At 58.8% G+C, this 115,343-nt stretch carries 63 protein-coding genes and 2 pseudogenes (1 of these 65 only partly in view); 44 read left to right on the forward strand and 21 right to left on the reverse strand.

All coding sequences use genetic code 11. The features are described 5' to 3' along the window. The 3 genes from sypC to AC54XV_RS13865 form a co-directional block, all read left to right on the forward strand. Window positions 1-37,107: the 3' portion of a syringopeptin non-ribosomal peptide synthetase SypC gene (gene sypC, locus AC54XV_RS13855; protein WP_496716929.1), read on the forward strand. The gene continues 3,504 nt to the left of window position 1, outside the view; only the last 37,107 of its 40,611 coding nucleotides appear in the window; its start codon lies off the left edge, out of view; its stop codon occupies window positions 37,105-37,107. 63 nt (window positions 37,108-37,170) lie between these two features. After that, complete coding sequence (gene macA, locus AC54XV_RS13860) at window positions 37,171-38,328, forward strand: macrolide transporter subunit MacA (protein ID WP_011267826.1); 1,158 nt, start codon at window positions 37,171-37,173, stop codon at window positions 38,326-38,328. Between the two features lie 2 nt (window positions 38,329-38,330). Next, entirely contained in the window at window positions 38,331-40,292 is a 1,962-nt protein-coding gene (locus tag AC54XV_RS13865; RefSeq protein WP_011267827.1) for a MacB family efflux pump subunit, read from the forward strand. 201 nt (window positions 40,293-40,493) lie between these two features. Here the strand turns inward: AC54XV_RS13865 and AC54XV_RS13870 are convergent, their stop codons facing one another. Continuing rightward, entirely contained in the window at window positions 40,494-41,828 is a 1,335-nt protein-coding gene (locus AC54XV_RS13870) for a diaminobutyrate--2-oxoglutarate transaminase family protein (protein WP_058822425.1), read from the reverse strand. A gap of 276 nt (window positions 41,829-42,104) precedes the next feature. Between AC54XV_RS13870 and AC54XV_RS13875 the strand changes: the two genes are divergently transcribed. The 5 genes from AC54XV_RS13875 (at window position 42,105) to AC54XV_RS13895 (ending at window position 51,188) form a co-directional block, all read left to right on the forward strand. After that, window positions 42,105-43,535, forward strand: coding sequence for an efflux transporter outer membrane subunit (locus tag AC54XV_RS13875; RefSeq protein WP_024651665.1), 1,431 nt, complete (start codon window positions 42,105-42,107; stop codon window positions 43,533-43,535). Further along, entirely contained in the window at window positions 43,532-44,635 is a 1,104-nt protein-coding gene (locus tag AC54XV_RS13880; RefSeq protein ID WP_060405737.1) for an efflux RND transporter periplasmic adaptor subunit, read from the forward strand. Before AC54XV_RS13875 ends, AC54XV_RS13880 begins: the two co-directional genes overlap by 4 nt. Next, on the forward strand, window positions 44,632-47,661 hold the full coding sequence (locus AC54XV_RS13885) for an efflux RND transporter permease subunit (protein ID WP_480468023.1): 3,030 nt from the start codon (window positions 44,632-44,634) through the stop codon (window positions 47,659-47,661). The genes AC54XV_RS13880 and AC54XV_RS13885 overlap by 4 nt, the downstream gene beginning before the upstream one ends. Window positions 47,662-48,137: 476 nt before the next feature. Beyond that, complete coding sequence (locus AC54XV_RS13890) at window positions 48,138-49,766, forward strand: methyl-accepting chemotaxis protein (protein ID WP_116894074.1); 1,629 nt, start codon at window positions 48,138-48,140, stop codon at window positions 49,764-49,766. A gap of 243 nt (window positions 49,767-50,009) precedes the next feature. Next, window positions 50,010-51,188 (forward strand): DUF2252 domain-containing protein, encoded by a 1,179-nt coding sequence (locus AC54XV_RS13895; protein ID WP_011267844.1) that lies wholly within the window; start codon window positions 50,010-50,012, stop codon window positions 51,186-51,188. A 96-nt stretch (window positions 51,189-51,284) separates the two neighbouring features. Here AC54XV_RS13895 and tspO read toward each other — a convergent pair whose 3' ends face one another. After that, on the reverse strand, window positions 51,285-51,725 hold the full coding sequence (gene tspO / locus AC54XV_RS13900; RefSeq protein WP_011267845.1) for a tryptophan-rich sensory protein TspO: 441 nt from the start codon (window positions 51,723-51,725) through the stop codon (window positions 51,285-51,287). A 368-nt stretch (window positions 51,726-52,093) separates the two neighbouring features. Here tspO and AC54XV_RS13905 point away from each other — a divergent pair, with 368 nt between their 5' ends. Further along, a complete protein-coding gene (locus tag AC54XV_RS13905) occupies window positions 52,094-53,419 on the forward strand; it encodes an NAD(P)/FAD-dependent oxidoreductase (protein ID WP_011267846.1) in 1,326 nt (441 codons plus the stop codon). A gap of 47 nt (window positions 53,420-53,466) precedes the next feature. Here the strand turns inward: AC54XV_RS13905 and AC54XV_RS13910 are convergent, their stop codons facing one another. Beyond that, window positions 53,467-54,537 carry an alpha/beta fold hydrolase gene (locus AC54XV_RS13910; protein ID WP_011267847.1) on the reverse strand — a complete coding sequence of 357 codons (1,071 nt, stop codon included), beginning with the start codon at window positions 54,535-54,537 and terminating at the stop codon, window positions 53,467-53,469. Window positions 54,538-55,025: 488 nt separating this feature from the next. On the opposite strand from AC54XV_RS13910, the gene AC54XV_RS13915 reads away from it, so the two are divergent. Both AC54XV_RS13915 and AC54XV_RS13920 read left to right on the forward strand, forming a co-directional pair. Beyond that, on the forward strand, window positions 55,026-55,490 hold the full coding sequence (locus AC54XV_RS13915; protein WP_011267848.1) for a DUF3429 domain-containing protein: 465 nt from the start codon (window positions 55,026-55,028) through the stop codon (window positions 55,488-55,490). Between the two features lie 774 nt (window positions 55,491-56,264). Further along, complete coding sequence (locus tag AC54XV_RS13920; RefSeq protein ID WP_011267849.1) at window positions 56,265-56,711, forward strand: NUDIX hydrolase; 447 nt, start codon at window positions 56,265-56,267, stop codon at window positions 56,709-56,711. A gap of 633 nt (window positions 56,712-57,344) precedes the next feature. Here AC54XV_RS13920 and AC54XV_RS13925 read toward each other — a convergent pair. From AC54XV_RS13925 to mauJ, 3 genes are all read right to left on the reverse strand, one after another. Next, window positions 57,345-57,752 carry a hypothetical protein gene (locus tag AC54XV_RS13925; RefSeq protein ID WP_011267850.1) on the reverse strand — a complete coding sequence of 136 codons (408 nt, stop codon included), beginning with the start codon at window positions 57,750-57,752 and terminating at the stop codon, window positions 57,345-57,347. Continuing rightward, on the reverse strand, window positions 57,749-58,393 hold the full coding sequence (locus tag AC54XV_RS13930; protein ID WP_011267851.1) for an AarF/UbiB family protein: 645 nt from the start codon (window positions 58,391-58,393) through the stop codon (window positions 57,749-57,751). The genes AC54XV_RS13925 and AC54XV_RS13930 overlap by 4 nt, the downstream gene beginning before the upstream one ends. A gap of 906 nt (window positions 58,394-59,299) precedes the next feature. Beyond that, a complete protein-coding gene (gene mauJ / locus AC54XV_RS13935) occupies window positions 59,300-60,412 on the reverse strand; it encodes a methylamine utilization protein MauJ (RefSeq protein WP_181426694.1) in 1,113 nt (370 codons plus the stop codon). 113 nt (window positions 60,413-60,525) lie between these two features. Here mauJ and AC54XV_RS13940 point away from each other — a divergent pair. Next, window positions 60,526-60,732: pseudogene (locus AC54XV_RS13940) on the forward strand (HAD family hydrolase); the annotation flags it as partial. 101 nt (window positions 60,733-60,833) lie between these two features. Further along, window positions 60,834-62,984 (forward strand): AAA family ATPase, encoded by a 2,151-nt coding sequence (locus tag AC54XV_RS13945; RefSeq protein ID WP_164920480.1) that lies wholly within the window; start codon window positions 60,834-60,836, stop codon window positions 62,982-62,984. A 421-nt stretch (window positions 62,985-63,405) separates the two neighbouring features. On the opposite strand, the gene AC54XV_RS13950 is transcribed toward AC54XV_RS13945, so the two are convergent. Next, complete coding sequence (locus tag AC54XV_RS13950) at window positions 63,406-63,720, reverse strand: DUF7693 family protein (protein WP_164920560.1); 315 nt, start codon at window positions 63,718-63,720, stop codon at window positions 63,406-63,408. A 503-nt stretch (window positions 63,721-64,223) separates the two neighbouring features. On the opposite strand from AC54XV_RS13950, the gene yhhA reads away from it, so the two are divergent. The 8 genes from yhhA to AC54XV_RS13990 all read left to right on the forward strand — a co-directional run bounded on the left by yhhA (window position 64,224) and on the right by AC54XV_RS13990 (window position 72,369). Then, a complete protein-coding gene (gene yhhA, locus AC54XV_RS13955; protein ID WP_096127081.1) occupies window positions 64,224-64,406 on the forward strand; it encodes a YhhA family cyclophane-containing RiPP in 183 nt (60 codons plus the stop codon). A gap of 9 nt (window positions 64,407-64,415) precedes the next feature. After that, window positions 64,416-66,587, forward strand: a complete 2,172-nt coding sequence (gene yhhB, locus AC54XV_RS13960; RefSeq protein WP_011267855.1) for a cyclophane-forming radical SAM/SPASM peptide maturase YhhB — start codon at window positions 64,416-64,418, stop codon at window positions 66,585-66,587. Then, entirely contained in the window at window positions 66,544-67,557 is a 1,014-nt protein-coding gene (locus tag AC54XV_RS13965) for a hypothetical protein (RefSeq protein WP_164920481.1), read from the forward strand. Before yhhB ends, AC54XV_RS13965 begins: the two co-directional genes overlap by 44 nt. Window positions 67,558-67,637: 80 nt before the next feature. Beyond that, the gene (locus tag AC54XV_RS13970) at window positions 67,638-68,735 is read left to right on the forward strand and encodes a GNAT family N-acetyltransferase (protein WP_258373771.1); all 1,098 of its coding nucleotides are present in this window, start codon (window positions 67,638-67,640) and stop codon (window positions 68,733-68,735) included. Window positions 68,736-68,840: 105 nt separating this feature from the next. Then, window positions 68,841-70,007: a hypothetical protein gene (locus tag AC54XV_RS13975; protein WP_496716935.1), complete on the forward strand. Its 1,167-nt coding sequence runs from the start codon at window positions 68,841-68,843 to the stop codon at window positions 70,005-70,007. Between the two features lie 262 nt (window positions 70,008-70,269). Then, window positions 70,270-70,737: a hypothetical protein gene (locus AC54XV_RS13980; RefSeq protein WP_011267859.1), complete on the forward strand. Its 468-nt coding sequence runs from the start codon at window positions 70,270-70,272 to the stop codon at window positions 70,735-70,737. 11 nt (window positions 70,738-70,748) lie between these two features. Then, entirely contained in the window at window positions 70,749-71,708 is a 960-nt protein-coding gene (locus AC54XV_RS13985; protein WP_011267860.1) for an MvdC/MvdD family ATP grasp protein, read from the forward strand. Next, complete coding sequence (locus tag AC54XV_RS13990; RefSeq protein WP_011267861.1) at window positions 71,695-72,369, forward strand: hypothetical protein; 675 nt, start codon at window positions 71,695-71,697, stop codon at window positions 72,367-72,369. Before AC54XV_RS13985 ends, AC54XV_RS13990 begins: the two co-directional genes overlap by 14 nt. 68 nt (window positions 72,370-72,437) lie before the next feature. Here the strand turns inward: AC54XV_RS13990 and AC54XV_RS13995 are convergent. Next, window positions 72,438-72,569 (reverse strand): annotated as a pseudogene (locus AC54XV_RS13995) (DUF7693 family protein); the annotation flags it as partial. A 114-nt stretch (window positions 72,570-72,683) separates the two neighbouring features. Here AC54XV_RS13995 and AC54XV_RS14000 point away from each other — a divergent pair. After that, a complete protein-coding gene (locus AC54XV_RS14000) occupies window positions 72,684-73,505 on the forward strand; it encodes an NADPH-dependent oxidoreductase (protein ID WP_011267863.1) in 822 nt (273 codons plus the stop codon). 171 nt (window positions 73,506-73,676) lie between these two features. Here AC54XV_RS14000 and AC54XV_RS14005 read toward each other — a convergent pair whose 3' ends face one another. Continuing rightward, a complete protein-coding gene (locus tag AC54XV_RS14005; protein ID WP_096127084.1) occupies window positions 73,677-74,033 on the reverse strand; it encodes a hypothetical protein in 357 nt (118 codons plus the stop codon). A gap of 143 nt (window positions 74,034-74,176) precedes the next feature. Here AC54XV_RS14005 and AC54XV_RS14010 point away from each other — a divergent pair, with 143 nt between their 5' ends. Continuing rightward, on the forward strand, window positions 74,177-75,016 hold the full coding sequence (locus tag AC54XV_RS14010; RefSeq protein WP_011267865.1) for an abortive infection family protein: 840 nt from the start codon (window positions 74,177-74,179) through the stop codon (window positions 75,014-75,016). Between the two features lie 197 nt (window positions 75,017-75,213). Here AC54XV_RS14010 and AC54XV_RS14015 read toward each other — a convergent pair whose 3' ends face one another. From AC54XV_RS14015 to AC54XV_RS14025, 3 genes are all read right to left on the reverse strand, one after another. Beyond that, window positions 75,214-76,686, reverse strand: a complete 1,473-nt coding sequence (locus tag AC54XV_RS14015; RefSeq protein WP_192873894.1) for a DUF2971 domain-containing protein — start codon at window positions 76,684-76,686, stop codon at window positions 75,214-75,216. Between the two features lie 239 nt (window positions 76,687-76,925). Continuing rightward, the gene (locus tag AC54XV_RS14020; RefSeq protein ID WP_496716939.1) at window positions 76,926-78,203 is read right to left on the reverse strand and encodes an ImmA/IrrE family metallo-endopeptidase; all 1,278 of its coding nucleotides are present in this window, start codon (window positions 78,201-78,203) and stop codon (window positions 76,926-76,928) included. A 524-nt stretch (window positions 78,204-78,727) separates the two neighbouring features. Further along, window positions 78,728-79,813 (reverse strand): coiled-coil domain-containing protein, encoded by a 1,086-nt coding sequence (locus AC54XV_RS14025; RefSeq protein WP_096127085.1) that lies wholly within the window; start codon window positions 79,811-79,813, stop codon window positions 78,728-78,730. Between the two features lie 118 nt (window positions 79,814-79,931). On the opposite strand from AC54XV_RS14025, the gene AC54XV_RS14030 reads away from it, so the two are divergent. Continuing rightward, entirely contained in the window at window positions 79,932-80,426 is a 495-nt protein-coding gene (locus tag AC54XV_RS14030; RefSeq protein WP_164920485.1) for a hypothetical protein, read from the forward strand. Window positions 80,427-80,806: 380 nt separating this feature from the next. Here AC54XV_RS14030 and AC54XV_RS14035 read toward each other — a convergent pair whose 3' ends face one another. Both AC54XV_RS14035 and AC54XV_RS14040 read right to left on the reverse strand, forming a co-directional pair. Continuing rightward, on the reverse strand, window positions 80,807-81,139 hold the full coding sequence (locus tag AC54XV_RS14035; RefSeq protein WP_164920486.1) for a hypothetical protein: 333 nt from the start codon (window positions 81,137-81,139) through the stop codon (window positions 80,807-80,809). Between the two features lie 171 nt (window positions 81,140-81,310). Next, window positions 81,311-81,922, reverse strand: coding sequence for a hypothetical protein (locus tag AC54XV_RS14040; RefSeq protein WP_164920487.1), 612 nt, complete (start codon window positions 81,920-81,922; stop codon window positions 81,311-81,313). 561 nt (window positions 81,923-82,483) lie between these two features. On the opposite strand from AC54XV_RS14040, the gene AC54XV_RS14045 reads away from it, so the two are divergent. Then, a complete protein-coding gene (locus AC54XV_RS14045) occupies window positions 82,484-82,942 on the forward strand; it encodes a PhzF family phenazine biosynthesis protein (protein WP_024638169.1) in 459 nt (152 codons plus the stop codon). A gap of 178 nt (window positions 82,943-83,120) precedes the next feature. Here the strand turns inward: AC54XV_RS14045 and AC54XV_RS14050 are convergent, their stop codons facing one another. Next, window positions 83,121-83,648, reverse strand: coding sequence for an NUDIX hydrolase (locus AC54XV_RS14050; RefSeq protein ID WP_057456988.1), 528 nt, complete (start codon window positions 83,646-83,648; stop codon window positions 83,121-83,123). Between the two features lie 54 nt (window positions 83,649-83,702). After that, the gene (locus AC54XV_RS14055) at window positions 83,703-84,602 is read right to left on the reverse strand and encodes a LysR family transcriptional regulator (RefSeq protein ID WP_058398889.1); all 900 of its coding nucleotides are present in this window, start codon (window positions 84,600-84,602) and stop codon (window positions 83,703-83,705) included. A 131-nt stretch (window positions 84,603-84,733) separates the two neighbouring features. Here AC54XV_RS14055 and AC54XV_RS14060 point away from each other — a divergent pair, with 131 nt between their 5' ends. From AC54XV_RS14060 to AC54XV_RS14105, 10 genes are all read left to right on the forward strand, one after another. After that, window positions 84,734-86,026 carry a CitMHS family transporter gene (locus tag AC54XV_RS14060; protein WP_011267876.1) on the forward strand — a complete coding sequence of 431 codons (1,293 nt, stop codon included), beginning with the start codon at window positions 84,734-84,736 and terminating at the stop codon, window positions 86,024-86,026. Then, window positions 86,027-87,391, forward strand: a complete 1,365-nt coding sequence (locus tag AC54XV_RS14065) for an acyclic terpene utilization AtuA family protein (protein WP_058398875.1) — start codon at window positions 86,027-86,029, stop codon at window positions 87,389-87,391. Beyond that, on the forward strand, window positions 87,388-87,750 hold the full coding sequence (locus AC54XV_RS14070) for an AtuA-related protein (protein ID WP_058398874.1): 363 nt from the start codon (window positions 87,388-87,390) through the stop codon (window positions 87,748-87,750). The genes AC54XV_RS14065 and AC54XV_RS14070 overlap by 4 nt, the downstream gene beginning before the upstream one ends. A gap of 288 nt (window positions 87,751-88,038) precedes the next feature. Further along, window positions 88,039-88,776, forward strand: a complete 738-nt coding sequence (locus tag AC54XV_RS14075; protein WP_003401136.1) for a FadR/GntR family transcriptional regulator — start codon at window positions 88,039-88,041, stop codon at window positions 88,774-88,776. Next, entirely contained in the window at window positions 88,773-89,789 is a 1,017-nt protein-coding gene (locus tag AC54XV_RS14080) for an ABC transporter ATP-binding protein (RefSeq protein WP_024660163.1), read from the forward strand. The genes AC54XV_RS14075 and AC54XV_RS14080 overlap by 4 nt, the downstream gene beginning before the upstream one ends. Next, window positions 89,786-90,919 (forward strand): ABC transporter ATP-binding protein, encoded by a 1,134-nt coding sequence (locus AC54XV_RS14085; protein WP_058398873.1) that lies wholly within the window; start codon window positions 89,786-89,788, stop codon window positions 90,917-90,919. Before AC54XV_RS14080 ends, AC54XV_RS14085 begins: the two co-directional genes overlap by 4 nt. After that, window positions 90,916-92,418 carry an ABC transporter substrate-binding protein gene (locus AC54XV_RS14090; RefSeq protein ID WP_024660161.1) on the forward strand — a complete coding sequence of 501 codons (1,503 nt, stop codon included), beginning with the start codon at window positions 90,916-90,918 and terminating at the stop codon, window positions 92,416-92,418. Before AC54XV_RS14085 ends, AC54XV_RS14090 begins: the two co-directional genes overlap by 4 nt. A gap of 28 nt (window positions 92,419-92,446) precedes the next feature. Next, the gene (locus AC54XV_RS14095; RefSeq protein ID WP_011267881.1) at window positions 92,447-93,391 is read left to right on the forward strand and encodes an ABC transporter permease; all 945 of its coding nucleotides are present in this window, start codon (window positions 92,447-92,449) and stop codon (window positions 93,389-93,391) included. Next, window positions 93,391-94,263 carry an ABC transporter permease gene (locus tag AC54XV_RS14100; protein ID WP_003401131.1) on the forward strand — a complete coding sequence of 291 codons (873 nt, stop codon included), beginning with the start codon at window positions 93,391-93,393 and terminating at the stop codon, window positions 94,261-94,263. The genes AC54XV_RS14095 and AC54XV_RS14100 overlap by 1 nt, the downstream gene beginning before the upstream one ends. A 31-nt stretch (window positions 94,264-94,294) precedes the next feature. Further along, window positions 94,295-95,890 (forward strand): gamma-glutamyltransferase family protein, encoded by a 1,596-nt coding sequence (locus AC54XV_RS14105; RefSeq protein WP_177411209.1) that lies wholly within the window; start codon window positions 94,295-94,297, stop codon window positions 95,888-95,890. A gap of 95 nt (window positions 95,891-95,985) precedes the next feature. Here the strand turns inward: AC54XV_RS14105 and AC54XV_RS14110 are convergent, their stop codons facing one another. Together AC54XV_RS14110 and AC54XV_RS14115 are read right to left on the reverse strand one after the other, a co-directional pair. Next, window positions 95,986-97,374: a PepSY-associated TM helix domain-containing protein gene (locus tag AC54XV_RS14110; RefSeq protein WP_054091495.1), complete on the reverse strand. Its 1,389-nt coding sequence runs from the start codon at window positions 97,372-97,374 to the stop codon at window positions 95,986-95,988. A 108-nt stretch (window positions 97,375-97,482) separates the two neighbouring features. Then, window positions 97,483-97,671: a hypothetical protein gene (locus AC54XV_RS14115; protein WP_225651238.1), complete on the reverse strand. Its 189-nt coding sequence runs from the start codon at window positions 97,669-97,671 to the stop codon at window positions 97,483-97,485. 1,183 nt (window positions 97,672-98,854) lie between these two features. Here AC54XV_RS14115 and arnB point away from each other — a divergent pair. From arnB to AC54XV_RS14155, 8 genes are read left to right on the forward strand one after another with little or no spacing between them, the layout of a single operon-like run. After that, on the forward strand, window positions 98,855-100,003 hold the full coding sequence (gene arnB / locus AC54XV_RS14120) for a UDP-4-amino-4-deoxy-L-arabinose aminotransferase (protein WP_032655763.1): 1,149 nt from the start codon (window positions 98,855-98,857) through the stop codon (window positions 100,001-100,003). Then, window positions 100,000-101,013 (forward strand): undecaprenyl-phosphate 4-deoxy-4-formamido-L-arabinose transferase, encoded by a 1,014-nt coding sequence (gene arnC, locus AC54XV_RS14125; RefSeq protein ID WP_496716945.1) that lies wholly within the window; start codon window positions 100,000-100,002, stop codon window positions 101,011-101,013. The genes arnB and arnC overlap by 4 nt, the downstream gene beginning before the upstream one ends. Continuing rightward, window positions 101,010-103,004, forward strand: coding sequence for a bifunctional UDP-4-amino-4-deoxy-L-arabinose formyltransferase/UDP-glucuronic acid oxidase ArnA (gene arnA, locus AC54XV_RS14130; RefSeq protein WP_011267892.1), 1,995 nt, complete (start codon window positions 101,010-101,012; stop codon window positions 103,002-103,004). Before arnC ends, arnA begins: the two co-directional genes overlap by 4 nt. Next, window positions 103,004-103,885, forward strand: coding sequence for a 4-deoxy-4-formamido-L-arabinose-phosphoundecaprenol deformylase (arnD, locus tag AC54XV_RS14135; protein WP_496716947.1), 882 nt, complete (start codon window positions 103,004-103,006; stop codon window positions 103,883-103,885). Before arnA ends, arnD begins: the two co-directional genes overlap by 1 nt. Next, complete coding sequence (gene arnT, locus AC54XV_RS14140; protein ID WP_003401118.1) at window positions 103,882-105,534, forward strand: lipid IV(A) 4-amino-4-deoxy-L-arabinosyltransferase; 1,653 nt, start codon at window positions 103,882-103,884, stop codon at window positions 105,532-105,534. The genes arnD and arnT overlap by 4 nt, the downstream gene beginning before the upstream one ends. After that, the gene (arnE, locus tag AC54XV_RS14145) at window positions 105,531-105,869 is read left to right on the forward strand and encodes a 4-amino-4-deoxy-L-arabinose-phosphoundecaprenol flippase subunit ArnE (protein WP_058398868.1); all 339 of its coding nucleotides are present in this window, start codon (window positions 105,531-105,533) and stop codon (window positions 105,867-105,869) included. Before arnT ends, arnE begins: the two co-directional genes overlap by 4 nt. Window positions 105,870-105,895: 26 nt before the next feature. After that, entirely contained in the window at window positions 105,896-106,300 is a 405-nt protein-coding gene (gene arnF / locus AC54XV_RS14150) for a 4-amino-4-deoxy-L-arabinose-phosphoundecaprenol flippase subunit ArnF (protein ID WP_003401115.1), read from the forward strand. Further along, entirely contained in the window at window positions 106,278-107,672 is a 1,395-nt protein-coding gene (locus tag AC54XV_RS14155; protein WP_003401114.1) for a UDP-glucose dehydrogenase family protein, read from the forward strand. Before arnF ends, AC54XV_RS14155 begins: the two co-directional genes overlap by 23 nt. Before the next feature lie 20 nt (window positions 107,673-107,692). Here AC54XV_RS14155 and AC54XV_RS14160 read toward each other — a convergent pair whose 3' ends face one another. Further along, window positions 107,693-109,174 (reverse strand): ArnT family glycosyltransferase, encoded by a 1,482-nt coding sequence (locus AC54XV_RS14160; RefSeq protein WP_496716948.1) that lies wholly within the window; start codon window positions 109,172-109,174, stop codon window positions 107,693-107,695. A gap of 556 nt (window positions 109,175-109,730) precedes the next feature. Between AC54XV_RS14160 and AC54XV_RS14165 the strand changes: the two genes are divergently transcribed. After that, complete coding sequence (locus AC54XV_RS14165) at window positions 109,731-112,142, forward strand: ricin-type beta-trefoil lectin domain protein (protein WP_011267899.1); 2,412 nt, start codon at window positions 109,731-109,733, stop codon at window positions 112,140-112,142. A gap of 146 nt (window positions 112,143-112,288) precedes the next feature. On the opposite strand, the gene AC54XV_RS14170 is transcribed toward AC54XV_RS14165, so the two are convergent. Continuing rightward, complete coding sequence (locus tag AC54XV_RS14170) at window positions 112,289-113,308, reverse strand: hypothetical protein (protein WP_011267900.1); 1,020 nt, start codon at window positions 113,306-113,308, stop codon at window positions 112,289-112,291. A 420-nt stretch (window positions 113,309-113,728) separates the two neighbouring features. Then, entirely contained in the window at window positions 113,729-115,333 is a 1,605-nt protein-coding gene (locus AC54XV_RS14175) for a hybrid sensor histidine kinase/response regulator (RefSeq protein ID WP_058399032.1), read from the reverse strand. Window positions 115,334-115,343 lie beyond the last annotated feature (10 nt).

Raw genomic sequence — 115,343 nt, forward strand, 5'->3', positions numbered from 1 at the left:
AATGTTCAGGATATCTACGCGCTGGCGCCGTTGCAGGAAGGCATTCTTTATCACCACATGGCAGCCGAGGTCGGCGACCCCTATGTGTTGCAGAGCCAGTTCGCCTTTGATAACCGCGAGCGCCTGGAAGCCTTCGTTCAGGCTTTGCAGATGGTTATCGACCGTCATGACATTCTGCGTACCGGGGTGGTCTGGGATGGTCTGGACTCACCTGTGCAAGTGGTCTGGCGCGAAGCGCAGTTGCACCTTGAAGGGCTTGAGCTTGACCCGGCAGACGGTGAGATCGGCGCGCAACTGCATAGCCGCTTCGACCCGCGTCACTACTGCCTCGATATGACTCAGGCGCCACTGATGCGCCTGGTCTACGCCGAGGATCCGCTCAATCAGCGAATCACCGCGATGCTGCTGTTCCATCATATGGCCCTGGATCATATGGCCATGGAGGTGGTGCAGCATGAAATGCAAGCCTGGCTGCTCGGCGAGAGCGAAACCCTGTCGGCGCCAGTGCCATACCGCAACTACGTGGCTCAGGCGCGGCTGGGTGTCAGCCAGGCTGATCATGAAGTGTTTTTCCGCGACATGCTGGGTGATATCGACGAGCCGACGCTGCCGTTCGGCCTGCAGGATGTGCAGGGCGACGGGCGTGATATAGAGGAAGCCGTCCTTGCCGTGGATAGCCAGCTGAACCTGCGCCTGCGTGCTCAGGCCCGACAACAAGGGGTGAGTGCCGCCAGTCTGGTGCACCTGGCCTGGGCCCAGGTGCTGGGCAAGGTTTCCGATCGTCGCGATGTGGTGTTCGGCACCGTACTGCTGGGCCGTATGCAGGCCGGCGAAGGCGCCGACCGGGCACTGGGGATGTTCATCAACACCTTGCCGCTGCGGGTCGCCGTGGGCGGGCAGGGTGTACGCGCCGGGGTCAAGGCGACACACGCGCAACTCACTGCGTTGCTCGCTCACGAACATGCATCGCTGGCGCTGGCTCAGCGTTGCAGCGGGGTTGCCGCACCGACGCCACTGTTCAGCGCACTGCTCAACTACCGCCACAGTGCGGTTGGCAGCGTGTCCGAACGTGCCGTACAGGCCTGGCAGGGTATTCATGCCCTGAGCAGTGAAGAGCGCACCAACTATCCATTGACGTTGAACGTCGATGATTTGGGTGACGGCTTCAAACTGGCTGCGCTGGCGACGAACGCGATCGGTGCGCAGCGCGTGTGTGGTTACATGCACACGGCTCTGGAGCATCTGGTGGACGCTCTAGAGCTAATGCCACAAGCGTCGTTACAAGGCTTGTCGATCCTGCCGGCTGTCGAGCGTGAGCAGTTGCTGGTGGGTTTCAACGACACCGCGCTGGATTACCCGCAGCAGCAGACCATTCACGGTATGTTCGAAGCGCAGGTCGAGCGTACTCCGCAAGCGTTGGCAGTGGTCCACGGCGAACAGCACCTGACGTATCGCGAGCTTGACCAGCAGGCCAACCGCCTGGCCCATGCGTTGATCAAGCAGGGCGTGCAGCCGGATTCCCGCGTCGGTATCTGTGTCGAACGCGGCGCGGAAATGGTCGTCGGTTTGCTGGCGATTCTCAAGGCGGGCGGCGGGTATGTGCCGTTGGATCCGACCTATCCATTAGAACGTATTGCCTACATGCTGCAGGACAGTGCGCCTGCCGCCGTGCTGGCGCAGTCGGCGACTGAAGCGTTACTGGCCGACGCTTCGGTGCCAGTGATCAACCTTGATTTGGGCAACTGGCAGGACGAATCCGTCCAGAATCCGCAGGTGCCGGGGCTGACTTCGGCGCATCTGGCGTACCTGATCTATACCTCGGGCTCCACCGGGCTGCCGAAAGGCGTGATGATCGAACACCGCAACACCGTGAACTTCCTGACCTGGGCGCACACCGCTTTCGACGGCTCTGCACTGGAAAAAACGCTGTTCTCCACCTCATTGAATTTCGACCTGGCGGTCTACGAGTGTTTTGCGCCGCTGACCTCGGGCGGCAGCATCGAAGTCGTCAAAAACGTTCTTGAACTGCAGCACGGCGAACACGATATCGGCCTGATCAACACCGTACCGTCGGCGCTGAAAGCGCTGCTGGAAGTCAACGGCCTGCCGGAATCGGTGCACACCGTGAACGTGGCCGGTGAAGCGCTCAAGCGCAGCCTGGTGGAAAATCTGTTCGAAAAAACCGGTGTGCAGCGCCTGTGCAACCTCTACGGCCCTTCGGAAACCACTACGTACTCAAGCTGGGTGGCGATGGACCGCGAACACGGCTTCGCTGCGCACATCGGCAAACCAGTGGGCAATACACAGTTTTACTTGCTGGACGAACAGCAACAGCCCGTGCCACTGGGTGTTGCCGGTGAAATCTACATCGGTGGTGCCGGTGTGGCACGGGGTTATCTGAACCGCGACGACCTCACTGCCGAGCGCTTTGTCAAAGATCCGTTCAGCCCGCAGCCAGCGGCACGCATGTACCGCACCGGCGACCTGGGGCGCTACCTGCCAGACGGCAATATCGAATACCTCGGTCGTAACGACGATCAGGTGAAAATCCGCGGCTTCCGTATCGAACTGGGCGAGATTGATGCGCGCCTGGCCAAACACCCGGCGGTCCACGAAGCCGTAGTCACTGCCCGCGAAGACATTCCCGGCGACAAGCGTCTGGTGGCTTATTACACCCTGGTGTCCGGGCACACCTCGGTGGACATCGACAACCTGCGCAGCCATTTGCAGGAAAAGCTGCCTGAGTACATGGTTCCGGCCATTTACGTGCTGCTGGAGGCCATGCCTCTGACACCGAATGGCAAGCTCGACCGCAAGGCCCTGCCGGCGCCGGACGTTGAGGCACTGAGCAGTCGTGGCTATGAAGCGCCACAAGGTGAGACCGAAACGCAGCTTGCTGCCATCTGGCAAGACTTGCTGGGCGTGGCCCGGATCGGTCGTCACGACAACTTCTTCGAACTGGGCGGTCACTCGCTGCTGGCGGTGAGCCTGATCGGGCGTATGCGCCAATTGGGCCTGAGCGCCGATGTGCGCGTGCTGTTCAGCCAGCCAACCCTGGCCGCACTGGCTGCTGCAGTTGGCGGTAGCACGGACATCGTGGTGCCGGCCAATCTGATCACCGAGGATTGCCAACGCATTACGCCCGATCTGCTGCCACTGGCCAGCCTGACCCAAACGCAGATTGATCAGGTGGTCGCCACAGTGCCGGGCGGCGTGGCGAATGTGCAGGACATCTACCCGCTGGCACCGTTGCAGGAAGGCATTCTCTATCACCACATCGCCGCCGAGCAGGGCGATCCCTATGTGCTGCAGGCACATTTCGCCTTTGATGACCGCGCGTGCCTGGACGCCTTCGTCCAGGCTTTGCAAACGGTTATCGATCGTCACGACATTCTTCGCACCGGTGTCGTCTGGAAAGGTCTGGACTCACCCGTGCAGGTGGTCTGGCGCCACGCACAACTGCCTCTTGAGATGTTGCAACTCGACCCGGCAGCCGGTGATGTCAGCGCGCAACTGCACGACCGCTTCGACCCGCGTCACCACCGCCTTGATGTCACTCAGGCACCACTGATTCGCCTGGCCTATGCCGAAGACCCGCTGAATCAGCGGATCTGCGCGATGCTGCTGTTCCATCACATGGTCCTCGATAACATGGCGATGGCCGTGGTACAGAATGAAATGCAGGCCTGGTTGCTGGGCGAAGCTCAAAACCTGTCGACACCGGTGCCATACCGCAATTATGTGGCTCAGGCACGCCTGGGCGTCAGCCAGGCCGATCACGAAGCGTTTTTCCGCGACATGCTCGGTGATGTAGACGAGCCGACGCTGCCGTTTGGTCTGATCAATGTGCAGGGCGATGGCCTTGATATCGAGGAAGCCAACCTTGCGCTGGCCCCTCGGTTGAACCTGAGACTGCGCGCTCAGGCCCGACAAGAGGGGGTGAGCACCGCCAGTCTGCTGCACCTGGCCTGGGCTCAGGTATTGAGCTCGGTTTCAAACAGGCAGGACGTGGTGTTCGGCACCGTGCTAATGGGCCGGATGCAGGCCGGGGAAGGCGCCGAGCGGGCATTGGGGATGTTCATCAACACCTTGCCGCTGCGGGTTTCGGTGGGCGGGAAAAGCGTGCGGGACGGGGTCAAGGCCACTCATGAACGTCTGACTGCCTTGCTGGGTCATGAGCATGCTTCACTGGCGCTGGCTCAGCGTTGCAGCGGCATTCCCGCGCCAACGCCACTGTTCAGTTCGCTGCTCAACTATCGCCATAGTGCGCCTGGCAGCGTATCCGAGCGGGCGACCCAGGCCTGGCAGGGTATTCATACGCTGAACAGCGAAGAACGCACCAACTACCCATTGACCTTGAACGTCGATGACTCCGGTGAAGGCTTCAACCTGAACGTACTGGTCACCGGCGCCGTGGGTGCCAAACGGGTCTGCGCGTACATGCAGACCGTGCTGGAACATCTGGTGGATGCGCTTGAGCAGTCACCGTCTGCGGCCCTCGACAGCCTGTCGATCCTGCCTGCTGGCGAACGTGCGCAGTTGCTGGTGGCGTTCAACGACACAGCAATGGCTTACCCGCAGCAGCAGACCATTCATGGCTTGTTCGAAGCACAGGTCGAGCGCACCCCGCAGGCGCTCGCAGTGGTTCACGGCGAACAGCGCCTGACGTATCGCGAGCTCAACCAGCAGGCCAACCGCCTGGCCCATGCCTTGCGCAAGCAGGGCGTGCAGCCGGATTCCCGCGTCGGTATCTATATTGAACGCAGTGCCGAGATGGTCGTCGGTTTGCTGGCGATCCTCAAGGCGGGCGGTGGTTACGTGCCGCTGGATCCAGCTTATCCGGCAGAGCGAATTGCCTACATGCTGCAGGACAGTGCGCCGGCAGCCGTGCTGGCGCAGTCGGCAACCGAGGCGCTGCTGGCCGACGTTTCGGTGCCAGTCATCAACCTTGATTTGGGCAACTGGCGGGACCAATCCGTCCAGAATCCGCAGGTGCCGGGGCTGACTTCTGCGCATCTGGCGTACCTGATCTACACCTCGGGTTCGACCGGGCTGCCGAAAGGCGTGATGATCGAACACCGCAACACTGTGAACTTCCTGACCTGGGCGCATAGCGCTTTCGACGCCGGGACAGCCACTTCGGCACTGGAAAAAACGCTGTTCTCCACCTCATTGAACTTCGACCTCGCGGTCTACGAGTGTTTTGCGCCGCTGACGTCGGGCGGCAGTATCGAAGTCGTCAAGAACGTGCTGGAACTGCAAAACGGCGAGCACGATATCGGCCTGATCAACACCGTACCGTCAGCGCTCAAGGCCTTGCTGGAAGTCGATGGCTTGCCGACGTCGGTCCATACCGTGAACGTGGCGGGTGAAGCGCTGAAACGCAGCCTGGTGGAATCGCTGTTCGAGAAAACCGGCGTCCGGCGCCTGTGCAACCTCTACGGGCCTTCGGAAACCACCACCTATTCAAGCTGGGTCGCGATGGATCGCGAAGACGGCTTCGCTGCGCACATCGGCAAACCGGTCGGCAATACGCAGTTCTACCTGCTGGATGAACAGCAACAGCCTGTTCCGCTGGGCGTCGCGGGTGAAATCTACATTGGCGGTGCCGGTGTGGCCCGTGGCTACCTGAACCGTGACGAACTCACTGCCGAACGCTTCCTCACGGATCCGTTCAGCCAGCAGCCAGCAGCACGTATGTACCGCACCGGCGACCTTGGCCGTTATTTGCCAGACGGCAATATCGAATACCTCGGTCGTAACGACGATCAGGTGAAAATCCGTGGCTTCCGCATCGAACTGGGCGAGATCGATGCACGTCTGGCCAAGCACCCGGCGGTCCACGAAGCGGTGGTCACTGCCCGTGAAGACATTCCCGGCGACAAGCGTCTGGTGGCTTATTACACCCTGAGCGCAGGGCATGCTTCAGTGGACATCGACAGCCTGCGCGGCTGGCTGCAGGAACAACTGCCGGCCCACATGATCCCGGCGGCCTATGTGCTGCTCGATGCAATGCCGCTGACCCCGAACGGCAAACTCAACCGCAAGGCCCTGCCCGCACCGGACGGTGATGCACTGATCCGTGGCGGCTACGAGGCGCCACAAGGCACAGCCGAAATCACTCTGGCGAAGATCTGGAGCGACTTGCTCAACATCGAGCGTGTCGGTCGCCACGACCACTTCTTTGAACTGGGCGGCCATTCGCTGCTGGCGGTGAGCCTGATTGAACGTATGCGCCAGGCTGGCCTGAGTACCAACGTGCGTACGCTGTTCAGCCAGCCGACCCTCGCGGCACTGGCTGCGGCGGCAGGCGCGGTCGACGAGCTGGTGATCCCGGCCAACCGCATTCCAGCCGACTGCCAGAAAATCACCCCGGACATGCTGCCGCTGATCAACCTGACCCAGGTGCAGATCGATCAAGTGGTCGCTGGCGTGCCTGGCGGCGCGGCGAACGTACAGGACATCTACCCGCTGGCCCCCTTGCAGGCGGGCATTCTCTATCACCACATCAGCGCCGAACAGGGCGACCCCTATGTATTGCAGGCGCAGTTCGCCTTTGACAGCCGCACTCACCTGGATACCTTTGCTCAAACGCTGCAAACGGTCATCAACCGCCATGACATCCTGCGCACCTCCATGCACTGGGAAAGCCTCGACGAGCCGTTGCAGGTGGTCTGGCGCCATGTCGAGCTCAGCGTAGAAGAAGTGCAGCTCAACCCTGGCCTTGGTGATATATCCCGTCAGTTGCAAGAGCGTCTGGACCCACGCCAGATACGCCTGGACATCCGTCAGGCCCCCTTGATGCGTCTGGTGTGTGCGTTGGACACCGTCAACCAGCGCTGGCTGGCGACCTTGATGTTTCACCACATGATCCTTGACCACACCGCGCTGGATCAGGTGCGCTATGAGATGCAGGTCTGCCTGCTCGGTCAGGCCGATCAGCTTGGCGACTCCATTCCTTACCGCAACTATGTCGCTCAGGCCCGACTGGGCCTGAACGAAAGCGACCACGAGCTGTTCTTCAAGGACATGCTTGGCGACATCGACGAGCCGACGCTGCCGTTCGACCTGCACGATGTACAAGGCGACGGTAACGCTATCGATCAGGCCCGTCTGATGCTGGACAGCGGTTTGAGCCAGCGTCTGAGAGTTCAGGCGCGGCAGCTTGGGGTCAGCGCGGCGAGCCTGCTCCATCTGGCGTTCGCGCAAATGCTGGGTCGCCTCAGCGGACGTGAACACGTAGTGTTCGGCACCGTATTGATGGGCCGGATGCAGAGCGGCGAGGGCGCCGAACGAGCCCTTGGCATGTTCATCAATACCTTGCCGCTGCGGGTGGACCTGGGCGAACAGGCCGTGCGTGACGGGGTCAAGGCCACGCATCGGCGGTTGACCGGGCTACTCGGGCATGAGCATGCCTCACTGGCGCTGGCCCAGCGTTGCAGCGGCGTAGTTGCACCGGCGCCGTTGTTCAGCGCCTTGCTCAACTATCGTCACAGCAGTGTTGCCGTGACCGATGAAGCGCTCACCGCCTGGAATGGCATGCAATCGCTGGCGCTGGACGATGAAGAACGCACCAACTACCCATTGACCGTCAATGTCGACGATATGGGCGAAGGCTTCCTGTTCACTGCGCTGGTGGCGGCGAGCATAGGCGCGCAGCGTCTTTGCGACTATCTGCAGTTGGCAGCAGAAGGGCTGGTCGATGCGCTGGAACAGGCGCCGCAAACTCCACTGCACGCCATTTCGATACTGCCGCTCAACGAACGTGCGCAGTTGCTCAAGCAGTGGAACGAGCCTGGCCAGCACTACGCGAATGGCACACCCATCCACCAGCAATTCGAAGCCCGTGCCGCAGAACGGCCCGACGCCGTAGCGCTGATGTTCGAAGCGCAGACCCTGAGCTACGGCCAGCTCAACGCACGTGCCAACCAGGTCGCTCATCGCTTGCTGGCATTGGGTGTGCGCCCGGATGATCGCGTGGCGATCTGCGTCGAGCGTGGCCCGGCGATGATTATCGGCTTGCTGGGTATCCTCAAATCCGGCGCCGGTTATGTGCCGCTTGATCCGGCTTACCCCCTTGAGCGCCTGGCCTACACCCTCGGCGACAGCACGCCGGTGGCATTATTGAGCCAACAGTCAGTGCAGCAAGCCTTGCCGGTGACGGAAGTCCCCATCATCAGTCTCGACGATGCCGACTTGCAGGACGAATCCGTCTGCAACCCAGAGGTAGCGGGGCTGACGGCTGCGAGCCTGGCCTACGTCATCTACACCTCCGGCTCGACCGGTCTGCCCAAAGGCGTGATGGTCGAGCATCGCAACGTTGCGCGGCTGTTCTCGGCCACTCAAGACTGGTTCGGATTCGGCGAGCAGGATGTGTGGGCGCTGTTCCACTCGTTCGCCTTCGACTTCTCGGTCTGGGAGATCTGGGGTGCATTGCTGCATGGCGGACGTCTGCTGATCGTGCCGCAACTGGTCAGCCGCTCCCCGCAAGACTGCTACAACCTGCTGTGCAGTGCCGGGGTCACGGTGCTAAACCAGACACCGAGTGCGTTCCGCCAGCTGATTGCCGCTCAGGGTGAGAACGAGCAGGCACATTCGCTGCGCCAGGTGATTTTCGGCGGCGAAGCGCTGGAAACGGCGATGCTCAAGCCGTGGTACGCCCGCAACGTGAATGCCGGCACGCAACTGGTAAACATGTACGGCATCACCGAGACCACGGTGCATGTGACCTATTACCCGTTGCAGCCAAAAGATGCACAGCGTATCGGTGCCAGCCCGATCGGCCGGCGCATTCCCGATTTGCAACTGTATGTTCTCGACACCCATGGCGAGCCGGTGCCGGTCGGCGTGGTCGGCGAGTTGTATGTCGGCGGTGCCGGTGTGGCACGTGGCTACCTGAACCGTGAAGCACTGACGGCCGAGCGTTTCATCGATAACCCGTTCAACATGGCGCCGGGTGCGCGCCTGTACCGCACCGGTGACCTGGGCCGCTGGCTGGCCGATGGCAGCCTTGAGTACCTGGGACGGAACGACGAACAGGTCAAGATTCGCGGCTTCCGCATCGAGTTGGGCGAAATAGAAGCAAAACTCTGCGCGTGTGACGGTGTACAGGATGCCTTGGTGCTGGTGCGTGAGGACGAACCGGGCGACAAACGTCTGGTGGCGTATGTCATCGGTACTGCGGACGTCGAACTGGATGCCACCCGATTGCGCGAACAACTGCGCCTGTCGCTGGCCGAGTACATGCTGCCGAGCGCCTTTGTCAGTCTGGAAAACTTCCCGCTGACCGCCAATGGCAAGCTCGACCGCAAGGCTTTGCCTGCGCCTGACCGCTCGGCGGTGGCCAGTCGTGGCTATGAAGCGCCCGAAGGCGACACCGAGATGGCCATTGCACGGATCTGGCAAGACCTGCTCCAGCTGGAGCAGGTCGGCCGGCATGACCATTTCTTCGAACTGGGCGGTCACTCGCTGCTGGCCGTGAAATTGATCGAGCGCATGCGCCAGATCGATCTAGTTGCCGATGTACGCGTACTGTTCAGCCAGCCGACCCTGTCTGCCCTGGCGGCAGCGGTGGGTGGCAAAAGTGCAGTAGAAGTGCCCGGCAACCTTATTCCCGCCAACTGCGAGCGCATCACCCCCGACATGCTGCCATTGGTGTCACTGAGCCAGGACGACATAGATCGTGTAGTAGCCAGCGTGCCCGGCGGTCTGGCCAACGTGCAGGACATCTACGCGCTGGCGCCATTGCAGGAGGGGATTTTGTATCACCACCTTGCTGCGGCCGAAGGTGATCCATACCTTCAATACGCACTGTTTGCCTTTGACAATATCGAGCGTCTGTACAGCTTCGCCGAGGCCCTGCAAGGCGTGATCGCCCGGCACGATATCCTGCGCACCGCGGTGCTTTGGGAGCGCCTCGATTCCCCGGTGCAAGTGGTCTGGCGTGAAGCGACTCTGGGTCTGGATGAACAGGTGCTGGACCCGGCCGATGGCGATATCACCGAACAATTGCTCAAGCGCCTGGACCCTCGTCATACGCGCCTGGACATCCGTCAGGCGCCGATGCTGCGCATCGGCTACGCACAGGACGCGGCGAACAACCGCTGGCTGGGCATGCTGCTGTTCCATCACCTGGTCGACGATGCCACCTCGCTGCGCATTCTGAGCAGCGAAATCGAAGCGCACATGCTCGGTCAGCAAGCCTCGCTGCCGCCGTCCGTGCCTTATCGCAACTACGTGGCCCAGGCCATGCTCGGCGTCAGCCGCGAGGAGCACGAGGCGTTTTTCCGCGACATGCTGGGTGACATCGATGAACCGACGCTGCCGTTCGGTCTGCAGGACGTGCAGGGCGACGGACGTGGTATCGAAGAAGTGCGCCAGTTGGTCGACGTCGACCTGAGCCGACGCCTGCGCGTGCAGGCCCGCCAACTCGGGGTCAGCTCAGCCAGCCTGTATCACCTGGCCTGGGCCCGTGTGCTGGGTGCGGTATCGGGCAAAGAGGACGTGGTGTTCGGCACCGTGTTGCTCGGTCGCCTGCAAGGCGGCGCCGGGTCCGACCGGGCGCTGGGGATGTTCATCAACACCTTGCCACTGCGTGTCACGCTGGGCGAGCAGGGGGTGCGCAGCGGTCTGAAAGCCACCCATGCACGACTCAGCGGGCTGCTGGCCCATGAACACGCCTCGCTGGTACTGGCCCAGCGTTGCAGTGGCGTACCGGCTTCGACACCATTGTTCAGCTCGCTGCTCAACTTCCGCCATACCGGTGATCTCGACGCGAGCGACCAGGCGCTGGCCGCCTGGGAAGGTATTCAGGCGCTGCATGGCGAAGAACGCACCAACTACCCGCTGACCTTATGCGTGGATGACCTGGGCGAAGGTTTCAACCTGACCGTCATGGCCGAAGGGCAGATCGGTGCCAAGCGTGTGTGTACCTACATGCACTGTGTGCTGGAAAATCTGGTGCAAGCACTGGAGCAGACCCCGGACGCAGCGCTGGGAGCACTGAATATCCTGCCTGCCAGCGAGCGCCAGCAACTGCTCGAAAGCTGGAACACCCCGCATGCGCTGCAGGCCGACGACGCCTTGATTCACCGTACCTTCGAAGCCTGGGTGGTGGCGCAGCCGAATGCCGTGGCCCTGGACTATGAAGAGCGCACCCTGACCTATGCCGAGCTGAACACCCGCGCCAACCAGGTAGCCCACTACCTGCTGGGCCTTGGCGTGCAGCCGGATGACCGGGTGGCGATCTGTGTCGAGCGCAGCCTGGAAATGATTGTCGGCCTGCTCGGGGTGCTCAAGGCCGGTGCGGGTTACGTGCCGATTGACCCGGCCTATCCGGCCGAGCGTATCGCCTATCAGTTGCAGGACAGCGCGCCGATGGCGGTGCTGGCCGATGCTGCGGGGCTGGCATTGCTGGGCTCGTTCGATGGCCCACGCGTAGATCTGCACAGTCCGGCGTTGCAGGCACAGCCGGGTCACAATCCACAACTGACCGGGCTCAGCCCGCGCCACCTGGCTTACGTTATCTACACCTCCGGTTCGACCGGCCTGCCCAAGGGCGTAATGGTCGAGCACCGCAACGTGGCCCGGCTGTTCTCGGCCACCCAGAGCTGGTTTGGCTTCAACGAGCAGGATGTCTGGGCCTTGTTCCATTCATTCGCTTTCGACTTCTCGGTCTGGGAAATCTGGGGCGCGCTGTTGCACGGCGGGCGTTTGTTGATAGTGCCGCAACTGGTCAGCCGCTCCCCGCAAGACTGCTACGCATTGTTGTGCAACGCCGGAGTGACGGTGCTCAACCAGACCCCGAGTGCATTCCGCCAGTTGCTCAATGCCCAGGGCGAGAGCGATCAGCGACACTCCTTGCGCCAGGTGATTTTTGGTGGCGAAGCGCTGGACACCGGGATGCTCAAGCCTTGGTACGCCAGGGTGATCAACGCGGGTACGCAGTTGGTGAACATGTATGGCATCACCGAAACCACGGTGCATGTGACCTATCACCCTCTGGTGGCGGCAGATGCTCAGCGTTCAGGCGTGAGCCCTATTGGTGTGCGCATTCCCGATTTGCAGTTGTATGTACTTGATGCACGCCGCGAGCCGGTGCCGGTGGGTGTGGTCGGCGAGCTGTATGTCGCCGGCGCCGGCGTTGCGCGGGGCTACTTGAACCGTGAAGCGCTGACGGCCGAGCGTTTCCTGGCGAATCCGTTCAGCAAGGAGCCTCAGGCGCGCCTGTACCGAACCGGCGACCTGGGTCGCTGGATGGCCGATGGCAGTCTCGACTACCTGGGCCGCAACGACGACCAGGTGAAGATCCGTGGTTTCCGTATCGAGCTGGGCGAAATTCAAGCCGTGCTGGCCGCCTGCAACACGGTCCGCGAAGCGCTGGTGCTGGTCCGCGAAGATCAACCGGGTGACAAGCGCCTGGTGGCCTATGTGATCGCTGCGCCCGGCCACGAAATCGTGGCGGCTGACTTGCGTGCGCAGTTGCTGCTGTCCCTGGCCGACTACATGGTGCCCAGTGCTTTTGTAGCCCTGGACAGCTTCCCGCTGACCGCCAACGGCAAGCTCGACCAAAAGGCGTTGCCTGCACCGGATGCTCAGGCGCTGGCAATGCGCGAATACGCGCCGCCAGAGGGCGACGTCGAGATCGCCATCGCACAGATCTGGCAGTCTCTGCTGCAAGTGCCACAGGTTGGCCGCCACGATCATTTCTTCGAGCTGGGCGGGCATTCCTTGCTGGCCGTCAAACTGATCGAGCGCATGCGCCAGATCGACCTCTCGGCTGACGTGCGCGTGCTGTTCAGCCAGCCGACCCTGGCCGCACTCGCCGCGGCGGTGGGCGGGTACACAGAAGTACAGGTGCCGGATAACCTGATCGTACAGGGCTGCGAGCGTATTACCCCGGACATGCTGCCGCTGGCTGATCTGGATCAGGCAGGGATTGATCGCGTTGTGGCGAGCGTGCCGGGCGGCCTGGCCAACATCCAGGACATCTACGCTCTGGCCCCCTTGCAGGAAGGCATTCTCTATCACCACCTGGCCGCGGATGAAGGTGACCCCTACGTCTTGCAGATGCTCTTCGCCTTCGATGATCGCGAGTGCCTGGCCGGTTTCGCCGCGGCCTTGCAGAGCGTGGTCGAACGCCACGACATCCTGCGCACCAGTGTGGTCTGGGAAGGGCTTGAACAGCCGGTACAGGTGGTATGGCGCAACGCGAAACTGAGCCTGGAAGAGGTGGCCATCGATCCGCTCGACGGTGACGTGCTGACACGACTGCGCGAGCGTTTTGACCCGCGTCACTATCGCCTGGACATCGGCCAGGCGCCGCTGATGCGCATCGCCTACGCCGAGGACAACACCCACCAGCGTCTGGTCGGCATGTTGCTGTTCCACCATCTGGCGCTGGATCACACCTCGCTGGAAGTGGTGGTGGAGGAAATGCAGTCCAGCCTGCAGGGCAAGGTCGAGCAATTACCGGCCCCGGTGCCTTATCGCAACCATGTGGCCCAGGCGCGTCTGGGTATCAGCCAGGCCGAGCACGAAGCGTTTTTCCGCGACATGCTCGGCGACATCGACGAACCGACCCTGGCTTACGGCATACAGGACGTGCAGGGCGATGGCAGTGGTATTGAGGAAGTGCATCAGGTGCTCGACAGCCAGCTGAGCAGCCGTATACGCAGTATTGCGCGGCAGTTGGGAGTTAGCGCTGCCAGTCTGGCGCACCTGGCATGGGCCCAGGTGGCAGGTCGGGTTTCGGGCCGTGAAGAAGTGGTGTTCGGTACCGTACTGATGGGCCGGATGCAGGGCGGCAATGGTGCCGACCGGGCGCTGGGCATGTTCATCAACACCTTGCCGCTGCGCATCAGCGTCGGCAGCCAGAGCGCTCTGACGGCGGTCAAGGTCACTCACCAGCGCCTGTCGGCGCTGCTGGGGCATGAGCATGCCTCGCTGTCGCTGGCCCAGCGCTGCAGCGGCGTGCCGAGTTCGCTGCCGCTGTTCAGCACCTTGCTCAACTACCGCCACAGCAACGGTGGTGCGGCTTCGAGCGAAACATTGTCAGCCTGGCAGGGCATTCAGACCCTGAGCATGGAGGAACGCACCAACTATCCGTTGTGCCTGAACGTCGATGACCTGGGCGATGCTTTCATGCTCACCATTCAGGCTGTCCAGCAAATCAATGCCCAGCGCATCGGCGAGTACATGCAGGTTGCACTGCGCAACCTGGTGGACGCACTGGAACACACGCCGCAAGCAGCGCTGAACAGCCTGTCGATACTGCCGGACGATGAGCGCGAGCTGTTGCTGACGGGCTTCAACGACACAGCCCACCCTTATCCGCGTGATGTCCTGATTCACCAACTGATCGAACAACAGGCCGCCCAGCGTCCGGATGCCTGCGCCGTACGCGGCGACAGCGGGCCGTTGCTCACTTACGCCGAACTCAACCAGCAGGCGAACCAGCTCGCCCATCGCCTGATCGAGCTGGGCGTGGAGCCGGATACGCGGGTCGCGGTCAGCCTGCGTCGCGGCGCGGAAATGGTCGTGGCGCTCTTGGGTATTCTCAAGGCCGGTGGCGCCTACGTGCCGATCGACCCTGACCTGCCCAGCGCTCGCCAGACCTATATGCTCAGCGACAGCGCCCCTCGCGCAGTGCTGACCAGCCACGAGCTGCTTGCAGATCTGCCAGACCTTGGCGTTCCGGCGCTGGTGCTTGACGGGCGCGATGACAGCGCACTGCTGAAAAAGCAGCCGACCGGCAACCCGGATGCCAAGGCCCTGGACCTGCAGCCGAATCACCTGGCCTATGTGCTTTACACCTCCGGTTCCACCGGCACGCCCAAAGGCGTGATGAACGAGCACCTGGGTGTGGTCAACCGCTTGCTCTGGGCGCGCGACGCCTATCAGGTGAACAGTCAGGATCGCGTACTGCAAAAGACCCCGTTCGGTTTCGACGTCTCGGTCTGGGAGTTTTTCCTGCCACTGCTGACCGGTGCCGAACTGGTCATGGCCCGTCCCGGTGGTCATCAGGATCCGGATTACCTGACTCAAGTGATGAGTGACGCAGGCATTACCCTGCTGCACTTCGTGCCCTCGATGCTCGATGTGTTTCTGGAACACCGCTCAACCCGCGACTTCCCGCAACTGCGCCGCGTGCTGTGCAGTGGCGAGGCCTTGCCTCGTGCGTTGCAGCGCCGCTTCGAGCAACACCTGAAGGGCGTTGAACTGCACAACCTGTATGGCCCGACCGAAGCGGCCATCGACGTTACCGCCTGGGAATGTCGTCCGACGGATCCGGGCGACAGCGTGCCCATCGGCCGCCCGATTGCCAACATTCAGATGCACGTACTCGATGCCTTGGGCCAGCTGCAACCATTGGGTGTGGCCGGTGAGCTGCACATTGGCGGTATCGGCGTGGCGCGGGGTTACCTGAATCAGCCGGACCTGAGTGCCGAGCGTTTCATCGCCGACCCGTTTTCCGAAGACCCGCAGGCACGCCTGTACAAAACCGGCGACGTCGGTCGCTGGCTGACCAATGGCGCGCTGGAATACCTGGGCCGCAACGACTTTCAGGTGAAGATCCGCGGCTTGCGTATCGAAATCGGCGAAATCGAGGCCGCCCTGGCTAAACACCCGGCGGTCCATGAAGCGGTGGTCACTGCTCGCGAAGACATACCCGGCGACAAACGTCTGGTGGCTTACTACACGCAGTCTGCCGAGCACACTGCTGTCGATCTCGAAACCCTGCGCGGTCACCTGCAGCAACAGTTGCCTGAATACATGGTTCCGGCCATTTATGTACTGCTCGAGGCCATGCCATTGACGTCCAACGGCAAGCTGGATCGCAAGGCGCTGCCGGCACCCGACGGTGACGCGCTGATCAGCCGTGGCTACGAAGCCCCACAAGGCGAAATCGAGGAGCAGATCGCGGTTATCTGGCAAGACCTGCTGGGCGTCGAGCAGGTCGGTCGTCACGACCATTTCTTCGAACTCGGCGGTCACTCGCTGCTGGCGGTCAGCCTGACCGGGCGTATGCGCCAGTTGGGCCTCAGCGCCGATGTACGCGTACTGTTCAGCCAGCCGACCCTGGCTGCACTGGCCGCAGCCGTGGGCGGTGGCACCGAGATCGTGGTGCCCGCCAACCTGATCAGCGAGGACTGCCAACGCATTACGCCTGAGCTGCTGCCATTGGCCAACCTGACCCAGGCGCAGATCGATCAAGTCGTCGCAACCGTGCCGGGTGGCGTGACCAATGTGCAGGACATCTACCCGCTGGCGCCGTTGCAGGCAGGCATTCTTTATCACCATCTGGCCGCCGAAATCGGTGACCCCTATGTGTTACAGACGCAGTTCGCCTTTGATAACCGCGAGCGCCTGAACGCCTTCGTTCAAGCGTTGCAAATGGTCATCGACCGTCACGACATTCTGCGCACCAGCGTGGTATGGGACGGTCTGGAGTCACCGGTGCAAGTGGTCTGGCGTCAGGCACAGTTGCACCTTGATGCACTTGAGCTTGATCCGGCTGACGGCGATATCGGTGCGCAACTGCACAGCCGCTTTGACCCGCGTCACTACCGCCTGAACATCGGCCAGGCACCTTTGATGCGTGTGGCCTATGCCGAAGACCCGCTCAACCAGCGCATCTGCGCGATGCTGCTGTTCCATCACATGGCGCTGGACCACGTCGCGCTGGAAGTGGTGAAGCATGAAATGCAGGCATGGCTGGCGGGCGAGGCCGACACTCTGGCGGCGTCGGTACCCGTGCCGTATCGCAACTATGTGGCCCAGGCACGTTTGGGTGTCAGCCAGGCCGATCACGAAGCGTTTTTCCGCGACATGCTCGGCGACATCGACGAGCCGACGCTGCCGTTCGGTTTGCAGGATGTGCAGGGTGAAGGGCGTGACATCGAGGAAGCCAGCCTGGCGCTTGACCCTCAACTCAACCTGCGCCTGCGTGCTCAAGCCCGCCAGCAAGGGGTGAGTGCCGCGAGCCTGGTGCATCTGGCCTGGGCCCAGGTGCTGGGCAAGGTGTCAAACAGGCAGGATGTGGTGTTCGGTACTGTACTGATGGGCCGGATGCAGGGTGGCGAAGGTGCCGAGCGAGCCTTGGGGATGTTCATCAACACCTTGCCGCTGCGGGTTTCAGTGGGCGAGCAGGGCGTGCGTGACGGGGTCAAGGCCACTCATAAGCGCCTGACTGCATTGCTCGGTCACGAACATGCCTCACTGGCGTTGGCCCAGCGTTGCAGCGGTGTTGCCGCGCCGGCGCCGCTGTTCAGTGCGCTGCTCAACTATCGCCACAGTGGGGTCGGCAGTGTATCCGACCAGGCCATGCAGGCCTGGCAGGGCATCGCGGTCCTCAGCGGTGAAGAGCGTACCAACTACCCGCTGACCTTGAACGTCGACGATCTGGGCGAAGGGTTCAGCCTGACGGCGTTGGTGGTTTCGTCAATCGGCGCGCAACGGGTGTGCGGCTACATGCACACGGCACTGGAAAACCTGTTGACGGCGCTGGAGCAGACGCCAGAAACGTCATTGCAAGGTTCGTCGATCCTGCCAGTTGTCGAGCGCGAGCAGTTGCTGGTGGCGTTCAACGACACCGCACTGGATTACCCGCAGCAGCAGACCATTCACGGGATGTTCGAAGCCCAGGTCGAGCGCACGCCGGAAGGCGTGGCAGTGGTCCACGGCGAGCAGCGCCTGACGTATCGCGAGCTCAACCAGCAGGCCAACCGCCTGGCTCATGCGTTGATTAAGCAGGGCGTGCAGCCGGATTCCCGCGTCGGAATCTGTGTTGAACGTGGCGCCGCGATGGTCGTGGGTTTGCTGGCGGTCCTCAAGGCGGGCGGCGGTTACGTGCCGCTCGACCCGGCTTATCCAGCGGAACGTATTGCCTACATGTTGCAGGACAGCGCTCCGGCCGCAGTACTGGCCCAAACCGCGACTCAGGGCCTGCTGGCCGACGTTTCGGTACCTGTGATCAATCTTGATCTGAGCGATTGGCAGGACGAATCCGTCCAGAATCCGCAGGTGCCAGGGCTGACTTCAGCGCATCTGGCGTACCTGATCTACACATCCGGCTCCACCGGCCTGCCGAAAGGCGTGATGATCGAACACCGCAACACCGTGAACTTCCTGAGCTGGGCGCACACCGCTTTCGACGGCTCTGCACTGGAAAAAACGCTGTTCTCCACTTCGCTGAACTTTGACCTTGCGGTCTACGAGTGCTTCGCGCCGCTGACCTCGGGTGGCAGCATTGAGGTCGTCAAGAACGTGCTGGAACTGCAACACGGCGAGCACGATATCGGCCTGATCAACACCGTGCCGTCAGCGCTCAAGGCCTTGCTGGACGTTGATGGCTTGCCGAGGTCGGTACACACCGTGAACGTGGCCGGTGAAGCGCTCAAGCGCAGTCTGGTAGAAAACCTGTTCGAAAAAACAGGCGTGCAGCGCCTGTGCAACCTCTATGGCCCCTCGGAAACCACTACCTACTCAAGCTGGGTGGCGATGGACCGCGAAGATGGCTTCGCTGCGCACATCGGCAAGCCGGTTGGTAATACGCAGTTTTACCTGCTGGACGAGCAACAGCAGCCCGTGCCACTGGGTGTTGCCGGTGAAATCTACATCGGTGGTGCCGGTGTGGCACGGGGCTATCTGAACCGCGACGACCTCACTGCCGAGCGCTTTGTCAAAGATCCGTTCAGCTCGCAGCCAGCGGCACGCATGTACCGCACCGGCGATCTGGGCCGCAACCTGCCAGACGGCAATATCGAATATCTGGGCCGTAACGACGATCAAGTGAAAATCCGCGGCTTCCGCATCGAGCTCGGCGAGATCGATGCACGCCTGGCCAAACACCCGGCGGTCCACGAAGCGGTGGTCACTGCCCGCGAAGACATTCCCGGCGACAAGCGTCTGGTGGCTTATTACACCTTGGCGTCCGGGCACACCTCGGCGGACATCGACAGCCTGCGCGGCTGGCTGCAGGAGCAATTGCCGGCCTACATGATCCCGGTGGCCTATGTGCTGCTCGATGCACTGCCACTGACGCCAAACGGCAAGCTGGACCGCAAGGCCTTGCCGGCACCGGAAGCCGATGCACTGATCAGCCGTGGTTATGAAGCCCCACAAGGCGAAACCGAAACGCAGATCGCGGCTATCTGGCAAGACCTGCTGGGCGTTGCTCAGGTCGGTCGTCACGACAACTTCTTCGAGCTGGGCGGTCATTCGCTGCTGGCCGTCAGCCTGATCGGGCGTATGCGTCAGTCGGGCTTGAGCTCGGACGTACGCGTGCTGTTCGGTCAGCCGACGCTGGCGGCGCTGGCAGCAGCAGTTGGCGGCGGCACGGAAATCGTGGTGCCCGCCAATCTGATTACCGAGCACTGCGAACACATCACCCCGGACCTGCTGCCGCTGGCCGACCTGACCCAGGCGCAGATCGATCAGGTGGTCGCCAGCGTGCCGGGCGGCGTGGCGAATGTGCAGGACATCTACCCGCTGTCGCCGTTGCAGGAAGGCATCCTCTATCACCACCTCAGCGCTGAGCGCGGAGATCCGTATTTGCTGCAATCGCTGTTCGCCTTCGACAGCCAGGAGCATGTCGACGACTTTGCCCGCGCCTTGCAGTTCGTGATCAAGCGCCATGACATTCTGCGCACCGCACTGGTCTGGGAGGGGCTGGACGAACCGATGCAAGTGGTCTGGCGTCAGGCGTTGCTGATGCGTGAAAGCTTTGACCCGGACCCGCAAGGCGGCGACGTCGCGACACAGTTGCACCAGCGTTTCGACTCCCGCCACCAGCGTCTGGACATTCGTCGGGCGCCGATGATGCGTCTTGTACATGCCTGGGATGAGCCAAACCAGCGCTGGCTGGGCTGGCTGCAGTTCCATCATCTGGTCATGGACCATACCACGCTGGAAGTAGTGCGCCATGAGATGCAGGCCTGCCTGCTGGGGCAGGGTGCTCAACTGGGCTTGACGGTGCCATATCGCAATTACATCGCTCAGGTTCGCCTGGGCATGAGTCAGGAGGAACATGAGGCGTTCTTCCGCGACATGTTGAGTGACGTTGACGAGGCGACGCTGCCGTTTGGTTTGCAAGAGGTGCAAGGTGACGGTCATGACATCGAAGAAGGCTGTCTGGCGGTGGATCTGGAGCTCAGCCGTCGTTTGCGCGCTCAGGCCCGTCAACTGGGCGTAAGTGCCGCGAGCCTGGTCCACCTGGCCTGGGCGCAGCTGTTGAGCAAGGCCTCGGGGCGTGACGACGTGGTGTTCGGCACCGTGCTGCTGGGCCGGATGCAAGGTGGTGAAGGCTCAGAACGGGCGCTGGGCGTGTTTATCAACACCTTGCCGCTGCGTGTGAGTCTGGGCGACCAAGGCGTGCGTGACGGGGTCAAGGCCACGCACCGACGGCTGACCGCATTGCTCGGGCATGAACACGCGTCTCTGGCGCTGGCCCAGCGTTGCAGTGGCGTGGTCGCACCGGCGCCGTTGTTCAGCGCGCTGCTCAACTATCGCCACACCAGCGTTGCCGTGACCGATGAGACGCTGACGGCCTGGAATGGCATGCACGCCCTGGCGCTGGGCGATGAAGAACGCACCAACTATCCATTGACCCTCAACGTCGATGACCGGGGCGAAGACTTCCTGTTGACCGTACAGACTGTACCGCTGATCGACGGCGCACGTATCTGCGCCTACATGCAGCAAACCTTGAGCAATCTGGTCAACGCGCTGGAGCAGGCGCCGCAGACCCCGTTGCACGCTATTTCCATACTGCCGGACAGCGAGCGCGAGCAGCTGCTTGAACAGTGCAAGCAGCCCGGCACTGCCTATACGAGCGAGACACCGATTCATCTGCAATTCGAAGCCCGCGCCGCGCAACAGCCAGACGCCGTGGCGCTGGTGTTCGAAGCGCAGACCCTGAGCTACGGCGAACTCAACGCCCGCGCCAACCAGGTTGCCCATCGCCTGCTGGCTCACGGCGTTCGTCCGGATGATCGGGTGGCGATCTGCGTCGAACGCGGTCCGGCGATGATCATCGGCTTGCTGGGTATTCTCAAATCCGGCGCTGGATACGTGCCACTGGACCCGGCATACCCCCTTGAACGGCTGGCCTACACCCTTGGTGACAGCGCGCCAGTAGCGTTGTTGAGTCAGCGGTCAGTGCAGAGCACCTTGCCAGCCTCGGAAGTGCCGGTGATCAGTCTCGACGATGACTTGCAGGGCGAATCCGTCTGCAATCCGCAGGTGCCGGTAAAGCCCACCAACCTGGCTTATGTGATCTACACCTCCGGCTCCACCGGTCTGCCCAAGGGTGTGATGGTCGAGCATCGCAACGTTGCGCGGCTGTTTTCGGCCACCGAAGAGTGGTTCGGCTTCAATGAACAGGATGTCTGGGCGCTGTTCCATTCGTTCGCCTTCGACTTCTCGGTCTGGGAAATCTGGGGCGCGCTGCTGCACGGCGGCCGTCTGTTGATCATCCCGCAACTGGTCAGCCGCTCGCCCGAAGACTTCTATAACCTGCTGTGCAGTGCCGGGGTGACGGTGCTCAACCAGACGCCAAGTGCGTTCCGTCAACTGATTGCTGCCCAGGCTGAGAACACTCAGGCACATTCGCTGCGTCAGGTTATTTTCGGTGGTGAAGCGCTGGAAACGGCGATGCTCAAGCCGTGGTACGCCCGGCAAGCGAACGCCGGCACACAACTGGTGAACATGTACGGAATCACCGAAACCACGGTGCATGTGACCTATTACCCGTTGCAGCCCGAAGACGCCCAGCGTCTTGGCGCCAGCCCGATCGGCAGGCGCATTCCCGACTTGCAGCTGTATGTTCTCGATGCCCGCGGCGAGCCGGTGCCGGTGGGTGTGGTCGGCGAACTGTATGTCGGCGGCGCCGGTGTGGCTCGGGGCTACCTGAACCGTGAAGCACTGACGGCCGAACGTTTCCTCGACAACCCGTTCAGCCACGCAGCGGATGCGCGGATGTACCGTACCGGCGACCTGGGACGCTGGCTGGCCGACGGTAGCCTTGAATACCTGGGGCGCAACGATGAGCAGGTGAAGATTCGTGGTTTCCGTATCGAACTGGGCGAGATCGAAGCGCGTCTGGCTGAATATCCTGACGTCCGCGATGCCGTTGTGTTGTGTCGTGAGGATGTGCCCGGCGACAAGCGTCTGGTGGCCTATGTCACGGCGCAGCAGCCGGAGAGCCTGCTGGACATCGAAAGCCTGCGCGAGCATCTGCAGAGTGCATTGCCGGAGCACATGGTGCCCGCAGCCTACGTGCAACTCGATGAGTTGCCACTGACGGCCAACGGCAAGCTCGATCGCCGGGCGTTGCCGGTGCCCGACCGCTCGGCGCTGGCCAGTCGTGGCTACGCAGCACCTGAAAACGACACCGAGATGGCCATTGCGCGGATCTGGCAAGACCTGCTGCAACTGGAGCAGGTCGGTCGGCATGACAACTTCTTCGAACTGGGCGGTCACTCACTGCTGGCCGTGAAACTGATCGAGCGCATGCGCCAGATTGATCTGGTTGCCGATGTGCGCGTGCTGTTCAGTCAGCCGACCCTGTCCGCCCTGGCGGCGGCGGTGGGCGGCAAGGGTGCAGTGGAAGTACCCGCCAACCTTATTCCCGCCGGCTGCGAGCGCATCACCCCGGACATGCTGCCTCTGGCAGCGTTGAGCCAGGATGATATCGACCGCGTGGTGGCAAGTGTGCCCGGCGGTCTGGCCAACGTGCAGGATATTTACGCTCTGGCGCCGCTGCAGGAAGGGATTTTGTATCACCACCTTGCCGCGACCGAGGGTGACCCGTATCTGCAATACGCACTGTTTGCCTTTGACAGCCTCGAACGTCTGCACAGTTTCGCCCAGGCACTGCAAGGCGTGATCGACCGGCACGATATCCTGCGCACCGCTGTGCTTTGGGAGCGTCTCGATGCAGCGGTGCAAGTGATCTGGCGTGAAGCGCCTCTGGGTATGGATGAGTGGGTACTGAACCCGGCCGATGGCGACATCGCCGAACAACTGCTCAAGCGTCTGGACCCTCGTCACACGCGTCTGGACATTCGTCAGGCGCCGATGTTACGCATCGGCTATGCACATGACGCGGAAAACGACCGCTGGCTGGGCATGCTGCTGTTCCATCACCTGGTGGACGACGCCACATCGCTGCGCACTCTCAGCAGCGAAATCGAGTCGTACATGCTCGGGCAGCAGGCCTCTCTGCCACCGTCCGTGCCTTACCGCAATTACGTGGCGCAAGCCATGCTCGGCGTGAGCCGCGAGGAGCACGAAGCGTTTTTCCGCGACATGCTCGGTGACATCGATGAGCCGACGCTGCCGTTCGGCCTGCTGGACGTGCAGGGCGACGGTCGCGGTATCGAGGAGGTGCACCAGCCGGTCGATATGGACCTGAGCCGCCGCCTGCGCTTGCAGGCCCGGCAGTTCGGGGTCAGCTCCGCCAGTCTGTATCACCTGGCATGGGCACGTGTTCTGGGCGCTGTGTCAGGCAAAGAGGAGGTGGTGTTCGGCACCGTATTGCTCGGCCGCCTGCAGGGTGGTGCCGGGTCTGACCGGGCGCTGGGGATGTTCATCAACACCTTGCCGTTGCGTGTCACGCTGGGCGAGCAGGGCGTGCGCAGCGGTCTGAAGGCTACCCACGCCAGGCTCAGCGGGCTGCTTGCCCATGAACACGCCTCGCTGGTACTGGCACAGCGTTGCAGTGGCGTGGCCGCTTCAACGCCGCTGTTCAGCGCCTTGCTCAACTACCGGCATGTCGCCGGTCAGGCCAACCAGCAGACACTGGACGCCTGGCAAGGCATTGAAAGCCTGCGTGGCGAAGAACGCACCAACTATCCGCTGACCCTTTCAGTAAACGATGAGGGAACGGGCTTCAGTTTGACGATTCAAGCCAGTGCCTGCATCGATGCGCAACGCATCTGCGCGTATGTGCAGACCACTCTGGAGAATGTGGTCAGCGCACTGGAACAGTCCGGCGAGGTGCCGATGGCAGGCTTGTCGGTTCTGTCGGCGGCGGAGCGTGAGCATCTGGTGTATGGCCTGAACGCTACCGCGCTGGATTACCCGCAGCAGCAGACCATTCACGGGATGTTCGAAGCCCAGGTCGAGCGCACGCCGGAAGGGGTGGCAGTGGTCCACGGCGAGCAGCGTCTGAGGTATCGCGAGCTCAACGAGCAGGCCAACCGCCTGGCCCATGCTTTGATTAAGCAGGGCGTACAACCGGATTCCCGCGTCGGCATCTGCGTTGAACGCGGCGTGGAAATGGTCGTCGGTTTGCTGGCGATTCTCAAGGCGGGCGGCGGGTATGTGCCGCTGGATCCGGCTTATCCGGCGGAACGTATTGCCTACATGTTGCAGGATAGCGCTCCGGCCGCAGTACTGGCTCAAACCGCTACTCAAGGCCTGCTGGCCGACGTTTCGGCACCTGTCATCAATCTTGATCTTAGCGATTGGCAGGACCAATCCGTCCAGAATCCGCAGGTGCCAGGGCTGACTTCAGCGCATCTGGCGTACCTGATCTACACCTCCGGTTCGACCGGTCTGCCAAAAGGCGTGATGATCGAACACCGCAACACCGTTAACTTCCTGACCTGGGCGCACACCGCTTTCGACGGCTCTGCACTGGAAAAAACGCTGTTCTCCACCTCGCTGAACTTTGACCTTGCGGTCTACGAGTGCTTCGCGCCGCTGACCTCGGGCGGCAGCATCGAAGTCGTCAAGAACGTGCTGGAACTGCAGCACGGCGAGCACGATATCGGCCTGATCAACACTGTACCGTCAGCGCTCAAGGCCTTGCTGGACGTTGATGGCTTGCCGAGGTCGGTGCACACCGTGAACGTGGCCGGTGAAGCGCTGAAACGAAGCCTGGTTGAATCGCTGTTCGAGAACACCGGCGTGCAGCGCCTGTGCAACCTCTATGGTCCTTCGGAAACCACCACCTACTCAAGCTGGGTGGCGATGGATCGCGAAGTCGGCTTCGCTCCTCATATCGGCAAGCCCGTCGGCAATACACAGTTCTACCTGCTGGATGAACAGCAACAGCCTGTTCCGCTGGGCGTCGCGGGCGAGATCTACATCGGCGGCGCCGGTGTGGCGCGGGGTTATCTGAACCGCGACGACCTCACTGCCGAGCGCTTTGTCAAAGATCCGTTCAGCCCGCAGCCAGCGGCACGCATGTACCGCACCGGCGACCTGGGGCGCTACCTGCCAGACGGCAATATCGAATACCTGGGTCGTAACGACGATCAGGTGAAAATCCGCGGCTTCCGCATCGAACTGGGCGAGATCGATGCACGCCTGGCCAAACACCCAGCCATTCATGAAGCCGTGGTGGCTGCACGCGAAGATGTACCGGGCGACAAGCGTCTGGTGGCCTATTACACCCTGAGCGCAGGCCATGCTTCGGTAGACATCGACAGCCTGCGCGGCTGGCTGCAGGAGCAATTGCCGGCCTACATGATCCCGGTGGCCTATGTACTGCTCGATGCACTGCCACTGACCCCGAATGGCAAGCTGGACCGCAAAGCCTTGCCGGCACCGGACGCCGATGCACTGATCCGTCGTGGTTACGAAGCCCCACAGGGCGAAACCGAAACCCTGCTGGCGCAAATCTGGAGCGACTTGCTCCAGCTTGAACGCATCAGCCGTCACGACCATTTCTTCGAGCTGGGCGGCCATTCATTGCTGGCGATGCGCCTGATTTCGCAGATTCGCCAGCAGTTGGGCGTCGAACTGAGCCTGGCCGCGTTGTTTGCCCACCCCGAACTGAGTGCACTGGCGCTGGCCATCGCCCAGGCAGGACGCAGCATCCTGCCGGATATCGTGCCGGTGGCACGCGATCAGGCCTGGCCATTGTCGTTCGGCCAGCAACGTCTGTGGTTCCTCGCCAAGATGGAAGGCGCCAGCGCGGCCTACCACATGCCTGTCGGTCTGGGCCTGCGTGGCGAGCTGGATCGCGCGGCGATGCAACGGGTGCTGGAGCGCATCGTGGCGCGCCATGAGGGCTTGCGCACCACCTTCATTCAGGGCGATGACGAACAACCATTGCAACGGATCAGCCCGGCGGATGCCGGCTTCAACCTGCAACTGCATGATCTGCAAGGGCTGGTGGATGCCAAGGAGAAGCTTCAGGCACTGGCCAGCGAAGAGTCGCTGCAAGGCTTCGATCTGGAACAGGGCCCGTTGATCCGTGGCCGCCTGATCCGTATGGCCGAAGACCATCACGTCCTGTTGCTGACCATGCACCACATCGTTTCCGATGGCTGGTCGATTGGCGTGCTGACCCGTGAGCTGGCCGCGCTTTATGCGGCATTCAGCCAGGGCCAGGACGACCCGCTGGCGCCACTGACGCTGCAATACCTGGACTACGCAGTGTGGCAGCGTCGCTGGCTGAGCGGCGATCTCCTGCAGCAACAAAGCGACTACTGGCAGCAAACCCTGGCAGACGCTCCGGCACTGCTGATGTTGCCTACCGATCGGGTGCGTCCGGCACAGCAGGACTATGCCGGCGCGGTGCTGCCCATTGTGTTCGACGAAGATCTGACTCGCGGCCTCAAAGCATTGAGCCAACGTCACGGCAGCACCCTGTTCATGACCGTCATGGCCGCCTGGGCTGCACTGCTGGCGCGTCTGTCCGGTCAGGACGACGTGGTCATCGGCACGCCAGTGGCCAACCGCACACGCAGTGAAGCCGAAGGGCTGGTGGGCCTGTTCGTCAATACCCTGGCGATCCGCGTCGACCTCAGCGACAAGCCCACGGCAGAGACTCTGCTGGCGCAGGTCAAGACCAACACCTTAGGCGCCCAGGACCATCAGGACCTGCCGTTCGAACAAGTGGTGGAAGTGATCAAGCCGGTGCGCAGCCTGTCGCACAGCCCGGTGTTCCAGGCCATGCTCAGCTGGCAGGACATGAGCGGCGGGGATTTGGTCCTCGGCGATCTGCAACTGGAAAGCCTGAGCGCAGGCCATACACTGTCCAAGTTCGATCTCTCGCTGGACATCGGCGAAGCGCAGGGTCAGCTGCTTGGTTCGCTGGAATACGCCACCGCGTTGTTCGATGAAAGCACCATCGCCCGTTATCTGGGCTACCTGAAGCGCTTGCTGCACGCCATGGTCGCCGATGACCGCCAGGTGCTGGAACATGTGCCACTGCTTGATGCGGTGGAGCGCAAGCATCTGCTGATCGACCTTAACGCTACCAACGTGCCTTACCCGCAAGACGCCACGATTCATCAGTTGTTCGAAGAAAAGGTCCGGGCACAGCCCGAGGCCATCGCCGTGGCTTTCCAGGCGCAGCGCTTGAGCTATGCCGACTTGAACCGTCAGGCCAACCGTCTGGCTCATCACCTGATCAGCCTCGGCATCGGCCCTGATGATCGGGTGGCGATCTGCGTCGAACGTGGGGTGAAAATGATAGTCGGCCTGCTCGGCGTGCTCAAAGCCGGTGCTGCCTATGTGCCGCTGGACCCGGCTTACCCGGCCGAGCGTCTGGCCTACATGATCAACGACAGTCAGCCAGCAGCATTGCTCACCCAGCGCGGCTTGCAGGAGCGCTTGCCCGCACTGTCCATGCCGCTGGTATTGCTCGACGACGAGCATTGCCATGGCTTCACCGAGTGTGATGACAACCCGGTCGTACCGACCCTCGGCGTGCGCAACCTGGCGTATGTGATCTACACCTCCGGTTCCACCGGCAACCCGAAGGGCGTGATGATCGAACACCGCGGCCTGGTCAACTACAGCGTCGATGCTGCACGCCTGTTCGGCCTGTCCCAGAGCGACACGGTGCTGCAACAAAACACCCTTAACTTCGACCTGTCGGTGGAGGAGATCTTCCCAGCACTGCTGGCCGGTGCCACGCTGGCACCAAGCCGCGAGATATTCGGCAGTGAAGGCACTGAAAATCACGGCATTTACCCGACCGTTCTGCACTTGACCGCTGCGCACTGGCACACGCTGGTGGCCGAATGGCACAACCAGCCGCAGGCTGCTGAACAACGCCTGGCCGAGGTGCGCCTGATCAACGTTACGGGTGACGCATTGTCGGCACAGAAACTCAAGCTCTGGGATGAGGTTCGCCCGGAACACACGCGCCTGATCAACACTTACGGGCCGACCGAAGCGACGGTGTCCTGCACCGCCGCCTACGTCAGCCATGACGCTGCGGCCGGCAGCGAAGGCAGTGGTAACGCGACCATCGGCAAGCCGATGGCCAACACCCGCATCTACCTGCTCGACGAACACCAGCAGCCAGTGCCATACGGCGTGGCCGGTGAGATTTTCATCGGTGGCGACGGCGTGGCACGCGGTTACCTGAACCTTGAAGAGGTCAATGCCGAGCGTTTCCTCGCTGATCCGTTCAGCAACAGCCCTGATGCCAGGATGTACAAAACCGGTGACCTGGCACGCTACATGGCCGACGGTCGTATCGAGTACCTGGGGCGTAACGACTTCCAGGTCAAGGTGCGCGGTTTCCGTATCGAACTGGGCGAAATCGAAGCCCGTCTCGGCAATTGCAAAGGGGTCAAGGAAGCGGTGGTGATCGCTCGGGAGGACAATCCCGGTGAAAAACGTCTCGTGGCCTACGTGATCGCCCAGCCACAAGCGAACCTGGATGCCGCCAGCCTGCGCGCTGAGCTGGCGCCGCAACTGGCCGAGTACATGCTGCCAAGTGCGTTCGTGCTGCTTGATGCACTGCCGCTGACGCCGAATCGCAAGCTCGATCGCAAGGCCCTGCCGGCCCCGGCGGACGATGCCTTTGCCAGTCGTGAACATGTCGCCCCGCAAGGCACCAGCGAAAAAGCCCTGGCGCAGATCTGGCAGAACCTGCTCAACCTGGAAGCAGTAGGGCGTCATGACCACTTCTTCGAACTGGGCGGGCACTCGCTGCTGGCAATGCGCCTGATTTCCCAGGTGCGTCAGCGCATGGGCGTCGAGCTGAGTCTGGCGGACATCTTCGCCCAACCGGAACTGGCGGCGTTGGCTCAGGTAGTGGCGCACGCTGCCGGCAGCAGCCAGCAGCCCATCGTGCCGGTGTCCCGCGATCAGTCCTTGCCGCTGTCGTTTGCCCAGCAACGCCTGTGGTTCCTCGCGCAGCTGGACGGCGGCAGTGCGGCTTATCACATTCCAGCCGGTCTGCGTCTGCGCGGCAGCCTCGATCAAGTGGCCCTGAAGCGGGCGCTGGACCGTATCGTTGCGCGCCACGAGGCATTGCGTACGACCTTTGTCCAGGAGCAGGACCAGGATCCGCTGCAGTGCATCGCCCCGACCGATATCGGCTTCAGCCTGCAACTGCAGGTGCTGACCGGGCTGGCGGATGCGGAACAACAACTGCTCGCCATCGCCGCAGAAGAGGCCGAAGAGGGCTTTGATCTGGTGAACGGGCCGCTGGTGCGCGGACGCCTGGTGCGCATGGCCGATGACGACCATGTGTTGCTGGTGACCATGCACCACATCGTCTCTGACGGCTGGTCCGCTGGCGTGTTGACCCGTGAACTGGGCCTGCTCTATGCAGCGTTCAGCGAAGGCGCCGAGGATCCGTTGCCAGCGTTGCCGGTGCAGTATGCCGACTACGCGCTGTGGCAGCGCAACTGGCTGAGCGGCAACGTGCTGCAGCAACAGCGCCAGTACTGGCAGCAGACTCTGGCCGGCGCGCCGGCCTTGCTGACCTTGCCGACCGACCGGCCACGCCCGGCACAACAGGACTACAGCGGTCAGTTGCTCGGGCTGGTACTCGACGCCGACCTGACCCGTGGCCTCAAGGCGCTGAGCCAGCGGCATGGCAGCAGCCTGTTCATGACGGTCATGGCCGCATGGGCTGCGCTGCTGGGACGTCTGGCCGGTCAGGACGACGTGGTCATCGGTACGCCGGTGGCCAACCGCATGCGCGCCGAGGTGGAGGACCTGATCGGGTTCTTCGTCAACACCCTGGCCGTGCGCGTCGACCTCTCGGGGACACCGAGCGTGCAAAGTCTGTTGCAGCAGGTCAAACAGCAGACCCTGGCCGCCCAGGCGAATCAGGACCTGCCGTTCGAACAGGTGGTTGAGGTGGTGCGCCCGCAGCGCAGCCTGTCCCACAGCCCGATTTTCCAGGCCATGTTGTCGTGGCAGAACAACGAAACGTCCGATCTGGCGCTTGGCGACATGAGCCTGCAGGGCGTCGCAGTGGCTGGCCATACCGCCAAGTTCGACCTGACGCTGGACATGACCGAGGTCGGCGATCAATTGATCGGCACCCTGGAATACGCCACGGCACTGTTCGACGAAAGCACCCTGCAGCGCTACATGGGCTACTTCCAGCGCTTGCTGGAAGCCATGGTCGCCGACGACCGCCAGTTGCTGGAACAGGTGCCGTTGCTCGATGCGGTGGAACGCCAGCACCTACTGGTCGACCTCAATGCTACCGACGTGCCTTACCCGCACGACTGCACGATTCATCAGCTGTTCGAAGCAAAGGTTCAGGCACAGCCCGACGCCATCGCCGTGGCTTTCCAGGCGCAGCGACTGAGTTATGCCGAACTGAACCGTCAGGCCAACCGTCTGGCTCATCACCTGATCGGCCTGGGCATTGGCCCTGACGATCGGGTGGCGATCTGTGTCGAGCGTGGCGTGGAAATGATGATCGGCCTGCTCGGTGTGCTCAAGGCAGGGGCGGCTTATGTACCACTTGACCCCGCCTATCCGGCCGAGCGCCTGGCATACATGATCACCGACAGCCAGCCAGCGGCGTTGCTGACCCAGCGTGATCTGCAGAAGCGCTTGCCAACCCTGACCTTGCCGCTGGTGCTGCTCGACGATGATCAGCGCAACACCTTTACCGAGCGTGACGATAACCCGGTGGTGGAAGCCCTCGGCGTGCGCAACCTGGCGTATGTGATCTACACCTCGGGCTCCACTGGCAATCCGAAAGGGGTGATGATCGAGCATCGCGGTCTGGTCAACTACAGCACCGATGCGGCGCGCCTGTTTGGCCTGGCCCCGACAGACACCGTGCTGCAACAGAACACCCTGAACTTCGACCTGTCGGTAGAAGAGATCTTCCCGGCGCTGCTGGCCGGGGCATCTCTGGCACCAAGCCGCGAGATCTTCGGCAGTGAGGGGACTGAAAATCACGGTATTTACCCGACCGTTCTGCACTTGACTGCTGCGCACTGGCACACGCTGGTGGCCGAATGGCACAACCAGCCGCAGGCTGCCGCGCAACGCCTGGCCGAGGTCCGTTTGATCAACGTCACCGGCGACGCATTGTCGGCACAGAAGCTCAAGCTCTGGGACGAGGTGCGCCCGGCGCATACCCGTCTGATCAACACCTATGGCCCGACCGAGGCGACGGTGTCCTGCACCGCGGCCTACGTCAGCCACGATGCTGTAGCTGGCAGCGAAGGCAGCGGTAACGCGACCATCGGCAAGCCGATGGCCAACACGCGTATCTACCTGCTTGATGCCCATCAACAACCGGTGCCGTATGGCGTGGCCGGTGAGATCTTCATCGGTGGCGACGGCGTGGCACGGGGTTACCTGAATCTTGAAGAGGTCAACGCCGAACGCTTCCTCGCGGACCCGTTCAGCAACAGCCCTGAGGCCAGGATGTACAAAACCGGCGATTTGGCACGCTACATGGCCGACGGTCGGATCGAGTACCTGGGTCGTAACGACTTCCAGGTCAAGGTGCGCGGTTTCCGTATCGAGCTGGGTGAAATCGAAGCCCGTCTCGGCAATTGCACCGGGGTCAAGGAGGCGGTGGTGATCGCCCGGGAAGACACTCCGGGAGACAAACGCCTGGTGGCTTATGTGGTCGGTCAGCCACAAGCGAGCCTGGATGCCGCCAGCCTGCGCGCTGAGCTAGCGCCGCAGCTGGCCGAGTACATGCTGCCGAGTGCGTTCGTGATCCTCGACGCCTTGCCATTGACGCCGAACCGCAAGCTCGATCGCAAGGCGCTGCCGGCTCCGCAAGCCGAGGCCTTTGCCAGCCGTGAACATGTGGAACCGCAAGGCGACACCGAGATGGCGCTGGCGCAGATCTGGCAGAACCTGCTCAACCTTGAACAGGTGGGCCGTCATGACCAGTTCTTCGAGCTCGGCGGGCACTCGCTGCTGGCGATGCGCCTGATTTCCCAGGTGCGCCAGCACTTGGGTGTCGAGCTGGGCCTGGCGGATATCTTCGCCCAGCCTGAACTGGCCGCCATGGCACGCATACTCGCCGACGCCAAAGGCAGCAGCCAGCCGCCTATCGTGCCGGTGTCCCGCGACCAGACCTTGCCGCTGTCGTTTGCCCAGCAGCGTCTGTGGTTCCTCGCACAGCTGGAGGGCGGCAGCGCGGCTTACCATATTCCGGCAGGGCTGCGTCTACGTGGCACTCTGGATAACCCTGCGCTGAAACGCGCGCTGGACCGTATCGTCGCCCGCCACGAAGTGCTGCGTACGACCTTCGTGCAAGTGCATGGCGAGGACGTTGCACAACACATAGCCTCGGCCGATATCGGTTTCAGCCTGCAACTGCAGGTGCTGACCGGGCAGGCGGATGCTGAAGAGCAGCTGCTCGCCATCACCGCTGAAGAAGCCAACGAAGGCTTCGATCTGCTCAACGGTCCGCTGGTACGCGGACGTCTGGTGCGCATGGCCGAGGACGATCACGTGTTGCTGGTGACCATGCACCATATCGTCTCCGACGGCTGGTCCGCGGATGTATTGACTCGTGAGCTGAGTGCGCTCTATGCCGCGTTCAGTGCCGGTGCCGAGGATCCGTTGCCCACCTTGCCGGTGCAATACGCCGACTATGCCGTGTGGCAGCGCAACTGGCTGAGCGGCGACGTGCTGCAGCAACAGCGTCAATACTGGCAGCAGACCCTGGGCGGTGCACCAGCCTTGCTGACCTTGCCGACCGACCGGCCGCGCCCGGCACAACAGGACTACAGCGGCAATATTCGCGGCCTGGTGCTCGATGCCGAGCTGACCCTTGGCCTCAAGGCCCTGAGCCAGCGGCATGGCAGCACGCTGTTCATGACCGTGATGGTCGCATGGGCCTCGCTGCTGGGGCGTCTGGCCGGTCAGGATGATGTGGTGATCGGTACACCGGTGGCCAACCGCCTGCGGGCCGAAGTGGAGGACCTGATCGGGTTCTTCGTCAACACCCTGGCGATACGCGTCGATCTCTCCGGCGCACCGAGCGTCGAAGCGTTGATGCAGCAGGTCAAGCGTCAGACGCTGGCAGCGCAGAGCCATCAGGACCTGCCGTTCGAACAGGTGGTCGAGGTGGTTCGTCCGCAACGCAGCATGTCCCACAGCCCGATCTTCCAGGCGATGTTGTCCTGGCAGAACAACGAAACGTCCGACCTGTCGCTCGGCGCCATGAACCTGCAAGGCGTGGCGGTAAACGACCACACGGCCAAGTTCGATCTGGTGCTGGACATGACCGAGGTTGGCGATCAATTGATCGGCACGCTGGAATACGCCACGGCGCTGTTCGACGAAAGCACCATGGACCGTTACCTGGGCTATTTCCAGCGACTGCTGGAAGCCATGGTCGCCAATGAGCACCGCATACTGGAACACGTGCCATTGGTGGATGCGGTCGAGCGCGAGCACCTGTTGAGCGGTCTCAATGCAACCGACCGCGCTTACCCTCAGGGTCCGTTGATGCATCGCCTTTTCGAGGCGCATGCAGCGTCTCGACCTCAAGCGATTGCGGCCCGCCAGGGCGAGCAGACGCTGACCTACGCCGAACTCGACAGCCGCGCCAACGCCCTGGCTCAGCACTTGCGCCAGCACGGCGTGAAAGCGGGAGCCCGAGTGGCGATCCTGCTGGATCGTTCGGTGGAGCTGCTGACCAGTATGCTGGCCACGCTCAAGTGCGGCGCGGCGTACCTGGCGCTGGATCGCCTGGCCCCCGAAGAACGTGTGCGCTTCATGCTCGAGGACAGCGAAGCACTCATGTTGCTGACCCGCAGCGAGCTGACAGCACCTGAAACGACGCCGCGACTCGATCTGGACACCCTGGATCTATCAGTGGCCGGCCAAGGGCCAGTCGCGCTTGCAGATGAAGTCGCAGGCGAGACCCCGGCGTGCATCATCTACACCTCCGGCTCCACCGGCATACCCAAAGGCGTGATCGTGACCCACAACGGCATCGTGCGACTGGTGCGGGATAACTACGACTTCCGTGCCGATGACCGCGTGGCGTTTTCTTCCAACCCGGCGTTCGACGCCAGCAGCCCGGAGATCTGGGGTGCGTTGCTCAATGGCGGCCAGTCGATAATCGTCGAGCCTTCCGTGTTGCTTGAGCCGGCTGCCTTTGCCGCCCTGCTCAAACGCCACGCAGTCACGGTGATGTTCAGCTCGACCGCCTTGTTCAACCTGTATGCCGGGTTGATTCCCGAAGCCCTGGCCGGCTTGCGCATGCTGGAGTGCGGTGGCGAACGGGCGGATCCGGCGTCGTTCCGCCGGGTGCGTGAGCACTCGTCCCAAGTGCGCCTGTTCAACGGCTATGGCCCAACCGAGGCCACTACGTGCGCCACTCGTTACGAAGTGTTTGATGTGCAGCCAGGCACCCTGAGCCTGCCGATCGGCAAACCCAACGCCAACGTGCGCATCTATCTGCTCGACGTTTGCGGCGAGCCGGTGCCGATGGGCAGCGTCGGCGAGATCTACATCGGCGGTGTCGGGGTCGCGCTTGGCTACCTGAATCGCCCGGAACTGAGCGCCGAACGCTTCAGCGACGACCCGTTCAGTCAGCAGGCGGGCGCGCGGCTCTATCGCACTGGCGACCTGGCGCGCTGGTTGCCGGACGGCAACCTCGAATACCTGGCGCGTAACGATGGCCAGGTGAAGGTCCGTGGCTTCCGCGTCGAGCTTGGGGAAGTCGAAAGCAGCCTGCATGGGTGCGATGGCGTGCGTAACTCCGTGGTGGTGGCGCGCGAAGACAGCCCGGGCGACACGCGTCTGGTGGCGTATTACACCGTGCACGCTGACGTTGAAGCACCCGAGCCGGAGGCCCTGCGTGCGCAACTGAGCGCCGGATTGCCGGAATACATGGTCCCGAGCGTCTTCATCTGCCTGCCAGACTTGCCGCTGACGCTCAATGGCAAGGTGGACGTCCAGGCATTGCCAGCGCCGACAGCGGATCAGTTCGCGAGCCATGCGTTTGAAGCCCCGGCAGGGGAGTTGGAGATTCGTCTGGCTAAGGCCTGGGCGGAGGTACTCGAATTACAGCAGGTGGGACGTCATGACAGCTTCTTCGATCTCGGCGGTCACTCGCTGATGGCCGTGCGACTGGTCAACCAACTGGTGCAGAGTGGCTTGGCGGTGTCCCTGGCCGATGTTTTCCAGCACGCCAGCGTGGCCGCCCTGGCCAGCCTGCTGGGCAGCCGCAGCGAAGAGGTTGCAGCGCAGCTTCATGAGCAACTGGTGCCGGTGCGCACCACCGGCAACCAGCGTCCATTGTTCCTGGTTCACGAGTTTACCGGTCAGGATGTGCACTTCGCGGCGCTGGCGGTACACATCGACAGCGATATTCCGGTCTATGGGCTGAGCGGCATCCCGCTCGGTCAGGAACAGTTGCTGACCATGGAGTGCCTGGCAACGCGCTTGCTGGGGGCGATGCGCAGTGTTCAGCCGCACGGACCTTATCGCCTGGCGGGCTGGTCGTTCGGTGGGCTTCTGGCCTACGAAATCGCCATTCAGCTGGAGGGCATGGACGAGCAGGTAGAGTTTATCGGCATGCTCGACACCTACATGCCGCGCCTGGTGGATCAGGGTCGCGAGCGCTGGAACCTGAATACCGCCCACCGTCAGCACCTGCTGGAACACTGCGAGCAGTTCTGGAAAGCCCGCGGCGAATGCGCGCAGGCTCTGGAGGCCCTGGAGCGAGTGCGTGCAAACCGCCAGGACTTTGATTTCGGCGGGCTCCTGCAGCACTGCCGTGAGCAGGGTGCACTGCCGCCGGAGCTGGACATCTACACGAACGAGGGTCTTTGCCAGTACCTCGACCGAGAGGTGGCTCACGGTCATGCGCAGGCCAATTACACGGTTTACCCCAACAGCGTGCCGCTGCACCTGTTCACTGCCAGCGAGTGGCAACCCAACTCGCAGAAACACAGCGGTTACCTGGGTTGGGACAGCGTCCTGCCCGTCAGTCAGTTGCGCAGTATCAAGGTTGCGGGCGATCACATGAGCATGATGAAGCCGCCGCATATCGAGGGCCTGGGTCAGGCGATCAGCCAGGCGCTGGCTGATCTGCCCGATCGGCTACGGGAGGCTGACAGCGCCCACCGGCCGTTGCTGACGATTCAGGGCGGACGTCGCGACCACGCGCCAGTGTTCTGCGTACCGGGGGCAGGAGACAGTGTGACCGGCTTCATCGGTCTGGCCGAGGCATTAGGCCCGCACTGGCCGATCCACGGGCTGCAACCGCGCGGGCTGGATGGCCGCACGGTGCCTTACAGCCTGGTGGAAACCGCCGCCGAGGCGTATCTGCAAGCACTCGACAGCACTCACCCCGAAGGGCCGGTGCATCTGCTCGGTCATTCGTTCGGCGGCTGGGTAGCCTTTGAAATGGCCCAGCGCCTGACGGCACGCGGCCGCGAAGTGGCTTCGCTGACACTGATCGACAGCGAGTCGCCGGGCGGCAACGGGGTGGTGGGCAAACCTTACACCGCGATAGGCGTACTGGAGCGTTTGATCGAGACCATGGAACTGGCTGCGGGCAAGTCGCTGGGCATCGATCGTGCGGCCTTCCGGGCCCAGGACGATGTCGGCCAGATGCGCTTGTTGCATGCCGGGATGGTGCGCGCAGGGATGTTGCCGCAGCGTTCGTCGCCGGACGCAATGCGCGGGCCTGCGCGGGCATTCGGTACGGCGTTGCGTACACGTTATCAACCGTCGCAGATCTACACCGGGCCGGTGCGTCTGGTGCTGGCCGATGACCCGGTGCTGGATGCGGCGGGCAATCAGCGCGAACAACAGGCGATGGTCAGCGGCTGGCGCCAGTGTGCCCCGGATCTCAATGTCTGGCGTGGACCGGGCAACCATTTCACCATCCTCAAGGCGCAGCATGTACGGCATCTGGCGAACTGGTGGCTACCCCATGAATAACGTCGTTTCTTCAAGCCCGGCGGCTGATCGCCGGGTCAATCCTCAACACATTCGTGGCTTTCTATGAAAAAGTTGAAGTTTCGCAAAGTGCTCATCGTTGTCGTGCTGTTGGTTCTGGCAGCGGGTATTGCCTACAGCGTCCAGTCCCCGGAAAAAGCTCCGGAGTACCTGACTGCCAAGGTCGAACGCACCGATATCGAAAACTCGGTGCTGGCCAGCGGGGTGCTGCAGGGCATCAAGCAGGTTGACGTCGGCGCGCAGGTCTCGGGCCAGCTCAAGTCTTTGAAGGTCAATCTGGGCGACAAGGTCAAACAGGGTCAGTGGCTGGCGGAAATCGATCCCGTGGTGCTGCAGAACACTCTGCGCCAGTCGCAGGTCAACGAACAGAACCTGATCGCCCAGAAGGATGCGGCTGTCGCACAGCTCAAGGACGCCAAAGCCATTTACCAGCGCTACAAGCAACTGCGTGCGGATGATGCGATCTCGCAAAAGGACTTCGATACGGCGCAATCGGACTTCGAGGTCCGGAGTGCCAACCTGCGGTCGCTGGAAGCCCAGGTGCGCGACGCAAGAATCCAGATCGAGACCGCCAGGATCAACCTGGGCTACACCCGTATCGTCGCGCCGATCAGTGGTGATGTGGTGGGTATCGTGACGCAGGAAGGTCAGACTGTGATCGCCAGCCAACTGACACCGGTGATTCTCAAATTGGCGGATCTGGACACCATGACCGTCAAGGCTCAGGTCTCCGAGGCCGACGTGATTCATATCACCCCCGGGCAAGAGGTGTATTTCACCATCCTCGGCGATGCCGAAAAACGCTATTACGCCAAGCTGAAAGGCACGGAGCCAGCGCCGCAAAACTTCCTTGATGCGCAATCCAGCACCGCCAGCAAACCGAACAGTGCGGTGTTCTACAACGCATTGTTCGACGTCCCCAACCCTGATCACCGCCTGCGTATTTCGATGACCGCCCAAGTGCATATCGTGCGTGAAAAGGCCAAGGACGTGTTGACTGTCCCTGTTGCGGCCCTGGGCGACAAGAATGGCGACGGCAGCTTCCCGGTGCGTGTGGTGGACGCGCAGGGCCAGGCCCAGAGCCGCAATGTGCAGACCGGCATCAACAACAACGTGCGGGTCGAGATCAAGAGTGGCCTTGCCGAGGGTGACCAGGTGGTGATCGGTGAACCGTCGGCTACACCAGCAGCAGCGGGGGCCTGACCATGAGTCGAGCTCTTCTGGAACTCAACGGTGTCACCCGTCGTTTCGTCGCCGGCGAAAAGGACTTCATCGCGCTTAATGACATCAACCTCACGATCAATGCCGGCGAACTGGTTGCCATTACCGGGGCCTCGGGTTCCGGCAAGTCAACGCTGATGAACGTGCTGGGCTGTCTGGACCACCCCAACAGCGGCAGTTACAAGGTCGACGGGCGTGAAACCGGTACGCTTACCGATGATGAGCTGGCAGAGCTGCGTCGCGATCACTTCGGTTTCATTTTCCAGCGTTATCACCTGTTGCCGCACCTGGCGGCGATCCAGAATGTCGAAATGCCAGCCATCTACGCAGGCACCGGCAAGGGCATGCGCGTGGAGCGCGCGCAGAAGCTGCTCGAGCGTCTGGGCCTGTCCGGGCATCTGGAGCATCGGCCAAGCCAGTTGTCAGGCGGCCAGCAGCAACGGGTGAGTATCGCCCGGGCCTTGATGAACGGCGGCGAGATCATTCTGGCCGACGAACCCACTGGCGCCCTCGACAGCGTGAGCGGCAAGGAGGTGATGAATATCCTCCTGGAGCTCAACAGCGCCGGACACACCGTGATTTTGGTGACTCACGACGAGAAGGTGGCAGCGCACGCCGAGCGCATCATCGAGATGCGTGACGGCGAGATCATCGCCGACCGGGTCAACACCGATCGCCCGATAATCAACGAAAAAACCACCGAGCGCCTGCCGACCAAACCCAGGCAGGGCAACCGGCTGATGGCTAACATCGGCCTGTTCCAGGAAGCTTTCGTCATGGCGTGGGTGGCGCTGATCTCGCATCGCATGCGCACGCTGCTGACCATGCTCGGGATCATCATCGGCATCACCTCGGTGGTGTCGATCGTAGCGATCGGCGAAGGGGCCAAGCGCTATGTGCTCAAGGACATCCAGGCCATCGGCAGCAATACCATCGAGGTGTTCCCAGGCAGTGACTTTGGCGACACCAAGTCCATGGATATCCAGACCCTGGCGCTGTCCGATGTGGCGGCATTGAGCAGTGAGTACTACATCGACAGCGCCACACCGAATATCGGCCGCAACCTGCTGGTGCGCTACCGCAATATCGACGTATCGGCGACGGTGAGCGGGGTCAGCCCGAGCTACTTCCAGGTGCGTGGCACAAAGATGGGCCTGGGGGTGGGCTTCAACAAGGATGACGCCCGGCGGCAGGCACAGGTGGTGGTGATCGATCACAACACGCGGATTCGCCTGTTCGGTCCCAAGGTCGACCCGCTGGGCCAGGTGATCCTGGTGGGTAACCTGCCGTGTACGGTGATCGGCGTGACCGAGAACAAGAAAAACATCTTCGACACCAGCAAGAACCTGAATATCTGGATGCCCTACGAAACCGCCTCCGGACGCCTGCTGGGTCAGACCTACCTGGACGGCATCACCGTGCGGGTCAAGGACGGACAGCCAAGCAAGGTGGTCGAGGACAACGTCAACAAGCTGTTGCAAAAGCGGCACGGGACCAAAGACTTCTTCACCTACAACCTCGACAGCGTGATGCAAACGGTGCAGAAGACCAGTCAGTCGCTGGCCCTGTTGCTGTCGTTGATCGCGGTGATCTCGCTGGCGGTCGGCGGCATCGGGGTGATGAACATCATGCTGGTGTCGGTCACGGAACGGACGCGCGAGATCGGCATTCGCATGGCCGTCGGGGCACGCCAGTCGGATATCCGTCAGCAGTTTCTGGTGGAGGCGGTGATGGTCTGCCTGATTGGCGGGGTCATCGGCATCAGCCTGTCGTTCGTGATCGGCTATGTGTTTTCACTGCTGGTCAAGGAGTGGCAGATGGTGTTCTCCCTGGGCTCGATTGTCACTGCGTTCATCTGCTCGACATTGATCGGCATCGTGTTCGGCTTCGTACCGGCACGTAACGCGGCACAGCTCGATCCGATCGAGGCACTGGCACGGGATTGACAGGGGGGATGTCCTGCCCAGTGGAGAAGGGCGCGTGCGTGCGACCGCGCACTGACAAGCGCTTGCTGCCGGTGGAGTCACAAAGATCGGCTTATTACATCCAGGCAGGAAGCCAAAGGGGGGAATGCTGCTCGCGAGACTGGCGCAGTCGACGGGTAGCTGTCGTCTGCGCCAGCCTCTCTGGCAAGCTGTTGCGAGGACTCAGCCTACCGCGCTGACACTGGAAACCCGAGCCGCGCTACTGCTCTTGAGGGACTGTTCGAAGCGGTCGAGGATCATGCCCACTTCCGACTCGGTAATGTTCAATGGTGGCAGGAAGCGCAGGACTGCACTGTTGCGTCCACCGGTCTCGATGATCATGCCGTTGTTGAAGCACTCCAGCTTGATCGCCCGCGCCCGCGCGCCATCGCCAGCCCCCGGACGTGACCCGTTGGTCGGCTTGACGATTTCCACACCGAGCATCAGGCCACGACCACGAACATCGCCTATAAACGGAAACTGCCGGGCGATGTCCTCCAGCCCGCTGTGCAATTGCTCACCCCGGCGCGTGGCATTGCCGACCAGATCGTGCTCCTTGATATGACGCATGGTCGCAGCCCCGGCCACCATTGCCACCTGGTTGCCACGGAAGGTACCTGCGTGCATGCCAGGGCCCCATGTATCCAGGTGCTCGGCATAGACGATCACTGATATCGGGTAACCGCCACCGATGGCCTTGGACAGCACCAGAATATCCGGCGTTATCCCGGAGTGTTCGATGGCAAACAGGTTGCCGGTACGTCCGAGGCCGGTTTGCACTTCATCGATAATCAGCAAGATCCCGAGCTCATGGGTGATCTCCCGCACGGCGCGCAGCCACTCGGCCGATGCTGCGATGCAGCCGCCTTCGCCCTGGATCACTTCGACCACCACCGCCGCCGGTTTGGGCACGCCGCTCTCCGGGTCACTGAGTACAGTGCGGATGTACTCGATGGAGAGGCGGTCAGTATGTCCACCATCGGTGCCGAACGGGCAGCGGAAGCGATAGGGGAAGGGCAGGAAGTGGGTGCCCTGGGCCAGCAGGCCTGCCTTGGGGTTGAGGTTGCCCATGGCCGACAACGCACCAGCGGTCATGCCGTGATAACCCCCGTGGAAAGACATCAGCGGCGAGCGCTGGGTGTAATGACGGGCCAGTTTGATTGCGGCTTCGACCGCGTCTGAGCCGCTGGGGCCGCAGAACAGGATTTTGCTGTTGTCACGCATGCTGGCAGGCAACGTTGCGAACAGTTCTTCGACGAAGGCGTGCTTGGCCGGTGTGGCCAGGTCAAGGGCCTGCTGCAGATGATCACTGTTCAGAAATTCGATCACCGCTTCACGGACCACCGGTGGGTTATGACCCAATGCAAGCGTGCCAGCGTTGGACAGGCAGTCAAGGTATTCCTGGCCGTTGGCGTCCTTGACTCGCATGCCTTTGCCGCTGACAAACAGCTGCTGGAAGGTCGCTGCGTAGGTGCGCGCATTCGACTCCAGTTTCTTGAGATTGCTTAACTCTTCCATAGTCGATCCCTTGGTGGCACAGGTACGGATTCATTGATACTCGCTTCGAGCAGAGCCCGATTCTGTAAGAACCTCAGGGTGATCGCCAACTTATCGCCGTGGGACTGTCCCCGTATTCCACGACAGACTTCCTGCGGTCTCAGGCGTTAAATGCATGCTACGAAAGGGATTTATGGCGCTGTAAGAAACCTTGCGACAACGCTCCTGATCGTCCGGATTCTTGCCCCGTTGCTTCCTTTCTCAAGACGCCACTGTTCCGGAATCTTCGAGAGCTTTATGTCTATTGGCAAACCTGCTGGCCACTTCCTGTTGTCGACGCTTCTGGTCTCATTGCTGAGTGGCTGTACATTAGGCCCGGACTACCAATTGCCTGCGGTGAAGGTTGCCAGCCAGTGGCATGCGCCGCTGCCCCATGGCGCGTCGATGGTCGGACTGCAGGATTGGTGGCAACAGTTCAATGACCCGGCACTGGCAACCCTGCTGCGTATGGCACAGGCAGACAGCCCGTCTCTCGATAAGGCTCTGGCACGCATTGCCCAGGCACGCGCGACGCTGGACGGCAGCGTTGCCGACCGGCTGCCGCAAGTAAGCGGCGGCGTGAGCAAGTCACGCGCCGGCATCAGGCAGAGCGGGGTGCGCCAGAGCGGTAAGACCTCCGGGGCAACCCTCGATGCATCCTGGGAACTGGACCTGTTCGGCAAACTGCGACGCACCGACGAGGCGTCGCGCAATCTGCTCGAGGCACGTGTCAATGACTGGCATGACGCTCGTGTATCGCTGGCCGCCGAGGTCGGTGATGACTTTGTGCAGTACCGCGGCTGCCAGATGCTGGTGAACGCTTACCGTGATCAGGCGCAATCCCAGGAGCAGACCGCACGCCTGACTCGCGTATCGTTTCAGGCCGGGTTTACCGCAGCAGCCGACTCATCGTTGAGCGACGCCAGTGCGGCATCCAGTAATGCGACCCTCATCAAACAGCAAGGCGAGTGCGATGTGCTGCTCAAGAGCCTGGTGGAGCTGACCGGCAGCGACGAGGAACAGGTACGAGAAGTGCTCAGCCATAATCCGGCGAGACTGCCGCAGCCTGCGTTGCTGGATGTTCGGGAAATACCTGCCAACCTGTTGCGCCAGCGCCCGGACCTGGCGTCCAGCGAACGCGAACTGGCCGCCGCGAATGCGAAGATCGGCGCTGCCCAGGCTGATCGTCTGCCCAGCCTGAGCCTGGTTGGCTCGTTCGAGGTGGGGACCACCACCGGAGTATTCAGCCGCGAATGGAGCCTCGGCCCGCAACTGACTGTTCCGCTGTTCGACGCAGGCAAGCGCCGGGCGGCAGTGGACTCGGCGCGGGCAGATTATGACTCGGCGCTGGCGACCTACCGGCAAACCCTGCGCACAGCGGTAATGGAGGTCGAGCAGGCGCTGGTGCGCCTGGACGCGGCGCGGCGTTCGCAAGCCAGTACGCAACGGGCCAGTGAGGGTTATGAAGCGTCGTTCCAGGCCACAGACCGCAACTGGCAGGCCGGCAATGCCAGCCTGCTGGACCGCGAAGAGGCTCGACGCTCGGCGCTGTCGGCAGAAATCGAATTGATCACCGTGCAACAAAATCAGGTTCGCTACTGGATTGCCCTGTACAAGGCCCTGGGCGGTGGGTGGCAGGACAGTCGCGAAGGTTTGGCCGGTGAAACACCGAAGCGGGGCGGCGTATGAGGAAGATACACGTTTATGGGCTGCTGACGCTGGCGGTGTTGGGCGTTTCGGGCTGGCTATTGTCTGGCCGCGCAGAGCCGCCCCCGGCCGCTGCGGCGCCGCCGGCCACCAGCCTGACGGTGGAGGCAGTGCAACCGCGCCGCGAAGACTGGCCGCAGGAACGGGTGGCCAGTGGTGCGCTTGCGCCGTGGCAGGAAGCCGTGATCAGTGCAGAGACCGGAAGCTTGCGTATCGCCAGCCTGAAGGCTGATATCGGCGATCAGGTGAAGAAGGGCCAGGTTTTGGCGACCCTGGCCGATGACAGCGTGCTGGCCGAGGAAAACAAGCAGAAGTCGGCGGCCGCCCAGGCCACTGCGCAACTGCAGGAAGCCCGCTCCAATGCCAGGCGGGCGGCCTCGGTAGGGCAGAGCGGCGCCCTGTCCGAGCAGAAACTGGAAGAGTACCGGGTCAAGGTGCAGACCGCCGAAGCTGACCTGGCCTCGGCGAATGCCGATCTGCGCAGCATCCGGATCAAGCTTGCGCAGACGCGCATCGTCGCGGTGGATGACGGGATTATCTCCGGGCGCAAGGCCTTGCTTGGCGATGTGGTATCGGCGGGCAGTGAAATGTTCAGGATGATCCGCGATGGCCGCATCGAGTGGCAGGCGGAACTGGATGCCCAGCAACTGCCAGGCGTTAAGGCCGGTCAGCTCGCCCGTGTGGCGCTGCCCGGTGGTATTGAGGTGCAGGGGCGCGTGCGGCTGGTCTCGCCAATGCTCGACAGCAAGACCAGCAGGGCGCTGGTCTATGTCTCCCTGCCGGTGGGGTCTGTGGCGCGCGCCGGCATGTACGCCAGCGGTCGCATCGAACTGCCGTCCAGCCCGGCGCTGACGGTTCCGGACACCAGCGTGATCCTGCGCGACGGGCGCTCTTATGTGTTTGTGCTGGGCAAGGACATGCGCGTCAGCCAACAGGTGGTCGAGGTCGGAAGACGTCGTGGATCGGCGCTGGAAATCCTCGGCGGCCTGGCAGAGCAGGCACAGATCGTCCGCAGCGGTGGGGCCTTTCTCAATGACGGGGCCAGCGTGACACTGGTCAACGCCGAGGCCAGTGCGCAATGAATATCTCCGCGCTGTCGATTCGTTACCCGGTCCCGGCGGTCATGCTGTTTTTACTGCTGACCCTGTTTGGTTTCCTCGGGTTCGAGCGCCTCGGTATTCAGGACTTTCCCGACACCGATCTGCCTGCAGTGGTCATCAGTGCCTCGCTGGAAGGGGCCGCCCCCGAACAACTGGAAACCGAAGTCGCGCGCAAGCTCGAAGACCAGCTGACCTCGTTGCGCCTGCTCAAGCATGTCACCACGCAAATTACCGAAGGTAGCGTCCTCATCAATGTCATCTTCGACATCGACAAGGATGGCAACGAAGCCCTCAACGAAGTACGCAATGCGGTGGACAGCGCTGCGGCTGAATTGCCCGCCAACCTCGACACGCCATCGGTAACCCGCCTGACCACCAATACCACGGCGTTGCTGACCTATGTGGTCGATGCGCCACGGATGGACGAAGAAGCGTTGTCATGGTTTGTCGACAATGAGTTGAGCAAGCAGCTGCTGACCGTACGTGGTGTCGCAAAGATCAGCCGCGTGGGCGGTGTGGACCGCGAAGTCCAGGTTGACCTTGATCCGGCGTTAATGGCCGGCCTGGGTCTGAGTGTGACCGACATCGCGGATCGTTTGCGGGCTATGCAGAAAGACAATTCTGGCGGCCAGGGCGATCTGGGCAGCGGTCAACAGGCGTTGCGTGTCCTGGGCGGCATTGACGACCCGGCGGCGCTGGGCGCCATCCGCATTCCCGTCAGCGATGGACGAATGCTCGCAGTGCAGCAACTGGCAACGGTGCGTGACACCCATGCCGAGCGCAACACCCTGGCGTATCGCGACGGCAAACCGGTGATTGGCTTTCAGGTCATCCGCTCCCTGGGTTTTTCCGACGTCGGCGTGACCAGGGATTTGCGTCAGGCAGTCAATGAGTTCGCCATACAACACCCTGATGTGCGTATCGAAGAGGCGAGTAATGCCGTCGAGCCGGTGATGGAAAACTATCGCGGCTCCATGGCCCTGCTCTACGAAGGGATGTTACTGGCGGTTTTGGTGGTCTGGTGGTTCCTGCGTGACTGGCGGGCGACGATTATCGTGGCCACGGCACTGCCTTTGTCGATCATCCCGACCTTCGGCGTGATGTATTTTGCCGGCTTTAGCCTCAATACCGTTTCGCTGCTGGCGCTGGCGCTGGTAATCGGCATTCTGGTCGACGATGCCATTGTTGAGGTCGAAAACATTGCGCGACACCTGCGCATGGGCAAAACCCCGCGACAGGCCGCGATTGAGGCGTCCGACGAGATCGGCCTTGCGGTATTGGCAACCACCGTGACCCTGGTCGCGGTATTCCTGCCGACCGCTTTCATGGGCGGGATTTCCGGCAAACTGTTTCGCCAGTTCGGTGTGACGGCCAGCGCTGCGTTGATGTTTTCGTTGCTGGTCGCCCGTCTTCTGACGCCGATGATGGCGGCGTATTTACTCAAGCCACGTCCGCATGGCGAGCATGACAGCGGTTTGATGAGACGTTACCTGGGCTGGATTCACACCAGCCTGAGCCGCCGCAAGACCACCATGGCCATTGTTGGTGCTTTGTTTATCGGCTCGCTGGCGCTGATCCCGTTGCTGCCGACCAGCTTTCTGCCTGCCCAGGACATTGCCAGCAGCACCGTCAGCCTGGAACTGCCGCCCGGCAGCAGTCTGGCTCAGACCGGTGAGGTTGCCTTGCAGGCTGAAAAGCGTTTACGCGCGATTCCTGAAGTGGCCCACGTGTTCATCGCGGCCGGCAGCGGCGAAACGGGCGGTGCAGGTGATCGCGATGCGAAACTGACCGTCGATTTGCTGCCGCGTGACCAGCGCGCACTGAAACAATCCCAGGTGGAAGCGAGCATGCGTGAAAGTCTGCGCAGCTTGCCTGGTGTGCGGGTGACGGTCGGCGGTGACGCCAGCGGCGAACGGCTGGACATCGTCCTTGCCAGCGATGATGGCGATTTGCTGGAGCGGACTGCCGCCGCGCTTGAACCGCAGTTACGCCAGATAAAAGGCATCGGCAACGTCACCTCAAGTGCTGCGGTACAACGGCCGGAAATCCAGATGCGCCCGGATGTTGTCCGCGCGGCAGAGCAGGGCATCAGTAGCCAGGACATCGCCGACACTCTGCGCATGGCCACCTATGGCGAATACAGCTCGTCCCTGGGCAAGATCAATCTGTCCCAGCGCCAGGTCAATGTGCGGGTGCGCATGCAGCCGCAAGTGCGCACCGATCTGCAAAGCCTCGGTCAGTTAAGGGTCACCGGGCGTGATGGCCAGATAGCACTGGCGTCGCTGGGCGAGCTCAGCATGGGCAGCGGCCCCGCGCAGATTGATCGTATCGATCGCTTGCGCAATATCACGCTGTCCATCGAACTCAATGGCAGCAACCTGGGCGAAGTGATGGAGCAGGCCAGGCAGTTGCCGGTCATGCAGAACCTGCCAGCGCAAGTAAAACTGGTGGAGCAGGGCGAGTTGCAGTTGATGAGCGAGTTGTTTGGCAACTTCAGCCTGGCGATGGCCGTCGGCGTGTTCTGTATATACGCGGTACTGGTGCTGTTGTTCCATGACTTTATGCAGCCGCTGACAATCCTCTCGGCGCTGCCTCTATCGTTGGGCGGCGCACTGTTGGCACTGTTGATCGGCGGGATGAGTTTTTCCATGGCGTCGGTCATCGGTTTGCTGATGCTGATGGGGATCGTGACCAAGAACTCGATCCTGCTGGTGGAATACGCAATCATGGCCCGCCGTGCACCGACCGTGAGCCGCTATGACGCGTTGATCGACGCCTGCCACAAACGCGCCCGGCCGATCCTGATGACCACCATCGCAATGGGCGCGGGCATGTTGCCGACCGCACTGGGATGGGGTGGCGAATCAGGCTTCCGCCAGCCGATGGCGGTGGTCGTCATCGGCGGACTATTGGCCTCGACCGTACTAAGCCTGTTGGTAGTGCCCGTTATCTTTACTTATGTCGATGATGGTCATGAGAGGCTTAAACGTTTGTTCCGCAGACCTTGATAAAACAGTGTAATCCGCCATGGCGGCATGCGCCCGGACAGGGATAAGCACCAGAGAGAGTACTTCGCATTTCGATACGTTTCCTCTCTGGATTCCACTGAACGCACCCAGCGCAGCAGTGCCCGCGTTCATCTAATCACCACTTTTTTAGTCCGTTCCACCCTAGGCCTGTTCATAAAATCCAATCCATGCCGATAAAGTCAGGGATCGCGAAAGGTTAGAGTGCCATGAACAGCACTCCCCAGCCTTGCGGCCTGTAAAGCTCACGACTTGACGGCAGATAGCCACTACACAGCGGCACCGTTACTTGTTGTTATCGGCAGGTTCCACTCTGGCGCAGAAATGGCTGACCATTTCTGTAGTGCAACGAACCGCTTATAGCAAACGTGCGCAAAATCCACGTGTAACTACTTGCCTCTAGTGCAGTAGGGCTCTCGGACAGAAGTGACCCCTTACTTAAAGATGATGGATAATCAATGAACATGATAAATCGCACCAGTTTCGCTAAAAAACTCATGGCCGCGTTCATCGTTTGCGCCATGATCACATTGGCTGTGGGTGGTTTGGGGATGCTCGGTATCAACCGGCTTTCCGATGCCCTTGAGCTGACATTCTCGAATAACCTGGTTTCAGTGGCCAACACCAACGAGACGATGACCGCCCTGACCACTCATAACCGCGGGCTTTACCGTTTGCTTGATGCCAAGGATAAGGCCACGGCTGAGAAAATGCGCCAAAGCATCAACGGCGAGCTGGAGCGTGCGCAGAAAGTCTATGCCATCTACCGCGCGACTCCGTTGGAGGACGATGAACGCGCAGCGGGTGACCAGTACGACGCCTTGATGCCGGCCTACATGTCTGCTTCCCAGAACATCTTTGACCTGCAGCAGGCAGGCAAACTGGAAGACGCGCGCAATCGCCTCAACGCACTGGCGGAAGGAGAGTTCAACAAGGCTCGCGGCTATCTACAGATCATGATCGACTCCAACAAGCGCCAGATCAAAGAGGGGGCAGAGGCCGCTGACAGGTTGCAAAGCACCTCGGTATTCATGCTGACCGCGGGTATTGTCATCGCGTTTGTGGTGGCGATCATGTTGGGTATTGTGATCACTCGCATGATTACCGGACCACTGAGAAGCGCTATCGAAGTTGCACAACGTATTGCATCGGGTGACCTGACCCAGAGCGTTTCCAGCACCCGAGGCGATGAAGCGGGGCATCTGCTCAATGCGATCGGCACGATGCAGGGCAATTTGAAACGAACGATTCAGGAGATTTCCAGCGCGTCCGATCAGCTTGCCTCCGCTGCCGAAGAGCTTGGCGCAGTCACTGAAGAAAGCACCCGCGGCCTTACTCGGCAAAATGACGAGATTCAGCAGGCTGCAACGGCGGTGAACGAAATGACTGCTGCCGTGGAAGAGGTAGCCCGCAATGCGGTATCTACGTCGGAGGAGTCCAAAACACTGGCAACCGACGCCGCTAACGGTCGTGGCCAGGTAAATGACACCGTTAAGGGCATCGGCACGATGGTCAGCGAAATTACCGAGTCGACAGGGTCTGTGACAACACTCGCCGGCCACGTCCGGGATATCAGCAAAGTGCTCGAGGTCATCCGCAGCATCGCCGAACAGACCAACCTGCTGGCGCTGAACGCCGCCATCGAGGCAGCACGCGCCGGCGAACAAGGCAGAGGGTTTGCCGTAGTAGCCGACGAAGTGCGCGCGCTTGCACACCGCACTCAGGCTTCAACGGTGGAAATCGAAGGCATGATCGGTACTGTGCAGTCCGGCGCCGACGGTGCGGTCGCGGCCATGAGCAAAAGCCTGGCAACGGCCACCAACACCCAGGAACTCGCGCAGCGCGCCGGCAGTGCGCTGGAAAAAATCACCAGCGGCGTGGGGATGATCAACGAGCGCAACATGGTGATTGCCTCGGCGTCCGAAGAGCAGGCCCAGGTCGCACGCGAAGTGGATCGCAACCTGGTCAACATTCAGGAGCTGAGTGCCCAGTCGGCGGCAGGCGCCAATCAAACGAGCGCATCCAGTCAGGAACTGTCACGGCTGGCGACTTCGTTCAACACCATGGTTGCGCAGTTCAAGCTTTAACGGGCTTGTGCAGGTGTATTCCCGGTCTGGTCGTCTGGACCATTTGGGCCGGGAATACACGCTGCTTTCCTTTGCTTTTCTCTTGTTTACGGGTTGACCTCGTCAGTTTGCGGGGCCGAAGCGCATGAGAGTGATTTGAGTCTGGTCTCGACGCTGAAGACGAATAGCGACCAGATGCGAAATATCTTGAAACATTCGTGTCACATACCGAGTCAATGGAATAACCCTCTTCAAGGTTTTCCAATGAAAACGCCTCGCCCCGACACCCGTCTCAAATCCCTCATCAACTTGCGCAATTTAAAGATGGCGCGGTCTGCGCACGCGTTCGTGCGAGGCAATACCGCCCAGTTCTATGAGTGGCTTCACAGTCAGTCAGGCAGACGTCTGCCCAGCGGTCCGCCGGTCTGGATCTGCGGAGACTGTCATGCCGGCAATCTGGGGCCCACGGGGGACTCGAGAGGGCGCATCGACATGCATATCCGCGACCTCGATCAAGCCGTCATCGGCAATCCTGCCCATGATCTGGTGAGGCTGGGATTGTCGTTAGCGACGGCTGCTCGTGGCTCGGATCTACCCGGTGTCACCACTGCAAGAATGCTGGAAGAGATGATGCAGGGCTACGAAGAAGCGTTTATGGGCGACGACGATGAAGAGCCCGATCGTCCTGCGCAAGTCAAAGCTGGAATGCGTAGCGCGGTGCAACGCACGTGGAAGCATCTGGCCAAGGAACGCTTCGAAGGTACGCAACCGACCATTCCGCTGGGCAAGCATTTCTGGCAACTGTCGCGTGCGGAACGCGATGCGATCAAGGCGCTTTGTGAGACGCCGGAGATTCATGCGCTGGTGACATCGCTTAAAGGCAGGTCCCAGGATGACCGTGTGCGCTTGCTTGACTCCGCCTATTGGGTAAAAGGATGCAGCTCTCTGGGGCTGCTTCGCTACGCAGTGCTGATGGGGGTTGGCGATGAAGAGGATGAAGAGTTCTGCCTACTAGACGTCAAGGAAGCCGTCGCAGCAGCGGCCCCACGTACGGCGAGGGCTCGCATGCCCAGAGACAATGGCAAACGGGTAGTGGAGGGCGCCCGCAACCTGTCGCCCGGCCTGGGCAGCCGAATGGTTGCCGTGCGAATGCTGGATCATTCGTTCTTCATACGTGAGCTGCTTCCCCAGGACATGAAGCTGGAACTGGATGAGCTCACTGAGCAAGAGGCCATGCAGGCCGCAGCATATCTCGCAAAAGTGGTTGGTAACGCCCATGCCAGACAGATGGACCTGGCCACACGTGCGGCGTGGATCAGGGATCTGCAAAGCAATCGGTCCGAGACCTTGGACGCTCCCTCCTGGCTATGGTCGAGCGTCGTTCAACTGGTCGGTAGCCACGAGCAAGGCTACCTTGAGCATTGTCGTCGCTACGCGCTGTAGCGCCTTATGAATGCCGAGATGAGCGGAACAGAATTCAGTTAATCGATATTCCGCACATATTCTTCGGGAACGCATAAGGCAGTCAGCGCCAGGTACTTATCGGTTATGGCGCAGAATGGAGAAGTTCAGCGCCGCTGCTACCGAGAGCCAGACCAGGTAAGGGAACAGGATCAGCCCGGTGATGATGTCCAGTTGCAAGGCCATTACGATCATCGCGGCAACCACGACCCACAGCAGAACCAGAATTACCATCGCAGCAACCAGGCGGTTCGCGCCAAAAAATACCGGCGTCCACAACGTATTCAGGGCAATTTGAGCCGCCCACAGGGCCAGCACGACCTCGCTGCCGGGGATCAGCGTCAGGCGATAGCCTGCCCAGGCGAGAAGCAGATAAATCGTCGTCCACGCCACCGGAAACGCCCAGTCAGGCGGCGTGAAGCTCGGCTTTTCAAGAGATTCGTACCAGGCTCCCGGCTTGAAGATGATGCCGGTTGCTCCGGCGGCGCAGCAGGCTAGAAGGAAAATGAAGAAGGTCATGGGTTGTCCTGGGTCGAGGGCTTATGAGGCTGATCGGTGGTAGCGATACCCAGGTTGGACGCCTTTGCGTTGAAAAGGTCCGTTTTTTTGATGTGAGGGGCAGGGCGAGGAAGGGTCGATCCTCCAGCTCGCCCCGTGGGGCATACCCGGCGCCTCGATAAAGTCTGCCGAGGCGTGCCGTTTAAACGGTGGTTTCTACCATGTAGCCCTGCGTTTAAGCGCTTATTGACGGCCTCACGGTGCTGTAATAAGCCCTTTATGGCCAGATGCCCGGTACACACCACAGTGGTTGGCGCCGTATCGGTGGGCAGGCCGGATCGGGCTCTAGCAACACGTCACTCTTCTGAACTCAGGTGGATAACCAGAACATGCCAGCACCTTTAACTCCCGTGCATACCTCTGCAGATCTGCCGGCGCAGGCCGATGTGGTTGTGATCGGCGGCGGTATCATCGGCGCGTTTACCGCCTATTACCTTGCCAGGCGCGGCATGAAGGTCGCGCTGGTTGAAAAGGGCCGCATAGGCGCCGAGCAGTCAAGCCGTAACTGGGGCTGGTGCCGCCAACAGAATCGCGATGCGCGTGAACTGCCGATGGCCACCAAAAGCCTGGAACTGTGGGAGCAATTCGCCGAGCAATCCGGTGAACAGACCGGCTTTACACGTTGCGGCTTGCTCTACCTGAGTAACAACGACCAGGAGCTGGAAGGGTGGGCGCGCTGGGGCGAGTTTGCGCGCACTGTCAACGTGCAGACCCAGATGCTCACCGCCGAGCAGGCCGCCGAACGGGGCAGGGCGACGGGCAAGCCTTGGAAAGGCGGGGTGTTTGCGCCCACCGATGGCATTGCCGACCCTTCCCGCGCAGCCCCCGCAGTCGCGCGCGCCATCATGGCACTGGGCAGTAGCGTGCATCAGGATTGCGCCGTGCGAGGCGTCGAGACCGAAGGTGGTCGCTTGTCGGCAGTGGTCACCGAAAAAGGCACCATCCGCACCCGGCTCGCGGTGCTTGCCGCAGGCGCCTGGGCATCTTCGTTCTGCCGCCAGTATGGTATTCGCTTCCCGCAAGCGACGATTCGTCAGACCGTACTTTCGGTCACCGCCCCGAGCCAGGAAATTCCCAGTGCGCTGCATACCACCGGCGCGTCCATGACCCGCCGCTTTGATGGCAGTTACACGCTGGCGATCAGTGGCCGGGGGCGAGTCGATATCACGCCGCAGTTGCTGAGGTTCTCTACACAATTCCTGCCAATGTTTCAGCGCCGCTGGCGCAACCTTGCGCCTGGGGGGCTGGAAGGCTGGCAAGCAGGCCACGAAAGCTTGAAGCGCTGGCGCCTGGACCAGCCCACGCCGATGGAGAGAATGCGCATTCTCGACCCAAGCGCTGACGCCTCCGCGGTTGCGCTGACTTACAAACGCGCGGTGGAATTGGTGCCGGCACTGCAGGGTACGTCGATCAAGGCGTCGTGGGCCGGTTACGTGGACAGTACGCCGGACGGCGTTCCCGGTATTGGCGAAATGGCCAGCCTGCCGGGGTTGGTGATCGCGGCCGGGTTCAGCGGGCATGGCTTTGGTATTGGCCCGGGCGCGGGTCATCTTATTGCCGATATTGTCAGCGGTGTGAGCCCCATTGTTGATCCGCGTCCTTATCATCCGGACCGCTTTCAAACGTCCGCCTGGGGCAAGGTGGCGGACTTTTGAGCTGAAGCCGTCTTGTTGAAAACGTTTGGCCGGGTGAGCGGGTGGGTTTATTTCGCCTTTTCAGTCTCGCGCATGAACTGCCCGAGTTCCTTGCTATAGAACTTCGCCATGCTCGTGGTGCCGTGACCACGGGTGTCGGCGCTGGCGGGGATAAGTAATAGCCGTGCGTGCTTGAGCTCTTTCATCGACGCCTCCATCAGGCCAGTTTCCGGCGGGATGCGCTCATCGTCCGCCGAATTGATGGCCAGCACCGGCGCCTGGATTTTTTTCAGACCGGGGGCTGCGTTGAAGTCGGCGGAAGATTGCCATTGGTAGATGAAGTCATTGGCGTCGCCGGTTTGTGCAGCGCTGAGGCGTTCATCCACCAGCTTGTCAGCTTGGGCGCGGGTCGGGGCAGTCGCCTGATACGCCAGGGTACCGCCACTGGTAGCGACGCTGAACATCGCGTTGGCCAAGCGTAGGGACGGCGGTTGCGCGCTGTAGTTGCCGTTGTTCCAGGCCGGGTCTTGCTTGATCGACTCGACCAGCAAGCGGCGCATCATCCAGTTGCGGGATGACATTTCGGTGGGTTGGGACGCCATGGGCACCAATGCGTCCATCATCTGCGGCCAGTTCTGGCCCCACATCCAGGTTTGCATGCCGCCCATGGAGTTACCGATGATCAGCCTCAGGTGCTTGATACCCAGACCTTCGGTGACCAACCGATACTGGGCTTTAACCATGTCGTTGTAGTTGTACGCCGGAAACCGAGTGCGCAAGCCATCCGATGGTTTGCTGGACTGGCCCACGCCGATGCCATCGGTGGAAATGATGTAGTACTTGCTGGCGTCCAGCGGTTGACCAGGGCCAAACAGCTCCCCGCCAAAATCCTTGCTCAGCATATCGCTGCCTGGCCGATAGGTGCCGTGCAGAAAGAGGATGGCGGGATTTTTGGGATTGCCAAGGGTGATGTAGTGCAGTTTGAGGTTGGCGAGTTTTTCACCGGTATGGAAGGTGAACTGCGGTGCAACCCAGTCGCCCTCGGTCGCAGCGGGTAACGGCGCGGCACTGACGGCAGAGCCGAGTAAGGCCATAGAAAACAACAGCCCGATCGTGGGACGTGAAATGAGTCTATGCATGGGTATGTCCTATTATTTTTGTTTTAGGAGGTCCTGCGCTTCAATGCTTGCAGGAGATTGATCAGTTGGCTAATTCTCAGAGCGAGGGCAGCATGGCGCAACGTCGCCGGGTCTCAATACGGGGATCTTCGTTCCCGTCCTGCATTGTATTTTTGTCATGGCGTCATGGGTGTTGGAGAGATGATCTGCCAACGATCAGATAATGTTAAGTTAATTTTTATATAACATTATTTAACATAGCAATAGGCTGCGCGCTTTCGGAAGGCCTCAGCCGGGCAGGGGGCCGATGCAGGATCTCGTTCAATTTGCCCATCGGCTCAATCACGATATGGGGTTACCCTGAAGACCGGGTAAAAAGGCGGGGATTTGAAACAGCTCAGGTCTTAGGTCTTAGGTCATGCGGCCCAACTGCCATCAATATCTCGCTCAAACGTGGCTTTTGAGCCTACAGTCTTGAGTGTCGCTCACTGCAAGGAATACAAATACAAATGAACGCATTGCCTTCAACCTCTCTGCCAAAGCACGTCAGCCTGCTGGGTTATGGCGGCCTTTTGCCGTTTATTTCTCTGGCGCTGCTGATCCCGTTCTCTAGCGACTATCGGCCGCTGTTTGCGATTGCGCTTGTTAACTATGGAGCCGTCATCCTGAGCTTCGTCGGCGCCTTGCACTGGGGCTTCGCCATGACCGCGCAAGACATGAAAGCCGAGCAGCGCAGCGGCCGGTTCATCTGGAGTGTCATTCCTGCACTTATTGCCTGGATTGCCACGTTACTGCCAATGCCATTGGGTTGCTTGCTGTTGGTCATCGGCTTTGTTGTCCACTTCTGGCAGGACAGACTGCTCTTGCGGGTTATAAGCTTGCCTGCCTGGTACCTTCCGATGCGATTACGGCTTACCGCTGTGGTTAGCGTCTGCCTGCTGCTTGCTGCGATGGTTGAGGCGCTTCATTTATGAATGCCTCTCACAATCAAATGTTGGCCGTAGAAGATTCGCCGATGCAGCGTTGGTGAAAGAGGCTACGCATAACAACTGGATTCGGGCACACCAGTTCAATGATGGATTGTCGCCCGCTCAGTACGAGAAAAACCTTAACGTCATGTCCGGGATCAGTTGACCACTACATCTGTTCAACGGTGAGCCCCGCTCCTGGGTGTTTGAGTTCGAGCAGGACACCTTTTCAGGGACGGAGTAGGGCGTGTATTGATGGTTGGGGATTCGCCCAGGTGTGACAGGGATGGCCCTAGAGCGACGGGGATATTGGGATTTCATCTAGATCGAAGCAGTAACGGGGGAATCCATCAGCTCGATGAATTCGCACAGTTGGTCATTGAAAACTCACTATGAAGCTGATGGGACATCCGCCTAGATTTTACCGCATCGGGTACGAGTGGTCGCGCCGGGTTGTCCATCGGGATGCCTATTCTCAAGCTTTCTCCTCGCATAATGCATAAAATGCTTCGGTTAATGGCCGAGCCACTGCTGGGTGATCAGCTCTATTCAGGGCGGACTGGGCTACACGGCATTGTTACCTCGCCGGAGCGTCAATAGTGCGTCTGGTGCTGATGGCATTAGCTTTTGCCTAGTGTTACAGATCGAACGCAAGTGCGGCGGTATGACTTCTGTGGAAAGGTTATCGCCATAGTGACGGTTAACGACCCAAGATGCCGGTTACGCTGTAGGCCATGAGCGCTTAAGATACCCCGCCCATCACATCTGAGCCGTCGAACCATGTCAGAACCCCGTATACGACACCTTGCAATTTGTGTTTTTAACCACCGGGGCAAGATTTTAGTCAATCCGTTTCACGACCCGATGAAGCGTCAGTTGCTGTTCCGCCCGCTAGGCGGTGGTGTTGAGTTCGGTGAGAAGAGCATTGATGCCATTACCAGGGAAATCCGCGAGGAGCTCAACCTGCCGATCGCAAATCCCCGCCTGTTGGGTACTTTGGAAAGTATATTCACATATTTAGGTGAGCCAGGGCACGAAGTTGTACAGGTTTACGACGCTGAATTTGAAGACTCCACCCTGTATGAAAAGCCTTGGTTGGAAGGGCGAGAAAGCGACGGCGAAACCTTCCGCGCCGTCTGGCGGGACAGCGCAAGTTTAAACCGTGAAGGCGTACTGGTGCCGGAGGGGCTATATGAGCTACTGCAGTCTTTGTCGTTGCTGGACTGATTGCTTATGATGCAGTTGCTGCATTTTGGATTCTCTTTGGGCACCAACGTGTGTGGTGAAATTCGTCGTACCGATAAGCCGGTCGTCAAAAGCTGGCGAGCAGCTATCTCAATAACGTCGTTAGTGGTGAAGGCAAAGAATTGATTGTAAAATATCCGCAATGTGCCTAACGAGTGATGTCGACATCCGCGAAGAAACAGGGGAGGCTTGGGAAGTCTGACTACTCGAGCACCCTGCATACGTGTTGTGCGCGCCCTTCCAGGGCCAGCTGTCGTAAACCGAGTTCCTCCGGTCTCGGCCCTCCGGGCTTCCAGCTTCACGCCTTCCGCCGTCTTGGCATGCGCGCTCCGCTTGTACAGTTGGTGAGGCCTTGGCCAGATAGAGCTTTTGGGGAGAGGGGCTATTGAGAAAAGCCCTTTCGGACACAGGTCGCTGTTGTTAATCGATATCCAGCCCCCGTCTTCGCCAGTCGACCTACGCGCTTCACTTGCGTGTTGGAGGCTGCTACCAAGATCCAATGTTGAGTATTTAGTGTAGGTTGGACGAATGCGCCGGGCAAATATACGCGAGTAGTTTTGGCGCATATTATCCAAATTTATTAGTAGTTAATTTCAAGCCTGCGGCAGCCAGCCCTCAGTAGGGAGAGTTTGACCGTTCGTGGGGCGGCAGTCCTGCTTCAGGATCACACCCCTGCCTAACAAAATCTTCAAGATCTGAATGTCTCTTGTCTAATAAGCACGGATCATTGTTGTAGAGTAGGCCTGCATATGAAGTAGCAACATGCAAAGGCATTCGATCACCGGTTTTTACTCTCAGCATAGCCTTGATTAAAAAGTCAAGATGGTAGTCTTGGCAGTTTTCATCAATCTGACGATCAAGCTGGTGTTGCAGACTGCCGGAGTGGATTAGCTCTACATATTCCCCAAGTGAATCAGCAATTTGAAGGAGCTTTCCAGTTGCCATTTTATGTAGGAGCAGACCAAGTCCCCAGCTGTCAAATACGCCCGCATGAGCAATGCTTTTGTAATAATCAGCAGTCAAAAACTCGGGGGCGAGGCTATAGAATGAACCTGCGTACCGCCTGTGAAAGTCATCCCACATGTCTTCTTCAAGGACTCGGGATATCCGAAGTCGTACGGTGAGATTGATGCTCCTAAATCGAGAATTCTAACTTCGGGAAATTCTGGTCTTCGGGTCAGCCAGTCTTCTAAACCGGATTCAAATATTATATTTCCGGGATGGAGGTCTCCATGTACAACTCCCATGAACGTGTGGTGGTATGCCCAGCAGACTCGAAAGAAAGCTGCAGCCACTTCCAATGTGGTTGAATAGCCAGCTTCAGGGATCGCATCTGTAAACGTTACTCCCGTGATATGCTCCATGAGATAGCTTCTGACAAAGCCGTCTGTCGAATGGAACTCTCGGTAGATCTTGGGCGTGACCTTGGTTAGCTCCCACCCCCGCATCTGAAGGTCAATCTCATTCCTGAGTTTTTTATGCGCAACGGGGCTTGGCCCCATGAAGAAGAATTTCGCTACTGCTAAGACATCGCCGTTGCGATACTTTGCGGTAATGTTAGTGCCGCCGCCTGTCAGAATTGAATCGAAATGGAAGTCGCCAATCACCAACAGATCCATGCGGGCCAAAAAAATCCGAAGCGGGCATTCAGTTACTTGTCCCATATTATGAGTAATCCTTCACGAATCTATAGCCGTAAGAGTCGGCAATAATCATGACTTCGCACCCTGAGTTCTCGGCGATATGAAGTCCCCCATCGATATAAGACTGATAGTCTAAACTATCAAGCTCCATGCGTACTTCCTCCGAAGAATTAGAGTCTCCTTGGAAAAAAACGCATTTCAGATGTTCGAATAAATCTCTAATTCGCTCACTGAAACAGAGTCGATATGATCCTAACGGCCATACTTCAATCAGAACATTTTCAGAGGATAGATATGTCTTCGCCTGCTTGATATCCCCTGTACAAAATATAGCTCTGCTTCGATAGTCGATCTGGTGAGTATCCTGGAACCATTCGCCACATAATTTATGAGTCACGGGAGACATCGACACAGGAGTGCGCGGAACAAGTTTGAAAGGGTTGTCAAATACACCGGAGTCTTCAACAAGACTGAGGCGATAGTGAGCTCAATATAATGTCATGCTTCCCTACATATAAAGTATTATTGGCTTTCATGAGTCTGCATATGGCTGGTCATAGCAGTGGAATCGTGGAAACCAGCCCTGCAGATTAATCTTCGCACATTGTCGGTAGCATCACCAGATTCAACCTTGGTATTGATATTAAAGAGCATTAGGCGATATTCCGGCCTCTTATGCCAATTCATGTCAAGCTCGTCGGCGAATGAGGAGGGGCCTTGGTTTACCTTTCCGGGGTGAGAGTCGTGCCTCAGGTCAGATTTATTGCTTGCACTAATCTTCATCATCTGGTGCTGCCTCAGAGGGCATGATCAGCATTGGCCGTTTGATTTGGGTTGACTACGACTTTAAGGTTTTTTTCACCAATCTTGACGACCTTGATAGCCCATCCGACAAGAGAGGCTTAGCTTTGCCGCTTCCACGGAACGTTAGCCCTCTTCAGGGGGCATTCTCTCCAAGATGGCTTTGAGCTCGTCTATGATCCGCCGGTGGCCCGCCAAGTCTGGCATGGCATTCTCTAGTATGAAAGGCTCTGATTTACCCAAGCGCTGCTGCAGGTTTGAAGCCCAGATTTCCACCGACGCATTGCAGTACAAGGCGAATTTAAACTCCTGCAGAGACAGCTCCGACTGTATGTCACTTCTGCTATCACGCCGCTCATTTAGTAAGCCACAGCCCGCTAGAGGATCTATTAGGAGACGCTCGTTTCTGAAATCCATCCAGAAAATAAACGCCACTCGACCGTTGGCCGACTCCAGACAAACACCTACCTTCCCGTCATCCATGCCAGCGGATACAAGGCGCATATTTCCAAGGGGAGCGCATGACTTTCCTTTGCGTGCGAGTACGTAAAACTCATCAGGAATTTCGCATTGCCGGTTCGGAGCGAGCTCACCCCGCTTCAGGCTGTCCAACTGCTCCTGGTCAAACAGAGTACGAAATCCTTCGAGCTCATACAGGTGCTCCCGTTCAAATTCCCATCGTGCTGGCACCTCAAGACGCTCCTCCATAGCGAGCTCAGCAAGATGTCTCATCAGTGGCTTGTCCATGTGAATTCGCTGGTGATCATCCGGGTCATCAGGATCTACGATATCGTCGCGTTCGGCATGGGCGATAGCATGGCGGCCTTGTGTTGCTAGGTAGTTGGAAATGTCGGTGGCAAGAGCCTGCAACTCATCACGACGGGCAATTGAGTCTCTGTCCGTTAATACCGGGAGGGCTTGCTGGATCCACGGCCCTCGTTCTCGGCCAATAGGTAAAGAGCGGGCAAACGCTTTGTAGAATCCGAGAAACGAGTAGAAGGGATTGCTGAGTGACAGCCCTTCGCGATAGTAGGCCATTGCTTTGCGGGCTTCATCGCTTTGAGGGGAGTGGAGATTCTCGTCAGAAAAAAACTCGGTAAAGGCATTGTTGCGAAGCATGCCTACTCGATGTGGATGGCTACCACCACCCCACATGACGATCTCTACTTTCGCACCCTCACGCCAGGCAATTGCAGTGGCCAGGCGCATCACTGCAGCTCGCCCTTCATTGACAGTCATGCCTTGACCATCAACTCGAAGCGCGATTGCAGGGAGGCTCCGATGCTGCCCTTCGGATATAGCTGGTTGCAGCAAAAACTCTAGCGCCTCAAAGTTTATCAGCTGAGCCCTATTCATTACAGGTGACGCCTGGGCACCTGTTCGGCGATCAGCATGACCAGATCGCGATGGTGGGCGATTCGCTGAAGTGCGATCAAGATGGGCCCAGGGCAGTGGGGATGCTGGGATTCCATTTGGACAGGTCGGGTAGGGGGCCCGTGCGGGATTTGGCTCAGTTTGCGCAGCTAATTATCGAATCCAGGGCCAGGAACAGCGCGTGAAGGGGACAAATGAGCTGGGCCACATTTGACTGGTGGCACTGTGCAACCAACCAGTCTGGAATTACACTCCGGTGGTATGCATCCCCCGCTAAGGAAAGCCCGTGATAAACAGAATTTTACTTCGTAACGTGTCTAGTTATTCCCCCACCTCCGTGGTGAGCGTTGGACCCCTGAAGCGGGTCAGCGTATTTTACGGTCAGAACGGTACCGGCAAAACAACGATCGGTAACTATCTACAAGCGCCGGCGGATACGAAGTTCAGTGAGTGCCAGCTCGAACCGGTCAAAGAGCGGGAAATCCTCGTTTACAACCACAGCTTCATGGAGAAAAATTTCCACGAGGAAGCCTCTCAACCAGGTGTATTCACACTGAACGAGGGAAATATTGAAGCGGAGAAAGCCATAGCTGACGCCGAAGCGGCTATCAACTTACTTACCGGTACCCTCGATGCTCACATGATGGCAGGCAAAGAGGCTAAGGCAGCTCAGGAGCTAGCCAAAGATAAGCTTAAAGACAGTATCTGGAAGCACAAGACTCCTTTTGACAACAGCCCACTCGCCTACTGCTTCAATCGCCTTAATACTAAGGAACGAGTGCTTGAAGCAGTCGCACAGGTGGCATTAGCGCCCACGACGGATACGCCTGACGCTCTACGTGCTGAGGCTGCAGCCCTTCACGGAGCAAGTGATGCCGTGCTCCCGGCTATACCTTCGATAAAATTTACAGGCGGTGAAATTGAAGCAGACCTGATCTTAGTAGAGGTAATTTCAGGTAGCGGAGATTCCTACCTTTCGGCTCTGATACAGGAATTTGGTAACTCAGATTGGGTGAAACACGCACTCAAATTTGAGTCACATGCGAAAGACCAGTGCCCCCTGTGCCAGCAGTCGCTACCTCAGGACTTTTACGGGGAAGTGCGCAAGGTCTTTGACGTGACCTATGAGAAACGCCTGGCTGCATTGAACGCCCTACAGCAGAGGTACCAAGGTGCTGTCGAACAGCTTCTCCGCCAGTGCAATGGGCCAACCTATGAAATAGAGGCGATCCAAATCCATGCCGTAAATCTGCGGGCGCTTCTGCAAAGGAACCTTCAAATCTTAGCGACGAAGGTTTCTAACCCTACAACTGCCGTATCTCTGGACTCTAGCGCAGCCCTGCTCAAGTCTTTGAATGACTCTATTGCCGTTGAGCAGCATAAGATTGATGAGTTCAACGCCAAGGTCAAGAACAAGCAAACACACCTGGATAGCATCAAAGACCGTTTTTGGGTTTGGCTAAAAAATGCTTGCGAACCCCAGTTAGCGGCGTTCGAGACAGAAGACCAGCAGCTATCGAAAAAAAGGCAGCAGGCCAAGGACGGCGTCGTGCAAATGAGGGCTGAGATCGCCGTTCAGCGAAATTTAATTGCCGCATCGCGCGCCGCGACCACGAACGTAGATCAGTCCGTGGAAAGCATTAACCAATGGCTCAAGATCCTTGGGTTGAAAGGGTTCGAGTTGGTCAAGGAGGAGGGCGCGGTTCCCCGATACCGCCTTCAGCGTGAGGCGGTGAACGATGGCGTGTTCAGGACACTGAGTGAAGGGGAAAAAACCCTGATTTCATTCCTGTACTTCCTGGAGGTGTGTAACGGTGAGCTGAATGCCCAAGGAGGTACGCTGAAAGGTGAGCGCATTATCGTTATTGACGACCCTATTTCGAGCCTGTCACATAACTACGTCTACGACATTGCTTCCTTGATTCGCCGCCTGGTGCTGCACCCGAGGACTCGTTTCAAGCAAGTAGTCATCCTGACCCACAATTTGTTCTTCTTCCATGAGATGCACAAGCTGTTAAAAGAGGACAAGGAAGACTCTCTGGCCCTTTTCCGCATTTGCAAGGCCCACTACAGCACCGTGGTGCCTATGGGTGAAAACGAAATCCAGAATGATTACCAAGCCTGCTGGCACACACTCAAGGACGCCTTGAATGGCTCAGCTTCAGCCAGCGTCATTCCCAACGTCATGCGTAACATCCTTGAGCATTACTTCACCTTCGTACATCAGAAGGAGAGCTTGCGCAGGGCATTAATGGAGCTCAGTGACGAGAACCCTCAGTTCCGGGCCCTCTATAGGTATGTAAACCGAGAGTCCCATGCCGACTCCATCAATTTAACGGACTTCGGCGAAATTGATCCACACGCGTTCATACAACGGTTCAGAGAGGTTTTCGTAAAAACCAATTTTGAGGCCCATTTCGACAAAATGATGGCCTGACAGCGATACGTGTTTACCCAAGGGACTGGCCCTAGCGAACGCGCGCTGATAGCATTAGGCCTGCAGCTACCACCTAGGACTCTCCATCCTGCCTGTCATGCATAAGCGCGCTTTGCATATGTCGTGTAAAGGCTGTCAGCGGCCCGCTGAGATCAGATGGAGAAAACGCCATGAATGATGGAAAAGTTGTCCTGGTTCGCCAGTATGACCGGTTCCGGTTTGGGCAATGGGAGACCGTGTGCCAGCACATGCGCTCCCTTCCGCGCCGGTAATTGAACGTCTCCCTACGTGGTAGCTGCACCTCTCACAGCCCCCCGCCAAGCTGCATATCTCACGCCGTAAGTCTCCCTTCCCAGCCTCTGACGATGCCTCTGCATCATGGTTCTGCTCAAAGATGCTACGGCTGTGGCGCAAGTTTTCGCTATGAGACCTTTAGCAGCTTTTCCAACTCCGCGTGCTCCCATGTGCTCAACAGCTCAACCGGATCAGTACCAAACTGCTGCGATGAGTCGAAGGTGTACGCACGACCGTCTGGGCAATAGCAGCTATCGCAGTAATCCAGAGTTTCGCAATCGTTGTAGAACGTGATGACCCAGCCATCGGTTTCGACGCTCGTCATGCCACTGTACATTTCAGTCCACGGTTTCTCACCCAAACGGCGCATGACGCTAACGCCCAAGCCGATGTCGCGAAGCACTTGGTAGGCCTCGCGAACGGTAAGCGCTTTTGCTGACAAACTAAACGTACCTGTGTGGGGCGGCCTGGCGTGGATGGTAACGAAACTTCCTTGAGGCGGCATGCCGCGCCACGGGCGCTTGGCAGCCTCGCTCTCTATCCGGTCATCTCGAATGACATCCAAGCCCGATCGACGAAGGCCTGGCGGGATTGAGGCTCAATGGCCATACGAGCTCATGGGCTTGCTCACCAAACCAAAGTTGTTGCACGTTGCCTCGTGCATCTTCGAAAAGCTGCCCAGTCGAGTGCTTATGTGAGGGGCCTGACGGGGTGATCATGAAGATCCAGCGCATGCCGCGCTCAGCCCTGCTGACCTTGCGACAAACGCGGAACGCTATTCTGCAGGTGATATTGCGGCTATCTGTTCGTAAAATCTTCGATACCGCATCTAAATTAACGCGCCTAACCATCAAAATGTCCATTTGTTACAAAATGGATCCATTTATTGAAATTTTCATTTGTTTCTGTGATTGTGATGGCACTTCAACATGCAAGGAGTAGGTCATGTCATCAGCAGTTGCCAAAGTCGAACAGCCGGCCCCCTCGGCCATCCGCCAACGCTTGTCCAAAGGTCAAAGCACCAATCCGGCTATCCAGCGCTTGCGCTCGCGCGTGCTGACCGAGTCGGATGTAGGCCAGGTCATTACCAGCTATGACCGTATGCACCACCGTCACAACCGTTCGTGAGGTGCCCGCATGGACGCCGCTAAAATCTCGTCGTTTTTGGTAAAGGTGGCATCGCGCTGCAATCTCGATTGCGACTACTGCTACGTCTACCATCATGCAGATCAGAGTTGGCGCTCCATGCCCAAATTTCTCTCTGCCGAGCATCGTGAAGCTTTTGCTCGGCAGCTTGCGCAATACGTGACGCAAACGGATCTCAAACAATGCGCGGTCATTTTGCATGGCGGGGAGCCGCTGCTGGCAGGGGTACAAACGCTGGCGGACTTCGCGATACTTCTGCGCTCGACGTGCCCCATTCTTGTTGACGTCAGTCTGCAAACTAACGGGTTGCTGCTGACTGACGAGGCACTCCAGATCTTGGCTGCAGCAGACATTGGTGTCTCACTGAGCTTGGATGGGCCAAAAATCGCGAATGACAAACACCGTTTGACCCGGAAGGGGCGTTCAAGCTTTGAGCAAACCCAGCAGGCGCTCATTCGCTTGCAAAATTACCCCTCTGTCTTTGCCGGCGTGATCGCGGTCGTTGACACCTCCACCAGCGCCAGCGAACTCTTCAGCTATTTCGACCAGTTCAAGATCCCGCGGCTCGATTTTCTGCTTCCAGATGCCCACTGGCTTCGGCCACCACCGGGCAGAAATCAGGATCCGGGTTTGTACGAGCAGTGGCTTGTGAACGCCTTTGATGTTTGGTTCGACGAGTACCCACACATCCCCCTGCGCACCTTCGAGGCACTGCTGGATGTCTGTGCGGGACTGCCTTCCGGGACGGATGCGTTTGGCTTCGGTGACGTGAGCCTGTTGTCCATCGAAACTGACGGTACTTATCACGACCTTGACGTCTTGAAGGTCACACAGGATGGCGCTACCCGACTGATCGGCTCTGTCCTGGATACACCGATCGCTGAGGTGGCTCAATCACAGGCCATCGAGCAGCACCGGCGCTACCTGCGCAAAGAAGGGTTGTCAGAAGCATGTCAATCTTGTGGGATCGTCGACATCTGCGGTGGTGGCTCTCTTCCTCACCGGTTCAACCAAGAGGGTTTCGTCAATCCTACCGTGTACTGCAATGAGATGAAGCGGTTGGTAGCTCACATCACCGAACGCTTGAACGTGCACTTGAACGAGGGCTGGCAGGGGGAGGAGCAGATACCGCTTCCAGAAACCTTTGACCTGGCTGAGTTTGAATTAGCCGAGACCTCGGCAGTCCATCTCCAGTGGCTGTGTGCAGGCGCCGATGTTGATGCGGTACACGGCCTGCATAAAGCATTGGATCTATATCCCGACGATCCGAGGGCGATGCAATTGCGCTCATTGGACGATGCTTCATTCGCACTAAAGGCGCAGCAGCCTGGTGCAATCGCCTGGGCAGGTGCTGCCTTAGCTCAAAGTAGGGGGCATGCGTTGTTGGCTGTCGATGGACAGCCCATCACAGCGGTTTCCGACTACTTGGCCAGAATTCTTAACGACGAAGCGCAGCACGATTGCGATGGATTTTTGGTCGCAGAGGATGACTTGTGGCTGAGGGCACCATTCGGCACCTCCATCTGTTTCGAGGATGAGGGGCTCGCGGCAAAGGGCAGGGGGCTGGTTCGCCAAGCGCTGAACATCGTAAAGGCATGGCGTCCGGAGCTTGCTGCTGAAATGCAGCTTGCCTGCAGTGCTATCCAGTTCATCCGTGATCCGAGTGCAGACCCACGCAAGATCGTTTCCTTCAGCGACAATTCTGTTCCAGGGGCCTTGTACGTGTCGATTTCTCAGGGTGATCGACTGATTGATCCCTACGATCTAGCGGACTCCGTGATCCATGAACACCGACATCAAAAGCTTTACCTGCTTGAGCGATATGCCGCCACCGTAGAGCACACTAGTGCGCAGGTCGTCTCTCCTTGGCGCGAAGACTTGCGGCCGCCCTCAGGCTTGCTGCATGCGGTTTTCGTATTCGTCGAGCTGAGGCGTTTTTGGCTCCACGTCCGTGATCATGGCCCTGCCGAGATGAATTCACGAGCCATCAATCAAATCGCGGACACCGACCTGCACCTTGAGCAAGCATTCGAGACCTTGAAGGAATGCCCGTTGACCGAAGTCGGGCAGCACCTGGTAAAGGTGTTGCGCATTGCATCCACAGAGGGGATAACAACTGATGAGTTCGCAGCTTACCGTCCCGCTGTCCAGCCTGTCGGCTGATCTGCGTCAGAGGCATGCCCAGCTTCGCGATTACTTTTGTGACAAGGACGCGCAAGCAAACTGTATTGATGGGCAGTGGGCACTGGCTTTGAGTTGGTCTGATGACCCCTACCGCTATGTCGATCCTCGACTCGATGAAGGGCTGGCATGGTGGGGCGCAGATGTTCAATATCAGGACATGGCCAAGGCTCGTAAGCGTAGAGGAAAGTTGTTGTTGGCGCTCAACGATACGTGGACTTTGCAAAGCTGGAGCGAGTGGCTAGCGCGAACCCCTCATCATGAAGATATCGTCGTCCTCCACGTCGATGATCATAAAGACTTGGATGCGCCTCGCTTCTTCAACCGTCCGGATGGCTGGTTTGATCCCATCGGTTGCCGACCTGTCGACCTGCATGTGCCGCATTCAGTAACAGATGCCATCATGAGTGGAGCACTGGGCATGGGAAGTTTCCTGACACCCTTTCTGCACAGGCATCCCGACACCGAGGTGCGACAGCTCTGCCAAGGGCCCAAATGCACTCGAACTATCGACTCGCAGATCATACTGGAGTCGGTGGCTGATACCTTGCTTGACCCGTCCGCTTTGCGTCCCGCTGTTTCACTCATCGCTGATGATCAGGGGACTGGGAATGGTCGGTACCGATTTACCCATGACCTTGATTTATGGCTTGAAGGCCTGTCGAAAACTTGCGCTCCCATTCTTCTTCACGTGGACATGGATTACTTCTGCAACCGGTACGATGGAGATAGCGATCACATTGATCATCCCGGCCCGCTAAATGATGCGCTGCCGCAGATTCTGAGCAGCATCGATGCACTGACCAAAGCGTTACACCGGCACGGCCTGGCCGAACGACTCGTTGATATCGTTATCGCGTTTTCCCCTGGGTTTTTCCCCGCGGAATTCTGGGCTGAGAGCTGTGATCGGCTTCTGATTGGTCTGGGAGAGCAGCCGTGGGGCGATCAGTGAGTACTCCAAGATCCAAGGTAACAGCGCGGACGACTCCTAAGCCCCCTTCGGTGAAAGCAAAGTCTAGACTCGGCCCGGTATTGCCGGAAGATCTGGAGTTTACGCGCACCCCGGGAAGCCGCGAGCGCGGCGGAGGGCCTGGGGGAGAAGCTTGGGTCATCTCGGTTAAAGGCAAGCGGGCGGGCATCGCATACATTAATCTGGTGAAGGACGAGGTTCGAGGCCGCCACGCGTCGTTCCATGTCTTCCTCAACCGACCAAGCCAAGGGCGACAGATTGGCCGGAGCGCTTACCAGTATTGCTGTCAGAACAGCCAATACGATGTCATCTACGCGCACATGCGTAAGTCCAACTTGGCGTCACGCAAGGCGGCTGAGCATGCCGGGTTCATAGAGGCGCCGGTAGGCGACTCCCAACTCGTCCTGGTCTGGTATCGAGATAATAACCGACCTGCCAAACCTGAATGCGCAGAGGTCTCTTCAGACAGGCACGACAAGGGTGCGCACGAACATGTCACTCAGACTCAACCTACTACAGCGGTGAGAACTTTCGACGAGGTGCCTGTGAGTTCGTTGGAGCTGCAGTTTGACGAAAAAAACAGCGATGTCCTTGTCTGGAACGGTCAGGTAGTTATGTCACGTACTGAAGAAGCGTACTTTGAAATGCTTTTTTCCAGGCTTGGATACCTCAATCCTCGCACTGTACTTGAGATAGGGTTTGGCTTAGGAATCTCCGCTACGTTGATCCAGCAGTACCTCAAACCTGAGCGTCACGCCATTTTTGAAATAGAGACCACCATCTACCAAGACCTGCTAGCTTTCTCCCAGCGCCATCCTTCAGTGCAACCGTTTTGCGGTGACTGGAACCGCTGTCACATCGCAGGGAACTACGACTTCATTTTCTTCGACCCCTTTGACTATCACATGGAGGAGGGCGCTCAAGTTGAAGGGCTTCACTGTGAGAAGGCTCAGCGAGCGACCCGAGCTCTGAAAATGCGGGCGCTGTTGAATCCTAATGGTGTTCTCTGCCATCCGCATTTCGGCGATGGCGATGTGCCTGAACTCCCCGGATTTGCGACTGTGATTGTCGAACGGGCGAAAGTTTCACCCATCCGGATGGCGGATGAGACGCTGTGTGAGGATGTGGCAATCGTCTATCACAAGCCTCTCGATTGCTGATCCGGGCCTCGGTCAGCGCGTTCTTATGACCAGACGCTGGCACGGCTTTTTGGAGAAAGATTCGTCGTACGCTTTTTCAGAATGCCTCGATGGCAACGGAGCAAAATGACCCCAGTAAGCTTGAACTCTGATGAGCTGTCAAAAGAACTGGTGGCCCCCGATGAAGTGGGCGAGCGGGTCATTATCTACCAAGAAGTCGATGAGAGCGGAGTTGCGACTGGACGTAGTGCGACATTTGCTGATATTGAGTTCCGTGGCTTGGGGTATGCAGATCTTATAGGGCATACGCTGGGTACTCCCCTAGTCATGCCATTGCGCCTGGCGAATGCTAGGGTCGTTGAGAGCAATTTGCTAGACCTTTCATTAGAGACCCAAGAGACCCAGGTGTCGGTCAGCGCAGTCTTGGATAGCCCGTACTCGTCCAGGGCACTTGGCTTGGTGCGAGATGGCTGGCTACCTTCCGGCATCGCGTTCAGTGATTCGATGATTGTGCTCCCTGACAGATGCGTCTTCAGCGAGTTGGCCGGAAGATTTCGTGCTGGGGAGAAAACAAAATTGGAGGATAAGGACTTCCTTGATTTCCTCATTGGGCGCAAGGTTCGAATCAATCCTCTGTTGTATATGCTTGAAGGCAATCTCAAGAGAAATCCCGACGATGCGAGCATCGAACACCAGTTCGAGGTCGCAACTAAAATTATTAACGCTGCATTGCCATTGGCTCAGATAGTACCGAACGGGCGGGATGGTCTTGAGGGGATAAGAGGCCTTATTCGCGACAGCGAGGCGGGCATGGCGCGCAAGCAGGAATTCCTGACGCGTTTAGCGCCGAAACTGCGGGCTCCGATAGCCGCGCGACGCGTTAATGAGGTCTGGGATGAAGTGTTGGCCACCGCGAAAGCATGTGAAGTCCCAGTACGATCACTTGTCGTGCTGGCTGCCTTGAGCACTGTATGTGTCCCAAACGGTAAGAGTCCGGCCAAAGGGTTGCTCAAGTTTAACGTAAGGAAATATACGTTTGAGGACGCCTACAACGCCCTGGCCGACCTCCGATCGTTTGAAGTGCTGATGCACCTGTTCGCAGCGTTCCCGGATGAGAAGATTCTGCTTTGCACTGGGGATAAGGATCTTGTGCTCTTCTGGGCGGGAATCAGGCCGTCCGAACTCGCCATGGTCAACGGGGTTTTCAGTGCTAAGTTCTCGCTCGTCGAAGATCTGTTGCCGAACGTCACGCCTGAGCGAAAGACTGCCTACTTTTCCGCAGGTGATGAATGACGCTTGGAACCTCACTCTGTAGCAGCGATTGCTGCTTATGCAGTTTTTGCGTGGCCCGCTGCAGAAGCAGCCGACTTGCTGAGTACGTACAGATGGCCCTGTCTGTTAAGGGTGGATAGCTGGTCATTCGTTTTTTGAGCCAGACTCGCGGTCACTGCAGTCTTGACCCATCTCAAGACTGGGGTTCTCCGGATGCTGAAGATAGCTTGTTGAGACGCCTGTCATGATATGTTGGCCAATCGCTATACAGGAGTTCAGCTGGATGCCCACTTTCACGACAGATCAAGCAAAGAGCGTCGTTCCTTTGCTCGCAAAAACCGCTGTACCCAGAACAGGCTCGGATAACCTGCCAGGTTATTACTCTCCACTCCACGACATGTGGGTGGTGGAGACAATCGATGGAGTCAAACCCATCATCACTCGCGGTGCGCTCGATGAGCTTCTCACCAAGACCAAAGTAAACACCGAAGAGGACGATGACTCCTTCGTCACGCTTGAGACGTTGACCAAGACGTCCGCTACTCCAGAGAGTGATGATGACCTGAGCAACAATGGGCGCGGATCACACCTGCTTCAGTTAGTGACCAAGACCGACACAGTGGTAGAAGAAGACGATCCGGGTAGCGGCTACGCCATGCTAGAGCTAATGACCAAGACTGAAGCTGAGCTCGAAAACGATGATCCAGGTGATCCGCTGTTCGGCCTAGACCAACGTTTCTACCTAGACTGAGGCACGTCGTCATGTTTTTGTTGGTGACAAACCGCCGCGATATCACAATGGACTTCGTGGTAGCGGAGCTTCAGAAACGGAGTTTGCCTTACTTCAGGCTAAATACCGAATTACTCCCGCAATCCCGAAGCTCTATGGGTTGCATCGCCATAGACGACTGGTCTATTGAGTTCGAGGGGCGAGAGATCTCCGGGCGGGATGTGACGGCCGCATACTTTCGTCGTCCAGGTGCTCCCCAAGCGGCGGCACTTGTCGAGGATCAAGGCCAGCGTGCATACATTGAAGCGGAATGGAGCAGCTTCCTTAAAAGCCTTTATTTCCGTTTGGAAGGGAGATGGTTCAGCGACCCTACCCGGATCTTTCTTGCTGAAGACAAGCCTCGACAGCTCATCGTTGCCCACCAGCTTGGTTTCAACATCCCCAACACAACCATCACTAACCGACTGAAGTCGGCTGAGCCCCTGACAGCAGGGGGCCGTGCAATTGGGAAGCCCTTGCGCCAAGCGGTTTTGCCGGGTGCGCTGGAAAAGGTGATGTTCACATCACGGCTGCAGCCTTTGACCGCTGACGATGAACCCGCCCTCGGCCTTGCTCCCCTGATCATTCAAGCTGAGGTGCTCAAAAAATACGATGTCCGCGTAACGGTAGTGGGTTCACAGGTTTTCACAACGGCTATCTGGTCTCAGGAAAAGGACGATACGGAGGTTGATTGGCGCAAAGGTAGTCATCCTGATTTGAAGCATGAAGCAATTAGCCTGTCCGATGAGGTAGCCGAACAATGCCGGGAACTGGTTCGAAGGATGAATCTAAGGTACGGGGCTATCGATCTGGTGTGTGATCGAGGTGGAAAGCTCTGGTTTTTAGAAATCAACCCCAACGGGCAGTGGGCTTGGATTGAGAATCAGACTGGATACCCGATTGCTGCTGCAATTGTTGATGAACTGGAGAGCATCAAAAATGGCTTGGTTTGATAGGGAAATACTCTGGCCGACGCTGGTGCCTCTTACACCTGCTCAAATTGCAGCAAACAACCAGATGCGCGACGGGTGGAAGGCATCGGTCAGTAATGGTGACTGGGATGCGGAAAGCGAAGTCGCACTTGATGAAGCTCGCCGTATGTACGATGCGGAGCAGGAGCGGCGCAAGGGCGCTGACACCAAAGCAGGTGTGTACCTGGCGGCAGTGACCGCGCTTATACCCGTGCTGGCTTCCTTGCTACCAAGTCTGTGGAGCGACAAGACCAATAAAGTCCTGGGAGCCATATCGCTCACCGTATTCGCTCTTGCGGTGATCTACGTCCTACGCGCCGGCTATTGCGCGTTCTGCGTGCTTCGAGTGAGTGCAGCGAACACAGTTGGAGCCAACGATATCTCTCAGTCCTGGAGCACATCGCAGCCTGTAGCCAGCCTCGCGAAGAACATCGCTCTCAAAGTGATTGATAATTACCCGGGGAACAACGCCAAGGTGAGCCATATCAAGCTCGCCCACGACTATTTGTTGAGGGCTTTCCTTGTCTTTGCCGTACTGCTCGCTGTGCAGGCACTGTGGCCATGCGCTGCATGGGTGATCGAAGAGATCACCAAGCACATGGCCCCCGAGGTCAGGCAACCGCTGATGATGTGCTACTCCTGATCAACCTAGCTGCGGCAGGAACCAGGATAGAGCTTGGGATAACCGATTGAGACCGTGCGCTACACTTCTTTAACAGGCATCATGCCGCCGTACATCTCAGTCCATGACTTTTCACCCAAGCAGCGCATGGTGCGAACGCCCAAAGCGATGTCGCGAAGCACCTGATAGGCCTCGCGGGCAGTAAGCGGTTTTGCTGACAATCGAAACATGCCTTTGTGGGACTGCGTGGGCCCCATGGTATATGAAACTTCGCGCGGGAAGCGTGTAGCACTGCCGGCGATTTGGTAGCCTCGGGCTCTATTTGGAGATCTCGAATGACAGTCAACGCACAATCAAAACTGGCTTCCCGCTACGGCGCCGCGGACATCTCACCCCTCATGCCCTGGAACGAGACGATCGATCAGTTGCTCGACCATCGCAGCGTCCGTGCTTTCATTGATCAGCCACTGCCTGACGGCACCATCGAGACCCTGGTCGCCGCGGCGCAGTCCGCCTCCACCTCTTCAAACCTGCAGTTCTGGAGCGTTGTCGCTGTTCAGGACAGCGATCGGAAAGCGCGCCTCTCGGCACTGGCAGGAAACCAGGCCTACATCGGGCAGGCGCCTCTGTTCTTTGTATGGCTTGCCGACCTGTCTAGGGTCACCCGCGTTGCTGAGCAGCAGGGTGTAGAGCTCGAAGCAGTGCCTTACTTGGAGAGCCTGTTGCTCGGTACGATTGACGCCGCCTTAGCCGCTCAGAACGCCGTGGTTGCTCTGGAGTCTCTGGGACTTGGGAGCGTGTACATCGGCGCCATCCGAAACGACATTGAAGGCGTGGCCAAGGAGCTTGGTCTGCCTCCGCAGGTCTATCCAGTTTTCGGTCTCTGCGTAGGATATCCATCTACCGAGCGACCAGCTCAGGTAAAACCACGGCTCCCCCAAGGTGCAGTGCTTCACCGCGAGACCTACTCGGTAGCGGCAGATGTGGAAGCGGTGGCTGTATACGATGAGCGCCTGGGCGCCTTCTACCAGCGTGAGGGCATGACGGCTTCCGGCTGGTCGGAGCAAGTGGTCAATCGGCTTCGCAGTGTCTCGAGCCTGCATGGGCGAGAGGAGCTGGTTGAGGAGCTGAAGCGGATGGGGTTTGGGCTGCGCTGAAGACTCATCGCGCCGCTGTCGGGCTGAAAATTGGCTCACCGTTACCTTGGCCCTGTTAAGCGAAGTTCACTAAAGGCACGACGCTTACATCGTCGCTCACACGAAGCCCCTACGTCCCATCTGGTTGTAGCGCTAAACGCATACTCCCGGATATCTACTCCTCGTTCGCTTCTAGACCTTGAAAACCAACCCGGGCCGGGGAGGGCTTCCTAGCCAAGAACAGATATTGAACTCAGAAGGATCGTCGTAGGAGGTCAGGCAGGAAGCCCAATGCTTGACCTCCTCATCCCAGTCCGGCTCACAAAAGTCGACGCTAGGCCAGTAGTTATGTACATCGCTGTAATCAAGCTGCGCGGCAAGGGCTCGTTCGGCGCCGCCAATGATGCTCCAGGCGGCAAGCATCCGGGTTTTCCAATTGGGAGCGGTGAGTAGTGGCTTGTGACATAAAATGCGCTCCTTGTTGTTCTTGTTCTTGTTCTTGTTCTTGTTCTTGTTCTTGCCATGGTGCCCATGAGCAAAAGTCGGCACAACTCTCGATGTATGAATCCTCAGCGCATGGCGCGGTAAGTCAATCTGCAGGGTCTACGCGGCTGCTAAGTCGATCACCGATGGTAGTGACCTTACCGGGCCTCAGGTAGAATCGAACGCAATCCTTACGAGATAACTGGCTAATGGATAAGCTTCCGATACCTGCGTACGTTTTGGCTGCTATCGCTGACGCTGTGTCCGAGACAGAGACGCATGCGAGCTTGGATAGCCTGTTCATGTATGCCGAGGCACCCGGTGATCCGCCTGACGGAAGCAAGGCTGTAAAGGCACTTGAATGGCTTCGCCGTATCAATAAAGAGTGCGGCGACCGCTCGCTCTCCGTCATTGGACGCATCATCGAAAAATACATGGAACCGGCTGACCCGAGTACCAGTTTTTGGCAGACAGAAGACGCCATTGAGGTTCAAAAAACTAGGGTGAAGAGGATACGGGACAGCTTGGCCAGGGCCGGATTCACTTACAGCTCAGGAGGGGTATTGAACCGGGGCCAAGGAATAGCCACCAAATCTCTGGCAGAGCTGGTCAAGTCGCGGAACATTGAGGTTATAGATTTTGAGTTCGATCGAGCACTGAAAAATGTGACGGCGAGTCCCCGTGAAGCTGTATCCGCTGCATGCAACATTCTTGAAACCGTATTCAAGATCTACATCGAGGAACATACTCACCTGAGTATGCCTGCCAAGCAGGATCTTCAGGCGGTGTGGAAGGTTGTTAAAATCGACCTCGGCTTGGATGCGTCTATCGTCGAAGAGCGAGATCTGCAGGAGATCATCAGTGGGATCATGGCCACTGTTAATGGGATAGGCGCGTTGCGTACGCACGGCAGCACAGCACACGGATCGGTGAAGCGCCCCTACAAGCTCAAACCTAGGCATGCGAGGCTTGCCGTCCATGCAGCGCACACTATCGCGGCGTTTGTCCTTGAGACTTGGGATGAGCGAGTGTCGAAATCGGTCGGCTAACTGTGTTCACCACCCACAGAGAGGCAGGATGTCCTGGCGTAAGCTGTGGGCTAACCCATTGTGGGGCGTCATGCCAAAAGACGTCGGCGTCTGGTGAGACCTAAGGACAAATAGCTCCCTTGCAAAAAAGCAAGAAGCCGGCTCTCATAGGTGGCCCATAACCTTGGAGACGGGCAGTGCTCATAGGTACCGCAACGTTAAAAATCTTCGCGGCCTGACGGTTCTTCGGACTCAGGATCAGCTTCATAAAGGGTGATGGGTAGCAATCCATGTTCGATGGATTTAGTCTGCGGATCATAGTAAGCCTGATAGAAATTGAACGACTCAATGCCTTCTCGCTCGCAGTGGGCTCTGATTATTCGGATGCATTTCAGCTTGTCTTCCAGCGGAGTCTTGATGCCAAAAATCAGGCCATCCAGGCTTGTGAAACGGTACTTGAGGATCCGGTGCTTTTTGTCGGAAATATCGAGGTAGGAACTCAGCACCAGGCGATACTCTTTTTCTGATCCCCATTGAGGAAGCTTGGACGTCAGCGCGAAATCGATATTTTGGTGGTGTTCCATCCAAAGCTCATTCGAGTGGGATCTCAACCACTCGCTTTTGCTGCTGAGATTTCCTTGGGTATCGCTGTACCAGAAGCCACTCAGAGCTTCATTCGAAACGTTACCGAGGAATCTGAAGAAGTCCATCTCTGAAAATTCTCGATCATAAAACACCTCTTTGAAGCTCATGTTTTGGAAGCTGTGAGAGATACCGTTGTATCCTCTGCCGTCTGGCTTATTCATTTCCATGGTCATTGAGGGCGCGTCGCCGAGAACGCGATATCTCAAACAGATTCCCCTATGATTATCACCATAGCTACCCCAAATCGCCGAGTTATTGCACTCTTTCATGAAGCAGGCGACATACCATTGCGGGTACATCAGTCGTTCGATCTGATCAAGGTAGTGGGGCACGAAAGCGGTAATTAATTCACGTGCCCCGATGTGACCACCTGGCATAACGTGCGCGGTTCTAATAGCGTATGTCGCATTGAGTAACGCCATTTTTTCATACGAGCCAGCGTCTCGAAGCGTGCCGTCCTGAGCTTCTATGTTAGAGATGGCCTGTAGGTGTAGGTCGCGATCACCTAGCGGATCCTCGGACGTCTGGTCGGGGTACACACCAGACAGCCCGTGCTTGAAGTTGACGAGCAGCACGGTGGACAACAAGCGAGTGTGCAAGGTCGCAAGATAGAACGACAGCTCTGGCCTATAGTGCCTCGCTTCATTCTTTGAAAGAGCGCGCACATAGCCTTGGATGACATCGCAGCCGCCGATCAGCGCATCCATCTCTTGGTACCCGGCCTGGAAAGCTCCACGTAGGTTGGAAGGGTACTGCTCTATGGGAAGATTTTTTGGCAGGGGTGTTCCGAGTCGCACCGCTTCATCCAACTCCCAACTTCTGAGCGCCAGCACCAGGAGATAGTGCCTGAAGAAGTTTCTCCATATAATTTCATCGCCTGCCCAGTAGACTTCTTTGTAGCCTTCTAGGGGATCATTGAGTTGTTCAGGTGGGGCAAAATAAATCTCAAGATTTTCTAGCTCGCCTGGGAGGGCTGTCTTGATGTCAGTAGCCGTACTCCCCAATAAGCGCTCCGCTGTGCGGAAGCGGTAAAGATGTCGTTCCATATAGGCTCGTCGATAGGTGGCTGGGAAAAATCGCTGGCATGGCGTGGTCTTTAACAGCGGGCCGGGCGCTTGGGACTATAGCCCACCAGCTTGGCAGCTTGCCCATAAAACGCCCGATGCTGCATCCTATCTAGGCTCGGGCGCTGCTGAAGAAGCGTGCTATGCAAGTCACTTTCGCCGGCGGAGATGGCTCCTCGTCCGCCACAAGCCATCCGCGCCACTGAATAACCTACGCGGGATCAGGCTTCGACTAAGACTCCAAGGCCTCGCAAACGGATGGCCGCTGCGCTTTTAGAAACAGCAAAATATCGGCTCAGCGCGTCCAGCACCAAGTGATAATTTCTGATGTTGTCACGCTGGTCATCGAGAAAAAGGGCGCCATGTCCTCGGTTGCGAATATCGTGGTGCTCAACCAGAAGCGAGAAAGCTTCGAGAAAATGCCGTTCAGGCATCAGTAGGTAAGACGCAAATGTATTCGCTTGCCATTCGAGGCGTTCCAATTCGCTTTTGGGGACAGCGATGCGCTCAAACTGATCAATGTCCTTCGAACGTAGGCTCTCCCGTGCAATGTAGCGGCCGTGATTGAGATAATAGTGCCCCAGCTCGTGAGCAAGCGTGAACCGGGTCATCGGGGCTGTTTTGTCGCGAGAATTGATTTTTATCTCTAAGGGGGCAAAGCTGATCCTACCTAAAGCACCATCTGGTTCATCTACGTAGCTAACGGTCAAGACACTCGACGTGGTCGCACCAGCGACTACGGCTTCCAGATCTACTACCCCCCTTGTATAACCGGCAGATCCCAAAACCTGCTCTGACAGATTTTCAATTGCTCCCTTAGAGAGATAGCCAATTCTAAGGACTGGCAGGTGAGGAGGCCGAATGATTTCCAATATAGCTGGATCGAAACTGCCAGCCAGATCGAGCCCTGTCCAGATCCCCTCCCAAGCATTGGTGTAGCCCCCTGGGGTGACAGCATAAGCTCCCGTGAGAGTCGGCCGAAAGCCAGGCTGGGTCAGAGCGTACTCAATTTCAGCACGCTTTCGCGATGATGCATTTCTCACGCCCGTGAGGAGGGCGCGAGCCAGCTCCCATTGGAAGCCTTCGTCCGGAAAATACCGAATAACACCGAAACCCTGATTCCTGGCGATATTGATCGTGCCGGACTGGAAGGCGCTTGACGATACGAATATCCCTTTTGCATTGAATCCTGTGACTTGGCGGATCTTGGCCCCAAACTCCTCGATATCTCCAACCGGAAAGGTGCCCGCATAATTCTTACATTCGACAAGGACAATTATTGACGGCTTAGGTTGGTCAGGAAGGAAGATCTCTATGGCAATGTCAAAAACGATATCGTCTTCTCGATCACGGGAGTAATAGCGTCTCTTCCTGAATATCTGGCAATGCTCAGGCCGGCAAAAAAACCGCCCTTCATCGATCTCGCGACTCAGGAATTGGAAAACCTGCTCCTCGAAGAGATCACCTTTGGCGAAAGTACTGAGCACTGTTGGTTCCATCTTGGTAATAGCGATCCTGATATTTGGTATTTGCTGCGGCGCGAGCCCATGGACGCAGTCGGCCCCTCGGCTTTATCGAACGCCCCGTGATCGCCCTAGCTATGACTCCACTTTACAGGCTAATGGAAAGGGGAAAGTCCATTAGCGGCTCTCCTAGAATCGCAGTTTTGGATATTCGCCGTTTTCGACAGCAAACCAAAATACGTCATGGCATGCCGAAAGGAAGGCTGCCTCAGTCTCACACCGAGGCGTGAGTACCTCCAGCGCGGGGTCGTCGAAGAACACCACAGGAACCTGATGCCTATCCATGAAAGCCAGAGCGCGCTCGCTGTACTCATCATACATGTCTGTGAAGAGTTCCTTCACGATCACTATACCCAGCATTGGCTTGTCAGAAAAATCGACTTGGATACTTGCACCGGATGGTAGTCTCAATTGCTGAACCGGTGCCCGCAGAGCCGTAGAGAACGCGCCGCCAAGTTGGGATAACCCTCCAACGAGATGGTTGAGCGATACAAAACTCCCTACGCCTTGACCAAGGTAAGGTCAGCTTCCGTTGCGAGTGCGTTTATGAACAGCTGAGGGATGTGCGACTCACCAGGATATGTCATAGCAAGTTGAGTGGTCGCCCGATTAAAAGCCTCACGAATATCCTGCCCAAAGCCGATTGACGCGTAAAACCGGGCGGCGAAGTCTTTGGCTGCCTCATCTGCTATGGCGCCGTCCATGCCAATGGCCGCGTGAACATGCACAGAACAACGTTCTGCCAGCTCCAAGGAATGGCAGCAATTGAAAACGGCTAGCTTCAAATAGCGGGCGCTCCCTGCTATTGCACGCAGCATTCCTTCCAGAGGTACCAGGTGAGGTTCACCATTCGGGCTCTCTAACACCAAATGTCCGGCACTTGTTCCATGCCCACTGAAGTGCATGACGGCCGGCTCGTTTTCATCAAGCGCTTGGAGTAGATCCTCCGCACGAACAGCCCAGTGAGAGTTTACCTTCAAAGCGTCACGATGCTTAGAAGCGCGGATGTGGGAGTTGACCCCACGGATTTCGTTTTGGAGATCTAGTGCTTTTTCAGATTTGCGACCGGGATCAGCACCGAAAAATAAAATCAAAATTTGTTCAGGCAGTTGTTGAAGCTTGGCCACTTCACGCTCTAGATCGTCTGCCCGGGCCATTTGATTAGCTAGGCCAGATTGCAAGACGTTAAGTTGGCGGTTGCGTGACTGGATGTCTCGGTCGACCTGCTGATTTAGCCGTTGCTGTTCAGTTTGTCGCTTGCGGGCTGCTTCCTTTAGCTCCCGTTCCAAGGCTTTGTCGAGCTGCTGCTGGTCTGCTAGAAGCCGAGCCATTTCACGGTTGATATCGGCGACGATCTTCGCCGCGTCTACCTCAGCTCTGGTTCTCTGGCCATCATACCGCTGCGCTTGTTGTTGCTTTGTTCTGACAGTCGACGCAGACTGAGCACGTGTCGCCTCCGTCTCGGCTTTACGGCTGGCTTCTCCATGCTTTGCCGCCTCGTGGAGTTTCCGGGCGTGAGATTCCCTCAGGCGAGCAATGCGCTGTTGATGGGAACGTACCAAACCGCGATAGTGATTTGAGCTCATGATTCACCCCCTGGCTGCTTGGCATTCTGTACTGGTGCACCACTCATAGACGCTTTGCTTGAGCATTAGTTTTCATATACGGCGGCTTCTAACCAAGCGCAGACAGACGGACGCTCTCATGGACGAAACCCTGACCTACCTGAAAGACCGCTATAAAGACGAGCAGGCGCGATTCGATCACTTTGAGAACAAATGCGCTAAGTTCCTCACTGCTGTATCGGTTGTGATCGTGGCTCTGACCGCTCTCGTAAGCGCAAAGGGGAAGGTGATTTTCGCTTTCCATGGCCCCCTGGATATCTTGGCTTTTGGTTCGTTCCTCGCCGCTGGGTTCTGCGTGGTGTGCTCTTGGGGCCACGCCTTGAATGCGCTCAGAATACGGGACTGCCCATCGCTGCCCTCAAGCCGTGAGACCGCAGAATGGATGAAAAACGCTGCCTCTCAAGCTCATCAACAGCACCTCTATAATTGCTACGTCGACACCTTAGAAAAATTGAAGTCGGCTATCGACGAGAAATCCAAACCTCTAGACTTTGCCTACAGCGAGATGGTCTACGCCGCGTGGGCGCTGTCGCTGTTGGCAGTCATTAGCATCGGCAGGGAGTTATATTCATGAGCAATGATCAGAAGCCTAAAAATCAGGAAAACAAAACGCCTGCTCCTCCACCCACGACGGAGTTTCAGCGGCGCTCTGAAGAGCGACCAGTTAACCATAACGATCAGCCTAGTCGGCGTTAGCCCAGGCTTGTCGACGCAGGATGTGAGGTCGTGCGGAGCAGGGGACTCATTAAGCCGTCCTACTAGTTCTATCAAACGTCTACACTGGCGGCCCTGTGATTGCAAAGACTACAGCCGACCCTACGGTGCGCGCCCTTAATGATCTATCGTCGCGTGCGTCGTAGAGAGGAGGGCGCTAGCTCCTAGACGTAGATATTACGGGGGCTGAGGCAAACCAGTCCCTTCAGTAGCCAAGCTCCCACAGTTAACTTTCTACCCTCAGTGGGGCTGAAACCACTGAGATTTCGATATATCTGGTCGAATGCCAATATCTGGCCAAATGTCTGCTTTAGCCCCAACATCCTGGGAGACGAAAATCTTCGGAATCCAGCCTGCGCGCTTTGCCGATTCACGCAGCTCGGCAAATGTGAGCGAAGAACTGGGCTCAAGCTTGTCCGAGCCTTTCCAGTGCATCCGAGCCGATGCAGGCCTCTCGCGAAGGGCTTGTAAGATGCTGTTGGTAAAGTCGCTGAGCTTTTCAATGAGGCTGCCGTACCCATAAGCATCGATGCCACGCAGCAAAGGAAGCAGGTAGCTATGAGGACTCAGCAATCGGTCATGCTCGTGCCTGAATTGCACATAGCGCTGGAAGTAGGGCTGGAATTGAGCAGAAAGGCGGAAGCGCCGACCAAGGTAAAGCGGACTTTCGAAAATCCCTGGCCCCTTGGCAATCCCCAGCTGTGAAGCCAGGTAAAAGCTCGCAAATTCAGTTTTGGGCTGATTTTAGACTGGATCGGATGCTTCGAAGTCTCGAGGTTTGAAGGCAGAGAACGTTGGCTTGATGGTCTGTGTGGCACCGAGCGCCTTCATGGGAATGTCCGAGTGGAGGGCCGCTGCGACGATGAACAAAAACGGTTCCGATTTCTCACTATAGTTTGTGAGCGACTCCGCAATACCCATCAGGTCGGAGAGTTGTTCCAAGTTGTCGTAGGCATTGGCGAGCGACTTGGGGCTTGGCAGAGAATCGGTGAAGGCGAAATACTCCCGTCCATGCGTTATAAACCAGTTCCGGTGGTGTTTAGAACTCAGACTTGGATCATCGCCCGAGAAGATTTTTCGGATGATCGGACGCCATAGCGGATCGAGAGGCTTGTCTGCGAAATTCCCGCGGGTCTTTTTGGAGTACCGGCTACAATCTGGTGTCGCTACCCACGCAACCGGCGGTCTCATGATGAACTCTATAAGAGCCTTTGCGTCGGTGCCGTTCCAATTATCCAAGGCTTTCCCTCGGATTGACCAACTCCAGTGCATCATCGACTCTAGGATCGGGCAAAGCACTTTGTGGTGGCGGTCTTGGAATTCAGGCCGTCGAGATTGTGATATGAGAAAGGACATGCACGTTCGCCAGGCGTTGAGCGCATTCAGGTGCTCGGGAACTGTCTTTAAGCGGCGCCGGACTTCCAATATAAGTACTAGGCGCATTGAGTCGCCAGGGTTACTCATGGAATCGCAAGCGCTGAACGGTCAATCAGTTCTTCATAGGGAGCGTACACTCAAGTGATAAGCACGACAAAGATCACGTTGGCGAGTGTCAGATCATAATTTAACATAATATACATTATGCGTAACAAAGTATTACGTAATCTGGACCAATGCCCAGCGTATTTCAGCAGGAAAAGGCTCCTGCCGACACATCCCAACCAACCTCGAGTCTCGCCTGAGCTAAACCGCCACTTACAAACACTTCATGTGCTGACGAACCCAGTTCTGCATCCAGTTCCTTTACCAAATTGAGAGCATAGATCTGCAGCGCTGTCGCGATACCTCGATGACCAGGTCGTACGCATTAGCATCAAGTGGGTCGAGAACCAGATCCAACCATGCGCACCTGGTGGACACTATCCTGCGATGTATTTAGGGTTACTTTTCCCACGTAACCCGACCTACGAGAGCTTTATGCCCAATACACTGAGTTTTCACCAGGTTGATGTATTCGCCAGTAAGCCCTTGGAAGGCAATGCACTCGCAGTCGTAAGCGACGCTGATGATCTGACCGCCGAACAAATGGCCGCATTCGCACGTTGGACAAACCTTAGCGAGACTACATTTCTCATGCGTCCTACCCATCCTGATAACGTAGGAGCCTTTGCCCATTGGATCGGACTAGATGCACAAGCTGATATCGAAGTTCGAGCCTTCATTAGCAACAGGTCTGCCGAAGACCCTGTTACTGGCAGCCTTAATGCCAGCCTTGCCCAATGGCTAATACCAGCCGGGCTAATGCCGAAAAGATATACCGTCAGCCAAGGTACGGCGTTGGGGCGTCACGGACGAATTCAGGTGGAACACATTGGCGAGCGCATCTGGATTGGTGGGGAAGTACAAAAATGCATTACCGGTCGAGTCTCTTTTTAACCGGTGCAGATGACTAAAAATCAGGTTGAGCCGAGGCCCCTGTGCGCCAGCAGAACAACCGCCCTCGCCCATCCTTAAACCCCCTGAGGTTGATAACTCAACTAAACAGTCATTTAGTTGAGTTATCAACCAACACCAAAAAGCACCTCCGCCCACACTTGCCTCAGGCAGAAAACACTCACCGACTGACGATTAACTCTGCTTCAACTTTTCTCAGCATAAAGGTCTCGCGCTGTATGGACTGCCCCATCGAAGACTCCTGGCGCTGCATAACAGCCTCATTATGGGCGATGGCTTCAGTTACGCCGATCCAGACGGGCCGCATGCCATTGGCTATTTCATGGCTTTCCATCCTCACGGGCTCTAACTGGTGCGCGACATCGCACAGATAGAAATGCGAGGTCATGTGCATCAGATCATACTGGGGCTTCCAATAGGGCCGGTACTCCTCGATGTAACCATAATGCTCGAGCACCTGGATTTCGCGAGCGCCCGTCTCTTCTTCAAGCTCACGCTTCAGACCAGTAACAATGTCCTCGTTTGCATCAAGGCCGCCACCGGGAAAACTGAAGTCGTTATAGCGTTCAGTAAAGAGTAAAAGGATTTTCTCATCCCTCAATACGATGCCGCGTGCCGCATGGCGTCGGAATATTCTGCCCTGTGTGGACTTCAGGTCGGGATGAATGATTTCGGTAATGAGTTGCATCGGGTCTTCATTTCAAGTGAACAGGGGAATTCGAATCATCGTACCAATAGCAAATCAACGGCTGTGATTGCCGAGGGTGCGCAGATCCTCCAGCAATTGAACGAATTCGACAACGGCTGGAGCCATTGTTTGCTCCGAACGGGTAATAAGCCCGATCTGCCGAACGACACCCGGATGATCAACTGGCACTTTGCTCAGGTCTCCCCGCCCATCGTCCGCCGACTCCGGAAGAAGCGTAATGCCCTGCCCCTGCCTGACCAACGCCAGTACCGTAGACATGTAATTGGCTTCCAGACCCGCAGATAAAGGCAGTTGCTCGTCAGCAAACACTCGCTCGACCAGATCGCGAACGCTGCTTTCCCTGCCAGTAAGAACGATCGGGAAAACAGCTATCTCGTTCAGTCTCACTGCGCAACGCTTCGCCAGTGGATGGTCTTCGGGAGCGAACAGGCACAAACGGTCTTCCAGGATGGCGTTGAACTCCAACCCATGGGTGGGCCGAGCCTGTACGCCTAATCCGAAATCCACCTCGCGCTCTAGTACAAGCGCGTCGATTCGCTGCGCGACGACATCTCGCAGCCTGACCTCAACTCCCGGAAATCGCTCGCGAAACGTCTTCAACACTGCAGGCAGTACGCCGGAACACAGCGACGGCAAGGCGGCGATGGTGATCAGGCCGCGTCGTGAGGCTGCGATATCCCGCGCGGCGCTAACAATGTTGTCCAGATCCAGCAGCAGTTTCTCCATGGGCAACAGTGCATTTTGCCCGGCGCCGGTCAGGCAGACATGGCGTGGGCTTCGTTCCAGCAAGGCAACGCCGAGCCAATCCTCCAGTTGCTGGATTTGCACGGTCAGTGCAGACGGCGACAAGTTGAGAGTGGCTGCAGCCTTGGAAAAACTGCCGGTCTGAACCACTGACAGGAAGGCGCGGATGTGCTGGATCGAATTCTTCATTTTGTTTTTCCGAACAAGATCCAGTGAATATTTCAATTCACAGAGCATAGCGTCGTTGCTATTACTCTTGCAAAACAACAATAGGGTGTCTCGTCGCTGTCGCGCACAGGGATGCCGAAGAGGATCAGCCAATGCTCGCCACACTCGGTGTGATAACCATTCTTGCCATGCTCGTCAGCATCATGAGCAAACGCATCTCTCCCCTGGTTGCATTGATCGCCCTGCCGATCATCGCCGCCCTCCTCGCTGGTTTCGGTCTGCAAACCAGTGGCTTCATCATCACCGGCATCAAGAACGTTGCGCCCGTCGTCGGGATGTTTGTATTCGCCATTCTGTTCTTCGGCATCATGACGGATGCCGGCATGCTCGATCCGATCATCGATCGCATCCTCAAACGGGTCGGCACACGGCCAACCCGCATCGTCATGGGCACCGCACTGCTGGCGCTGCTGGTGCATCTGGACGGCTCCGGCGCGGTAACCTTTCTTGTGACCATTCCCGCAATGCTGCCGCTGTACACGCGCCTTGGCATGGATAAACGCATACTGGCGTGTGTGACGGCGATGGCTGCGGGGGTCAACTTCCTGCCCTGGACGGGACCGGTGCTGCGCTCTTCCGCCGCCCTTCACGTGCCGGTTTCGGATCTGTTTCAGCCGCTCATTCCGGTGCAGATCGTCGGACTGATCTTCGTCTTCACCTGCGCATTTTTCCTGGGACGGCGCGAAGAGCGACGCCTGGGCCTGGGCCCTGACAATCTTGATGTAAAACCCCACCAACGCGTGCTCAGCGACGCTGAGCGTGAACTGCGCAAACCTCGGTTGTTCTGGATCAACCTGCTGCTGACGCTGGTGGTGATGGGCGTAATGATCGCGGGGGTTGTAGACCCGGTGGTGATGTTCATGCTCGGCACCGTGATTGCCTTGTGCATCAACTACCCTGCCGTGGACACACAGCGGGCACGCATCGATGCACACGCCAAGACAGCCCTGACCATGGCCAGCATCCTGCTGGCTGCCGGGGTGTTTACAGGAATCATGCAAGGCACCGGGATGCTGAAGGCCATGGCAGAAGTGGCCGTGGGCCAGATCCCGGCCGGGCACGGCAAGCTGATCCCGGTGGTTGTAGGCTTTATATCAATGCCCTTGAGCCTGCTTTTCGATCCGGACTCCTTCTACTTCGGCATCATGCCCGTGGTCGCCGAGGTCGGCAAAGCCCTCGGTGTCGACCCGATGCAGGTCGCACAGGCGTCGTTGCTTGGCGTGCATACCACCGGCTTCCCGGTCAGCCCGTTGACGCCAGCGACCTTTCTGCTGGTCGGCCTGTGCAAGATCGAGCTGGCCGATCACCAGCGCTTCACTATCCCTTTCCTGTTTGCGGCCTCGGTCATCATGACCCTGACCGCTATGGTCATAGGAGTTTTCTGAATGAAAACAATACGGATTGGTTCAGGGGCCGGTTATTCCGGCGACCGCATCGAGCCGGCGATCGAGCTGGCCGAGCATGGAGAACTGGATTACCTGGTATTTGAATGCCTCGCGGAACGTACCATTGCGCTGGCGCAGCAGTCGCGTCTGGTGGACCCATCCTCAGGCTACGATCCATTGCTGAGCGAACGTATGCGCCGAGTCTTGCCTTTTGTGGGCAAAGGTACTGATGGCACGCGCCGCCGCTTGCGAATCATCACCAACATGGGAGCCGCAAATCCGCTTGGCGCCGCAAGCGAAATACGCCGGATAGCGGCAGAGCTTGGCCTGAGCGGCTTGAAAGTCGCAGCGCTGACAGGCGATGACGTGCTCGCAGCCCTGCTGCAACAGCCCGATCAAACCCTCGACAATGGCCGGTCACTGCGATCCCTCGGTGACAGACTCATTTCGGCCAATGCCTACCTGGGTGCGGAAGGCATCATCCAGGCCTTGCGCGCCGATGCTGACGTGATCGTTACCGGAAGGGTCGCGGATCCGTCACTGTTTCTCGCAGCGCAAATGTTCGAGTTCGGCTGGGCCGAGGACGACTGGGCTTTGCTGGGCCGCGGAACCCTGGTCGGGCATTTGCTCGAATGCGCCGGCCAGGTTAGCGGCGGCTATTTCGCGGATCCCGGTTTTAAAGACGTCCCGGACCTCGACCGCCTGGGCTTCCCGCTGGCCGAGATAGATGCGGCAGGCAACGCCGTCATCAGCAAAGTGGCGGGTTCCGGTGGCCGCATTGATACTGCCACCTGCACCGAGCAAATGTTGTACGAAGTGCATGACCCTGCCGCCTACCTGACGCCCGACGTCAGCGCGGATTTCACCCATGCTGCCTTCGAATCCATCGCAAGAAACCAAGTGCGCGTTCAGGGGGCCGACGGACACGCACGCCCCGAGACGCTGAAGGTGTCAGTGGGTTTTCTCGATGGCTGGATCGGCGAAGGACAAATGTCCTACGGCGGCCCCGGCGCACTGGCTCGCGGACAGTTGGCGAAGGACATCGTGCTCAAACGTCTGGCCCTGACCGGCGTGGCATGTGAGGACATTCGAGCCGAACTGATCGGCGTTAACGCCTTGCATGGAAGTCACCTGGGAGCGCGCGCCGAGGGCGAGCCCTGGGAGGTACGCCTTCGGGTGGCCGCGCGTTGCGTGGACAAAAACGATGCGGTACGCGTCGGAAATGAAGTGGAAACCCTCTATACCAACGGCCCGTACGGAGGCGGCGGTGCGAGCAAGTCAGTCCGCCAGGTAGTAGCCGTAGCGTCACTGTTCCTGCCAAGGGACGCAGTCAAACTGCAGGTGCATATAGAGGACATGACATGAACACCACCCAACTGCGGGACATCGCTCACACACGTACCGGTGACAAGGGTGACGTGTCTAATATCTCCGTCGTTGCCTTTCACATCGACGATTATCCACGTCTTGCTGAGCTGCTGACGGTGGAGTTGGTCACTGAACACTTTGCCGAACTGCTGGACCCAACCGGACCACCCGTACGCCGCTACGAACTGCCGCATGTGGGTGCGCTCAACTTCGTTGTACCCGGCATCCTGCGTGGCGGAGTCACACGATCGCTGGCTCTTGATGCCCATGGCAAGGCGCTGGGGGCCGCATTGCTCGATCTGGGCCTGGAATGGCGAGCCGCGCCACCCGATGCAGCATTCCGGTCGACCACCTAGCGGCGCACTTTGGCGCACCCTGCCCGCATTGATGCAATAAATCCGTACCCGCTGAAAATTGGTTCACCCACCGGCGAACCAATCCCCCCACCCTGGCGCGGACCAAGCCGGCGGACCTTTGAACATTGGCCCGCCAGGCTTGATCCGTGGTCGTCGCTGGCCATCTTGCCGTACAAAATTGACCGAACCAATTTTCATTGGCATCGCTCTTGCACCAGCCCTGTTGCCTGGAAACCCTGCCTGCGGGCAGCTCAGGGCCTCTTTTTCCGGTCTGGCGCGAGTACCACGATGCAAAGGTTCGACCCTGACATTCCCATCGACAACTCTTCGAAACTGGCGCTGGATGCGTTGCGCCAGATCGTTGCCCAGCATGCAGCCTTCCCCCAGCGGGCATTGCCTACCGAGCGGGATCTGGCGGCCGATTTCGGGGTCAGCCGACGGGCAGTTCGTCGCGCCCTGTCGGTGCTGGAAGCCGAAGGCCAGGTCTGGCGCCGGCAAGGTAAAGGGACCTTTGTCGGACCTACGCCACCCAGCGCCGCCATGAGCTTCGCGCGGCTTTCCGGGCGGACCAATTTCACCGAGGTCATGGAAGCGCGCCTGCATCTGGAGCCGGCACTTGCCTCATTGGCCGCGGTACGGGCCAATGGTGAGCAGATGGCGATTCTGCGCCGCCTTGCCGAGCGCACTACTCGCCAGCAGGTCGCCGAGCAGACCGATGCCGAAGGCATCGAGCTGTGGGACAGCGCCCTGCACCGCGCCATTGCCGAAGCGGCGGGTAATCGACTGATGCTGGACATCTTCGAAATGCTCGATGCGATCCGTCTGGACCCCGCCTGGCGCGACTTGCGTCACCGGGCGCGCAATGCCGACCGCCTCGACACCTACAGCCACGATCACGACGACATCGTCAGCGCCATTGAAAGCCGCGATCCGATCAAGGCCGCCACTGCCATGCGCGGCCATCTACGTGCGCTGCAACAGGCCCTGAACACCGTTATCAACCAAGACCTGGAGGCCAGCCTATGAGCGCCACTGCCCACCTCACAGAAAACGGCGACGGCACGGTGCTCAGCATCAGCGACCTGACCGTCCGCTTTGCCGGTGCGCCCGCCAATGTTGTCGACGGCGTGTCGTTTTCCGTCAAGCGTGGCAAGACCCTGGCCATCGTCGGCGAGTCCGGCTGCGGCAAGAGCGTGACCTCGATGGGCCTGATGGGCCTGTTGCCGTCAACGGCCAGGGTTGGCGCGAGCGATTCGCTGCTGATCGATGAAGCCTTGCTGGGCATGTCCGAAGAGCGCTTGCTGGACGTGCGCGGTAACCGTATGGCGATGATCTTCCAGGAGCCGATGACCTCCCTCAATCCGGTCTTCACCATCGGCGAGCAGATCGCTGAAAGTGTGATGCGTCATCAAGGCCTCTCAGACAAGGCAGCCCGCCAGCGCGCTCTAGAGATGCTGGAAAAGGTCCGCGTGCCGGACGCTCGCCAGCGGCTGGACGCCTACCCGCATGAACTCTCGGGTGGCATGCGGCAACGGGCCATGATTGCCATGGCGCTGGCCAATGACCCGGCGCTGATCATTGCGGACGAACCGACGACTGCGCTGGACGTGACCATTCAGGCGCAGATTCTTTCGCTGATCGCCAACCTGCAGACCGAGACCGGCACGGCGATGATTCTGATCACCCACGATCTGGGTGTAGTCGCCGAAGTCGCCGATGAGGTCATGGTCATGTACGCCGGACGCGTCGTGGAAAGCGGCCCGGTGAAAACCCTGTTCGACGATCCGCAACATCCCTACACCATCGGCCTGATGGGCTCGATGCCCTCGATCGGCCCTCGTGAAGGCCGCCTGGCGACGATTAACGGCCGGGTGCCGACACCGGCAGAAATGCCCAGCGGTTGCCGCTTCGCCGGGCGCTGCCCGTTCGTGATCCAGCAATGCCGAGACGAACGCCCGCCGCTGCTTGAGTTGTCCCCCGGACACTTCGCCGCGTGCATCCGGGCGCCTTTGGAACAGCATGTGGGAGTCAGTGCGTGAACCTTTCCGAACGAGATATCGCCGGGCGCCCAAGCCCCGACAGCAACGTGCAGAAGCCCATTCTCGAAGGCATCGGCCTGAGCAAGCACTTTGCCGTGGAAAGCGGTCTTTTGCAGCGGAAGAAGCCGCCGGTACAGGCCGTCAATGAGGTCAACCTGTCAGTCCGCAAGGGCGAGACGCTGGCGTTGGTAGGCGAGTCCGGCTCGGGCAAATCCACCCTTGGCCGCCTGCTGCTCAACCTGCTGCACCCGACTGCGGGTGACGTGATCTACGAGGGTCGCAACCTGGCCAACCTGACGCCGGAAAAGCTGCGCCAGGTACGCCGTGACTTGCAGATCATCTTTCAGGACCCGTTCGCCTCGCTGAATCCACGCATGACCGTGGAATCCATCGTTGGCGAACCAATCTGGCTACATAGTCAGGCCAGCCGCAGCGACCGTCAGGAAAGAGTCGCCGAGTTATTGCGCACCGTAGGCCTTGCTCCTGAACACGGTGGTCGGCATCCCCATGAATTCTCCGGTGGCCAACGCCAGCGCATCGGCATTGCCCGCGCACTGGCTTCCGAGCCACGCCTGATCCTCGGTGACGAGCCGGTCTCGGCGCTGGACGTTTCGGTGCAGGCGCAAGTGGTCAACCTGCTCGAAGACCTCAAGCATCAATTCGGCCTGACTCTGGTGATTGTTGCCCATGGCCTCGCGGTGATTCGCCACATGAGCGACCGCGTAGCAGTGATGTACCTGGGTGAAATCGTCGAACAGGCGCCGGTCGACGCGCTGTTCGAAAACCCCTTGCACCCTTATACCCAGGCGTTGATGGCCGCCGTGCCGGTCAGCCACCCTGACCTGCGCCAGCCGCGTCCGTTACTCGGCGGCGATATGCCCAGCCCCAGCCGCCCGCCTTCAGGCTGCCGCTTTCATACCCGTTGCCCGCACGCTCGTGCGCTGTGCAAGGAGGCTGCGCCGGTCATGGAAACGGTCGAGGCCGAACGCCAGGTCGCCTGCCACTTCTGGCGTGAAATCGCCAACGCAGGCAGCGCCACGCTGATCCTTCCGACACCCAGCGCTGCCTACACCCAGCGCCTGAATCTGTTCAAGCACCATCAATCCCTTGCAGTGGAGAGCCAGCCATGAAAATCGCACGCGTCGTGACAGGAACATTGTTATTGCTGGCCGCCAACGCTGCCTTCGCCGAATCGACGTTGCGCATCGGCATTCAGGACGATCCCGATGTGCTGGATCCGCACCGTTCGCGCACCTACTCCGGCCGCCTGGTCTACACCGCGCTGTGCGACAAACTGGTGGACGTCAACCCGGACCTGACCTACTCGCCGCAACTGGCCACCGCCTGGAACTGGAGCGAAGACGGTAAAACCCTGACCATGACGTTGCGCGAAGGCGTGACGTACCACGATGGCGAACCTTTTGATGCCGCCTCGGTGAAGTTCAACCTTGATCGCGCCCGCACCCTCCCCGACTCCCTGCGCAAAAGCGAGCTGGCCTCGGTGGACAGCGTCGAGGTGATTGACGCAAAAACTGTCGCCATCAAGCTCAAGCAAGCCGATGCCACGCTGGTTTCGCAACTGTCGGACCGTGCCGGGATGATGCTCGCGCCCAAAGCCGCGCAAGCTGAGTTCGCCTCCAACCCGGTCTGCTCCGGCCCTTACAAATTCGTGCAGCGCGTGCAGCAGGATCGAATCGTACTGGAGCGTTTTGACAACTACTGGAATAAACAGGCTTATCACTTCGACAAAGTGGTGTTCCTGCCGATTCCGGACACCTCGGTGCGCCTGGCCAACCTGCGCTCCGGCGATCTGGACATCATCGAGCGCGTGGCGCCAACCGATGTGAAAACCGTCAAGGGCGACAGCAAGCTGGCGATCTACAACACACCGGGCCTGGGCTACATGCAACTGATGTTCAACATTGGCAATGGCGAAAAAGCCAACTCGCCGATGGGCAAGGACAAGCGCGTACGCAAGGCGTTTGAGCTGTCCATCGACCGCGATGCCATTAATCAGGTGGTGTTCGAGGGTCTGTACGCACCAAGCGCTCAGCCGTTCCCGAAAAACAGCCCGTATTACGACAAGGAACTGCCGATCCCTACTCGCGATATCGAGAAAAGCAAGGCGCTGCTGGCGCAGGCCGGCGTGAAACTGCCGTTGGCGGTGGACCTGAAAGTGGCCAACAACCCCATCGCGCAACAGGTCGGGCAGATCATTCAGGCCATGGCTGAAGAAGCGGGCTTCAAGGTCAACCTGATTGCCACGGAATACGCGACGATGCTCAGCGAACAGGCGAGTGGCAACTTCCAGATCGGCATGAGCGCCTGGTCGGGTCGTCCTGATCCGGATGGCGACATCCATCAGTTCGTGACCTGCAAAGGCGGCCAGAACGACGGCAAGTACTGCAACGCCAGGCTCGACGAACTGCTCAACAAGGCGCGCACCGTGAACGACGTTGCACAACGCCAGGCGCTGTACAACGACGCGCTGCGCTTGCTGGCCGATGAAGTACCCACCGCCTACCTGTATTTCGACCCGCGAATCATTGCCATGCGTAACAACGTGACCGGTTTTGTCCCTAACCCGGACGGTCTGATTCGTCTGAACAATGTCGCGTTCAAGCCATGACTGACGGGCGCACCTGCGAGGTTCCGGTATGCTGATGTTCATCCTGCGACGCCTGCTCAGCTCGATACCGACGCTGATTCTGGTTTCGCTGTTCGTCTTCACCCTGCAGAAGCTGCTGCCGGGTGACCCGGTGCTGGCCATGGCCGGGGAAGAGCGCGATCCGGCGGTCATGGAATACCTGCGCGACAAATACCGGCTCGATGACCCGATCCCCTTGCAGTACCTGAACTGGGTCGGCAACGTGCTGACCGGCGACCTCGGCACATCGCTGCGCACCGAACAAGCGGTAACCACGCTGCTGGCGTCGAAACTGCCGGTGACTATCGAACTGGCGGTGCTGGCCCTGCTGATTGCGCTGTTGATCGGCATTCCCACCGGGATCATTTCGGCGGTGCGCAAAGGCACCGCCGTGGATTACGGGGCCAACGTGGTGGCGCTGTCGGGGATTTCCATTCCGCACTTCTGGCTGGGCATTCTGCTGATCATGGTCTTTGCGGTGAAACTGCAGTGGCTGCCCGCCTCCGGCTTTGTGCCGATGGGTGAGGACTTCGGGCAAAACCTGAAGACCCTGATCCTGCCAGCGTTCGTCTTGGGTGCCGGGCTTTCGGGGATTCTCATGCGCCACACCCGCAGCGCCATGCTGGAAGTACTGCGCACTGACTACGTCCGCACCGCCCGGGCCAAGGGGTTATTCCCCCGTACAGTCATTCTCAAGCATGCGTTGCGCAACGCGCTGATGCCTATCGTCACACTCACGACGCTGCTGTTCGGCGAGTTGCTCGGCGGTGCGGTGCTGACCGAACAGGTATTCAGCATCCCGGGGTTCGGCAAAATGATCGTCGACGCCGTGTTCAACCGCGACTACGCCGTGGTGCAAGGCGTGGTGTTGTGTGTCGCGATTGGCTTCCTGATGTTGAACCTGCTGGCCGACGTGCTTTATCGCCTGATCAACCCACGTCTGAGGACTGCCTGATGACCGCTATTGCCAGCCTCCCGCACAGCGCGATCCTGCCCCGCAGTCGCTCGCCTTTTCTGAAGAAATTCCTTGCCAACAAAGGCGCGGTACTTGGCGCGGCGGTGTTGCTGCTGTTTGTCCTGGCGGCGGTTCTGGCGCCCTGGATTGCGCCGCATGATCCGCTCAAAGCCAACTTCCTCGCCGTACGCAAGGCCCCCTCATTGATCTACTGGATGGGCACCGACGAACTGGGACGCGATCTGTTCTCACGCTTGCTGTATGGCGCCCGCAGTTCACTGCTGGCCGGTGGTGTTTCGGTGGCCATCGCCATGTTCATCGGCGTGCCTCTGGGTCTGTTGGCCGGGTACTTTGGCGGCAAGCTGGACATGATCATTTCGCAGGTCATGGAAGCGCTGCTGTCCTGCCCGTTTCTGGTGCTGGCCATCGCTTTGGGCGCCTTTCTCGGCCCCAGCCTGACCAACGCGATGATCGCCATCGGCCTGTCCGCGATGCCGATCTTTGCCCGGCTGACCCGCGGCCAGGTGCTGTCGATCAAGCACGAGGATTACCTCGAAGGTGCCCGCGCCATCGGTCTGCCGGATCGCTGGATCATCCTGCGTTACGTACTGCCCAACGTGATGTCGCCACTGGTCGTGCAGGCAACGCTGACCATCGCCTCGGCGATTCTGGCTGAAGCCAGCCTGTCGTTCCTCGGCCTGGGCCAGCAACCGCCGTCGCCGTCCTGGGGCTCGATGCTCAATACTGCGAAGAATTTCATGGAGCAGGCTCCGTGGATGTCGATTGCGCCTGGCGTGGCGATCTACATCACGGTCCTGTGTTTCAACCTGCTGGGTGACGGCCTGCGCGATGCGCTGGACCCCAAGGGATAAACCTTTCGTCTTCTGCCAAAGAGAAACGCTTATGTTCGATGATCTGGATTACAACCAACCGTACGCGTCGGCCCGCTCGCCGGTGATGGGCAACAATATGGTCGCCTGCTCTCAGCCATTGGCCGCTCAGGCCGGGCTGGACATGCTGCGCCGTGGCGGTAACGCGGTCGACGCCGCCATCGCCGCGGCCATGGTGCTGACTGTGGTCGAGCCCACCGGCTGCGGAATCGGCAGCGATGCCTTCGCCATCGTCTGGGACGGCAGCAAGCTGCAAGGCTTGAACGCGTCCGGCCGCGCGCCACAAGCCTGGACACCGGAATACTTCGAAGGCCAGAGCCAGATGCCGCAACGCGGCTGGCCTGCGGTCAGCGTGCCAGGTGCGGTATCGGCCTGGGTGGAACTGTCAGCGCGCTACGGCAAACTGCCCTTTGCGACCCTGGCCGAACCTGCGATTGGCTACGCCCGCGACGGCTATCAGGTCACGCCGATCATCGCCGAGTTGTGGAAACGCGGCGCGCATCTGCTCAAAGACCAACCGGGCTTTGCCGAGTGCTTCATGCCGGGTGGCAAGGCCCCTATGGCCGGAGAAAAAATCCGGCTCAAGGATCACGCCCGCACGCTGGAACTGATCGCGCAGACCAAAGGCGAAGCGTTCTATCGCGGCGAACTGGCGCAAACCATCATCGCCCATGCCAACGCCAATGGCAGCGTAATGAGCCTCGACGACCTGGCGACGCATACCGTGGACTGGATCGACACCCTGTCGGTGCCCTACGCAGGCGCTGTGGTGCATGAACTCCCGCCAAATGGCCAGGGCATTGCCACCTTGGCCGGCCTGACCATGCTCGAAGCACTGGGCGTCGGCGAACACCCGGTGGACAGCCTTGAAACGGTTCACCCGGTGCTGGAAGCAATGAAACTGGCCTTGGCCGACCTCGACGAACATGTCGCCGACAGCGAGCACATGCGCGTGCCCTCAGCCGATTTGCTGGGCAAGGCGTACCTGACAGAGCGCGCGGGCCTGATCACCGATCAGGCCGCCAATCCCGGGCATGGCTCGCCAAAACCGGGCGGCACGGTGTACCTCTCGGCAGCGGACGAAAGCGGCATGATGATCTCGTTCATCCAGTCCAACTACATGGGCTTCGGTTCGGGTGTGGTGGTACCTGGCACAGGCATCAGCATGCAGAACCGTGGCGCGGGCTTCTCGCTGGATCCGCAACACGTCAATTACGTTGCGCCGCGCAAGCGCCCGTTCCACACCATCATCCCCGGCTTTGTCATGAATGCCGACGGTACGCCATTGATGTCATTCGGGTTGATGGGCGGCCCGATGCAGGCGCAGGGTCATTTGCAGATAATGATGCGCATCCTGCGCTACAAACAGAACCCGCAAGCCGCTGCCGACGCACCGCGCTGGAGGATCGAATCCGGTCTGAAAGTCGCCGTGGAGCGTGCGTTTGACCCCGAAGTGGTGAAAGCACTGCGCGCCAAAGGTCACGACATCGATGTCGAAGAACCGAGCGGCGTGTTTGCCTTCGGCGGTGCGCAGATTATTCAGCGCACCGCACATGGCTACGTGGGCGGGACCGATCCTAGGAAGGACGGAACGGTCGCAGCTTATTAAGCGACCGCGATATCCGCTACTGACAAGCCATCGAGCAGACGGACCTGGTCGGGAAACAGTTGCTCGATGCGCTTGGTAATCCGCGCAACTAAGGGTTACACCTTGCCTTCGACCAAGGGTCTCGCGGCTCGCCGGTAGCCCAGCAGCGCGTCCAGGACGATAAAGCCCAGAAGACTCACACCCAGTACGGGCAGCGCAAAGCCAGTCAACAGTGCAACCAGGATCAACGCCCATTGCGCGCCCGGATTCAATGAGCGCCAGAGACTCAAGAGCGTTGCCTGCTGATTGCGTGCCTGAGAAAGCGATGGACGACGTCGCCACCACATCACATACCCCATGACGACCATGGCCGACAGGCCACTGGCGAAGACCACCAGCACCAATTGATTGGCCAGACCAAACAACACGCCCATGTGCGCATCAATGCCCCAGCGGGTGAGCTTGGCGGGCAGCGAATAGTCTGCAAACCTGACGCGATCGACCACGTCCAGAGTTTGCGGGTTGATCGACACGGCATCCACTTGCGTCGGCCAGCTGCGATCTATCTCGCTGACTACCCAGGCCTTGTCATTGCTCGCGGAGGGCCTGATTTCGACCTTGGCGGCATCGATATGTTCGGCACGCGCTCTGGCCAGAACACTGTCGAACAAGGCAGGATCCAGCGCGGTCGCCTGTGTCGTCGGCGCCATGTGCATATGATGCTCGGCGTGCTCGTCCATAGACATTGGCATCGCCGCCGACTTGCCCAGTGAGGTGGCCACACTGGGCGTTGACCAGCCGTAGTAGGCACGCAATACGCCAATGTTGTCGCCAGCGTACTGTGACCACGTCAAACCGGTGGCCGAGAAGAACAGCAGTCCCAGCAGCAGCCATACGCCGGTGGTTGCATGCCAGCGGCGCACGTTGCCGTGTTCACGAATCTGCCGACGACGGCGAACCGCCCACAGCACCAGACCACCAAGCGCAGCCACCCACAGCCATGACGCTGCCAGTTCGCTGTAGATCCTGCCGACATCGCCCAGCAGAAGGCCTCGATGAAACTGATCGATCCAGGTGCGCAGCGGTAATACGCCACTGGTACCGTAGACCTTCATGTCCCCGCGAATGTCGCCACTCACCGGGTCCACGAACAGCGCTCGATGCTCTGACGGGCCAAAACCCGGATCGCTGAACATGACCCGGGTGGTGTCCCCTTCCCGGGCTGCCGGGCGCACCGCTGCAATGCTCAGGCCTGGACCTGACGATGCCTGCGCGCGCTGGATCTGAGCCTGCAAGCTCATGGCGGGGCCACGGCTGTCTGTGTGCAGCGCACGTGCGTAGAGCGAATCCTCGATCTGCGGGGTCAGTGCATAGACGACGCCACTCAAGGCCGCGACCAGCATGAACGGACCGACGAATACACCGATGTAAAAATGGAGCCTTTTCAGAAAGGCGACAAACGCCCCGGACGGCCGTGGCTCCGGGCTTGAAAATGATGCAGACATAGGGACTCACCAACATATGAACGCGCCCCGCCGGAATGACCTTCCGGCAGGCTGTAAAGACAATATCGGCTGTTCGTGCGAGCGATACTCACACGTCCATGATGGGCACTAAGGGGCCTGTGGATTGAGTCCCGGAAGGGTATACCTTGGCAGGTTGCCGAGCCAGAGGTCGGGCAACGCAAAACGAGTACGGCGGACACGGATCAGCCAGCCCAGCGCCACGAAGAAAATCATCGCCAGCGTCAGTGTTCCGGCAAACGAGCACTCTCCCGACTGCGCCTTCATGCTGCCTGACATGTCCATCTTCCTGGACGAGTCGTGCCTGGACATGTGCATCGTGTGGTGCCCGGCATGCATATCCGACATCCCATGGTCTGCATGGGAGACCGAAGCCACTGCAGTGCCGGCAAAAGCGGCCATCATCTGGCCGTGACCGATGCTGCACGCAAGACCATTGAACAGGACAACTGTGTACAGTATCCAGGCAATGGGCGAGCAATGGGTTCGGAAGACGTTCATGGCGACCAATTTAACATCTCTGGCCGGAACTAGACAGAACGGGGCGTGCAGGTCAGCGGCATTCGCAGGGCCGATAATCGAGGAGACATGGGTTATCCGAGCCCACCCTGTGTTCCCACATGCCAAGGCGCTCTGCGCGGCGCTTTACTTTGATACACCCACTAAATCTGGCAGTTGCAGTCGAGCAGGTATCGATTTTTAAACCCGTGGTTAAATACCTCTCCTGTACCCGACCCGCACAGGGGGGTGCGAACGGAAGCAAGGTATACAACGTAAATCTTTAACACCCCACAACAACCGGCACGCTTGCGCCGAACTGTCTTGACCCTATAACACGCCCACTCACACCTTGATGTTTGCCTGCGCCAAACTGGCCATTATCAGTAACGTTGCTCTCCTCCACACAGCCCTGTCATACCGCTTGGTTATATATATCACTTGATAGCACTCGCGCAGTCGTTCCTCTGAGCTGGGATTTACGCGAACGCGCAGCCCCTCGTCAAAGAACCGGAAAAAATGCCGATATTCCCCAATGAAAATGGCCTGCGAGCACCTGACCGGGGTCAGGTTCGACCCTGCCCGGCAGCACAAAACCCGTTTTCGGTCATGAAAACTTCATTAAAAAACCCTGTAACTGCAACACGCATCATCCGCTTTAACTTTTCATGATTATCATGAGCAAGCTGAACTAATGCTGTCTATTCATGACGCACTCCATGAAACCTGAACGCCAGATTAATAATTCTACATGGACGCTTAACGGCATTGTCGTGCGTTTGAATTCCACCCTACTCTATGATTCGACAGCCTGCCAGGCGATACAAAAAAGCAACAGCGCATGGACATTATTTTCATAGTTGAACGCCTAAGTTCACCGCGCTCATGTGCACCTATGTTTGCGCACTCGTCGTGTGGATTTTTTATATTCGACCCTGCTGCTTCAATCGGAGAGTCTCTGTAGATGAGTCAAACTTTTCTTGCCTTTTCACGGCCGTCCATTGGCGATGAAGAAATTGCTGCAGTGACGCGCGTGCTGCGTTCCGGATGGATCACCACCGGACCGGAATGTCAGAAGCTGGAGGAAGAGTTCACCGCGCGGGTCGGCGCGCAGCATGCAGTGGCATTGTCTTCGGCCACCGGGGCAATGCACGTTGCGCTGCTGGCGCTGGGTGTAGGGCCTGGCGATGAAGTGATTACGCCTTCGCAAACCTGGGTGTCGACAGCCAACATGATCTGCCTGCTGGGAGCCACTCCGGTGTTTGTCGATGTCGACCGTGACACCCTGATGACCAGTGCCGCGCTGATAGAGCAAGCCATCACTCCGCGGACCAAGGCGATCGTGCCAGTGCATTACGCAGGCGCGGCATTCGATCTTGACCCGCTGTATGCGCTGGCCGACCGGCACGGCATCACTGTGATCGAAGACGCTGCGCATGCTGCCGGCACTGCTTACCAAGGACGCCCGGTCGGCCAGCAGGGCACTGCGATCTTTTCGTTTCATGCGATCAAGAACATGACCTGTGCCGAAGGCGCGATGCTGGTCACCGACAATGCACGGCTGGCTGATCGGGTGCGTCAGCTTAAATTCCATGGCCTGGGTGTCGATGCCTACGATCGCCTGACCCTGGGTCGCAAGCCGCAGGCCGAGGTCATGGAGCCTGGCTTCAAATACAACCTGGCCGACATCAATGCGAGCATTGCGCGGGTGCAGTTGCAGCGCCTCGATGCCATCAATGCACAGCGCCAGGCGCTCGCCAGCCATTACCTCGAACGACTGGCCAATAGCCCCGTTCTGCCTCTCGCCCTGCCCCGGTATGCCCAGCAACACGCCTGGCACCTGTTCATTCTGCGCATCGATCCCGAGCGCTGCGGGCTGGATCGCGACGCCTTCATGAAGGCCTTGCAAGCGCGAAACATCGGCACCGGCATCCACTTCATCGCAACTCACCTGCACAGCTATTACCGCAAACGTTTCCCCGACGTCCGCCTGCCCGACACTGAATGGAATTCATCACGGCTGTGTTCCATCCCCCTGTTCCCCGACATGAGCCTCGATGATGTCGAGCGGGTTGTCGGTGCCATTGAATCGACCCTGGAATCCAGCCATTGAAACCGTATCCGATCAAGTTCGTGTCGATCGTCATCCCTGTCTACAACGAGCGACAAAGCCTGCCAGAGTTGTTGCGCCGTACTGAAGCGGCCTGCGAACAGCTCGACCACCGCTTCGAAATCGTGCTGGTCGACGATGGCAGCCGCGACGACTCGGCAGACATTCTCCAGCGGGCTGCCGAGCGCGCCGGCAGCCCCTTTGTCGCAGTGATCCTGAATCGAAACTACGGTCAGCACGCCGCCATCATGGCCGGATTCGAGCAGTGCCAGGGCGACGTGGTCATCACCCTCGATGCCGACCTGCAGAATCCTCCCGAGGAAATCCCTCGTCTGGTAAAGCTCGCTGAACAGGGGTACGACGTGGTCGGCACGGTGCGCAGCAATCGTCAGGACTCCGCCTGGCGACGCTGGCCCTCGAAACTCATCAACCTGGCCGTGCAGCGCTCCACCGGCGTGGCCATGAACGATTACGGCTGCATGCTGCGCGCATACCGACGCACGATTGTCGACGCCATGCTCGCCTGCCGCGAGCGCAGCACGTTCATTCCGATTCTGGCGAACAGTTTTGCGCGACACACCACCGAGGTGTTGGTCGATCACGCCGAACGCGAGCACGGCGACTCCAAATACAGCCCGATGCGTCTGATCAACCTCATGTTCGACCTGATCACCTGCATGACCACCACGCCCTTGCGCCTGCTCAGCATCATCGGCTTCAGCATGGCGTTGCTCGGTGTCTTGTTCGCGGCGCTGCTGATCGTTCTGCGCCTGATCTTCGGCGCGTCATGGGCCGGGGACGGCATGTTCGTACTGTTTGCCGTGCTGTTCGTATTCACCGGCGGGCAGTTCATCGGCATGGGACTGCTGGGTGAATACCTGGGCCGGATGTACAGCGATGTGCGTGCGCGTCCGCGGTTCTTCATCGAAAAAATCGTGCGCAGCTCGTCACCGATTGCCACCGACAGCATTGATTCCTCTGTAACTCCCTATATGAACAAGGTCGCGCCATGAGCACTAAAGCTGTCGTTTTCGCTTATCACGATATTGGCTGTGTCGGCCTGCAAGCGTTGCTGGATGCAGGCTATGAGATTGCGGCGGTGTTCACCCATGCCGACGACCCCAGGGAAAAAACCTTTTTCGGCTCTGTGGCGCAGCTGTGCGCCCGGCACGGCATTGCAGTGCATGCCCCTGAGGACCCGAATCACCCGCTATGGGTGGAGCGCATCGGCAAACTGGCGCCGGACTTCATTTTCTCCTTCTACTATCGCCAGTTACTCGGCGATTCGTTGCTGGCCTGCGCGAAAAAAGCTGCACTGAACCTGCATGGCTCGCTGCTTCCGCGTTATCGCGGACGCGCGCCGGCCAACTGGGTGCTGGTCAACGGCGAAAGCGAAACCGGCGTTACCCTGCATCAGATGGTCAAACGCGCCGATGCCGGGCCGATAGTCGCCCAGCAGCGGGTCTCGATCAGTGCCACCGATACCGCCTTGACGCTGCATGGCAAATTGCGTGACGCCGCCGCTGACCTGCTCTGCGAGACACTGCCCCTGCTGGCGGCGCAAGGGCAACTGCCAGCGACGCCCCAGGATGAATCCCGTGCGACGTATTTCGGTCGGCGCACCCCGGCCGACGGCTTGATCGACTGGTCGCTGCCAGCCACTCAGCTCTATAACCTGATCCGCGCGGTAACACAGCCCTACCCTGGCGCGTTTTGCCCGGTCGGCGACAACAAGCTGATCGTCTGGGCTGCCAGCGTGGACACAAGCAGCAATGGCGAGGCGCCGGGCACGGTCATCAGTCACGAGCCGTTGCGTATCGCCTGTGGCGAGGGTTCGCTGGTCATCACCGCAGGGCAACGCGGTGACAACGGCTTGTACCTCAGTGGTGAGCAACTGGCACGCGAATTCGGGCTGGTAGCAGGCTCGCAAATGCTCGATAAGGCAAAGCGCCGGTCGGTTCGTCGTACCCGCGTGTTGATCCTCGGCGTCAACGGTTTCATCGGCAACCACCTGTCAGAGCGTCTGTTGCAGGATGACCGTTACGAAATCTACGGCATGGATATCGGCTCGGACGCTATCGAGCGCTTGCGCGCCAAGCCGAACTTTCACTTCATCGAAGGTGACATCAGCATCCACACCGAGTGGATCGAATACCACATCAAAAAGTGCGATGTTGTGCTGCCGCTGGTGGCTATCGCCACGCCGATTGAATACACGCGCAATCCACTGCGGGTCTTCGAGCTGGATTTCGAAGAGAACCTGAAGATCGTCCGCTACTGCGTCAAGTACAACAAGCGTGTGATTTTCCCGTCCACGTCCGAAGTCTATGGCATGTGCCAGGACGCAAACTTCAACGAGGACACCTCCAACCTGATCGTTGGCCCGATCAACAAGCAGCGCTGGATCTACTCGGTGTCCAAGCAACTGCTGGACCGGGTGATCTGGGCCTATGGCCAGAAAGGCCTGCAATTCACCCTGTTTCGCCCGTTCAACTGGATGGGACCGCGTCTGGACCGCCTGGATTCGGCGCGCATTGGCAGTTCGCGGGCCATCACCCAACTGATCCTGCACCTGGTCGAAGGCACGCCCATTCGCCTGGTGGACGGCGGCGCCCAGAAGCGCTGTTTCACCGATGTCGTCGACGGCATCGAAGCGCTGGCGCGGATCATCGAAAACCGCGATGGGCGCTGTAACGGACAGATCATCAACATCGGCAACCCCGACAACGAAGCCAGCATCCGTCAATTGGGTGAAGAGCTGCTTCGCCAGTTCGAAGCCCATCCGTTGCGCGGCCATTTCCCGCCTTTCGCGGGCTTTCGTGAAGTCGAAAGCCAGTCCTTCTATGGCAAGGGCTATCAGGATGTCAGCCATCGCACGCCGAGCATCGACAACGCCAAAAAGCTGATTGGCTGGACGCCGGGTATCGAGCTGAGCGAAACCATCGGCAAAACCCTGGATTTCTTCCTGCGCGAAGCCATGGCTGAAAAAGCGGATCAGTGCTGATGCAGGCAGGCCTGAGAATCGATGTCGACACTTACCGGGGCACCCGTGAGGGCGTGCCCCGGCTGCTGGACATACTCGACGAAGCGCAGGTCAAGGCGACCTTCTTTTTCAGTGTCGGCCCCGACAACATGGGGCGCCATCTGTGGCGCTTGGTAAGGCCCACGTTCTTCTGGAAGATGCTTCGCTCCAACGCGGCGAGCCTGTATGGCTGGGATATTCTGCTGGCCGGCACCGCATGGCCGGGCAAACCGATCGGCCGGGACCTCGGCCCGCTGATGCGTCGCGCGCTGGATGCCGGTCACGAAATCGGCCTGCATGCCTGGGATCATCATGGCTGGCAAGCCAATGCCGGACACTGGAGCGACAGACAGTTGACCGCCCAGATACACCGCGGCGTCGATTGCCTGAGCGACATCCTCGGCCACCCGGTGGTCTGCTCTGCGGCGGCAGGCTGGCGCGCCGACCAGCGCGTCGTGCAGGCCAAAGAGGCGTTTGGCTTTCGTTACAACAGTGACTGCCGCGGCGCCAGCCTGTTTCGCCCATTGCTGGCCGACGGCAGCCTCGGTACCGCTCAGATTCCGGTGGACTTGCCGACCTTCGATGAAATAATCGGCCCGCACCTCAAGCCGGATGCGTTCAACGACTACATTCTCGGCCGCTTCGCTGCACGACAGCTCAATGTCTACACCCTTCATGCCGAAGTGGAAGGGATCATCATGGCCGACGGTTTCAGGCAACTGTTAAAGCGGGCCAATACCCAGGGCATCCACTTCGCGCCGTTGGGCCATCTGCTGCCCGATGCTATCGAACGGTTGCCTTCCGGGCATATCGTTCGCGGCCACCTGCCCGGCCGCGAAGGCTGGCTGGGGGTGCAGCAGTGATACACGTCAGGCATCGTCATCTTGCGCTGCTGTTATTGGCGTTCGTGCTGGCTTATCTGCTGCCGCTGGGCTTTCACGGCCTGTGGATTCCCGATGAAACCCGCTATGCGCAGATCAGCCAGGAAATGCTCTACAGCGGCAACTGGATTGCGCCGCACTTCATGGGGCTGCGTTACTTCGAAAAACCGGCGGCCGGTTACTGGCTGATTGCACTCGGGCAGCAGGTCTTTGGCGAGAACCTGTTCGGCGTGCGCATTGCCTCGGCACTGGCCAGCGGCTTGAGCGTGCTGCTGGCCTATCTGCTGGCCGGCAAGATCTGGAACGACCCGCGCAAGCAGTTCGCCAGCGCCTTGCTGTTCATGAGCTTCGGCTTTGTCGCCGGCCAGGCGGGTTACGCCAATCTTGATCCGCAATTCACCTTCTGGACCAACGTGACACTGCTGGCATTCTGGTACGCCGTGCACAGCGTCGGTCGGGCGCGTCTGGCGGCATGGGCGTTAGTCGGCGTGGCCTGCGGGATAGGGTTCATGACCAAGGGCTTTCTCGCCTGGGCACTGCCCGTCATCATCGCCCTGCCCTACATGCTGTGCCAGCGACGCCTGGCCGAGTTGCTCAGATTCGGCCCGCTCGCGGTATTGATTGCCATCGCCGTCTGCCTGCCGTGGGCACTGGCGATCCACCAGCAAGAGCCCGACTACTGGCGTTACTTCTTCTGGCACGAGCATATTCGCCGCTTTGCCGGGGACAATGCGCAGCATGCCCAGCCCTGGTGGTTCTATATGCCGCTGCTGGTGGCGGCCTGTGTGCCGTGGGCACTGCTGCTGCCGGCAACACTGCAACAGGCATGGCAGGAAAAAAACCGCCCTGACATTGCCTTTTTGCTGCTGTGGCTGCTGCTGCCACTGGCGTTTCTGAGCCTGAGCAAAGGCAAATTGCCCACCTACATACTGCCGTGCCTGCTGCCGTTGGCGCTGCTGATGGCCAACACTCTGGTCGAGCGCCTCGATCGAGGCCACAGCACAGCGTTGCGCGCGAACGGAATATTCAACGCGACCGTCACTTTTCTTGGGCTTGTGGCGTTGATCTACCTGCAACTCAAGCAGCCCGTCTACGAAAACGAACCGATGCATTTGTCACTGGCAATCATCGTGCTTTTCGGATGGACACTCGCCAACGCCCTGCAAGGCTTGCGCCCCCTAACCTGCTGGGCCACGCCGGCACTGGGCAGCTGGTTGCTGATCGCATTGCTGCCCGCAGCACTGCCAAACGATGTGATCAACAACAAGACTCCCGACCCGTTCGTGGTCAGGCACCAGGCCGAACTGGCGGGCTGCACGCAGTTGCTGAGCAACGATCTGGGCGCTGCCTCGGCATTGGCGTGGCGCCTGAAGCGGCCTGATGTTGCACTGTTCAACACCTGGGGCGAGCTGGAATACGGCCTGGGCTACCCGGATGTGCAGGGCCGCGAAGTCCGCCTGCAGGACATCGATGCCTGGATGAAGAACGCCCGCAGCCAGGGCCGGGTCGGCGTCATCATGCGTGGCAAGAGCGATGAGGAACTGAAAGAGCTCGAAAGTCTTCCCAAGGATGGTCAGCGCTATGACGAAGGCAACCTGGCCATCCTCGTTTACGAGAAATCCGCATCGTGACCTGGCTGATGCTGGCAAGCGCATGCCTGCTGACCTGCCTGGGCCAGATCGCGCAGAAGTACGCGGTACAAGGCTGGCGTGGCGCATTTCCCGGCGTGTTTGCAGCGCTGCGCTCGCTATGGCTGGCGCTGGCCTGCCTTGGGTCCGGCCTGCTGATATGGCTGCTGGTGTTGCAACGCCTGGACGTCGGCATCGCGTATCCGATGCTGGGTGTTAACTTCGTGCTGATCACGCTGGCAGGTCGCTATGTGTTCAACGAGCCGGTTGACGTACGGCACTGGCTGGGTATTGCGCTGATTCTTGCCGGGGTATTTCAGCTGGGACGCCAGGCGTGACCCACCGCCGGGCAACCCTGTGCGCCATGGCCAGTGTGGCGCTGGTCAGCGCGGCGCAACTGGGCATGCGCTGGAGCATGAGCCGCCTGCCCTCGCCCGTTCAATGGCTCGAAATGCAGGAACATGCGCAGCTTGATCTCAGCGCCCTGAGGGTCGTCTGCGCCTCGATCACCACCTACGCGCTCTCCATGCTTTTCTGGCTACTGGCCCTTCGGGTCTTGCCCCTGAGCCGTGCCTATTCGCTGCTCAGTATCAGCTACGCGCTGGTTTATACGCTCGCCGCAGCGCTGCCATTTTTCCACGAGACGTTCACGGTATCGAAAACTGTGGGTGTCAGCCTGATCGTGGCAGGTGTCTTGACCATCAACCTCCGGCGCATTCCCCGGCCATCACCTCAGGATCTTTCCCATGAAAATCAGCGTTTTCGGTAGCGGATATGTCGGCCTGGTACAAGCGACCGTGCTCGCCGAAGTCGGCCACGATGTGGTCTGCATGGACATCGATCAGGCCAAAATCGACCAGTTGCGTCAGGGCCAGGTGCATATCTACGAGCCTGGCCTGGCCAATCTGGTACGTGAAAACCTCGACCAGCAGCGTCTGTGCTTCACCACCGACGAGCAGCTGGCAGTGGAACATGCCGAGGTCCTGTTCATTGCGGTAGGCACGCCGTCCCGAGCCAATGGCTCCGCCGACCTGAGCGGCTTTTTCGCGGTGGGCGAAGCCGTCGCCCGGCATCGACGCGAACCGCTGATCATCGTCGAGAAGTCCACCGTGCCGGTCGGCAGTGGCGACGCCTTGCGCGGCCATATCGACAAGGCGCTGCGTCAGGCCGGCCGGCTGTTGCAGTTCGATATCGTCTCCAATCCGGAATTTCTCAAGGAGGGCTCGGCGGTCAACGATTGCCGGCGCCCGGACCGTATCGTCATCGGCTGCGAAAATGAAGCGGTGCGCAACGTCATGCGCGAGCTGTATGCACCGTTCAACCGCAATCATGAGCGGATCATGTTCATGGACCTGCGCAGCGCCGAACTGACCAAGTACGCCGCCAACTGCATGCTGGCAACCAAGATCAGCTTCATCAACCAGATCGCCGAACTGGCCGAGCATCTGGGCGCGGACGTCGAGTCGGTGCGGTTGGGCATTGGCGCCGACTCACGCATCGGTTACGACTTCATCTACCCCGGTTGCGGTTACGGCGGTTCGTGTTTTGGCAAAGACATCCGTGCGTTGATTCACAGCGCCCGGGAGGCCCATTGCTCCAACGATCTGCTGTCGGTGGTCGAGGCGATCAACGAACGGCAGAAGAACAAACTCTTCGAGCGGGTCAACGCGTTCTATCAGGGCGACCTGCGCGGCAAGACCTTTGCCCTGTGGGGGCTGGCGTTCAAACCCAACACCGACGACATGCGCGATGCCCCCAGCCGCGTGCTCATGGAAGCGTTATGGGAGGCTGGTGCCAGCGTGCGGGCGTTCGACCCCGAGGCCATGCAGGAAACCCAGCGCATTTATGGCCATCGCAAGGACCTGATGCTCATGGGCACGCCAGAGTCGGCGCTCAATGAAGCCGATGCATTGATCGTCTGCACCGAATGGCAACAGTTCAAAGCTCCGGATTTCGAGTTGATCCAGCAGCGGCTGAGCGCACCAGTCATCTTCGACGGGCGCAATCTGTACGACACCGAACGACTGGCAAAACGCGGCTTCCACTACTTCCCCATCGGGCGTGGCGAGTCATGCGATCTGCCAATCCCGCAAAAACAGTGGACGGCCTGTAATCCGCTTGTCAGCAGCCAGGTTGTGTAACGGCCCTGCTCCGGTGGCCGTCAGTTGCCGACGGTCGCTGGACCCTGAGTAACGAAATAGTAGATACGCTCGCCGACCTTGACGCTGTCGACCATTCGCAAGGGTGGTTCGGGAGGCTGCAGGCGTTCCATTAGCGCCACATTGCCGTCGGCACGGGTCAGAAAGGTGCTCAATTCAGCACTGGACGTGAACGTGTCCAGCAAGCTCTGGCTGTAGAACACGCTGGCCCCTGCCAGCCGTTCGCTGGGCTGAAACAAAACAACATGCCGTCCCTGGACCTGCAGAGCATGAACCTTGTCGGTCAGCGGCAGGAACGATAACTGCCGGTCCGCTCGCGGTTCCAGCCACATGGCTGCGCCGAGATACGCCGTCACGATCAACACCGCCCCGGCAACCGTCATCGCCCGTCGGTTTCGTACCACAAACGCTGCAGATGCAGAGCCTTGCGAGCGTGCCTTGATGCGCTCGCCCAACACAAAGGCATATTCCGCCGCGATGACTGCCGCCGCCGGGGCCAGTGACATCAGATAAACCATGCGTTTACTCGAGGCCAGCGACAACAGCAGGAACTGCGCGATCAGCCACAGGCTGAAAAACAGCAGGTAACGATTGGCCAGCAGCTGTTTGCGGAAATGCCACAGCCCCAGATAGACAAACACATTCCACGGCAAAAACGCTTCAGGCAGTTTGCTCAGGTAATAATGCACGGGCTCGTAATGCCCTGCCTCTTCGAACGAACCACTGAAGCGTCCGACACTGTTGGTCCAGAGCACGTCCTTCAACGACTGCGTACCGCCCTGCCCGTATAGAAAGCACAGCCATACCAGCAAAGGCACCAAAGCCAGGGCGGTAAACATCGCCGGGCGTAGCCAGTGGACGGGAACAATGCGTTTGCTCTGCACCGACTCGCACACCAGCCAGGCGAAAATGACCACACCCGGCATCGCGAGGCCCAGCACACCCTTGCTCAGGGTTGCCAGCGCGATCCCCACTACGAAGAGCAGCCAGGCCCCTGCGGGAAATCCGTCGCTGCGTAAACGCAGACTGGCGTGAAAGAACCCCAGTAGCGCCATGCTCACACCCAGCGCCAGCAGCGCGTCCTCGCCCACCTGCCGCGAATTGCTCCAGAAGCTGGCCTGGGTCGCGAGCATGAATGCAGCCACCCACGCCACGGAGGCAGGTCGCCCGAAGCGACGCAGCATGCTGTACAGCAGCAACACGCTGAACAGCCCCGCACAGGCGGACGCGAGCCTGACCGCCCAGAGAGTCGCACCGAACGCCCCGATGGACGCAGCGTCGAGCCAGACACTCATCGGCGGCTTTTCCAGAAACGGTTGATCGTTCAGTTTCGGAGTGACCCAGTTGCCACTCAGGTGCATTTCCATGGCAATTCCCGCCACGCGGGGTTCTGTCGAGTTTTGTAATTGGTGATTGCCCAACGCGAGGAAAAACAGCATTGCACCCAGCAACAACAGCAACGGTGAAAGCACACGAGAAGTCATCAAGGTAGGTACCGGGTTGACGGGGGGGCAAGCAAAGAAGCGAATCGGTCTGGCGAAGTATAAGTCGCCAATTGTTGAAGAATTGTTAACCGGCGGCACACCAGACAGCCACTCAACGCTTGTTTAAAAGCTCGGCAAAAAGTCGGCCGTGAACGCCTGACCTGGCGCAGACTCCCCGTGGCCCAGAACGCATCCGACATGCAGGATGCGACCGGTGATCGGGCCCAATAAATCTCTTCGCAGGTCTACTAATCTTACAGATAAGCCAGCCTGATGCAGGTCATGCCTAGGCTCTGTACGAAAAGCGGCTGCGCTCGGTGATGCTTCGTTAAAAACAGGCTCGGAATGCTCATTTACAACACGTAGACTCCGCTTCCTCGCCTGTTTTTGCCTCGCCTGACCTTCGCTCGCCGACTTTTCGTACAGAGCCTAAGCGTGACCTGGCCGTGTTGGTCAACCCTGTGTTAATCGCGAACTTTTAGTTCAGAAATAGTTATAGGGCAAACAAAATACTGACGGCGCAAGGGATGCGCCGACACAAGCAACAGGGAGAGTTATGAAAACAATGCCGGCTTTCACGTACGTGTTTTTCCTGGGTTTTTTCCATTCAAACGCCTTTTCTACGGAGATGAATCCTTATGAGCAGATCATCAGCATTGCGCAAGGTGAGCAGGTCTGTTTAACCCTCGACAGTGATTTAAGTTCTGTCTCACTGCAGAAGTGTGTCAACACCGATTATCAACAATGGATCTTTGTGTCATCAGGGTCCATGCTGTACCTAAAAAACAAGGCGTTAGGCGGATCAACGCAGGCCATGTGTTTGTCAGCGTCGAATCCACGTCACGTCAGCATGAAAACCTGTGCCAGCGCCGACAGCAACGACTATCAATCCTTGCGACTCTGGAGCAGAGACGGTGACCACACCAGCGTGTTATCAAATAAATACATCAAGGATTTAGGCTTTGATAACTACCTGCTCAGTGATGGAAGCGGGCAGTTGGTATTTGGCCCTGCAGAGGGAGCTTCATCACACTGGACAATCACCCAACCTCTTTACGAAGAAATCATCAGTACAGTGAATGGCCCGGACGCCTGTTTAACACTGACGGGTGACATGACCAGTGTGGTACTGCAAAAGTGCCTGGGGAGGGACAGTCAGCAATGGACTTTTACGCCCAAGGAAAAAAGGCTTTATGTAAAAAACAAACTGCTGTCCACATCAGCGCAAGAAATGTGTTTGTTTGCGGCGAATGCCAACAGCGTAAAAATGGCCGCGTGTGCCAGCGCGGGCAGTCATGATTATCAGTCCAAGCGACTGTGGAATCGGGACGGCAACAACCCCAGTCAGCTGTCAAACAAATATATCAGTGATCTGGGAATGGCTAACTACCTACAAATCAATGCCAGCGAACAGTTGATATTGGGTGGCAAAGAACAAGGCTCGGCGAACTGGAGTATCGCCAAGCGTTATGGTTACATCAGGAACGTTGAAAAAGGGCAGGAAACGTGCCTCGCGTTGTCTGCAGATGAAGTCAGCGTCGAGTTTTCTCCCTGTAAAAGTGTGCCCGGCCAAGACTGGCGAATGTCCGTCATCGTACCGGGGTATGACAAATTGACCAATCGCGCGCTGCTGGACAGGGATACAGAAAAGTGCTTAGGGTCAACTAGTAAAATGATCAACTGCCAAGGTACCGGGTATACCTCGGAGCGTTCCTGGAGTTACAACAGGAACTTCATTCCCCTCATAGAAGGGTTTGTACTGGCCAATAAATATCGCAACGACCTTGTCGGTGATAACGAAGTTCTGGGCTTTGCAGGTAACACCATCCAGATGGTGCCGGAGTCACGGTCGAAGGCAGTGACATGGAACTTTGAATTGGCAGTACCCAAGATCCCCAGACGCCCCATCGTAGGCGATAGAAAAGTTCTCCTGCTGCACACCCGATACAGTGACAAGCCAGAAACCGACTTCGAGGCCACCAGGGAGGCCTTCTTCGGAGCGCCCGGTGATAACACATCATTTGTCAACGCGGTCTCTTTTTCCTCCGGCGATCATCTGAAGTTCATCGGGGATGCGGTGACCGGTCTAGACCTGGGCCCCAGACCTTCAGGTTGCCCCTCCACTGAACTGAGGAACAAAGCGATAGAACTCGCACGCGACAAGGGAACTGACAGGGATAATTACGATTATGTCGCCGTTGAGATTCCTTCTACTTCGTGCTCCTGGGGTGGGCTTGCTGCGATGCCGGGCTGGTGGGCCATGGGAAATAATTCGGGCCACAAGCCATGGATGTGGCAACACGAATTCGGTCATAGCCTCGGCGGACCTCATGCGACCTCGCTGGAGCGCTGCCCTTACAATAGTCGGGAAGTTGTGCAAATCGGCGCCAGTGGGTGCGCAGTCACTAATAGCGCTGACCCTTCGGATACCCTGAATGGTGGGGGGTCACGTCTTTACCCCATTCCTTATTTGTACTACGCGGGCTGGCTCACTGATGACCAATTTCCTGAAGTGATGAAAAATGGCACCTATAACATTGCACCCTTGTTCAGAGCGGCGGATCCCGAAGTGGTCAAAGGCTTACGCCTGTTTCGTAGCGATGGCAGTTATCTCACGCTGGAATTCCGCAAGCCTTCACCCGGCTTTGAAAACTGGCCAACTGACGATCCATTTGTCAATGGTGTGATTGTGAGAATCGCTCGTTTTAATGGCAACTCCGTCTCCAACACGCTCGTGGACACAACGCCATCAGGCATACATGGCATGAATGACGCTCCGTTGCGGCAAGGTGGGTCGGCAGACGACGTTTTATCCGGGAAGCGAATCAGAGTGACCCATGCCGATGACACGGGGGCTACCGTTGAAATCAACGATATTCCTGGTAGCTCTTTGGCAGAACGCTTGCTCTTTGAACGCTCTTTTAATAAGCAGATTGCAGAACAGGATGATGAGGTGGTGGAAGATTGAGGATTTGCCGAAAGGTAACCTCAATCAAAAAATGTCGACTGCATCAGTATCAACTGCACGCCATCAATCACCTGCATCATGAATAAAAACGGGGAGCGATCAACGCTCCCCGTCTGGTGCTTCCGTTCAAGTCTTATTGCAGTGAATCAGACCGCAGCAACAACCTTGGCTGGCGGCTGAGTGCGACGACCCAGTACGCCTGCACCCGCAGCTACCAGACCCGAGATCACCAGCGTGATCAGCAGAATCCAGGCACCTTGCGAAACACGCTTGGCGGTCACTTCAGCCGCTTCGCGGGCTTTCTGTTCGGCCTGAGCTTTCAGTTCCTGATACTTGGCATACGCCTGACGGTAGCTGGCCTGAGCCTGATCGACGATCTGGTTGGCTTCGGCGTCAGTCTTGTTGCCACGCGCCTTGATCAGATTGACCAGCGCCTGACGGTCAGCGGCGTCCCACGCCTGGTCGCCTTTAGCTTTGATGCGATCCATCAGGCCGCTCAATTGCTCGTCAGCTTGCTGAGGGTTCTGCGCGCTCTGCTTGGCAGTATTCTGCGCATCTTGCTGAGTCGCTTGCGCTTCCTGCTTGACGTTGTCAGGGTTCAGCTCGGGCTTGCCGGTCTGACGCATGGCTGTTTCGATTTCGCCCTGGATATCGTCCAGATTGAAATCAATGCCTTGGGCGCGCAATTGATCCTGAATCTTGCTGCCAACGGCCGGAGCCACCTGTGCGATACCGCTGCCCAGTGCCGACATGCCGCTGCCTGCCAGGTTAAGGCCGCCGCGCACGACGCCGGTCACTGCGCTGGAGACCAGATAAACAGTGATCAGCGAGACGCTCGCCCACACCAGCAGGCCATGAAACGCACCTTCGCGCTGCGCCAGACGTCCAGCGGCCCAGCCGCCGACGAACAGCGAGATCACCGAGCTTACAACGACCCAGATACCTGCGCCCGTACCAATGCCGGACAATGGATTGGCTTCCTGCATGGGATCGATACTGGCACTTCCGATTGCCGTACCCAACAGGTTCAGCAACAGCGAAACAACCATGGCCAGAACAACACCGGCCAGAATCGCACTCCAGGAGATTCGTTTAAGCAGCGGACCCGCTGCATGAGTTTCGTGGTACACGGGGGCACCTGGGGCGATACGGTCGTCGCGAATCATAGTCATAGTCCTTTGAGTCATTGGCAGTAAACGCACACATGTGTGGCGTACCCATCAATGACCCGAGCGACGTTCAAGAAGTTTAAAATTTTTATAGACTTTTTTTCAGGCTTGAAAAAGCACAATAGAACTGTATTGATAGTGACGCACATCAAAGGAACGTTACCTGCGCGCCATGCTCCAAGCGAGTTACAAACGTTCCGTTTTATTAGGTTGTTTGCTCTAACTATTCGCAGTTGTCTGATGTCCGTTAATAACAGACGGGCATTAACCGGCTGTCCGCCTTTTTGAATACCGACACTCACTGGATATACCCAACCTTACAAGGGTGTGCGCAGGTATCGTAATAAAGACAGCGCCAAACAGCATGAAGGCCCGACTGAGAACAGGCAGGCCTTCATGTGTTCATTGTCAGTATCGTCAGGCGATACCGTTCGGCCCGTCGAGGACCTGCCTGACCTTCCTGGCGAGGTCCTGCGGCATGCAGGGCTTGGACACCACCTCAAACTCGGAGCCGCCAATGTCGGTTCGCTCGATCGAGCTCTCAGCGTAGCCGGTGGTCAACAGCACCTTGACCTTCGGGAACCGGCGCCTGACTTCCCGCGCGAGCATCACACCGTTCATCCCGCCCGGCATGATCAGGTCGGTGAACAGCAAGTCATACGTACTGCCGGCCTCGAAGCGCTTCAGTGCCTCACGGGCATTGAGGACAATTTCCGAGACATAGCCGTAATCATCCAGCACCATCTTCGCCAGTTCGGCCACATCAGGACGATCTTCCACGATCAGGATCCGCTCGGAACTGCCAATACGCCGTTCCGAAGCTTTCGGCGGATCGTTCTTGCTCAGGACGGCTTCGTCTACCGGGAAATACAGGCGCAGCGTGGTGCCGACACCTTCTTCGGTATAAATACGCGCCGCACCACCCGACTGCTTGGCAAAGCCATAGACCATCGACAGGCCGAGCCCGGAGCCCTTGCCTTCTTCCTTGGTGGTAAAAAACGGGTCCATTACCCGATCACGGATACTCGCAGGCATGCCAATGCCGTTGTCCGTGACTGCAATAGAGACATAACGGCCGGGTAACAGACCGTCGTAAGACATATTGGCCAACTCGTCGACGACCAGATTGCGGGTTTCAATAAATATCTTCGGGTCGGGCCTGCCAATGAGTGCATCGCGCGCATTAATGAAAATATTAAGCAGTGCGACTTCTGCCTGGGTTGGATCGATACGGCAGTTCTTCAGTGCCGGATCCAGATCGGTTTCGATAACCACTTCCGGACCGAACGTACGCTCGATCAGCGGTTCTGTCGTGGAAACCAGGCCATTGAGATTGAGCACTCGCCCCTGCAGTTTCTGTTTGCGGGCAAATGCCAGCAGTTGCTTGGTCAGAGTACTGGCGCGCTCGACGGCAGACTTGGCGTGATGAACACTGCGCTGGACACGCTGCACATCAATGACGGGTTTCTCTGCCGCACTGCCAATCAAATCAATATAACCGCCCATCACTTGCAGCAGGTTATTGAAGTCGTGCGCGATGCCACCGGTAAGCTGACCCAAGGCCTCCATCTTTTGAGCCTGACGCAATGCTTCTTCGGCATCTCGACGGCGACTGATGTCCAGTTGCGAGGCAAAAAAATAAATCAGGTCGCCCGCGTCGTTATAGACCGGGGAAATAAACAGCGCATTCCAGAACGATGAGCCGTCCTTGCGATAGTTGAGAATTTCAGTGGAGATATCGACGCGCTCTTCGATTGCATCGCGAATCGACTGCACCGCCGCCCGGTCAGTGTCCGGCCCTTGAAGAAACCGGCAGTTGCTACCGATGATTTCCTCAGACGAATAGCCGGTCATTTCCAGAAATGCCTGGTTGGCAAAAATGATGGGGTTGTCCGGGCGATTGGGGTCCGTCACGATCATCGGCATCCGAGTCGTTTCTACGGCCGCGAAAAAGATATCTTTCCCCTGATGCTTGATATCTCCCGTCGCCGCATTGTCGACCCGGGCTTTATTTTCCGACACTCCAGAAACT

It is taken from the genome of Pseudomonas fragariae (ex Marin et al. 2024) (assembly GCF_059621105.1).

Coding starts and splice junctions, on each gene's coding strand:
- arnD (WP_496716947.1), top strand. CDS start 103,004: ATGCAGGCAGGCCTGAGAATCGATGTCGACACTTACCGGGGCACCCGT.
- AC54XV_RS13880 (WP_060405737.1), top strand. CDS start 43,532: ATGAGGAAGATACACGTTTATGGGCTGCTGACGCTGGCGGTGTTGGGC.
- AC54XV_RS14050 (WP_057456988.1), bottom strand. CDS start 83,648: ATGCAACTCATTACCGAAATCATTCATCCCGACCTGAAGTCCACACAG.
- AC54XV_RS14040 (WP_164920487.1), bottom strand. CDS start 81,922: ATGTCCTTTCTCATATCACAATCTCGACGGCCTGAATTCCAAGACCGC.
- AC54XV_RS14030 (WP_164920485.1), top strand. CDS start 79,932: ATGGACGAAACCCTGACCTACCTGAAAGACCGCTATAAAGACGAGCAG.
- AC54XV_RS14080 (WP_024660163.1), top strand. CDS start 88,773: ATGAGCGCCACTGCCCACCTCACAGAAAACGGCGACGGCACGGTGCTC.
- AC54XV_RS14070 (WP_058398874.1), top strand. CDS start 87,388: ATGAACACCACCCAACTGCGGGACATCGCTCACACACGTACCGGTGAC.
- AC54XV_RS14025 (WP_096127085.1), bottom strand. CDS start 79,813: ATGAGCTCAAATCACTATCGCGGTTTGGTACGTTCCCATCAACAGCGC.
- AC54XV_RS14060 (WP_011267876.1), top strand. CDS start 84,734: ATGCTCGCCACACTCGGTGTGATAACCATTCTTGCCATGCTCGTCAGC.
- AC54XV_RS13890 (WP_116894074.1), top strand. CDS start 48,138: ATGAACATGATAAATCGCACCAGTTTCGCTAAAAAACTCATGGCCGCG.
- AC54XV_RS14160 (WP_496716948.1), bottom strand. CDS start 109,174: ATGACTTCTCGTGTGCTTTCACCGTTGCTGTTGTTGCTGGGTGCAATG.
- AC54XV_RS13990 (WP_011267861.1), top strand. CDS start 71,695: ATGGCTTGGTTTGATAGGGAAATACTCTGGCCGACGCTGGTGCCTCTT.
- AC54XV_RS14110 (WP_054091495.1), bottom strand. CDS start 97,374: ATGTCTGCATCATTTTCAAGCCCGGAGCCACGGCCGTCCGGGGCGTTT.
- AC54XV_RS14055 (WP_058398889.1), bottom strand. CDS start 84,602: ATGAAGAATTCGATCCAGCACATCCGCGCCTTCCTGTCAGTGGTTCAG.
- AC54XV_RS13865 (WP_011267827.1), top strand. CDS start 38,331: ATGAGTCGAGCTCTTCTGGAACTCAACGGTGTCACCCGTCGTTTCGTC.
- macA (WP_011267826.1), top strand. CDS start 37,171: ATGAAAAAGTTGAAGTTTCGCAAAGTGCTCATCGTTGTCGTGCTGTTG.
- AC54XV_RS13895 (WP_011267844.1), top strand. CDS start 50,010: ATGAAAACGCCTCGCCCCGACACCCGTCTCAAATCCCTCATCAACTTG.
- AC54XV_RS13870 (WP_058822425.1), bottom strand. CDS start 41,828: ATGGAAGAGTTAAGCAATCTCAAGAAACTGGAGTCGAATGCGCGCACC.
- yhhB (WP_011267855.1), top strand. CDS start 64,416: ATGGACGCCGCTAAAATCTCGTCGTTTTTGGTAAAGGTGGCATCGCGC.
- AC54XV_RS14115 (WP_225651238.1), bottom strand. CDS start 97,671: ATGTCAGGCAGCATGAAGGCGCAGTCGGGAGAGTGCTCGTTTGCCGGA.
- AC54XV_RS13915 (WP_011267848.1), top strand. CDS start 55,026: ATGAACGCATTGCCTTCAACCTCTCTGCCAAAGCACGTCAGCCTGCTG.
- AC54XV_RS14100 (WP_003401131.1), top strand. CDS start 93,391: ATGACCGCTATTGCCAGCCTCCCGCACAGCGCGATCCTGCCCCGCAGT.
- AC54XV_RS13975 (WP_496716935.1), top strand. CDS start 68,841: ATGACCCCAGTAAGCTTGAACTCTGATGAGCTGTCAAAAGAACTGGTG.
- AC54XV_RS13965 (WP_164920481.1), top strand. CDS start 66,544: ATGAGTTCGCAGCTTACCGTCCCGCTGTCCAGCCTGTCGGCTGATCTG.
- AC54XV_RS13885 (WP_480468023.1), top strand. CDS start 44,632: ATGAATATCTCCGCGCTGTCGATTCGTTACCCGGTCCCGGCGGTCATG.
- AC54XV_RS13910 (WP_011267847.1), bottom strand. CDS start 54,537: ATGCATAGACTCATTTCACGTCCCACGATCGGGCTGTTGTTTTCTATG.
- arnF (WP_003401115.1), top strand. CDS start 105,896: ATGGCCAGTGTGGCGCTGGTCAGCGCGGCGCAACTGGGCATGCGCTGG.
- AC54XV_RS14000 (WP_011267863.1), top strand. CDS start 72,684: ATGACAGTCAACGCACAATCAAAACTGGCTTCCCGCTACGGCGCCGCG.
- AC54XV_RS14065 (WP_058398875.1), top strand. CDS start 86,027: ATGAAAACAATACGGATTGGTTCAGGGGCCGGTTATTCCGGCGACCGC.
- AC54XV_RS14155 (WP_003401114.1), top strand. CDS start 106,278: ATGAAAATCAGCGTTTTCGGTAGCGGATATGTCGGCCTGGTACAAGCG.
- AC54XV_RS14075 (WP_003401136.1), top strand. CDS start 88,039: ATGCAAAGGTTCGACCCTGACATTCCCATCGACAACTCTTCGAAACTG.
- AC54XV_RS14165 (WP_011267899.1), top strand. CDS start 109,731: ATGAAAACAATGCCGGCTTTCACGTACGTGTTTTTCCTGGGTTTTTTC.
- AC54XV_RS14015 (WP_192873894.1), bottom strand. CDS start 76,686: ATGGAACGACATCTTTACCGCTTCCGCACAGCGGAGCGCTTATTGGGG.
- AC54XV_RS14090 (WP_024660161.1), top strand. CDS start 90,916: ATGAAAATCGCACGCGTCGTGACAGGAACATTGTTATTGCTGGCCGCC.
- AC54XV_RS14020 (WP_496716939.1), bottom strand. CDS start 78,203: ATGGAACCAACAGTGCTCAGTACTTTCGCCAAAGGTGATCTCTTCGAG.
- yhhA (WP_096127081.1), top strand. CDS start 64,224: ATGTCATCAGCAGTTGCCAAAGTCGAACAGCCGGCCCCCTCGGCCATC.
- AC54XV_RS13905 (WP_011267846.1), top strand. CDS start 52,094: ATGCCAGCACCTTTAACTCCCGTGCATACCTCTGCAGATCTGCCGGCG.
- AC54XV_RS14010 (WP_011267865.1), top strand. CDS start 74,177: ATGGATAAGCTTCCGATACCTGCGTACGTTTTGGCTGCTATCGCTGAC.
- AC54XV_RS14105 (WP_177411209.1), top strand. CDS start 94,295: ATGTTCGATGATCTGGATTACAACCAACCGTACGCGTCGGCCCGCTCG.
- AC54XV_RS13875 (WP_024651665.1), top strand. CDS start 42,105: ATGTCTATTGGCAAACCTGCTGGCCACTTCCTGTTGTCGACGCTTCTG.
- AC54XV_RS13980 (WP_011267859.1), top strand. CDS start 70,270: ATGCCCACTTTCACGACAGATCAAGCAAAGAGCGTCGTTCCTTTGCTC.
- tspO (WP_011267845.1), bottom strand. CDS start 51,725: ATGACCTTCTTCATTTTCCTTCTAGCCTGCTGCGCCGCCGGAGCAACC.
- AC54XV_RS14045 (WP_024638169.1), top strand. CDS start 82,484: ATGCCCAATACACTGAGTTTTCACCAGGTTGATGTATTCGCCAGTAAG.
- AC54XV_RS13930 (WP_011267851.1), bottom strand. CDS start 58,393: ATGGGACAAGTAACTGAATGCCCGCTTCGGATTTTTTTGGCCCGCATG.
- arnA (WP_011267892.1), top strand. CDS start 101,010: ATGAGCACTAAAGCTGTCGTTTTCGCTTATCACGATATTGGCTGTGTC.
- AC54XV_RS14095 (WP_011267881.1), top strand. CDS start 92,447: ATGCTGATGTTCATCCTGCGACGCCTGCTCAGCTCGATACCGACGCTG.
- mauJ (WP_181426694.1), bottom strand. CDS start 60,412: ATGACTGTCAATGAAGGGCGAGCTGCAGTGATGCGCCTGGCCACTGCA.
- arnB (WP_032655763.1), top strand. CDS start 98,855: ATGAGTCAAACTTTTCTTGCCTTTTCACGGCCGTCCATTGGCGATGAA.
- AC54XV_RS14170 (WP_011267900.1), bottom strand. CDS start 113,308: ATGATTCGCGACGACCGTATCGCCCCAGGTGCCCCCGTGTACCACGAA.
- AC54XV_RS13985 (WP_011267860.1), top strand. CDS start 70,749: ATGTTTTTGTTGGTGACAAACCGCCGCGATATCACAATGGACTTCGTG.
- AC54XV_RS13920 (WP_011267849.1), top strand. CDS start 56,265: ATGTCAGAACCCCGTATACGACACCTTGCAATTTGTGTTTTTAACCAC.